The organism is Pseudomonas sp. NFACC14 (genome assembly GCF_900106885.1).
GTDB lineage: Bacteria > Pseudomonadota > Gammaproteobacteria > Pseudomonadales > Pseudomonadaceae > Aquipseudomonas > Aquipseudomonas fluorescens_AA.
Window position 1 is genome coordinate 451491 of the sequence record NZ_FNOA01000001.1, and the last position, 86498, is coordinate 537988.

At 59.8% G+C, this 86498-nt stretch carries 78 protein-coding genes, 3 tRNA genes and 5 pseudogenes (1 of these 86 only partly in view); 35 read left to right on the forward strand and 51 right to left on the reverse strand.

The features are described 5' to 3' along the window. Positions 1-326, reverse strand: the start of a protein-coding gene (locus BLU85_RS02175) for a YebC/PmpR family DNA-binding transcriptional regulator (protein WP_003183149.1). Its footprint begins 379 nt before the window's first position; the window shows 326 of its 705 coding nt (coding positions 1-326); the start codon lies at positions 324-326; its stop codon lies off the left edge, out of view. 219 nt (positions 327-545) lie between these two features. On the opposite strand from BLU85_RS02175, the gene BLU85_RS02180 reads away from it, so the two are divergent. Both BLU85_RS02180 and BLU85_RS02185 read left to right on the forward strand, forming a co-directional pair. After that, positions 546-1952, forward strand: coding sequence for a type VI secretion system Vgr family protein (locus BLU85_RS02180; RefSeq protein ID WP_092197205.1), 1407 nt, complete (start codon positions 546-548; stop codon positions 1950-1952). Between the two features lie 123 nt (positions 1953-2075). Continuing rightward, positions 2076-2624, forward strand: a complete 549-nt coding sequence (locus BLU85_RS02185; protein ID WP_092197208.1) for a cytochrome b — start codon at positions 2076-2078, stop codon at positions 2622-2624. Positions 2625-2631: 7 nt separating this feature from the next. Here BLU85_RS02185 and BLU85_RS02190 read toward each other — a convergent pair whose 3' ends face one another. Both BLU85_RS02190 and BLU85_RS02195 read right to left on the reverse strand, forming a co-directional pair. Beyond that, positions 2632-3540, reverse strand: a complete 909-nt coding sequence (locus tag BLU85_RS02190; RefSeq protein ID WP_092197211.1) for a 1-aminocyclopropane-1-carboxylate deaminase/D-cysteine desulfhydrase — start codon at positions 3538-3540, stop codon at positions 2632-2634. Between the two features lie 184 nt (positions 3541-3724). Continuing rightward, positions 3725-5764: an oxidoreductase gene (locus tag BLU85_RS02195; RefSeq protein WP_092197214.1), complete on the reverse strand. Its 2040-nt coding sequence runs from the start codon at positions 5762-5764 to the stop codon at positions 3725-3727. A 339-nt stretch (positions 5765-6103) separates the two neighbouring features. Between BLU85_RS02195 and BLU85_RS02200 the strand changes: the two genes are divergently transcribed. Then, positions 6104-7234, forward strand: a complete 1131-nt coding sequence (locus tag BLU85_RS02200; protein WP_092197775.1) for a carbon-nitrogen hydrolase family protein — start codon at positions 6104-6106, stop codon at positions 7232-7234. A gap of 2 nt (positions 7235-7236) precedes the next feature. Beyond that, entirely contained in the window at positions 7237-8274 is a 1038-nt protein-coding gene (locus tag BLU85_RS02205) for an AraC family transcriptional regulator (protein WP_092197217.1), read from the forward strand. A 279-nt stretch (positions 8275-8553) separates the two neighbouring features. On the opposite strand, the gene BLU85_RS02210 is transcribed toward BLU85_RS02205, so the two are convergent. The 10 genes from BLU85_RS02210 to BLU85_RS02260 all read right to left on the reverse strand — a co-directional run bounded on the left by BLU85_RS02210 (position 8554) and on the right by BLU85_RS02260 (position 19043). After that, positions 8554-9429, reverse strand: coding sequence for a DUF2242 domain-containing protein (locus BLU85_RS02210; protein WP_092197220.1), 876 nt, complete (start codon positions 9427-9429; stop codon positions 8554-8556). A gap of 340 nt (positions 9430-9769) precedes the next feature. Beyond that, a complete protein-coding gene (locus BLU85_RS02215) occupies positions 9770-11641 on the reverse strand; it encodes a SurA N-terminal domain-containing protein (protein WP_092197222.1) in 1872 nt (623 codons plus the stop codon). 224 nt (positions 11642-11865) lie between these two features. Next, positions 11866-12138, reverse strand: coding sequence for an HU family DNA-binding protein (locus tag BLU85_RS02225; RefSeq protein ID WP_003183171.1), 273 nt, complete (start codon positions 12136-12138; stop codon positions 11866-11868). Positions 12139-12288: 150 nt separating this feature from the next. Beyond that, a complete protein-coding gene (gene lon, locus BLU85_RS02230) occupies positions 12289-14685 on the reverse strand; it encodes an endopeptidase La (RefSeq protein ID WP_014339302.1) in 2397 nt (798 codons plus the stop codon). A gap of 161 nt (positions 14686-14846) precedes the next feature. Then, on the reverse strand, positions 14847-16130 hold the full coding sequence (gene clpX, locus BLU85_RS02235) for an ATP-dependent Clp protease ATP-binding subunit ClpX (RefSeq protein WP_092197225.1): 1284 nt from the start codon (positions 16128-16130) through the stop codon (positions 14847-14849). 107 nt (positions 16131-16237) lie between these two features. Continuing rightward, on the reverse strand, positions 16238-16879 hold the full coding sequence (gene clpP / locus BLU85_RS02240; RefSeq protein WP_003183177.1) for an ATP-dependent Clp endopeptidase proteolytic subunit ClpP: 642 nt from the start codon (positions 16877-16879) through the stop codon (positions 16238-16240). 93 nt (positions 16880-16972) lie between these two features. Beyond that, complete coding sequence (gene tig, locus BLU85_RS02245; RefSeq protein WP_092197228.1) at positions 16973-18283, reverse strand: trigger factor; 1311 nt, start codon at positions 18281-18283, stop codon at positions 16973-16975. 423 nt (positions 18284-18706) lie between these two features. Further along, positions 18707-18791: transfer RNA gene (locus BLU85_RS02250), tRNA-Leu, on the reverse strand. A gap of 58 nt (positions 18792-18849) precedes the next feature. Next, positions 18850-18925 (reverse strand) — tRNA-His (locus tag BLU85_RS02255). A gap of 41 nt (positions 18926-18966) precedes the next feature. Then, positions 18967-19043, reverse strand: a tRNA-Arg gene (locus BLU85_RS02260). 281 nt (positions 19044-19324) lie between these two features. On the opposite strand from BLU85_RS02260, the gene folD reads away from it, so the two are divergent. Both folD and pbpG read left to right on the forward strand, forming a co-directional pair. Next, entirely contained in the window at positions 19325-20179 is an 855-nt protein-coding gene (folD, locus tag BLU85_RS02265) for a bifunctional methylenetetrahydrofolate dehydrogenase/methenyltetrahydrofolate cyclohydrolase FolD (protein ID WP_003199858.1), read from the forward strand. A 331-nt stretch (positions 20180-20510) separates the two neighbouring features. Beyond that, entirely contained in the window at positions 20511-21449 is a 939-nt protein-coding gene (pbpG, locus tag BLU85_RS02270; protein ID WP_092197231.1) for a D-alanyl-D-alanine endopeptidase, read from the forward strand. A gap of 114 nt (positions 21450-21563) precedes the next feature. Here pbpG and BLU85_RS02275 read toward each other — a convergent pair whose 3' ends face one another. Both BLU85_RS02275 and BLU85_RS02280 read right to left on the reverse strand, forming a co-directional pair. Further along, complete coding sequence (locus tag BLU85_RS02275) at positions 21564-21758, reverse strand: DUF6021 family protein (RefSeq protein ID WP_092197234.1); 195 nt, start codon at positions 21756-21758, stop codon at positions 21564-21566. Positions 21759-21859: 101 nt separating this feature from the next. Then, complete coding sequence (locus BLU85_RS02280; protein WP_092197237.1) at positions 21860-22537, reverse strand: hypothetical protein; 678 nt, start codon at positions 22535-22537, stop codon at positions 21860-21862. Positions 22538-22761: 224 nt separating this feature from the next. On the opposite strand from BLU85_RS02280, the gene BLU85_RS31060 reads away from it, so the two are divergent. Beyond that, positions 22762-22926, forward strand: a complete 165-nt coding sequence (locus BLU85_RS31060) for a hypothetical protein (RefSeq protein WP_170847540.1) — start codon at positions 22762-22764, stop codon at positions 22924-22926. A 79-nt stretch (positions 22927-23005) separates the two neighbouring features. Here BLU85_RS31060 and BLU85_RS02285 read toward each other — a convergent pair whose 3' ends face one another. Together BLU85_RS02285 and BLU85_RS02290 are read right to left on the reverse strand one after the other, a co-directional pair. Continuing rightward, positions 23006-23755, reverse strand: a complete 750-nt coding sequence (locus tag BLU85_RS02285; RefSeq protein WP_092197240.1) for a TerC family protein — start codon at positions 23753-23755, stop codon at positions 23006-23008. Positions 23756-23781: 26 nt separating this feature from the next. After that, positions 23782-24033, reverse strand: a complete 252-nt coding sequence (locus BLU85_RS02290; RefSeq protein ID WP_092197243.1) for a hypothetical protein — start codon at positions 24031-24033, stop codon at positions 23782-23784. A 139-nt stretch (positions 24034-24172) separates the two neighbouring features. Here BLU85_RS02290 and nhaR point away from each other — a divergent pair, with 139 nt between their 5' ends. After that, on the forward strand, positions 24173-25069 hold the full coding sequence (gene nhaR, locus BLU85_RS02295) for a transcriptional activator NhaR (protein WP_063322135.1): 897 nt from the start codon (positions 24173-24175) through the stop codon (positions 25067-25069). Here the strand turns inward: nhaR and BLU85_RS02300 are convergent. Beyond that, positions 25066-26226: an MFS transporter gene (locus BLU85_RS02300; RefSeq protein WP_072405360.1), complete on the reverse strand. Its 1161-nt coding sequence runs from the start codon at positions 26224-26226 to the stop codon at positions 25066-25068. The two genes, nhaR and BLU85_RS02300, sit on opposite strands and share 4 nt — an antisense overlap. 281 nt (positions 26227-26507) lie before the next feature. Between BLU85_RS02300 and sstT the strand changes: the two genes are divergently transcribed. After that, positions 26508-27740, forward strand: coding sequence for a serine/threonine transporter SstT (sstT, locus tag BLU85_RS02305; protein WP_092197246.1), 1233 nt, complete (start codon positions 26508-26510; stop codon positions 27738-27740). Positions 27741-27940: 200 nt separating this feature from the next. Here the strand turns inward: sstT and BLU85_RS02310 are convergent, their stop codons facing one another. Beyond that, positions 27941-28450 (reverse strand): DUF1993 domain-containing protein, encoded by a 510-nt coding sequence (locus tag BLU85_RS02310; protein ID WP_092197249.1) that lies wholly within the window; start codon positions 28448-28450, stop codon positions 27941-27943. Positions 28451-28580: 130 nt separating this feature from the next. Here BLU85_RS02310 and BLU85_RS02315 point away from each other — a divergent pair, with 130 nt between their 5' ends. After that, positions 28581-29228, forward strand: a complete 648-nt coding sequence (locus BLU85_RS02315; RefSeq protein ID WP_053120815.1) for a YceH family protein — start codon at positions 28581-28583, stop codon at positions 29226-29228. 6 nt (positions 29229-29234) lie between these two features. On the opposite strand, the gene BLU85_RS02320 is transcribed toward BLU85_RS02315, so the two are convergent. After that, on the reverse strand, positions 29235-30056 hold the full coding sequence (locus tag BLU85_RS02320) for a shikimate 5-dehydrogenase (protein WP_060738335.1): 822 nt from the start codon (positions 30054-30056) through the stop codon (positions 29235-29237). Positions 30057-30316: 260 nt separating this feature from the next. Here BLU85_RS02320 and BLU85_RS02325 point away from each other — a divergent pair, with 260 nt between their 5' ends. Further along, positions 30317-30670: a hypothetical protein gene (locus BLU85_RS02325; protein ID WP_092197252.1), complete on the forward strand. Its 354-nt coding sequence runs from the start codon at positions 30317-30319 to the stop codon at positions 30668-30670. A 78-nt stretch (positions 30671-30748) separates the two neighbouring features. Here BLU85_RS02325 and BLU85_RS02330 read toward each other — a convergent pair whose 3' ends face one another. The 4 genes from BLU85_RS02330 to BLU85_RS02345 all read right to left on the reverse strand — a co-directional run bounded on the left by BLU85_RS02330 (position 30749) and on the right by BLU85_RS02345 (position 35787). Next, a complete protein-coding gene (locus BLU85_RS02330) occupies positions 30749-32266 on the reverse strand; it encodes a nucleobase:cation symporter-2 family protein (RefSeq protein ID WP_092197255.1) in 1518 nt (505 codons plus the stop codon). A gap of 124 nt (positions 32267-32390) precedes the next feature. Then, entirely contained in the window at positions 32391-33215 is an 825-nt protein-coding gene (locus BLU85_RS02335) for an arylamine N-acetyltransferase family protein (protein WP_092197258.1), read from the reverse strand. A gap of 102 nt (positions 33216-33317) precedes the next feature. Then, a complete protein-coding gene (xth, locus tag BLU85_RS02340) occupies positions 33318-34112 on the reverse strand; it encodes an exodeoxyribonuclease III (protein ID WP_072405365.1) in 795 nt (264 codons plus the stop codon). Between the two features lie 103 nt (positions 34113-34215). Next, complete coding sequence (locus BLU85_RS02345) at positions 34216-35787, reverse strand: sensor domain-containing diguanylate cyclase (protein ID WP_092197777.1); 1572 nt, start codon at positions 35785-35787, stop codon at positions 34216-34218. A gap of 418 nt (positions 35788-36205) precedes the next feature. Between BLU85_RS02345 and chrA the strand changes: the two genes are divergently transcribed. Then, on the forward strand, positions 36206-37564 hold the full coding sequence (chrA, locus tag BLU85_RS02350; RefSeq protein WP_092197261.1) for a chromate efflux transporter: 1359 nt from the start codon (positions 36206-36208) through the stop codon (positions 37562-37564). Between the two features lie 118 nt (positions 37565-37682). Continuing rightward, the gene (locus tag BLU85_RS02355; RefSeq protein WP_092197264.1) at positions 37683-38171 is read left to right on the forward strand and encodes a hypothetical protein; all 489 of its coding nucleotides are present in this window, start codon (positions 37683-37685) and stop codon (positions 38169-38171) included. Positions 38172-38216: 45 nt separating this feature from the next. Here the strand turns inward: BLU85_RS02355 and BLU85_RS31065 are convergent, their stop codons facing one another. Next, positions 38217-38453, reverse strand: coding sequence for a hypothetical protein (locus tag BLU85_RS31065; RefSeq protein ID WP_175459444.1), 237 nt, complete (start codon positions 38451-38453; stop codon positions 38217-38219). A gap of 145 nt (positions 38454-38598) precedes the next feature. Then, positions 38599-39816, reverse strand: coding sequence for an MFS transporter (locus tag BLU85_RS02365; RefSeq protein WP_092197267.1), 1218 nt, complete (start codon positions 39814-39816; stop codon positions 38599-38601). 229 nt (positions 39817-40045) lie between these two features. Here BLU85_RS02365 and BLU85_RS02370 point away from each other — a divergent pair, with 229 nt between their 5' ends. Continuing rightward, the gene (locus tag BLU85_RS02370; protein WP_092197270.1) at positions 40046-40963 is read left to right on the forward strand and encodes an AraC family transcriptional regulator; all 918 of its coding nucleotides are present in this window, start codon (positions 40046-40048) and stop codon (positions 40961-40963) included. Between the two features lie 143 nt (positions 40964-41106). Here BLU85_RS02370 and BLU85_RS02375 read toward each other — a convergent pair whose 3' ends face one another. Continuing rightward, positions 41107-42621 (reverse strand): cysteate racemase, encoded by a 1515-nt coding sequence (locus BLU85_RS02375; protein ID WP_092197779.1) that lies wholly within the window; start codon positions 42619-42621, stop codon positions 41107-41109. 10 nt (positions 42622-42631) lie between these two features. Then, complete coding sequence (locus BLU85_RS02380) at positions 42632-43927, reverse strand: dicarboxylate/amino acid:cation symporter (RefSeq protein WP_092197273.1); 1296 nt, start codon at positions 43925-43927, stop codon at positions 42632-42634. Positions 43928-44111: 184 nt separating this feature from the next. Between BLU85_RS02380 and BLU85_RS02385 the strand changes: the two genes are divergently transcribed. Beyond that, positions 44112-45059 (forward strand): LysR substrate-binding domain-containing protein, encoded by a 948-nt coding sequence (locus BLU85_RS02385; RefSeq protein ID WP_092197276.1) that lies wholly within the window; start codon positions 44112-44114, stop codon positions 45057-45059. A gap of 10 nt (positions 45060-45069) precedes the next feature. Here the strand turns inward: BLU85_RS02385 and BLU85_RS02390 are convergent, their stop codons facing one another. The 3 genes from BLU85_RS02390 to BLU85_RS02400 all read right to left on the reverse strand — a co-directional run bounded on the left by BLU85_RS02390 (position 45070) and on the right by BLU85_RS02400 (position 46766). Next, entirely contained in the window at positions 45070-45906 is an 837-nt protein-coding gene (locus BLU85_RS02390) for a nickel/cobalt efflux protein RcnA (protein ID WP_092197279.1), read from the reverse strand. 7 nt (positions 45907-45913) lie between these two features. Then, a complete protein-coding gene (locus BLU85_RS02395) occupies positions 45914-46201 on the reverse strand; it encodes a metal-sensing transcriptional repressor (protein WP_092197282.1) in 288 nt (95 codons plus the stop codon). A 289-nt stretch (positions 46202-46490) separates the two neighbouring features. After that, a complete protein-coding gene (locus tag BLU85_RS02400) occupies positions 46491-46766 on the reverse strand; it encodes a hypothetical protein (protein WP_092197285.1) in 276 nt (91 codons plus the stop codon). 678 nt (positions 46767-47444) lie between these two features. Here BLU85_RS02400 and BLU85_RS02405 point away from each other — a divergent pair. Further along, a pseudogene (locus tag BLU85_RS02405) lies at positions 47445-47723 on the forward strand (BrnT family toxin). Between the two features lie 4 nt (positions 47724-47727). Then, positions 47728-48090 (forward strand): DUF6364 family protein, encoded by a 363-nt coding sequence (locus tag BLU85_RS02410; RefSeq protein WP_092197288.1) that lies wholly within the window; start codon positions 47728-47730, stop codon positions 48088-48090. Positions 48091-48105: 15 nt separating this feature from the next. On the opposite strand, the gene BLU85_RS02415 is transcribed toward BLU85_RS02410, so the two are convergent. Beyond that, entirely contained in the window at positions 48106-48984 is an 879-nt protein-coding gene (locus BLU85_RS02415; RefSeq protein WP_092197291.1) for a TIGR03915 family putative DNA repair protein, read from the reverse strand. Further along, positions 48975-50195 carry a putative DNA modification/repair radical SAM protein gene (locus tag BLU85_RS02420; protein WP_092197294.1) on the reverse strand — a complete coding sequence of 407 codons (1221 nt, stop codon included), beginning with the start codon at positions 50193-50195 and terminating at the stop codon, positions 48975-48977. Before BLU85_RS02420 ends, BLU85_RS02415 begins: the two co-directional genes overlap by 10 nt. Before the next feature lie 164 nt (positions 50196-50359). Between BLU85_RS02420 and BLU85_RS02425 the strand changes: the two genes are divergently transcribed. After that, complete coding sequence (locus BLU85_RS02425; RefSeq protein WP_003199786.1) at positions 50360-50530, forward strand: YhfG family protein; 171 nt, start codon at positions 50360-50362, stop codon at positions 50528-50530. Then, a complete protein-coding gene (locus tag BLU85_RS02430; protein ID WP_092197296.1) occupies positions 50530-51144 on the forward strand; it encodes a putative adenosine monophosphate-protein transferase Fic in 615 nt (204 codons plus the stop codon). Before BLU85_RS02425 ends, BLU85_RS02430 begins: the two co-directional genes overlap by 1 nt. A 32-nt stretch (positions 51145-51176) precedes the next feature. Here the strand turns inward: BLU85_RS02430 and BLU85_RS30175 are convergent, their stop codons facing one another. From BLU85_RS30175 to BLU85_RS02440, 3 genes are all read right to left on the reverse strand, one after another. Continuing rightward, a complete protein-coding gene (locus tag BLU85_RS30175) occupies positions 51177-51485 on the reverse strand; it encodes a hypothetical protein (RefSeq protein WP_139207863.1) in 309 nt (102 codons plus the stop codon). A gap of 98 nt (positions 51486-51583) precedes the next feature. Beyond that, positions 51584-52063 (reverse strand): polymorphic toxin type 44 domain-containing protein, encoded by a 480-nt coding sequence (locus BLU85_RS02435; protein ID WP_256572818.1) that lies wholly within the window; start codon positions 52061-52063, stop codon positions 51584-51586. After that, positions 52060-52830, reverse strand: coding sequence for a hypothetical protein (locus BLU85_RS02440; RefSeq protein ID WP_139207865.1), 771 nt, complete (start codon positions 52828-52830; stop codon positions 52060-52062). Before BLU85_RS02440 ends, BLU85_RS02435 begins: the two co-directional genes overlap by 4 nt. Positions 52831-53666: 836 nt before the next feature. Here BLU85_RS02440 and BLU85_RS02445 point away from each other — a divergent pair. The 4 genes and pseudogenes from BLU85_RS02445 to BLU85_RS02460 all read left to right on the forward strand — a co-directional run. Next, positions 53667-53753: pseudogene (locus tag BLU85_RS02445) on the forward strand (cell filamentation protein Fic); the annotation flags it as partial. A gap of 114 nt (positions 53754-53867) precedes the next feature. Then, a complete protein-coding gene (locus tag BLU85_RS02450) occupies positions 53868-54590 on the forward strand; it encodes a metallophosphoesterase (protein WP_092197302.1) in 723 nt (240 codons plus the stop codon). A gap of 260 nt (positions 54591-54850) precedes the next feature. Continuing rightward, positions 54851-55213, forward strand: coding sequence for a hypothetical protein (locus tag BLU85_RS02455; RefSeq protein WP_092197305.1), 363 nt, complete (start codon positions 54851-54853; stop codon positions 55211-55213). A 257-nt stretch (positions 55214-55470) separates the two neighbouring features. Beyond that, positions 55471-56310 (forward strand): hypothetical protein, encoded by an 840-nt coding sequence (locus BLU85_RS02460; protein ID WP_256572819.1) that lies wholly within the window; start codon positions 55471-55473, stop codon positions 56308-56310. A gap of 408 nt (positions 56311-56718) precedes the next feature. On the opposite strand, the gene BLU85_RS02465 is transcribed toward BLU85_RS02460, so the two are convergent. The 4 genes and pseudogenes from BLU85_RS02465 to BLU85_RS31270 all read right to left on the reverse strand — a co-directional run. Next, positions 56719-57534 carry an NAD-dependent epimerase/dehydratase family protein gene (locus BLU85_RS02465; RefSeq protein ID WP_092197308.1) on the reverse strand — a complete coding sequence of 272 codons (816 nt, stop codon included), beginning with the start codon at positions 57532-57534 and terminating at the stop codon, positions 56719-56721. After that, positions 57531-57983, reverse strand: a complete 453-nt coding sequence (locus BLU85_RS02470) for a MarR family winged helix-turn-helix transcriptional regulator (RefSeq protein ID WP_092197311.1) — start codon at positions 57981-57983, stop codon at positions 57531-57533. The genes BLU85_RS02465 and BLU85_RS02470 overlap by 4 nt, the downstream gene beginning before the upstream one ends. A 409-nt stretch (positions 57984-58392) precedes the next feature. Beyond that, positions 58393-58646: pseudogene (locus BLU85_RS02475) on the reverse strand (DNA adenine methylase); the annotation flags it as partial. Next, positions 58631-58879 (reverse strand): annotated as a pseudogene (locus tag BLU85_RS31270) (site-specific integrase); the annotation flags it as partial. The pseudogenes BLU85_RS02475 and BLU85_RS31270, both read right to left, overlap by 16 nt. 157 nt (positions 58880-59036) lie before the next feature. Between BLU85_RS31270 and dusA the strand changes: the two are divergent. Beyond that, positions 59037-60056 (forward strand): tRNA dihydrouridine(20/20a) synthase DusA, encoded by a 1020-nt coding sequence (gene dusA / locus BLU85_RS02485; protein WP_092197313.1) that lies wholly within the window; start codon positions 59037-59039, stop codon positions 60054-60056. Between the two features lie 177 nt (positions 60057-60233). Continuing rightward, positions 60234-61160, forward strand: coding sequence for a transaldolase (gene tal / locus BLU85_RS02490; RefSeq protein ID WP_092197315.1), 927 nt, complete (start codon positions 60234-60236; stop codon positions 61158-61160). A 200-nt stretch (positions 61161-61360) separates the two neighbouring features. On the opposite strand, the gene rssC is transcribed toward tal, so the two are convergent. The 3 genes from rssC to BLU85_RS02510 form a co-directional block, all read right to left on the reverse strand. Next, positions 61361-61843 (reverse strand): anti-sigma factor antagonist RssC, encoded by a 483-nt coding sequence (gene rssC / locus BLU85_RS02495; protein ID WP_025212773.1) that lies wholly within the window; start codon positions 61841-61843, stop codon positions 61361-61363. Further along, positions 61843-63024 carry a two-component system response regulator RssB gene (rssB, locus tag BLU85_RS02500; protein WP_053120765.1) on the reverse strand — a complete coding sequence of 394 codons (1182 nt, stop codon included), beginning with the start codon at positions 63022-63024 and terminating at the stop codon, positions 61843-61845. Before rssB ends, rssC begins: the two co-directional genes overlap by 1 nt. A gap of 346 nt (positions 63025-63370) precedes the next feature. Then, a complete protein-coding gene (locus BLU85_RS02510; RefSeq protein WP_092197317.1) occupies positions 63371-64060 on the reverse strand; it encodes an MlaA family lipoprotein in 690 nt (229 codons plus the stop codon). A 201-nt stretch (positions 64061-64261) separates the two neighbouring features. On the opposite strand from BLU85_RS02510, the gene BLU85_RS02515 reads away from it, so the two are divergent. Then, a complete protein-coding gene (locus BLU85_RS02515) occupies positions 64262-64882 on the forward strand; it encodes an HAD superfamily inactivated hydrolase PcrP (protein WP_092197319.1) in 621 nt (206 codons plus the stop codon). Positions 64883-64991: 109 nt separating this feature from the next. Continuing rightward, positions 64992-65255: a DUF4404 family protein gene (locus BLU85_RS02520; RefSeq protein ID WP_060738392.1), complete on the forward strand. Its 264-nt coding sequence runs from the start codon at positions 64992-64994 to the stop codon at positions 65253-65255. Positions 65256-65439: 184 nt separating this feature from the next. Here the strand turns inward: BLU85_RS02520 and queF are convergent, their stop codons facing one another. Together queF and BLU85_RS02530 are read right to left on the reverse strand one after the other, a co-directional pair. Then, complete coding sequence (gene queF / locus BLU85_RS02525; RefSeq protein ID WP_092197321.1) at positions 65440-66270, reverse strand: NADPH-dependent 7-cyano-7-deazaguanine reductase QueF; 831 nt, start codon at positions 66268-66270, stop codon at positions 65440-65442. A 61-nt stretch (positions 66271-66331) separates the two neighbouring features. Further along, positions 66332-66469 (reverse strand): annotated as a pseudogene (locus BLU85_RS02530) (plastocyanin/azurin family copper-binding protein); the annotation flags it as partial. A 175-nt stretch (positions 66470-66644) separates the two neighbouring features. Here BLU85_RS02530 and BLU85_RS02535 point away from each other — a divergent pair. After that, positions 66645-67325, forward strand: a complete 681-nt coding sequence (locus tag BLU85_RS02535; protein ID WP_092197323.1) for a heavy metal response regulator transcription factor — start codon at positions 66645-66647, stop codon at positions 67323-67325. Further along, positions 67322-68680: a heavy metal sensor histidine kinase gene (locus BLU85_RS02540; RefSeq protein WP_092197325.1), complete on the forward strand. Its 1359-nt coding sequence runs from the start codon at positions 67322-67324 to the stop codon at positions 68678-68680. Before BLU85_RS02535 ends, BLU85_RS02540 begins: the two co-directional genes overlap by 4 nt. Before the next feature lie 66 nt (positions 68681-68746). Here BLU85_RS02540 and BLU85_RS02545 read toward each other — a convergent pair whose 3' ends face one another. The 3 genes from BLU85_RS02545 to BLU85_RS02555 all read right to left on the reverse strand — a co-directional run bounded on the left by BLU85_RS02545 (position 68747) and on the right by BLU85_RS02555 (position 71996). Continuing rightward, positions 68747-69991, reverse strand: coding sequence for a lipoprotein-releasing ABC transporter permease subunit (locus BLU85_RS02545; RefSeq protein ID WP_092197327.1), 1245 nt, complete (start codon positions 69989-69991; stop codon positions 68747-68749). A gap of 63 nt (positions 69992-70054) precedes the next feature. After that, positions 70055-70738 (reverse strand): lipoprotein-releasing ABC transporter ATP-binding protein LolD, encoded by a 684-nt coding sequence (gene lolD, locus BLU85_RS02550; protein WP_162843734.1) that lies wholly within the window; start codon positions 70736-70738, stop codon positions 70055-70057. 7 nt (positions 70739-70745) lie between these two features. Further along, positions 70746-71996, reverse strand: a complete 1251-nt coding sequence (locus BLU85_RS02555) for a lipoprotein-releasing ABC transporter permease subunit (RefSeq protein WP_092197329.1) — start codon at positions 71994-71996, stop codon at positions 70746-70748. A gap of 94 nt (positions 71997-72090) precedes the next feature. Here BLU85_RS02555 and BLU85_RS02560 point away from each other — a divergent pair, with 94 nt between their 5' ends. Both BLU85_RS02560 and BLU85_RS02565 read left to right on the forward strand, forming a co-directional pair. Next, positions 72091-72687, forward strand: a complete 597-nt coding sequence (locus tag BLU85_RS02560; protein ID WP_092197331.1) for a PilZ domain-containing protein — start codon at positions 72091-72093, stop codon at positions 72685-72687. Next, complete coding sequence (locus tag BLU85_RS02565) at positions 72684-73406, forward strand: glycerophosphodiester phosphodiesterase (protein WP_092197333.1); 723 nt, start codon at positions 72684-72686, stop codon at positions 73404-73406. Before BLU85_RS02560 ends, BLU85_RS02565 begins: the two co-directional genes overlap by 4 nt. Positions 73407-73448: 42 nt before the next feature. On the opposite strand, the gene sthA is transcribed toward BLU85_RS02565, so the two are convergent. Both sthA and BLU85_RS02575 read right to left on the reverse strand, forming a co-directional pair. After that, positions 73449-74843: a Si-specific NAD(P)(+) transhydrogenase gene (gene sthA / locus BLU85_RS02570; protein ID WP_092197335.1), complete on the reverse strand. Its 1395-nt coding sequence runs from the start codon at positions 74841-74843 to the stop codon at positions 73449-73451. A 473-nt stretch (positions 74844-75316) separates the two neighbouring features. Further along, a complete protein-coding gene (locus BLU85_RS02575; protein WP_092197337.1) occupies positions 75317-76306 on the reverse strand; it encodes an FAD:protein FMN transferase in 990 nt (329 codons plus the stop codon). Between the two features lie 251 nt (positions 76307-76557). Here BLU85_RS02575 and BLU85_RS02580 point away from each other — a divergent pair, with 251 nt between their 5' ends. Further along, on the forward strand, positions 76558-77856 hold the full coding sequence (locus BLU85_RS02580) for an MFS transporter (protein WP_092197339.1): 1299 nt from the start codon (positions 76558-76560) through the stop codon (positions 77854-77856). Between the two features lie 169 nt (positions 77857-78025). On the opposite strand, the gene BLU85_RS02585 is transcribed toward BLU85_RS02580, so the two are convergent. Continuing rightward, positions 78026-79489 carry a glyceraldehyde-3-phosphate dehydrogenase gene (locus BLU85_RS02585; RefSeq protein ID WP_092197341.1) on the reverse strand — a complete coding sequence of 488 codons (1464 nt, stop codon included), beginning with the start codon at positions 79487-79489 and terminating at the stop codon, positions 78026-78028. Between the two features lie 168 nt (positions 79490-79657). Here BLU85_RS02585 and mfd point away from each other — a divergent pair, with 168 nt between their 5' ends. Genes mfd through BLU85_RS02600 form a run of 3 tightly spaced genes read left to right on the forward strand, consistent with a single transcriptional unit; the run spans position 79658 to position 86389 of the window. Next, on the forward strand, positions 79658-83107 hold the full coding sequence (gene mfd / locus BLU85_RS02590; RefSeq protein ID WP_092197343.1) for a transcription-repair coupling factor: 3450 nt from the start codon (positions 79658-79660) through the stop codon (positions 83105-83107). A gap of 10 nt (positions 83108-83117) precedes the next feature. Then, entirely contained in the window at positions 83118-83684 is a 567-nt protein-coding gene (locus BLU85_RS02595) for a CsiV family protein (protein ID WP_092197345.1), read from the forward strand. 11 nt (positions 83685-83695) lie between these two features. Next, positions 83696-86389 (forward strand): DEAD/DEAH box helicase, encoded by a 2694-nt coding sequence (locus BLU85_RS02600; RefSeq protein ID WP_072407816.1) that lies wholly within the window; start codon positions 83696-83698, stop codon positions 86387-86389. Positions 86390-86498: the final 109 nt, after the last annotated feature.

Below are 86498 nucleotides of genomic sequence, written 5' to 3' on the forward strand. Positions count from 1 at the left end.
ATTTCAGCGACGGTACGGTTGATGTTATCGGTCACGCATTCAACGATCAGCGGCACCTGGTGCGGCGCGAACCCTTCGTAGGTGACGCGGTGGTACTGCACGGTTTCACCGAGCTGGCCAGAACCTTTCTTGATCGCACGTTCCAGGGTCTCGCGGGGCATCGAGGCCTTCTTCGCCTGCTCGACCACCAGACGCAAGTGCGCGTTGGTCGCGGTATCGGCACCGTTACGCGCGGCAATGGTGATTTCCTTCACCAGTTTGCCGAAGATCTTGCCCTTGGCGTTGGCAGCCGCTTCTTTGTGTTTAACCTTCCACTGTGCGCCCATTACTCACTCTCTTGTCTGACGCGCCGAGACATCTGCCGGCCGGCGCTGTGGCGCAAGTTTATACGGCCTAAACCGGCTGATCGACCAAAAAATTCAGCCTGCCGGATCGACATTTTCACAGTGTGTTGTAGGGCTTTTCTGAAATAGCGGCTCGCAAGCACCGTTCCCCCCCGTGGTTTCGTACCCTCTGGGCCTCTGTCCCTGCCAGTAGGAGGCGCGATGCGCAACGACACGGAAAGTCCCTTCAGCCTGACGCTCACGCAAAACGACTTGCAGCTGCAAGTCTTGCGCTTCAATGGCCGCGAAGCCCTCAACCAGCCGTACCGCTTTGACCTCGAACTGATCGGCCTGGCCCCACCGATAAACCCCGACCTGCTATTGGGGCATCCGGCGTTCCTGCGCCTGGACGGCGATTCGGGCATCCATGGGGTTGTCCACAGCGTCAGCCTGAGTGCCTCGGCACCGCGGCGCATCGGCTACCGCTTGACGTTGGTGCCTTACCTGCTGCGATTGGAACAAGGCCCGCGGCGCCGGGTTTTCCATCGGCTCAGCGTGGTGCAGTTGCTGCAACGCCTGCTGGAAGACAACGCTCTGCCCGCTGACAGTTACCGTTTCGAGCTGCCCCATGGGCAGTATCCGTGTCGCCCATTCTGCATCCAGTACGACGAAAGCGACCTGGCCCTCCTGCAACGGCTGTGTGAGGAAGAAGGCATTCATTACCACTTCGAACACACCCCCCAGGGCCACGTCCTGGTGTTTGCCGAAGACCCGAAGAGTTTCCCCGCGCGCCCCGTCGAGTTGCCCCTGCGCCCGAACGACAACTCGATACCAGCCATCAAGCGCTTGTATTTGCGCCATCACGCGATGGTGCCTGGCGTGCCTGTCGGGTTCCGTGACCGGGGGGCGACCGAAACCGAGGCCCCGGCGGCGAATCAACCCCTCGAGCAGATCGACCATGAGGCGATGCACGGCGACCCGGCCCTGACTCACCGTTACCAGGCCGGACGCCGCCATCTGGAACGGTTGCGCTGTCGGCAACGGGAAATCCATGGCCACAGTGATCAACCGGCCCTGCACAGCGGCGACATCGTGCAGATCTGCGAACACCCGGTTTCCACCTTCAACGATCAATGGCTGATCACCGAGGTCCAGCATCGCGGGCGGCAGTTTTCGATCCTTGAACCGGACCTGCCCACCACACCGTCGGCCCGTGACTACCGCAACCGCTTCACCGCCATTCCCTGGTCCACCGTGTTCAGGCCGGCCCTCAAGCACCTCAAACCATGCATTCCCGGGTATCACCTGGCCCATGTACTCGGCCGCACCGGCCAGCCGGCCCCGTTCGATGAGCGCGGCCACGTGAGTGTCAGCCTCTGGGCACCGGACCAGGAAGGCATCACGCTGCCCGTGTCGCGACTGACGCTGGGCGACAGCCCTCCCCTGATGGCCGGCAGCGAAGTGCTGGTGAGCTTTCTCGATGGCGACCCCGACCGACCGGTGCTGTGCCCCGGGGCTGTCGATACCGGCGCAGGACACGCCGCCGCCCCACCGAAACCATCCCTTGGCAATCACGATGCCGGGCTGCTGTTGGACTGGCTGCTGAACCCGCCAGACTTCACACCCTGATCCTGCCTTTTGGCTTCTTGCCAGCAAACCTGATCTGGTTCATGCAAACCCAGCGAAACGGGCTTACAGTAAAGACACGCCGCGTTAGACGGCGCTCGACCCTGATTGTTGGAGATACCCGCAATGCCCTGGAAAAACTCGGAAAGCCGCTACAGTACCGTCACGGTAACTTTGCATTGGCTGATGCTGGTCCTGCTGGCCGTGGTTTATGCCTGCATTGAGTTGCGGGGAATTTTCCCCAAGGGCAGCGGCGGCCGGACACTGATCAAGGAAGCGCATTTCATGCTCGGCCTGACGGTGTTCGTGCTGGTCTGGCTGCGCCTGTTCGCCCGCAGCATGGGCAAGGCACCGGCGATTTTCCCGGCATCGCCTGCCTGGCAAACCGTCCTCGCCCGCCTGATGCACTGGGCGCTGTACCTGTTCATGATCGCCATGCCGCTGCTGGGCTGGCTGATCACCAGCGCCGAAGGGCACCAGGTGATGTTCTACGGTTTCGATCTGCCGTTGCTCATCAATCAAGACAAGGATTTCGCCAAGCAACTGGAAGGCTGGCACGTGCTGGGCGGCACCATCGGCTATTGGCTGATAGGCCTGCATGCCTTGGCGGGGCTGTATCACCACTATGTGGTACGGGACAACACGCTGCTGCGGATGATGCCCAAACGCGGCTGATTGCCCGTCAATCGAACCCTCGGCGGCCTTGCAAACCGCCGGTGTGGACAAAGACCAGGCGCGTGCCGGGGGCAAAGCCTCCCGCCTCGACCCGCGCCTTGAGCACCATCAAGGCTTTGCCGGTGTACAACGGCTCCAGTTCGATGGCCGCCGTGATTTCGATGAAGGCCGTGAGCTCGGCATCGACCCGTGCGAACCCGCCACGGCTGCCGTCGAACAACTCATGACGCGGGCTGGAAAGCCCCGCTTCTCCCACGATGCGCTCGACCTGCCGGGCCACGCCATGGTCCGGGGGCACGGCCAGTACGCCGTAGACCGGGCGCTCGCCCGCTTCGGCCAGCACCAGTCCGGCCAGCGATGTTCCAGTACCGCAAGCCAACCACCAGCCGTGATAATCCGCCCATCCCAGCGCCGCCAATTGTTCACGGACACTGGCCACCCACGTCATGCAGCCTTGCGCCCCAGGCAATCCCGAACCGCCCTCGGGCACCGGATGCAAATGTGGATAGCGAATCTGCCACGGCTCCCAGAAATCCGCTGCGTGCCGCTCCCGGTATCCGCCATATCCCAACCAGTGCAGGTCCATGCCAAACGCTTTCAGGTCGCGCACCGTCGGCGTGTCCCGGGGGTGACCGCGCAATAGCCCGGCCGTGGGAAAGCCGAAGCGCTTGCCGGCCGCCGCCAGCGCATGCAAATGGTTGGAATACGCACCACCCAGGCTCATGACCCCTTCGGCCCCGGCCTCATGGGCGGCGCGCAGATGCGGGACCAGCTTGAACCACTTGTTGCCGCTGATCAGCGGATCGATCCGGTCCAGGCGCAACACCGCTACTTCGACACCGGCACGGGCGAGCCAGTCCAGGTGAAGGGGTTCGAGTCGGGGTTGGGGATGCCAGTCGAGGGCGGGAAGCAGCATGGCGGCAGATCGGGTGGAAAACGGGCCGGTATCTTAACAGCTGGCGGGGGACTTCAGGTTCACCCCTCCCCACTGTGGGAGCGAGCTTGCTCGCGATAGCGGCAGATCAGCCAACATCCATGCAACTGACTCACCACAATCGCGAGCAGGCTCGCTCCCACAAGGGTTTTCCTGGGATTGATCCTTACAACTGCGCCGCCAACCGCGAACCCTGGTTGATCGCCCGCTTGGCATCCAGTTCCGCCGCCACGTCGGCACCGCCGATGAGGTGAACGACCTGCCCCGCCGCTTCCAGGCCTTCCTGCAGCTCACGCAGCGGATCCTGGCCGGCGCAGATCACGATGTTATCCACCGCCAGCACTTGCGGCTCGCCGGTTTCGCCGATGCGAATGTGCAGCCCGTCATCGTCGATCTTCAGGTATTCGACGCTGTTGAGCATCTGCACCTGCTTGTTCTTCAGGCCCGTGCGATGAATCCAGCCGGTGGTCTTGCCCAGGCCGTCACCGACCTTCGAGGTCTTGCGTTGCAGCAGGAACACCTGGCGCGCCGGTGCATGGGGTTCAGCCTTGATCCCGGCCACTCCGCCGCGAGCCTCGAGGTGGGTGTCGATGCCCCACTCCTTCCAGAACGCCTCGCGGTCCTGACTGGTGGCGACGCCCTGGTGAACCAGAAACTCCGACACGTCGAAGCCAATACCGCCGGCACCGATCACTGCGACGCTGCGGCCCACCGGCTTGCGCTCGAGGATCACGTCCAGGTAGCTCAAGACCTTGGCATGCTCCACTCCGGGAATCGCCGGCACGCGTGGGGCGATGCCGGTGGCGAGGATGATCTCGTCGTAGCCGCCCGCCACCAATTGCGCCACATCCACCCGCGTGTCGAGGCACAGCTCGACATGGCTGGTCTGCAATTTGCGCTTGAAGTAGCGCAGGGTTTCGAAGAACTCTTCCTTGCCCGGCACGCGCTTGGCGATGTTGAACTGACCACCGACTTCACTGGCCGAATCGAACAGCGTCACCTGATGCCCACGTTCGGCCGCCACCGTGGCCGCGGACAACCCGGCCGGGCCGGCACCGACTACGGCGATTTTCTTCACGTGGGTCACTGGCAGGTAGTTCAGCTCGGTTTCATGGCAAGCCCGTGGGTTGACCAGGCAAGTGGTGAGCTTGCCGCCAAAGGTGTGGTCCAGGCACGCCTGGTTGCAGCCGATGCAGGTGTTGATTTCATCGCTGCGACCGGCAGCGGCCTTGTTGACGAACTCTGGATCGGCCAGGAACGGCCGCGCCATGGAAACCATGTCGGCATCGCCTTCGGCCAGGATCTGCTCGGCCACTTCGGGGGTGTTGATGCGGTTGGTGGTGATCAGCGGGATGCTCACCGAACCACGCAGCTTGGCCGTGACTTTGCTGAACGCCGCCCGCGGAACCTTGGTGGCGATGGTGGGAATTCGTGCTTCGTGCCAACCGATACCGGTGTTGATGATCGTCGCGCCGGCCTGCTCGATGGCCTTGGCCAACCGGACGATTTCGTCCCAGGTGCTGCCACCGTCCACCAGATCGAGCATCGACAGGCGAAAAATGATGATGAAATTCGGGCCCACCGCTTCGCGCACCCGACGGACGATTTCCACCGGCAGGCGCATGCGGTTTTCATAGCTGCCACCCCAACGGTCGGTACGGTGGTTGGTGTGGGCCGCCAGGAACTGGTTAATGAAATAACCTTCCGAGCCCATGATCTCGACGCCGTCGTATTCGGCCTTCTGGGCCAGGACCGAACAGGTGACGAAATCGCTGATCTGCTTCTCGATACCCTCCTCGTCCAGTTCCTTGGGCTTGAATGGATTGATCGGCGCCTGGATCGCGCTCGGTGCCACTTGCTTGGGGCTGTAGGCATAGCGCCCGGCGTGAAGAATCTGCATGCAGATCTTGCCACCGGCCTCGTGCACGGCCCGGGTCACGATCCGGTGCTTGAGCGCCTCTTCTTCCGTGGTCAGATTGGCCGCGCCGGAGTAGACCCCGCCCTCGTCGTTCGGCCCGATCCCACCGGTGACCATCAGGCCCACGCCGCCCCGGGCGCGCTCGGCAAAATACGCCGCCATGCGTTCGAAGCCGCCGGGTTTCTCTTCCAGGCCGGTGTGCATCGAGCCCATCAGGGTACGGTTGCGCAACGTGGTGAAACCCAGGTCCAGCGGGGCCAGCAGATGCGGGTAATGGGAGGCGGTCATCGGTAACTCCACAACGGGCGATCACGGAAAAAGCACAAGCTCTGCGGCTTGCGTCTGTCATGACCCACAGCGTAGGAGTCCGGACGCGGGCGCTCAATGACCGTAACTGACAATTTAATGATCCAGATGTGCAGCGCGCCGATCAGCTGCCGGGGGGATCGAAGGTCACCCAGCACCTCATCAATGCTGTTCAGATAATTCCTTGGACACCTTCTGCAGGTGCTTGCCGGGCGTACAAATCAGCGCCTGCCCTTCGCTAATCCCTTGTTTTACCGTACCCTGCCCCGTAGCTCCTGATGAAAAATCATGAACCTGCACACGGCCGCTGACTGTTCCCCCATGCGCAAATTTCTGTACCTGCTGTTTTCACTGGCCTTGATTGCCGCCCTGGTCACCTACGCACTGTGGACGACCGATCGTCCGGCGGGTCATTACCTGTCAGACCTGCGTATCAACCTGGCGGTCGACCAGGGCACGCCCGCCGACCGCGGCAACCTGCTGGGCATCCAGCCCGAACTGTTCCCCACCGACTACCAGAGCCCCGAGCGCCTGCACCGTAAACTGGCGGCCTACCTGCAGGCGGCTCGCGACCAGGGTTTTCTCAATGCCAAGACCGTGGTGGTCCTGCCCGAGCACATCGGCACCTGGCTGATGGTCGGTGGCGAAAAAGACGAGTTGTACCAGGCCACCACCCTGAAGAAAGCCATGCACTGGCTGGCGGTCAGCAATCCGCTGGCGTTTATCCAGGCGCTCGTCAGCGCTCAAGGCGATAACCGCCTGGAGGATGCCTACCTGCGCATGAAGGCCGATAGCATGGCCCGCGACTATCAAGCGCTGTTCGGCGGACTGGCCAAGGAGTTCGGCGTCACTCTGGTGGCCGGCTCCATCGTGCTGCCCGAGCCCAGCATCAGCGACGGCGAGCTGAAGATTGGCCGCGGCGCCCTGTACAACAGCAGCCTGGTGTTCAGCAGCGATGGCCGGCCGATCGGCCAGCCACAACGCCAACGACATCCGGTATTCGAACAGCGGGATGTGCTGGGCGCCGACCATCCGGCCCCCCCCCTCGTCATAGACACCCCCGCCGGGCGCCTGGGCGTACTGATCGGCAGCGACAGCTGGTACCCGCTCCACTACCGGCAGCTCAACGAACAGGGCGCGCAACTGATCGCGGTGCCCGCCTTCGTCATCGGTCGCGGCGCCTGGGACAAGCCCTGGAGCGGGTATAAAGGCCTGTCCACACCGAGCGAAGTGAGCCTCAAGCCCGGTGAAGTAAGCGAGGGGCAAGCCTGGCATCGCCTGACACTGACCGGCCAATTGCCCATCAGCCAGGCCCGGGGCGGTGTCAGCGTATTCCTGCGTGGCCAGTTCTGGGACAGCGGCAGCGCCGGCCAGAGTTTCATCAGCCACAACGGCCAGCACTTCCCCGATGGCGAAGCCCATGGCGCTCGCCTGCTTAACCTGTGGTTGTGACCATGAAACCGCAGCCGATGCGCCTGGGGGACCTGTCAGTAGGCTTCGTCCACAGCCTGGCTGACGCAATTGCCAGCCATGGGCAAGACCCAAAGCCCTTGCTGGAGCAGTACGGCCTCGATGCCGCGCGCCTGGCCGAGCCCGGCGCACGCCTGTCGATCCCACGCTACATGCGCCTGGGCCACGCCGCGATTCAACAGACCCAGGACCCGGCCCTGGGCCTGCGCATGGGCCAACTCGGGCGCTTGAGCCAAGCCGGGCTGGCGGGCGTTACCGCTGCCCAGGCGCCGACCGTGCGCGAGGCGGCCCGCTGCATGATCCGTTTCGAGCCGTTGTATGGTTCCAACTATCGCGGCCAATCGAGTTTTCATGAGGATGCCCGCGGCGCTTGGCTACGGTTCTATTCCATCAGCCCGTATAACGCCTACAACCGCTTCGTCGTGGATTCGATCATCGCCGGCTGGCTGGCCCAACTGTCCAGCGTCAGCGGCATCGCGCTGCGGCCCGAACGCATCGACATCGAATTCGAGGAACCGGCGTACCTGGAGGCTTACCGCACGCTCGGTGACTGCCCGATCCAGTTTGGCGCCGAACAGAATCAACTGCGACTGGGCCTGGACAGCCTCGCCCAACGCAACCCACAGCATTGCCCCAGCACCTGGCACCATATGGTTCAATTGTGTGAACGGGAATTGGAACAACTGACCCGCACCCGCAGCCTGCGTGAGCGCATCATTCAACTGCTGGGACCGTTGCTCAGCGGGGGCCGGGAACCCGACCTGGAAGAAGTGGCGGCCCGCCTGAAACTGCCGACCTGGACCCTGCGGCGCAAGCTGGCCGAGGAAGGCACGCAATTTCGCGCCATCCTCAACGACACCCGCCGCGACTTGGCCATGACCTACATACGCGATACCGAACTGGCGTTCGGCGAAATCGCCTACTTGTTGGGGTTTGCCTCAGCCGAGGCCTTTCAACGAGCCTTCAAGCGCTGGAACGACCAGACGCCCGGGGAATTTCGTCGTAGTCACAGAGGGCGTTGAGCTTCAAGCGCTAGCTTGCTCTCTTACAACTCCGTCGCATCTTCGGCGGGTTCCAGCGGGTCCAGTTCATAGGCCTGGTATTCCAGCAGCTCTTCCTGATAATCGTCCATTACGTGTCCTTCCCCTGTCATTGAATCCAATGCCTGATGGCGCTGGCATCAGCATAAAGCTGCTTTATGAACAAAACATGAAGCAAAGGCTTCATGAATTAAACGTAGCACAGGGTCGGGAAATTACCGCGTGAAGTGTGACAGGGCGTAACACCCAGTCACGGGGACCTCAGGAAGCCGGAAGCGGCTGGATCGGCTCGCTCGGGGCCGGCAATGAACTGGACGGTGGTGGTGGCGGTGTCACGGTTTCCGTCGTCGGCGCAGACTCGAACGACTCAGGCGCAATCGGCGCTGGCTCGCTCGGCGGTACGACGGGCTCCGACACCGCAGGGGCGGTTTCGACGGGGGCCGGCGCGGCCTCGTTTACCGGCGCGGTTGCAGGTGCCGACGCAGGCGCTGCAACTGGAGCCGGAGCCGGAGCCGGCATCAAGGCGGCCGGTTCAGCCTTGGTTTCCGGGACACCCAGCTCGGTTTTTGGCTTATCGGCATTCTCAGCCTTCTCGGCAGCTTTCTTCGCTTCGGGGGGCAGGAACAGCTCCACCAAGGCAAAGAAACGCTCATAGAACTTGGCCGCCGACACGGTTTCGCTGGCGACCTTGACCATCGAATCGTCCGAAGAGCCGATCGGCATCGACACCGAACCCAGCACGCCCACACCCAGGCTGGCGGAGTTGTTGGTTTTCTTCAGGGCATAACGGTCCTGCAAGGCGTTGGCGAACATGGTCGCACGGTGTCCGGCACCGCCGTCCTCGGCACAGACCAGGTTGAAACTGATCTCCATATGGGTCTCGCCGGTCTGCTGGAAACTCTTGTGGCCACTGACGAGCTTCGGATCGCTGCTGGTGATGATGTAGCCCTGGCTGAGCAACGCCCGGCGCCCGGCCTCGCAGGTCGCCGCGTCGCTCACTGGATAAGTGCGCGAGAACGTGCCGGAATCGTCGAAGTTCTCGTGCTCGTAGATGGCGGCTTTCTTCGACGAGCAACCGGCTGCGGCGGCCAGCACCAATGCAAGCCCGACGGTGCGCATGTGAAATGATTTGAACATTGAACATCCTGAGAAAAACGGTCCGGGGCGTATTGTGCAACAGAACGCGACCTGGCAGCGTGGCTAATCTTGTTTCAATGGGGTTACAAGTCTACTGGGGGTTGTTTGCAGGAAAAAGACGCCAAGTCGGCAGATCGACGAACACCCACTTTTGGGCAACAGGCAGATACAAAAACCCTGGCATTTTGGCCTGATACCGTCACTTGAGCTGTTACCGAGACATGGATATACCCCACCCGCCCCGAAAAAAACCCAAAAAAACGGCGCTTCCCATTTCTGAAGAAGCGCCGTCTTTTCAAGTGAGCAGCATCACAGCCAGCTCTGGAGAAGCATCAAGCGATTAGAAACGCTTGATATCCGCCTGACTCTCCAACTGCTTGCGATAGGCCGCGAAGTCCTGCTGACCCACACGGGACGCAAGGTAGCGACGATATTCCGCTTTCTCTTCGTCAGTAGGTGCCGCCGCTTCGTTCACGCCATTTAGACGCACAACCACCAGGCTGCCGTCAGGCAAGGTCACACTGCTGAACGTCGGCTTGTCCTTGGACTCAGGCTTGGGCATGCGGAACAGTGCTTGCAGCACCGCCGGGTCGATGCCTTCCTGGTTGCGGGTGGCCGCCTCGATGGCTTTCCAGCCTTGGCCGTCAACCGGTTTGTCCAGTGCCGTCTTGCCGTCACGCAGGCTGGCGATCAGCTCGTCGGCGCGGGTCTTGGCCGCTGCGCTGGCGTGTTCCTTGGCCAATTGAGCACGAATGGGCCCGGCCACCTTGTCCAGCGGCAGTTGCTCTGGCTTGCGGTGCTCCTTGGCACGCAGTACCACGACGGTTTCCGGGTCCAGCTCGATGGCGGTGCTGTTGGCACCTTCATCCAGCACTTCCGGGCTGAACGCCGCAGTGACCACGGCGCGATTGGCCGCAATCCCTTCACCGCCTTCACGACCGAACGGGGCCGATGTGTGGACGGTCAGCTTCAAGTCCTGAGCCGGCTGCGCCAGGTCGGACGCTTCGAACGAGGCATCCTCCAGTTGCTTGGTCGCCTCCACGAAACGCTGCTCCACCTGCTGAGTCTTCAGCTCGCGAGTCAGCTTGTCCTTGAGACTGGCGAAGGTCGGCACTTCGGGCGCTTCGACACCCAGCAGCTTGATCAGGTGCAGACCGAAATCGGTGCGGACCGGTGCCGAGACCTGGTCCTTGCCCAAGGCGTACAAGGCCTTTTCGAATTCCGGATCGTAGACGCCTGGGCCGGCATAGCCGAGATCGCCGCCGTTGCTCGCCGACCCCGGGTCCTGGGAAAACTCCTTCGCCAGGGCTTCAAACGATTCGCCTTTGGCCAGGCGAGCCTGGATCTCTTCGATCTTCGCCTTGGCCTGGGCTTCGGTCACCTTGTCGTTCACTTCGATCAGGATGTGCGCAGCGCGACGCTGCTCGGACAGGTTGGCGATTTCTTTCTGATAGGCCGCTTGCAGGTCTTCGTCCTTGACGCTGACCTGATCGAAGAAAGAGGCTTTCTTCAGCTCGAGGTAATCGATGACCACCTGGTCAGGCGTCATGAATTCCTTGGCGTGTTGGTCGTAGTAAGCCTTGACCTCATCATCGGTCAGCTTCACCGACGCAGGATCGGCCTTGATGTTCAAGGTGGCGAAATCACGGGTCTGCTTTTCCAGGCGGGCGAATGCCAACACTTGGGCATCGGTGACAAAACCGCTGCCCGCCAGGCCGGCGCGCAACTGACCGATCAGCATTTCCTGGGCCAGCATCTGGCGGAATTGCATACGGCTGTAACCCAACTGGCGGATCACCTGATCGAAACGCTCGGGGCTGAATTTGCCATCGACCTGGAACTCAGGCGTTTGCAGGATGACTTGATCGAGCGCAGCTTCCGAGAAAGCGAATTTCGCATCGTGTGCGCCTTGCAGCAACAACTTGCGGTCGATCAGGCCCTTGAGCGCCGAATCGCGCAGCATTTTTTCGTCCAGCAGGGAGGCATCGAAATCCTTGCCCAGCTGTTGCATGAGCTGGCGACGTTGCATGTCGACCGCCTGGCTCAGCTCGTTCTGGCTGATATTTTCGCCGTTGACCTTGGCCGCGTCGTTACTGTTGGTAGTGGCTTTGAAAATGGCATCGAAACCGGTCAACGCCATCAATGCGACGATGACCCCGATGATGGTCTTGGCAATCCAGCCTTGTGAATTGTCCCTGATATTCTGCAGCATGCGTCCCCCAGAAACGGTTGAACTTCAAATTTAGGCAACCGTGGAGCGTGGGTAGAATCCGGATAGAAGAAAGGCGCATCCGAGGATGCGCCTTCTCGTAACTGGCGGAGCGGACCGGGCTCGAACCTGCAAGCCCTGGCGTCACAAACCGGTAGCAACCGGTCGCATTACCGCTCCGCTGCCAAGCCAGGCATGACCCCGACCCGGATAAACTCAACGAAACCTTAGTTAACGGCTTCTTTCAGTGCTTTACCAGCTTTGAAACCTGGCTTCTTGGCAGCAGGAATCTCCAGCGTCTTGCCGGTCTGCGGGTTGCGACCGGTACGAGCTGGGCGATCAGTCACGGAGAAGGTGCCGAAACCAACCAGAACAACGGAGTCGCCAGCCTTGAGAGCGCCAGTGACGGATTCGATTACAGCGTCCAGCGCACGGCCAGCAGCAGCTTTCGGGATATCAGCGGATGCAGCGATAGCATCAATCAGTTCCGACTTGTTCACTCTAAGTCCCCTTATATCTATTTGAGATGATTCTAAGTTTTTTTTGGTGAAAGCAAAAACGAGTGCTGAATGGCCTGCAGACACTTAAGAGCCGCTTTATAACAAGGGCTCTAAAAAACTGTCAAGGAAGGCCCCCCAGGCAAATGCGTGTTAATGCGTGCTAATTCTTTCCTTAGAGTCAGACTCCCGCTTTTCTTCCTTCGCGACAATCTCCGGAGCCACATCCGGCAAGGGCTCCGGCGCGTATTGCAGCGCAATTTGCAGGACCTCGTCAATCCATTTAACCGGTTTGATCTGAAGATCTTGCTTAATGTTGTCAGGAATTTCCTTCAGATCGCGGACATTCTCTTCGGGAATGATCACGATCTTGATCCCGCCACGGTGCGCCGCCAGCAGTTTTTCCTTCAGGCCACCAATCGCCAGAACCTGGCCGCGCAGCGTGATTTCACCCGTCATGGCGACGTCGGCGCGCACCGGGATGCCGGTCAATGCCGAGACCAGGGCCGTGCACATGCCTACGCCGGCGCTTGGGCCGTCCTTGGGCGTAGCCCCTTCAGGCATGTGGATGTGGGTGTCGCGCTTCTCATGGAAGTCCAGGGGAATGCCCAGGCTTCGGGCACGACTGCGCACCACCGTCAGCGCCGCGGTGATCGACTCGACCATCACGTCGCCCAGGGAACCGGTCTTGATCAGTTGCCCCTTGCCCGGTACCACGGCCGCTTCGATGGTCAGCAACTCGCCACCGACCTGAGTCCACGCCAGGCCAGTCACCTGGCCGATCTGGTCCTGCTGCTCGGCCAGGCCGTAGCGGAACTTGCGCACACCCAGGAAGTGCTCCAGCAGGTCCGCAGTGACCTTGACCGCGAAACGTTTTTCCAGCGCATGTTCCTTGACCGCCTTGCGGCAGACCTTGGCAATCTGCCGCTCCAGGCCACGCACGCCGGCTTCGCGGGTGTAGTAGCGGATGATGTCGCGAATCGCTTCCTCGTCGAATTCCAGCTCGCCCTTTTTCAGGCCATTGGCCTGGATCTGCTTGGGCGAAAGGTACTTCACGGCGATGTTGATCTTCTCGTCCTCGGTGTAGCCCGGTAGACGGATCACCTCCATCCGGTCCAGCAATGCCGGCGGAATGTTCATGGAGTTGGAGGTGCAGAGGAACATCACGTCCGACAGGTCGTAGTCGACCTCGAGGTAGTGATCGTTGAAGTTGTGATTCTGCTCAGGATCGAGCACTTCGAGCAACGCAGAGGCGGGATCGCCGCGCATATCGCTGCCCATCTTGTCGATTTCGTCCAAAAGGAACAGCGGGTTGCGCACGCCGACCTTTGTCATTTTTTGAATCAATCTTCCTGGCATCGAACCGATGTAGGTCCGGCGATGACCACGAATTTCCGCCTCGTCGCGCACGCCACCCAGGGCCATGCGTACGAATTTGCGGTTGGTCGCGTGGGCAATCGACTCCGCGAGGGAGGTTTTACCGACCCCGGGAGGGCCGACCAGGCACAGGACCGGGCCGCGAATCTTTTTCACGCGCTTCTGTACGGCGAGATACTCAAGGATGCGTTCCTTGACCTCTTCCAGACCGTAATGATCGGCGTCGAGGATGTCTTCGGCGCGCGCCAGGTCCAGACGCACCTTGCTCTGGGCTTTCCACGGCACCTGGACCAGCCAGTCGATGTAGGAACGCACCACGGTGGCTTCGGCAGACATCGGCGACATTTGCTTGAGCTTGTTCAACTCGGCCTGAGCCTTGGCCAAGGCATCCTTGGGCAAGCCGGCGGCATCGATGCGCTTTTTCAGCTCTTCGATTTCGTTGTGACCTTCGTCGCCATCGCCCAGCTCTTTCTGAATGGCCTTCATCTGCTCATTCAGGTAGTACTCGCGCTGGCTGCGCTCCATCTGCTTCTTGACGCGACCGCGAATGCGTTTCTCGACCTGCAACAGATCGATCTCGCCGTCGAGCAATGCCAACACGTGCTCGACACGGGCCGACAGGTCGATGATCTCGAGAATTTCCTGCTTTTGCTCGATCTTGAGGGCCATGTGGGCCGCCATCGTATCGACCAGCCGCCCAGGCTCGTCGATGCTGTTGAGCGACGACAGGACCTCTGCAGGCACCTTCTTGCCCAGTTGCACGTATTGTTCGAACTGTGACAGCAGGCTGCGGACAAACACCTCTGATTCACGCTCGGGCGCATCGACTTCTTCGATCAGCGACACCTCGGCACGGCAATGACCGTCCACCTCGCTGAAACGTTCGACAGTCCCGCGCTGCTCGCCTTCGACCAGGACCTTGACGGTACCGTCGGGCAACTTGAGCAATTGCAGAACCGTTGCAATCGTACCTACGCGATACAGTGCGTCTTCGCCGGGATCATCGTCGGCTGGATTTCTCTGAGCCAGCAGAAGAATCTGCTTGTCGCCCGTCATCGCAGCCTCGAGGGCTTCGATGGACTTCTCGCGCCCCACGAACAGCGGGATAACCATGTGCGGATACACCACGACATCGCGCAATGGCAGGAGAGGCAATTCGATGGTTGTCTTCATGATTTCGCCTCTACGGCGGCCCTAGGGCCGGAAACAGATGGAAGTAAGCTTGAAACCAAGATGGGGGCAGCCTTGAAAAAAAACAAGCGCTAAGACACGTCTAAAACGCGCTAAAAGCAAAGGGGCCCGAAGGCCCCTTCTTTGTTCCGGCAGCGGAACGCTTACGCGTCCGGTGCGGCCTTGGCAGTCTTCTCACTGTTTTCGTAGATATACAATGGTTTGGACTTGCCTTCTATAACGCTTTCATCGATCACGACTTTACTCACCTCGGACTGCGAGGGGATCTCATACATCGTGTCGAGCAATACGCCTTCGAGAATCGAGCGCAGCCCACGGGCACCGGTCTTACGCTCCAGGGCACGTTTGGCGACCGATTTCAGCGCGTCGGAACGGAATTCCAGGTCTACACCTTCCATTTCGAACAGCTTGGCATACTGCTTGGTCAGGGCGTTTTTCGGCTCGGTCAGAATCTGCATCAACGCCGCTTCATCCAACTCATCCAACGTCGCCAGGACGGGCAGACGACCGACGAATTCTGGGATCAGACCGAACTTGACCAAATCGTCAGGTTCGACTTCACGCAGGGACTCACCGACCTTCTTGCCCTCTTCCTTGCTGCGTACTTCGGCATTGAAGCCGATACCACCACGGGTGGAACGGTTTTGAATAACCTTTTCCAGGCCGGAGAACGCACCACCGCAGATGAACAGGATGTTACGGGTGTCGACCTGCAGGAATTCCTGCTGCGGATGCTTGCGACCACCTTGGGGTGGAACGGAAGCGACCGTGCCTTCGATCAACTTGAGCAAGGCCTGCTGCACGCCCTCACCGGAAACATCCCGGGTGATGGACGGGTTGTCGGACTTGCGGGAAATCTTGTCGATTTCATCGATGTAGACAATACCCATCTGGGCTTTTTCCACATCGTAGTCGCACTTCTGCAACAACTTCTGAATGATGTTCTCGACGTCTTCACCTACATAACCCGCCTCGGTGAGGGTGGTTGCGTCGGCGATGGTGAACGGAACGTTCAGCAAACGAGCCAGGGTTTCGGCAAGCAGGGTCTTACCCGAGCCTGTCGGGCCGATCAGCAGGATGTTGCTCTTGCCGAGTTCGACCTCGTCATTCTTTTTGTCACGCTGGTTCAGGCGCTTGTAGTGGTTGTACACCGCTACGGCCAGTACCTTTTTCGCACGCTCCTGACCAATCACATACTGATCAAGGATGCCGCTGATTTCTTTAGGCGAAGGCAATTTATGCGCGCTGCTCTCGGCCTGGGCTTCCTGCACCTCCTCGCGGATGATGTCATTGCACAGGTCGACGCACTCGTCGCAAATGAAGACCGAGGGGCCGGCAATCAATTTGCGCACTTCATGCTGGCTTTTGCCACAGAAGGAGCAATAAAGCAGTTTGCCGTTGTCCTCGCCGTTGCGGGTGTCAGTCATTCGATCGATCCAAATCCGATAGGCTTGCAACACAAGATGAAGGCAATTGCGGGCTTTTTCAAGCCCGCCGGCGGCCGGTCATCCCAACCACCTGCATTTTGAGCGGCTTAGGCAGGCATTTGACGCTTGTTGATCACAGAGTCGATCAGGCCGTATTCGGCTGCACGCTCGGCGCTCATGAAGTTGTCACGCTCGGTATCGCGCTCAATGGTTTCGAGGCTCTGGCCGGTGTGATGGGCCAGCAACGAGTTCAGGCGCGAACGAATGTGGAGGATTTCCTTGGCATGGATGTCGATATCCGACGCCTGGCCCTGGAAGCCGCCCAATGGCTGGTGAATCATCATCCGCGAGTTAGGCAGGCAGTGACGCTTGCCCGCTGCGCCGCCGGCGAGCAGGAAGGCACCCATGCTGCAGGCCTGACCGATGCAGATGGTGGAGACGTCTGGCTTGATGAACTGCATGGTGTCGTAGATCGACATGCCCGCAGTCACCGAACCGCCCGGTGAGTTGATGTACAGATGGATATCCTTGTCCGGGTTTTCCGCTTCAAGGAACAACAGCTGCGCCGCGACCAGGTTGGCCATGTAGTCTTCAACGGGGCCGATCAGGAAGATGACGCGTTCCTTGAGCAGACGCGAGTAGATGTCATAGGCACGTTCGCCGCGGGCGGACTGCTCGATAACCATCGGGACCAGGCCGCCTGCGGCCTGGATGTCAGAGCTCTGCTGATAAAAAGAATTGCGGGACATGTCTCGCAGTCACTCCCAAATAGTTATGTCTTGAATACGCATAAGCCAGCACGAAGGCTGGCTTATGGGTGTTTATTTCTTACCGCAGAACCATCAATCGGCTTGTGGAGCTTCCACCGGCTTGACCGCTTCTTCGTAAGAGACCGCTTTATCGGTCACGCTAGCTTTCTGCAGAACAGTATCCACAACTTGTTCTTCCAGCACAACCGAACGGACTTCGTTCAGTTGCTGGTCGTTCTTGTAGTACCAGGACACGACTTGCTCAGGCTCTTGATAGGCCGAGGCCATTTCCTGGATCAGCTCACGAACGCGGGCTTCGTCAGGCTTGAGCTCGAACTGCTTGACCACTTCGGCAACGATCAGGCCCAGCACGACGCGGCGCTTGGCCTGCTCTTCGAACAGCTCCGCCGGCAGTTGGTCCGGCTTGATGTTGCCGCCGAACTGCTGAACAGCCTGCACCCGCAGACGGTTCACTTCGTTGTCCAGCAGGGCCTTTGGCACTTCGATCGGGTTGGAGGCCAGCAGACCGTCCATGACCTGGTTCTTGACCTTGGACTTGATGGCCTGGCGCAGCTCGCGCTCCATGTTCTTGCGAACTTCGGCGCGGAAACCTTCCAGACCGGTTTCCTTGATGCCGAACTGGGCGAAGAACTCTTCGTTCAGCTCAGGCAGCTTCGGCTCGGAAACGCTGTTGACGATCACGGTGAACTCGGCGGCTTTGCCAGCCAGGTCCAGGTTCTGGTAATCCTCGGGGAAGGTCACGTTCAGAACGCGCTCTTCACCGGCCTTGGCGCCAACCAGGCCGTCTTCGAAACCAGGAATCATGCGACCGGAGCCCAGCACCAGCTGGGTGGCCTTGGCGGAACCACCCGCGAACTCTTCTCCGTCGACCTTGCCGACGAAGTCGATGTTCAGTTGGTCTTCGTTCTGGGCAGCACGCTCGGTCACTTCGAAACGGGTGTTCTGCTTGCGCAGGATGTCCAGCATCTTGTCCAGGTCGGCATCCGACACGTCAGCGCTCAGGCGCTCGACAGCGATGGACTCGAAACCGGCAACCGTGAACTCCGGGAACACTTCGAACGTGGCGACGAATTCCAGGTCCTTGCCTTTTTCCAGCACTTTAGGCTCGACGGACGGCGCACCGGCGGGGTTCAGCTTCTGCTCGACGACCGCTTCGTAGAACGAAGACTGGATCACGTCGCCCACGGCTTCCTGACGCGCATCAGCTTCGTAACGCTGACGGATCACGCTCATTGGCACTTTGCCTGGGCGGAAACCTGGGATTTTGGCCTTTTGGGCAGTCTGCTGCAGACGCTTGTTGACCTGAGTCTCGATGCGCTCAGCCGGCACGGTGATGCTCATGCGGCGCTCAAGAGCAGAAGTATTTTCAACAGAAACTTGCATGGATATTCCTCGTTGCACAGACGTTGGCCGGGCGTTTCCGACCCCAGAATCAAGGGCATGCATTCTAGTAGGTCAAACTCAAGAAGTCACCCTACTGAAAACGCGCTGGAAACAGGCGCCGGATTTAGGCTGGGGCAAACAGTCATGCCCCAGCCGGATTGCAAATACAGTCGATTCAGTCCAAGGCTCTGCGCCAGCGCTTCTATATATAGAAGCGACTTGTCCGGTCGCACAGTGCCCCGCCCCCACAAGGAGACCAACGGGCATACCGTGCATCATCACGAAACACATTCGCGACAAGCCGACCACTGCGCACAACCGCAAAAACAGCAACGACGCCAAACACAGAACCACCAAAAACAAAAACGGCGCAGCCCCTTTCAGGTACTGCGCCGTTTTCTGCTATTTAAATAGCCACTTGTATGGTGCGGACGGAGAGACTCGAACTCTCACACCTTGCGGCGCTGGAACCTAAATCCAGTGTGTCTACCAATTCCACCACATCCGCGTATCAAGCTTTTAAAGCAAAGGCGCCAGATTGTTAGATCTGGCGCCTTTCTAGAATATGGGGTGGACGATGGGGATCGAACCCACGACAACGGGAGTCACAATCCCGTGCTCTACCAACTGAGCTACGCCCACCATATTGCCTTGTTGCCTTACTTGTGCCAAAGCTGCCTAATTGGCGCACCCGGCAGGACTCGAACCTGCGACCATCCGCTTAGAAGGCGGATGCTCTATCCAGCTGAGCTACGGGCGCCTTTTTAATCTGTATTCTTGGACGATTACAAACTAAGTGCTTTCAGTTTTGCCGAGTTGAAACAACCAACTCCGCTCCACCTTCTTAACCAGTGCTAGGCTGTGCCCGACAAGTGCGACGAATGTTATAGACGGCCTGATAGGTCGTCAACTCTTTTTTAAAAAAAATTCATTTAATTAAAGGGGTTAGGGGAATTTGCAGACCAAGCGCCTTTGCCCTCACGCCCCGGCATGCGAGAATGCGTTCTCTTTTTTTCCCCTCTCGATGGTTAACCACGCGCAATGACTGCACAACTTATCGACGGCAAATCGATCGCCGCCAGCCTGCGCCAGCAGATCGCCCAACGAGTCACCGAGCGCCGCCAGCAAGGTCTGCGCACGCCCGGCCTTGCGGTGATCCTGGTCGGCAGCGATCCTGCCTCTCAGGTTTATGTCTCGCACAAGCGTAAAGACTGTGAAGAGGTCGGCTTCCTTTCCCAGGCCTACGACCTGCCTTCCGAAACCACCCAGCAAGCGTTGGCCGATCTGATCGACCGCCTGAACGACGACCCGAACATCGACGGTGTTCTACTCCAGTTGCCGCTGCCTGAACACCTCGACGCCTCCAAACTGCTGGAGCGTATCCGCCCGGACAAAGATGTCGACGGTTTCCATCCTTATAATGTCGGCCGCCTGGCCCAACGCATCCCACTGCTTCGTCCCTGCACCCCCAAAGGCATCATGACCCTGCTGGAAAGCACTGGCGTGGACCTGTATGGCCTCGATGCCGTGGTGGTGGGGGCGTCCAACATCGTCGGCCGTCCGATGGCCATGGAGTTGCTGCTGGCCGGCTGCACCGTGACCGTGACCCATCGCTTCACCAAGGACCTGGCCGGCCATGTCGGCCGTGCCGACCTGGTGGTGGTGGCCGCCGGCAAACCCGGGCTGGTGAAGGGCGAGTGGATCAAGGAAGGCGCCATCGTCATCGACGTGGGCATCAATCGACAGGAAGACGGCAAGCTGGTGGGCGACGTGGTCTACGAGACCGCCCTGCCCCGTGCTGGCTGGATCACCCCGGTACCCGGCGGCGTAGGCCCGATGACCCGTGCCTGCCTGCTGGAAAACACGTTGTACGCGGCCGAGACCCTGCATAGCTGATCGACGCGCCAACAAAGACCTGTGGGAGCGAGCTTGCTCGCGATGGCGGTGGACCGGCCAACATCCAAGTTGACTGACACACTGCCACCGCGAGCCAGCTCGCTCCCACAGGCGTTTCCGGGCCCGGACTCAGCCGCCAGGTATGTCGGTCGCGCAAACTACAAAATTTTCAGATTCGATTCGCCAGAATCGCCCTTCATTAAACTTTATTTATTCACAAGCCTTGGCGTTACAGGCATATAGCGCTGCTATCGCCCATACTCCTAAAATGCGACGTTTTCTTTAAAAGTCGTTGCTCAACGGCACCTTCAACTCCATCGAGTCTACTCGCGTGAAAATCCGTCTTTCGATCATCAGCCTGTTCATCGCTTTCACAGGCCCCTTCATCACGCACAATGCCGTTGCACAGGAAACCACCGCGGCCCCTCGGGATTCAGCCAAGCTGCAAGTGGCCTCGGGCAGCGCGATGCTGTTGGACCTGCAGACGGATAAAGTCGTCTATTCGAGCAACCCGGACGTGGTGGTGCCCATCGCGTCGGTGACCAAGTTGATGACCGGCCTGATTGTGCTGGACGCCAAACAGAACCTGGATGAATACATTTCCATCACTATTGCCAACACTCCAGAGATGAAGGGCGTGTTTTCCCGGGTCAAGCTCAACAGCGAACTGTCGCGCCGGGACGTACTGCTGATCGCCCTGATGTCTTCGGAAAACCGCGCCGCCGCCAGCCTCGCCCACCACTATCCGGGCGGCTATGCGGCATTCATTGCCGCCATGAACGCCAAGGCCAAGGCACTGGGCATGACCAGCACCCATTACGTCGAACCCACAGGCCTGTCGATCAACAACGTCTCCACCGCCCGGGACCTGACCAAGCTGTTGATCGCCGCTCGCAAGTACCCACTGCTGAGCGAACTGAGTACGACCAAGGAAAAAACCGTTACCTTCCGCAAGCCTGTGTACAGCCTGGGATTTCGCAACACCGACCACCTGGTCCACAAGGCCAACTGGGATATCCAGTTGACCAAGACCGGCTTCACCAACCAGGCCGGTCACTGCCTGGTGCTGGTGACGAAAATGGGCAATCGCCCGATGGCGCTGGTGATCCTCGACGCCTTTGGCAAATACACGCACTTCGCCGATGCCAGCCGGATTCGTAGCTGGGTGGAAACCGGAAAAAGCGCCGCCGTGCCCGCCGTGGCCCTGCAATACAAGGCCGCCAAGAATCTCAAGAGCCGCCAGAGTGGCGTGGTGGAAGCCTCCAAATAACCCAACGGCACAAAACTGTGGGAGCAAAGCCTGCTCGCGATAGGGATAAGCCAGTCGACAATGCCGCTGACTGGTCTGCCACCATCGCGAGCAAGCTTTGCTCCCACAGGTTATTTATGGCTTCAAGTCACCCAGCGGATCATAGGGCTTGGGCTTGCGCTCATTCTCCTTGTCCAGGGGCGCCTTGGCCGGCCCTACCGGGTCGACCTGAGGATCTTCAAGGTCCGGCGAGTCCGGATCGAATCCCAGGTCATCAGCGCTGGAATGCTCTGATGAATGTGGCCCCGTAGGTGTTTTCGACTGTGCCATGCGTGCCTCCTCCAATCACGGTCGGAAAAATCCCCAACCCTGACGATAAGAGCCTCAAGCCCGCCGGGTCGTGCCCGACAAGTGACGAACGGGGCAATCGATCAATGCGCAGCGCCCAGGGCCTTGGTGGCCCGCGCCGCGGCTTGCTCCTGCCCTGCCCCACCCAGATCAGCCGCTGCTTTCAGCCAACGCTGCGCGTCGACATTGGCGGGAAGCTGCGTGGGTCGCTGGACCAGCACCGCCCAGCCGCCCGCGCTCTGGAAGGCCGACTCGAAGGCACTGAAGCTCATCAACTGCCGCCGGTTCATGCCTGCACGCAGCAACACCGTCTGCTTCTGGCGGTTGTAGCCGGCGAGAATCCCATACCGAGGCGCGGCCCAGAACGCCGAACCGTCGATATAGCGCACCAGCACCGGATAGCCCGCCGCGACCTGCTCCAACAGCGCAGACAGCTTGGCGTCCAGGGGATACACCAGCAACCCGTACTCCCGCGCCAGGGTGGGCATATTCTGCTGCAAACCGGCTTCGCCACCGGGCAGGTGCAATGGTTTTTCCAGCAGCCCCGGGGTGATGACAGTGCCTTGCAACGTCAGCAAGGCGGCCAGGGACTGCGGAGCCCCCTGGTACATTTCGCCACGGTAGAACGGCACGCTATTGAGCTCCACCCGCTCGGGCAGGCGCTGGATTTGCGGCGATACGCTGCCCGCGCAACCCGCCAGGGCGACGAGGCAGGACACCGCCAGTACCAGTGATCGAAACGATGGAATGACCGGCGACATGACGACTCTCTTGTTCAGGCACCCGGCATCCGGGCCGGGCTTGGGTCGACGATCATAAGGTGCGCACAGCCCTGGGTATAGCCATAAGCATCGTTTTACAGCGGCAATAGAACGAACCGATCCGAACCCCAGCGCCATGGATCGATTAGCTGCAACACTTGAGCGACTAGACTGTCCATTGTACTGGGTACGATATCCCGAACCGGGGATAGAAGGAGGCACAAATGAGCCTGACGACGACAATCCTGATGCTGATATTCGGCTGGCTGAGCGTAGCCACGGCCATGCTGTGGGGAGTGCTTCGAATCGCTCGGCGCCATCATCATGCGCCACCTGCGCCATCGGAAAAATCTGCCAGACCTGCCCGGCGCCACGCCGCCGCACACTGACCTTTCACGTTCAAACCCATAGCGCTCAAATAAAAAAGCCACCCGGGCCTGGCCCCGGGTGGCTTCTGCCTGCCTGGAATCAGGCGTTGTTGGCCAGTGCCTTTTCCTTGGCCCGACGGGACAACATATTCAACACCTCGATCGCCGCCGAGAACGCCATGGCCGCATAGATATAGCCTTTCGGTACATGGGCACCGAAGCCTTCGGCGATCAGCGTCATGCCGATCATGATCAGGAAGCCCAGGGCCAGCATGACCACGGTCGGGTTGTCATTGATGAACTTGGCGAGCGGCTCAGCCGCCAACAGCATCACCAGCACCGATACAACGACGGCGATGATCATGATCGGCAGATGCTCGGTCATGCCCACGGCGGTGATGATGCTGTCGATGGAGAACACCAGGTCCAACATCAGGATCTGACCGATGGCCGCGGCAAAGCCCAGGGTCACGCCGGACGTCTGCGACTTGGGATCATTTGGCGCCGGGTCCATGCTGTGGTGGATTTCAGTGGTCGCTTTCCACAGCAGGAACAGGCCACCGGCGATCAGGATCATGTCTTTCCAGGAGAACGCCTGGCCCAGGATTTCGATGACCGGTTCGGTCAACTGCACAATGAAGGCAATGGTGCTCAACAAGCCCAGGCGCAGGATCAGCGCCATGCCGATACCAATCCGCCGTGCCTTGGCACGATGCTGTACGGGCAGCTTGTTGGTCAGAATCGAAATGAAGATCAGGTTATCGATGCCTAGCACGATTTCCATCACGACCAGAGTCGCCAGGGCAATCCACGCGGTGGGGCTGGCGGCGAGCTGTAAAAGATAATCCATGGGTCAGTCCTGACTGATGTGACGCGTTAGATGGTTTTGGTAGGGGTTTGTGTTTCGTCAGCTTCGTCCGCCGGCGCTTTCTTCGGGCTGATCAAGCCACCGGTGGCTTCGCTGATCGCCTGTTCGGCGGCCTTGTGGGTGTCGTCGATGGCCTGCTTGGCGGTTTCCGCTGCCTGTCCCATCAGTTGCTGGGCACTTTTTTCAGCCTGTTCACAACCCGCCAGTGTCGTTACGGACATCACCAACAGGGCTGCCAGCCCCAGGGATTTGTATGTCATGGAATCAATGCCTCTTGGGAGAATGAAAGGAGCACGAAAGTGACCCACCCATGGCGACGCATTCTAGAGACGCGAATACTTCAGGAAAATTCGTATTTTCAGCGGTTATACTTCGGTTTTTACGAAGCAATGTGATCCCATGCTCAATTATCGACAACTGCATTACTTCTGGGTGGTGGCGAAAACCGGCAGCATCGTGCGCGCGTGCGAGCAGTTGAACCTGACGCCACAGACCATCAGCGGTCAGATTTCCCTGTTCGAGCAGACCTATAACATCAAACTGTTTCGTCGTGTCGGGCGGCAGTTGGAACTGACCGAAGCCGGCCGCCAGACGCTCCCCTACGCCGAACACATGTTCCAGTTGGGCGGTGAGTTGGAACTGATGCTGCGGGCCCAGCCCAACGAACAGCAAACCCTGTTCCGGGTCGGGGTGGCGGATGTGGTGCCTAAATCCATCGTCTATCGACTGCTGGCGCCGACCATGGAGTTGAGCGAGCCGCTGCGCATCACCTGCCGCGAGGACAAGCTCGAACGGCTACTGGCGGACCTGGCGATCCAGCGCCTGGACCTGGTGATTTCCGACAGCCCGATGCCGACTCACCTGGACATCAAGGGTTACAGCCAGAAACTGGGGGAATGCGGGATCAGTTTTTTCGCCACCGCCGCGCTGGCCGAACGCTACGGGCAGGATTTCCCCCATGGCCTGCATGACGCTCCGCTGCTGATTCCCGGGCCGGAAACCGTGGTGCGCAGCCGCTTGCAACGCTGGTTCGCCGAACAACAGATCCAGCCGCGCATTGTCGGTGAATTCGACGACAGCGCGCTGATGCAGGCCTTCGGTCAATCCGGCAGCGGGATTTTCATCGGCCCGAGCGTGATCGCCGAAGAGGTCAAGCGCCAGTACGGCGTAGAAGTGATCGGCCAGACCGATGCGGTAAGTGAATCCTTCTACGCCATTTCCGTGGAACGCAAGGTCAGCCACCCCGGCATCGTCGCGATTGCCGAAGGTGCGCGTCGCGAGTTGTTCAGCGCTTAGCCATCCATGCAAGTCGCGCGGGGCTTGACGGTCATCAGCAGCAACGCCAGCAGAATCGATACAAAGATGAACCCGGCTGCCGCGAAGCCGACACTGCCCAGGCCCAGGTTATCGATGACTCGGCCACCGACCATCGCTCCCAGGCCAATCCCCAGGTTGGCCCCGGCGATGTTCAACGAGGCGGCAAACGCCGGGGCCTGCGGGGCCGCCTTCATCAGCCGCACATGGCTGACCAGGAACAACGCGGCCTGGGTCACGCCCCAGATGCCCATCGCCGCCGCCAGCGCGAGGGGCGAATGAATGCTCGGCACCAACGCCACCATGCCGCCGATCAGGAACAGGCAGAACACCATCGACGCAATCAACGGATGCCGGTCCACCGCACGGCCGCCCAGGGAATTGCCCAGTAGCCCGACTGCACCAAAGCCCATCAGGCACCAGCCCACCAGGGTGCCATCGAATCCGGCGAGGCGCTCGAGGATATCCGCCAGATAGGTGTAGGCGGTGAACATGCCGCTGAACACCAGGATCGACAACAGCACGTGCCCCTGCATCAGTGGGCTGCGCAGGATCTTCAATTGGGAGCGAAAGCTCACCTGATGCTGGTGCAAATTGGTTTTCGGCAAATAGATAAACAGCAACAAGGCCTTGGCGAAGGCAATGACCGCCAGGATCGCAAACGCGCTGCGCCAGCCAAACGCATCGGCAATCAGCGTGCCCACTGGAATGCCGAACACCGTGGCGCAGACGATGCCGAAGCCGATCCGGGCGATGGCCCGCCCGGCCAGCTGCGGCCCGACAATGTCCACCGCCGTTTCACTGGCCAGCGCCCAGAACACCGGCAGGCCCAGGGCCGGGATCAACCGGGCAATGGCCATCACCCAGATGTTGGGGGCGAAGGTGGCCAGCAGGTTGGCCAGGCCGAACATCACCAGCACGCTGATAAATAGCTTGCGCCGCTCGAAGCGAGCGAACCAGGCCGTCAGGAATGGCCCGAACGCCGCCACCGTAAACGCGAACAATGTCACCAGCAGCCCAGCCTGGGGAATGGTGACGTGCAGGTCGCGGGCAATGGACGGTAACAGGCCAACGATGACGAATTCCGTGGTCAGCACGGTAAAACCGGCGGCCGACAACAGGAAAATGGGTAAAAGCATGCAGAACTCCAGCAAACGACGACACCAGCGTTAGCCCGAGGGCCCGCTGGCGGAAAGAAAGTGAGAGCGGCAAAGCCTAACAGAATGCGCGCTTCATACAAACGCTTGGCATGGCCCGGATAAGGGTGACGGACTGCCACAGGTCCGTCAGATTTTTCATCGGCTGTGATAAAGTCCGCGGCCTGCAAATGCCGTACTTTCTCTCGGTCCGCTCATGTGGCCTGCCCGCTTGTTGCCCTGATTCGTCGACCGTTGAACACAATAAAATCAGAGATGCCGCTATGACAGCTTCGTCCGCTACCCCTTTGCAACGCCTCAAACGCACCAGCCTGGTGGCGCAAATCATCATTGGCCTGATCGCCGGTATTGTCCTGGCATGGCTGGCGCCCGACCTGGCGAAATCCACCGCATTCATCGGCAAAGTCTTCGTGTCCGCGCTCAAGGCCGTGGCGCCGATACTGGTGTTCGTGCTGGTCATGGCGTCCATCGCCAACCACAAACACGGCCAGGAAACCCATATCCGCCCCATCCTGTTCCTCTACCTGCTGGGCACCTTCGCCGCAGCGGTGGTCGCCGTGTTTGCAAGTACCCTGTTTCCGTCCAGCCTGGTGCTGTCGACCCAAGACGTCGCGGTCACGGCGCCCGGTGGCATCAGCGAGGTGCTGCAAAGCCTGCTGCTGAGCGTGGTGGATAACCCGGTCCGGGCGCTGATGGACGGTAACTTCATCGGCATCCTGGCCTGGGCCATCGGCATGGGCATCGCCATTCGCCATGCGGGCCAGACCACGCGTACCGTGCTCGAAGACCTGTCCAACGGCGTGACCGTGATCGTGCGCCTGGTCATCCGCTTCGCCCCGCTGGGGATCTTCGGGCTGGTGGCCTCGACCCTGGCCACATCCGGCTTCGGCGCCCTGCTCGGCTACTTGCACCTGCTCACGGTGTTGATCGGTTGCATGCTGTTCGTGGCGTTGGTGATCAATCCGCTCATCGTGTTCTGGAAACTGCGTCGCAACCCTTACCCACTGGTGTTCACCTGCCTGCGCGAAAGTGGTATCACAGCGTTTTTCACGCGCAGCTCGGCAGCGAATATTCCGGTGAACCTGGAACTGAGCAAACGCCTGGGCCTGCACCAAGACACCTACTCGGTATCGATCCCCCTGGGCGCGACCATCAACATGGCCGGCGCCGCCATCACCATCACCGTACTGACCCTGGCGGCCGTGCACACCTTGGATATTGCGGTGGACGTGCCAACCGCCGTGCTGCTGAGCGTGGTCGCCGCCATTTGTGCGTGCGGTGCATCCGGGGTCGCCGGCGGTTCGCTGTTGCTGATTCCCCTGGCGTGCAGCCTGTTCGGCATTCCCAGTGAGATCGCCATGCAAGTGGTCGCGGTGGGCTTCATCATCGGTGTCCTGCAGGACTCGGCGGAGACGGCGTTGAACTCGTCGACGGACGTCCTGTTCACGGCGGCGGCGTGCCTGGGTGAGGAAGAGAAGCTCGCGCGTACGGCGTGACAATTGCCGTGGCTGTGCGCTTGTCATCGCGAGCAAGCTCGCTCCCACAGGGGCAGCGGCGCTGATGCAATAGCCGCTACGCCACACATTCCTTGTGGGAGCGAGCTTGCTCGCGATAGTGGCGCCGAGGATGTAACAGACAGCCACAAAAAAGCCCGGGAACGGCCCACACCGTCCCGGGCTTTTTCATGCCTGCGGGGTTAGAACGCGCCCATGTAGTCGCGCTTGCCCACTTCCACGCCATTGTGGCGCAGCAACGCATAAGTGGTGGTGACGTGGAAGAAGAACTGCGGCAGGCCGTAGGTCAGCAGATAATTCTGGCCGCTGAAGCGCTTCTCCTTCGGCGTGCCCGGGCGGGTAACGATTTCGATGCTTTCCTTGCCATCGATCTGCGCAGGGCTGATGCCGTCGATAAAGGCCAAGACCTTGGCGATCAGGGCTTGCAGCTCGGCGAAAGTGGTCTCGCTGTCCTCATACTTCGGCACCTCGACCTCGGCCAGGCGGGCGGACACACCCTTGGCGAAGTCCACCGCGATCTGCACTTGGCGCACCAGCGGGAACATGTCCGGGTACAGGCGGGCTTGCAGGAAAGCGTTCGGGTCGATGTTCTTCGCGGTGGCGTGGGCTTCGGCCTTGTTCAGAACATCGCTCAACGCGTTGAGCATCTGCTTGAAAACCGGGACGGAAGCGGCGTACAGGGAAATAGTCATGGCAATCTCATGCAGGTGGCAGGAAAGAATGGATCAAACGGCTGCGATTATAGCCACGCCTTGTTGCACGGCTTGTCTTTTATTGCGCAAGGATTAGGCTAGGCGGCTTCCACAGCATAGGGAACGCGCGATGAGCATCGAAGAACAACAGCAGGCTGAAGAACCACGGCTCAATAGCACGGAAATCCGCATCCTCGGCGCGCTGGTCGAGAAACAGGCCACCAACCCCGAGACCTACCCGCTGACCCTCAACGCCCTGGTACTGGCCTGCAACCAGAAAACCAGCCGCGAACCGGTGATGAACCTCAACCCGGGCCAGGTCGGCCAGAGCCTGCGGGCGCTGGAAGGTCGCGGTTTCACCAAGCTGGTGATGGGCAGCCGCGCCGACCGCTGGGAGCATCGGGTCGACAAAGCCCTGGAGCTGGTACCGGCCCAAGTGGTCCTGATGGGCCTGCTGTTCCTACGTGGCCCGCAAACGGTCAATGAGCTGTTGACCCGCAGCGGACGGATGCACGACTTCGAAGACGCCGAACAAGTGGTGCACCAGCTCGAACGTCTGATCGCCCGCGGCCTGGCGTTGCTGGTGCCACGCCAGGCCGGCCAGCGCGAAGACCGCTATGTGCACGCCATGGGCGACCCGGCGGACATCGAAGCGATTCTCGCCGCCCGCCAGCACCCGGTGGAGCGTGGCGCCGGCGGCGGTGTCTCGCTGGAACGCATCGAGGAGCTCGAAGCGCGGATCGCGGCACTGGAAGAACGCCTGGCGCGGCTGGAGTAGCAGCGCCTACGCTGACCGGGCGAAGGCCACGGCTTTTTCGAATTGCTCCAGATTGGGCCGCACACCGGTGTACAGCACGAACTGCTCCAGGGCCTGGATCGCAATGACTTCCAACCCGGTGATGACCCGTTTGCCCTCGGCCCGGGCGCGTACGATCAGCGGCGTTTCCGACGGGATCGCCACCACATCGAACACGGTCTCGGCCGCGGCGATGGTCTCGGGTTCAAACGCCAACTGATCGGCTTCCGGGCCACCGGTCATGCCGATCGGCGTGACGTTGATCAGCATCTGCGGCCGCCGGGCGCCCAGTTCCGCTTGCCATTCATACCCCAGGGACTCGGCCAGGGCTCGCCCGGTGGCTTCATTGCGGGCAACGATCAGCCCGTTCCTGTAGCCCCCATCGCGCAAGGCACTGGCCACAGCCTTGGCCATACCACCGCTGCCGCGCAGGGCAAAGGTCGAATCCTGGGGCACGGCATGGCTTTGCAGCAATTGGGCGATGGCGATGTAGTCCGTGTTGTAGGCCTTCAGATGGCCGTTGGTGTTGACGATCGTGTTGATCGACTGGATCGCGGCGGCGGAAGGATCCAACTCGTCCACCAGGGCGATGCAGGCTTCCTTGAACGGCATCGACACGCCGCAGCCGCGAATGCCCAGCGCGCGGATACCGCCCACCGCCCCAGGCAGGTCCTGGCTGCTGAACGCCTTGTAGTAGAAATTCAGCCCCAATTGTTCATACAAATGATTATGAAAGCGCAGGCCGAAGTTTCCGGGACGCCCCGAGAGCGACATGCACAGTTGGGTGTCTTTGTTGGGATTGATCTGCATGCGTGTCTCCTTGCATTCACTTTCGGACAGACGGAAGCACCGTCGCCAAAAGTTTATTCGATGATGATACCGCCAGGCCCGGCCCGATCTCAGGCCGCTGGATGACGCGGCGCGGTAAAGAAAAGCGCTACAGACCTTACACAATATTTACCCAACGGCGTCGCAAATCCTGAGAAAATCGCTGTCATAGCAAGTATCCCCGCGACCCTCATCGGGTCTGTTGCAGACCACAGGCGCCGGGGCCGAAACGAGGAACAGCCATGAATCGTAGACTTCCCATCATCGCCCTGCTCATGGGGGCACTCGCGGTCACCGGCCAGGCATCCGCCCACGGTCGTGGTGGTTGGGAGGGGCCCGCCGTTTTTGGTGCCATCGTCGGTTCGGCCATCGTTGGCTCAGCCATCATCAACCGTGATCGGCCGGTGTATGTGCAGCAACAACCGGTCTACTACCAACCGCAGCCGGTCTATGTGCAGCCACCACCGCCGGTGTACTACCAGCCGCAGCCGGTGTACGTAGAACAGCCTATCTACTATCGCCCGGCGCCAGTGTATTACGGGCCACCACGGGGCTACTACTATGGCCCACCCCGGGGTCATTACGGCCGCTGGTAAGCGGCTCCCGGGCAGCACAAAAAAGCCTGTGATCATTGATCACAGGCTTTTTCATGTCTGCTGGATAAACCGGATTTGTCAGACGTGCTCGCTGCTTTTCAGCCGGATCGGCCCATGCTCCGCCGGCTCGTGGACAGGTTCCACCACGGGAATCTCGTTGCCATCACAATCATGCAGCTTGCCGTCACTGAAATAGTCGCCTTCGCGTAGCGCCGCCAGGTCCTGGTAGCGCAGCACCCGCTCGGTACCGGCGGCGAAGACTGACTGCTGGTCGGAATTGCCCGTGGTGAAGTGATTGAACGCCAGGTTCAGCACGATCGCCATGATTGCCGAAGAACTGATGCCCGAATGAAAGATGGTCGCGAACCAGCTCGGGAAATGGTCGTAGAAATTCGGCGCGGCAATAGGAATCATGCCGAAGCCGATGGAGGTGGCGACGATGATCAGGTTGACGTTGTTGCGGTAATCGACTTTCGACAGCGTTCGGATGCCGCTGGCAGCCACCGTGCCGAACAGCACGATACCGGCACCGCCCAGCACCGAGGTCGGCACTGCGGCGATCACCCTGCCCATGAAGGGCAACAGGCCGAGCACCACCAGGAACACCCCACCGGTCGCCACCACGAAACGGCTCTTGATTCCGGTCACGGCCACCAGCCCGACGTTCTGGGCAAAGGCACTCTGGGTGAAGGAACCGAAGATCGGCGCGATCATGCTCGATAGCATGTCCGCCCGCAAGCCATTACCCAGGCGCCTGGAGTCGACTTTGGTGTCGATGATCTCGCCCACCGCCAGGATGTCGGCAGAGGTTTCCACCAGGGTCACCATGATCACAATGCACATCGACAGGATCGCGGCGATATGGAACGTCGGCATGCCGAAATGGAACGGTGTCGGGAAGCCGAACATCGGGCCTTGGCTGACCGATGAAAAGTCCGCCATGCCGAGGAACACCGCGATGACCGTCCCCATGACCATCGCCAACAGAATCGACAACCGGGAGATGGTCGCGCTGCCCATTTTGCTCAACAGCAGCACCAGGACCAAGGTCACTGCGGCCAGGCCAATGTTCGCCATGCTGCCAAAATCGGCGGCGTGGCTGTTGCCGCCCATCGCCCAACGCGCCGCCACCGGCATCAGGGTCAGGCCGATGGTGGTGATCACAATACCAGTGACCAGTGGCGGAAAGAACCGGGTGATGCGTGAAAAAACCGGGGTGATCAGCAGACCGATCAGCGACGCTGCGATCACCGCGCCGAGGATGGCTTGAAAGCCCCCTTCTCCCCCGCTGCCGACAATCGCCACCATGGTCGCGACACCCGAAAACGATACGCCCTGCACCAAAGGCAACTGGCAGCCGAAAAACGGCAGGCCGAGGGTCTGCAGCAACGTGGCCAGGCCCCCTGCGAACAATGACGCAGCAATCAACAGGCCGATGTCCGCCGGCGAAAGCCCGGCCGCCTGGCCGATGATCAACGGTACGGCGACAATGCCACCGTACATGGTCAACACATGTTGCAGGCCGTAAGCCATATTCGCGCCGACGCCGAGATTTTCGTCCTCGGGCCGTGGGAGTGAAACATGGGGCGTTTTCATGGTTCGGGGATTCCCTGTTTTTTGTTATGGGCACACTGTATTCAAAACTCAGGACAAATGTCCATAGAGTTGTATACAACTTACTGCATGCACATCTGGAACAGGCCTGCGGCCAACCGCCTTTTTATCCTTGAAGCAACCCCACAAGCGCGGGCCGCAACAGCTCCCGTGGCGGCACGCGCAGGTTGAACTCCTGTTCGAGCAGATCGATCAACTCATCGGCATCGATGATCACCCGCCGCTCGCTCTCCTGCCCTATGCGGTGCACGGCGTAGCTGTTGCCGTTCAGGGTCTTGCGCAATCCCTCACCGGTGCGGGCCACCATCAACCGGCCCATGAACGGCGACTCCGGATGGCTGCAGACGTACCAATTGCCGACGGTGTAGTCGATGTCTTCCTGGCGTTGCAGGTCGAACAGGTACATCGGCCGCCATTCGCCGGCAACGTTGGCGCGCAACAGGTAACCGTCCGCAGGGGTCTCGATGCGGTACGGCTCATGGGGCGTGACCTGGGTCTCACGGCTGTCCAGCAGCAGCGGCGCGGTGGGCACCATGCCGCCAAAACCGACGTCAGTGATATAGCGCACGCCGTCGATCGTCACCAGGCTCAGCCGATGGGTCCGGGCAGGCCAGGCGTCCTCCGGCGCATTCATCACCACGCGCCCAGTGATGCCACGGGCATCGAAACCCAATGCCTGCAACAGCGCCAGGAATAACTGGTTGAGTTCATAGCAATAGCCACCACGCCCGTCTTCAAAAACCTTGCGCTCGACCGATTCAAGGTCGATGGGCACGGGCTGACGCAGCAACGTCGACAGGGTTTCAAAAGGAAATTCAGCAGTATGGCGCCATTGCAGCTGGCGCAAGGTGTCGAGCGTCGGCGCCGGTGGTGCGTCGAAACCCAGGCGCCGCAAATAACGGGTCGTATCGCTCAGTGGGGGATGACTCATGAGGGTGTCCTTTTCCCGGGGTCGGCCAGCGCTCACAACGAGCGCACGGCTCATGGGCGCAGGTATAAGGCATTCCTCTCACAGAGACAACAATCGGCCCCGTCAGCGCCGTTTACGCGAAGCCAGCCGGATCCAGGTGGGCGCATGGTCGCTGGGGTGGGGCTGGTTCCGGACCCAGGCGTCCACGCCGCCCTCGCTCAGGTAGGCGCTGGCGACCGGGTTGAGCAGCAGGTGATCGATGCGCAGCCCGGAGTTCTTTTGCCAGTGCTGGCGGAAATAATCCCAGAAGGTGTAGAGGCGCTCGTCCGGATACAGATGGCGCAGCGAATCGGTCCAGCCCTGGTCCAGCAACCGCTGGTAACACTCGCGGCTTTCGGGCTGCAACAGCGCATCCTTGAGCCAGGAACGCGGGTTGTAGATGTCCATGTCGGTGGGCACCACATTGTAGTCACCGGCGAGCACAACGGGATGGTCACTGGCCTGCAGCCCCTGGGCGTATTCGATCAGCCGTTCGAACCAGGCCAACTTGTAGTCGAACTTGGGACCCGGTTGCGGATTGCCGTTGGGCAGGTAGAGGCACCCCACCAGCACTCCGTGCACCGCCGCCTCCAGATAGCGACTGTGGCTGTCGTCATCCCCGCCGGGCAAGCCACGGCGGCTCTCCAACGGCTGCGCGTCACGGGCCAGGATCGCGACACCGTTCCAGGACGCCTGCCCGTGCCAGATTGCCCCGTACCCCACCGATTCCAGCTCCGCCGCCGGGAAATCCTTGTCCACGGCCTTGAGTTCCTGCAAACAGACAATGTCGGGTTTTTCCCGCTCCAGCCATTCCAGCAGGTTGGGCAGCCGTGCCCGGATGCCATTGATATTGAAGGTCGCGATCCGCAGGTTTTTCATAGGCCCAGCACTCGAAACGTCACGTTACTGGCTGTGACCGTCAACCCGGCGCGGTGGTTGCAACGGGTCTTCGTCAGCCCCATGGCCGATGTTCCAATCGCTCTCAACGATCCGAGCGCGCCAGCGTATCCAGCCCGCTTTCTGTCGATAACACCGCCACCCGGTTGCGGCCACTGTGCTTGGCCTGGTAAAGCGCCGCATCGGCGCGCTGGATGAAGACTTCGATGCTGTCCAGGCTGCTGGGCACAAAGGCATAGCAGCCCAGGCTCACCGTGAGGAAGCCGGTCGGGGAGCCGGAATGGGTGATGTGCTTGTCGATGACGCTGCGGCGGATCTGCTCGGCCAACGCCATGGCCCCCGAAAGGTTGGTGTCGGGCAGCAGTACCGCAAATTCTTCGCCGCCATACCGTACTGCCAGATCGGCCTTGCGATGGCAGCAACTCTTGAGCACCTTGGCCACTTCCGCCAGGCAGTGATCCCCTGCCACATGCCCATAGGCGTCGTTGTAGCGTTTGAAAAAATCGATGTCGAGCATGATCAGGCTCAAGGGACTGCGCTGACGAGCGCCCCGACCGAACTCGATGTCCAGGGCCCGTTCGAACAGACGCCGGTTCGCCAGCCCGGTGAGGCTGTCATGGGTGGCAATCAGTTCCAACGCCTCCTGCGCCTTGCGCAAGTCCGCTTCGATCTTTTCGCTGTTGCGTACCTGACGCACGAAGACCCAGCCGAACAAGCAAATGCCCAGGACCACCAGGCCTACGATGAGGCTGGATTGGAACGCCCGGTCATGCCAGCCCGCCAGGATCGATTCTTCGGACACCGCGGCGACGACCACCAAGGGATAAGCCTGTAAATGTTGATGCCCGTACAGCCTGACGACACCGTCGACATCCGAACGGATGATCGCATCGCCAGACATCCCTGCCGAGAGGTCATGGTTGTAGATATGTTCCTCGGCCAATGGGCGACCGATCCGCGCCTCATCGAAGGGGCGCCGGGCCAACAGCGTCCCGTCGGACAAAGCCAGGGCCATCTCGCCTTGCTCATCCAAGCTGAAGCTTTTGAAGAACCGGTCGAAGTAGGACATTTTGATGCCGGCCATCAACACGCCTTGGAAGTTGCCGTCTCGATCATTCAAGCGCCGGGAAACCGGGATGATCCACTCACCGTTTTGCCGACTGCGTATCGCCGGGCCGATATGGGGGACCAGGGAGGCGTTCTGCTGGTGGAAAACGAAATACTCTCGATCCGCCACCCCTGCCCCCCTGTGCAGGTCTTCAAAGGAGGTAATGACCCAATGACCGCGCTTGTCGAACAGGAACAGGCCATGCATCTGTTCAAGCGATTGCACGCGGCGCGCAAGAGTTTGCTGCAAGCGTGGCTGGACCGCAGGACCAAAACCGTCGACCTGGATCCAATCCGCCAGACTGGCCAGGACCAGATCGGCCTGGATGAAGGTGTCCTGGGCCTGCTGGGCCATGGCCCGGGTAAGGGTGGCCGAGGCGATGCGGGCCGACGCCAGGTCGTGGCTGCGCGATTGCTCCAACTGCAGGTAAAGCAAACCGCACAGGCACAGGCACACTGCCGCGATAAACATAACCGCAGCCTTGAGCAGCGGCAGGCGTTTCAGGGCACCGGCAGGGATATGAAAAGGATCGTAGATGGAGATTGGCAAGCGAATTCCCGAAGAGGGCAAAGCATGTGCGAATTCGCGCATAACCCCCAATATTCGTGAGCTTAGCCTACCGCCTGTGAGGCGGCAATTTGCCCGTGCAGCGGAGCCGATGGGTGGCTGGAGTGGATCCAAAACCCCGTACCTAGGCCAGTAAGAATGTCCGTTTCAGAACGAATAAATCTCCGCCTGTCGTAGGAGCTGCCGAAGGCTGCGATCTTTTGATCTTGATTTTGATGGTTCACTTTCGACTCAATTGTGTGGGACAAGATCGCAGCCTCGTTGCACTCGACAGCTCCTACACGGGGCAAGCTCCCCTCGCTACCGATCTCTTTGCAAACAAACCTTCCTGGGGACTATCTAAATTGCGTAACGCCCCATAACGTATGGTCGCCTTTGACTTCCAGGTGCCCCGTCGACCATGAGCCAACCGACCCGAATCGATGATGAACAGGCCCTGACCCGACCCGGCGCCGTCAGTCTGCGCGAGGCGTTCTGGTTCTGGCTCAAACTGGGTTTCATCAGTTTCGGCGGCCCAGCGGGGCAGATCGCGATCATGCACCAGGAGTTGGTGGAGCGGCGGCGCTGGATTTCCGAGCGGCGCTTCCTGCACGCCCTCAATTACTGCATGTTGCTGCCGGGGCCTGAGGCCCAACAATTGGCGACGTACCTGGGCTGGTTGATGCACCGAAGCTGGGGTGGAGTGATCGCCGGCGCGTTGTTCGTGCTGCCTTCGCTGTTCATTCTCATCGCGTTGTCGTGGCTGTACATCGCCTTTGGCGAAGTGCCGGTGGTGGCGGGTATTTTCTACGGCATCAAACCGGCCGTGACGGCCATCGTGGTGCATGCCGCCCACCGGATCGGCTCCCGCGCGCTCAAGAACAGTTGGCTGTGGGCGATCGCGGCGGCATCGTTCAGCGCAATATTTGCCTTCGACCTGCCCTTCCCGCTGATCGTGCTGGGTGCGGCTGTCGTCGGTTATTTCGGCGGCCGCTGGGCCCCGGAAAAATTCAGCCTGGGGGGTCACGATACCCAACACAAATCCTTCGGCCCCGCTTTGATCGACGACGACACGCCGACCCCGGACCACGCCCGGTTCAGCGCCGCCAGGTTGGCCCGCCTGGCGGTCGTCGGTGCCCTGTTGTGGATCGTGCCCATGGGCCTGCTGACCGCCGTGTTCGGCTGGGACGGCACATTGACGCAAATGGCCTGGTTCTTCACCAAGGCCGCGCTGCTGACCTTCGGCGGTGCCTATGCGGTCTTGCCCTACGTGTACCAGGGCGCCGTCGGGCACTTCGGCTGGCTGACGCCGACACAAATGATCGACGGCCTGGCCCTGGGCGAAACCACGCCCGGGCCCCTGATCATGGTCGTGGCCTTCGTCGGTTTCGTCGGAGGTTACGTGATGCAGGTGTTCGGCCCCGAACAGGTCTTCCTTGCCGGTGCCGTCGCGGCTACGCTGGTGACCTGGTTCACGTTCCTGCCCTCGTTCCTGTTCATCCTGGCCGGCGGCCCGCTGGTGGAATCGACCCACAACGCCTTGAAATTCACCGCACCGCTGACGGCGATTACCGCGGCGGTGGTCGGGGTAATCCTCAACCTGGCCTGCTTCTTCGGTTATCACGTGCTCTGGCCCAACGGTTTTGCAGGTGCCCTGGACTGGCCCTCGGCAATCATCGCCCTCCTGGCGGGCGTTGCGCTGTTTCGCTACAAGCGCGGGGTAATCCAGGTGTTGCTGGCGTGCGGGTTGGCTGGGTTGACGGTGTATTTGCTGCGCTAGTGTCCTGCACTCATCGGGGCATTCCGCCTACCGGCCACACACCACCCCATGACCCAGCGCAAATGGCCCCCCCTGCCCATCAGCTAAGCTCAACCTATCATCACGACAAGGAATCGACATGAGCAAGGCAGACGAGCTAGCAGCCAAACTGAGGAAAACCCAACAGACCCGTGCGGATACCGACAACTGCGCCGACCTGGCGATCGAGCACTGGCCCGCCCAGGTCTACGAGCTGTATCGCCAGATCGAAACCTGGCTGGCTCCCGTGTGCGAGGCGGGCCTGGACATCCGGCGCAATCCCACCCACGTCTTTGAAAGTCATTCCAGCGGTTCGACGTACAACTACGCCATCGACCAACTGATGATCGAAGGCAATCATCGCCGCATTCTATTCGACCCGATTGCGCGCTTCTCGCCCAAGGGAGAGGGCTGCATTGAAGTCCATATGAAGGGGCAGGAACACTGCATCGTGCGCACACTCGGTGAGCATGGTGAATCGCTTTGGCATATCCAGGCCCTGCGCCCGACAGGGCAACAGCGCCCTGAACCTGCCATTCTGGACGAGGACGCCTTGCTCTCGCTGGTAGAAGAAGGCCTTGGCCTATAACGCAAATGGGCGCCCCTTGATCGCCCATTTTCATGGGATAACACGCTAGATCTGCGGCGCTGATTCGAGTGCTGGATCGCTTCCGGGGACCGGCAGCGTCAATTCTTGCGCCGGCCTGCCCACAAGTCTATTCAAGGCATTGTCGATTTCGTCAGCTGCGCCTTGCGCATATCGAACATCCGCCCAGCTCCAGTACGGATCGGATATCAGCCCGCCCACCGCCTGTGCGCACAATTCATCGCTGCTGATGCCCATTTTCCCGGCTGCGGCGATCACGGCCATAAGGGCTTGCTCTAATTGGGAAATTCGCTCGGTCGTCACAATGAACCAACGTGATGGATAACAAACTCAGAGCATAGCAAGCCATCAATATGCCACCCAACTCCAGGCGCCCAACGGTTGCCTTTCCTGGCGTGCATGATTCGCCTCAACCCGCCGCACCATAGGACGCCGCCCCCCCAGTCGATGAAGATTCCCGCGCCGCCGACCGAGCAGCCAGCACCGTCAGCACAGCGGCCACAGCCAACACAGCCGCACTGGTTTCGAAGGTCGCGCGATAGCCACTCAGATCAAACAGCAGGCCACCCACTGTCGCGCCCGCTGCGATGGCGAGCTGGACGATCGCCACCATCAAGCCGCCACCGGCTTCGGCATCTTCCGGTAGCGTTCGCGAGAGCCAGGTCCACCAGCCTACGGGCGCTGCCGTGGCCACCAGCCCCCAAAGGCCGAGCAGGAGGGTCGTGATCGTGACCGAGCCGCCGAACCCCACCAGGGCAATGGCAATCGCGGCCATCAACAGGGGGATGACGATAAGCGTCCGATAGAGGTTGTTTTTCAAGCAGATCCCGATCAGGAAAGTGCCCAGCAGCCCCGCCACACCGATCACCAACAACATGAAGGACAGCATTGAAACACTCACTTGCGTCACCGTTTCAAGGAACGGTCGCAGGTAGGTGAACAACATGAACTGCCCCATGAAAAACGTGCTGACCGCCAGCATGCCCAGCGCGACGGGTGCCCGGGTCATCAACTTGAAGACGTTGGTACTGCCCTGCTTCGCCTTCGAAGGCATGGAGGGCAGGCGCAACAGCAGCCAGACCAGGGCGATGGCGGCGACCGACACGATGCAGAAAAACGCGCCACGCCAACCAATGATCGCCCCCAGGAAGCTGCCCAGCGGCGCAGCGACCACGGTCGCCAAGGCATTGCCGCCATTGACGACGGCCAGTGCCCGCGGAACCTGAGCGTCCGGCACGAGCCGCATGGCCGTGGCCGCCGATAGCGACCAGAAGCCGCCAATCGCCACGCCGATCAACGCGCGACCGACCATGAATACCGGGTAATTCGGTGCGAACGCCACCACGGAGCCTGAAACGATCATCAGCAAGGTCAGCCCCAGCAGAAGCCATTTGCGGTCGACCCGGGCGGCAATCGAGGCGATGAACAGGCTGGTGATCAGGGCAAAGGCGCCAGAGACGGCAATGCCTTGACCAGCCTGCCCTTCACTGACATGAAGATCGGCCGCTACCGGCGTCAGCAAGCTGACGGGCATGAACTCCGAGGCAACCAGCACGAACGCGGCGAGCGCCATGGCAAATACCGCGCCCCAGGCGGGCGGGTTTTGTGACAATGGGTTATCGGTCATTGAATGACAATCCTGTGTTGCTTGATGGAGCTGTGGGAGCGAGCTCGCGATTCTTTGGTGGATCGAGTGAGGGAGTATTTTCAGCGCTCGATCCGGCCGTCCGGTAACGCATTACGCTGGGATGCTTGCCTGATCCTATGAGTTCTTCCATCGCGTATAGGCAGCGCTTCGTTTAGCACGTTAATGTTCTGCCTATAGCGCTTGAGCCGAGATGACACCCGGAGCCGACATGGCCGTCCAACGCAGATCCGTACAAGAGACATTGACCGCCATCATTGGCGCCCGGACTCCGCACCCGGGCGACTTCGAAACGCCCATTCCCGGCCTCGCCTTCTTCCGGCGTGAAGCCCCGGCGCCGCCGGTGATCTGCATGATCGAACCGAGCATCGTGCTGGTGGCCCAAGGCGAGAAGCAGGTGTGGATCGGTGGCGAAGCCTATGGCTACGACACCGGGCGGTTCCTCATGACCTCCCTGGACATCCCGGCCAATTCCGAAGTGCTGCAGGCAAGCCCGGAGCAACCCTGCCTGGGCCTGGTCCTGAGGCTCGACTTGCGCATGGTGGCCGACCTGATCGCCCAAGGCAGCCTGTCGCCGCCGCATGATCGAGCGGTCGGGATCGGCGCAGGAACCGGCACCGCGACGCCGGACCTTTTGGCGCCGTTCGCACGCCTGCTGGCGTTGCTCGACGAACCGGAAGCGATTCCCATACTGGCACCTTTGATCCAGCGTGAGATACACTACCGGCTGCTGCTCAGCGACCAGGCCGCCCGACTGCGGCAGATCGCCTCGGTCGATAGCCAGGGCTACCGGATCGCCAAGGCCATCGACTGGCTGAAATTGAACTACACCGAGCCCGTGCGCGTGAACGACCTCGCGGCGCGGGTGCAAATGAGCGCGCCGACGTTTCACCACCACTTCCGCCAGCTCACGGCGATGAGCCCGCTGCAATACCAGAAGTGGCTGCGGTTGAACGAAGCCAAACGCTTGATGCTCAACGAACACGTGGACGTGGCGAGTGCGGCCTTCAAGGTGGGCTACGAAAGCCCTTCGCAATTCAGCCGCGAATATGCCCGCTTGTTTGGCGTGCCACCCAAGCGGGACATCGCGGCGTTGCGCGGGCCGGCCAACCACACCAAGGCGGTTTGATAGATTCAGGTTTGACTCATTGTGGTCTGACTCATTGTGGCGAGGGAGCTTGCTCCCGCTGGGCTGCGTAGCAGCCCCTTTTGTGAGCGCTTCGCACTCAAGCGGGAGCAAGCTCCCTCGCCACAAGGGCCAAATTTCAACCGTCAGATAGCAGCAACATCCTTCGACGTTTTCAGAACGCTCATCGGCTTGTCAGCCCTCTGCGCCAACGTCACACACCTCAACGCCAGAATCATCGTCGGATCAACCAGCGCCACCGTGTGCCCATTGATATCGAACGCCTCGCAATGCGCCAGCACCAGCGGCAACTCCGTACATCCCAGGATCAAGACCCCAGCCCCCAACTCGCACAGGTGCTCAGCCGCCAGCAACAATTGCTCCCTGCAGAGCCCTTGCGTGAAGCCGGCCTTGATACCCCGCGGTCCGTAGATGGCGTCCATGACCATCGCCTGGTAATCGACACCTGGCGTAAGGAGCTGGAGCCCGGCATGACGCGCTGCCTGGTGATAGACCTGGCTCTGCACCGTACCGGACGTCGCCAGCAGGCCAATCGCCTTGTCCGAACCATAAGCGCCCGCGATCCACGCCACCGTCTCGCTCAGCATGTTCACGATGGGCACCCTCAGGTGCGCCTGGATCCGCTCGACGAAGGCATGGGCGGTGTTGCAGGGAATTGCGATGGCGTTGGCACCGGCGCTTTCGAGACGTTTGCACGTGGCGTACATCGCCATCGTCGGATCGGTCTCATCCCGCAACAGGTTCGCCGTCCGGTCCGGTATCTGCGGGTTTTGCTCGACCACCATCTTGATGTGGTCCTGGTCCTTTCCCGCTGGCGTATTGGCCACCACCTTGGCCATGAAATCCACCGTGGCGGCAGGCCCGACGCCCCCCACGATACCCAGCTTGAAGGGTGGGCGCCTGGGCTGCTGGTCCAGCGTCGCGAAGTCGGCGTAGATCTCATTGATGTCCAGCACGGTGATCCCGCGACGCTGCAAGTCGGCACAGACCAGGGAAAGCTCGGTCATGCCGGGCAGGATCACCGTCGCACCCTGGGCCTGCAATGAGAGACACGCCCGATAGACCGCCTCAAGCGGCACGCCTTCGAGATGACCGTCCTTGATGCCGTTAAGGCCGTACATCGCCTCCATCAACCCTGCTTGAGCGTCTGCGTCGGGGTAAACGATCTGAAAGTCTTTGCCAAAATGTCGCTCGAACAATCCGCAATGGCGCACAAAGTCGGAGGCGATCACCCCCAACGTCGCCTGGGACGGCACCGTGTGGCTGACGTGCTGGGTCAAGGCGGCCATCATGTCCAGCACGGGAATGCCCAGCGCCTCCTCGATTTCAGCGCGAAACGTATGGCTGGCGAAGCATGGAAGCATCACCGCATCGAAGCCACTGTCCTCGAACGACTTGCACACCTGGAACACATAGAACTTGCGCGACGTCATGTTCGCGCCCTGGTCCAGCGGCAGCAGCACATCCTTGAAGGGGTGCTGCTCGAACAGGAAATGGTAGCGCCCCTGATCCTCGAGCACCGCCCGGGACTTGACCAACTTGTAGAACAGATCGCCCCCGGCCAGTGACCCAAGCCCACCGACGATCCCCAATTTGCGCACCACAGAAGCCTTGTGGCTCGACTTCGCTTTAGCCTTCATGAGTCTCTCCTCAAGCCACCGGCACCGGCTCGGATCGCGACCGAGCCGGAGCATGTCCACCCTCTTCCTCGTCGGCGTCTTCGTGGGGTTCGGACTTGGCGACAACCGCCGTCGCAATGCTGTTACCCACCACATTCGTGGCCGTACGGGCCATGTCGAGGAACTGGTCGATACCGATGATCAACAGCAGCCCCGCCTCGGGAAGATTGAACATCGGCAACGTGGCCGCGACCACGACCACCGAAGCCCGGGCGACACCGGCCATGCCCTTGCTGGTGATCATCAGTGTCAGAAGAATCAGCAACTGCTGAGTGAAACTCAGATCAATGTTGTAGGCCTGGGCGATGAACAGGATGGCGAACGCCTGGTACATCATCGAGCCATCAAGGTTGAACGAATAGCCCAGAGGCAACACGAAGCTAGACACACGTTTTGGCGCGCCAAACTTCTCCAGCGCCTCGATGGTTTTCGGGTAGGCGGACTCACTGCTGGCGGTGGAAAAGGCCAGGAGAATCGGCTCACGGATGAGCTTGCCGAGGTGGAAAACAGAGCGACCGAGGAACAGGTAGCCGGCACCGAACAGCAACGTCCAGAGGATCAGGATCCCCAGGTAGAACTCGGCGATCAGCTTGCCGTAATCCACCAGCAAGCCAAGCCCCTGGGTGGTAATTGCCGAGGCGATGGCGGCAAACACCCCAATCGGCGCGAAGGCCATCACGTAGTCGGTGATCTTGAACATCACCTTCGCCAACTCTTCGATGGAATCGCTGATCCGGGTGTAACCCGCCCGCTTCACCCCCGCCAACGCAAAGCCGAAAAACAGCGAAAACACCACGATCTGCAGGATCTCGTTGTTGGCCATCGCTTCGGCAATGCTGCGGGGAAACACGTGGCCGATGAACGCCTTGAGACTGAAGTCGCCGGTATTGACCGGCACGGCCGCCGTTGCGTGCTGGGCCACGTCCATGTTCAGCCCGGCACCGGGTTGAAACAGGTTGACCAGCCCCATTCCGATCAGCAGCGAGACGACCGAGGCGGTGACAAACCAGGCCATCGCCCGGGCCCCGATCCTGCCGACTGAACGAGAATTGCCCATGCTGGCGATACCGCCCACCAACGTCGCGAACACCAGGGGCGCGATGATCATCTTGATCATGCGCAGGAAAATATCAGTGACCATCGAGAAGTAACTGGCGATCTCTTTGGCACTTTGCTCGCTCCCTGCGAAATGGTGACACGCCCAACCGACCAGCACGCCCAGGACAATGCCCAGTGCAATTCGACGTGGGAGCTTATTTTTCTTCACGGTGCTGTCCTCAAGTAGTTCTTGGAGTTTTTTACTTGGCAGGATCGATTCTAAGGAGCGGATCCGGGAGGATGATGAGTAATCCGGCTAACCCCATGCGCTTTTGGAATAGTTAGCGAAAGGTCGCGCTATGCTGGGGGATTACCCAGTAAAGTCGCGCTCTCACAGGGGGGAGTTTCTCGATATGCAACTCAAATGGCTGGATGATCTTCTGGCGATTGGCGAATGGAAAAATTTCTCCCGCGCGGCCGAGGTTCGATGCGTGACGCAATCGGCCTTGTCCAGGCGTATCCGTTCACTTGAGGAATGGGTGGGCGTCAAGCTGGTGGACCGGGGCACCTACCCTGTCCAACTCACCCCCGCAGGAGTCACCTTCTGCGATGAAAGCCGAGAGGCCCTCGCCGGATTACTGCGGTTGCGCTCGACGCTGCGGGACGTGGAACGAATGCCGGGGCGTTCCATCCAGATTACCGCCGGCCACAGCCTGTCGATGACCTTCCTGCCCAAGTGGCTCTCACAGTTCCAGCAACACAACGAGCAGTTCAACGCCCGGGTGGTGGCCGCCAACATTCATGACGCCGTCATTGCCTTGGAGGAAGGCAGTTGTGACTTGATGATGGTCTACCATCACCCGCTTGCGCCCATCCTGCTGGACGCCGAGCGTTTTGGCAGCCTGGTGCTCGGCCACGACGCGTTCATTCCCTTATGCGCGCCCAACCGCAAGGGCGAACCGCTGTTCCGCCTGCCCGGCCGCGCCGGCAAACCGGTGCCCTACCTGGCCTATACGGCAACGACATTCCTCGGGCGCGTCGCCGACATCGTCATCAACAACGGCCCTGAACCCATCGCGCTGGAGCGCTGTTATGAAGCGGACATGGCGATGCTGCTGATGCGCATGGCCATCGAGGGCTACGGCGTGGCCTGGTTGCCGCAGAGTGCGGTGGCCGACGAGCTGGAGCGTGGGCTGTTGGTGCGGGCCGGCGGCGAGCAATGGAGCACGCGATTGGAGATTCGCTCGTATTGTGCGATTGCCAATCGCAATCCGACGATGCGCAAGTTGTGGAAAACCCTGGAAGGCGCTTCGCTGCAGCGGCCGGGTAACGCACCCACTGCGCCAGAAGGTGCGAACTGATCGGTGGAGGCTACGCGTTAAAGCCGATCCAGCCGTGGATGCCCACGTAGAGACCGACGCCGATGATCAATACACTGGACAAGTAAGGTGCCCGGCGAGCAACGGTGCCCAGCCAAGGCCAGCGATTGGAAGCCTGCCGTGCACCAATGGCCGCCGCAGCCCCCACGGTCACCAGGGTCATCGCCAGGCCGATGCTGAAGCACAGGACAAGCAGGCCGCCCAGCGCGACCGCTTTGACTTGCAGGCACAGCAACAGGACGGTAATGGCCGCAGGACAAGGAATCAGCCCGCCCGTGAGCCCGAACAGGATGATCTGGCCCGTGGTGACCTCCCGGTTGGTGAAGCGCTTGCGGATGTCGTTGGCATGCGCCTGTTCGTGGGTGTCCTGATAACCCTCCAGTGCCAACGCCGGGCCTTTGGGTTCGGGGTGCTCGTGTTTGTGGTGATGGTCGTGATCGTGATGATGGTGGTGGTCATGCCCTTGTGCGAACTTGAACATCTGCTCGCCGCGCCAGGTTCGCCACAGCATCCACAGCGCGATGGCAATGATCAACGCAGAAGATGCCAGTTGGAAATAAGGTTCCGTGGTTTCGGCATCGAGCCCCTGACCCAGATACATGCCGCCGATGGCGACCAGCCACACCACGACAGTGTGGGACAGCGTCGCCGCCAGCCCAAGCAACACCGCCTGCTTGACCGAACCTCGGATCGCCACGATAAACGCCGCCATCATGGTTTTCGAATGGCCCGGCTCCAGGCCATGCAAGGCCCCCAGCAAGATAGCGCTGGGAAAATACAGCCAGGCCTGAGCGCCACCCTGTTGCAGCAATTCAGCAAAATCTGGCATGTAGGGCCTAGAGGTACTTGGTGATTTGCTTGAAGGCTTCCAGCGGCGCGCGCTCGCCTTTATTCAACGACGAAACGGTGTCCTCCAGACAGTGATCGATGTGATCCTGGATCAACGTTCGTTTGGCCTGGCACACCGCTTTTTCAACCGCATGCAACTGCTGGGCAATCTCCACGCACTCACGCCCCTCTTCGATCATCGTGATGATGCTGCGCAAATGGCCATCCGCGCGCTTGAGGCGCTTGATGATCGCTGCGTGGCTTTGGTGGGGATGTTCATGATCATGCGCATTCATGACTTGGGCCCTGGGTTTCGATGAATTTACGTCGCCATCCTATCCCCCCAGGGAGGATACAAGCAACTCATCGAAACGCTCCCACACAGGGATTTTTGTTGAACGCACTATCTGTGAACAACCTGGAAAAAACTGTGGGAGCGAGCCTGCTCGCGATGACGGCAGCACATCAAACATCGCCATCAACTGACCCACCACTATCGCGAGCAAGCCCGTTCCCACAGGCTCCAGGCTGCACAGGATGAAGAGCAAGGCAATGCAGGCGACCTTGTGAGGTCGCCCACTTTCATTACGGCGCCAGAACCTGCGCCTGCAATCGCCGCCCGATCACATCCAGCAAATCACACCCGTCGCGCAGGGGGATCGCCAGCACTTGGGCAAAATCATGGAGTACCACCGCGTCCGTACTGATGTCGGAACGCATGGCGAGGTTTTCCAGCAACTGGGTGACAGCGGCGATGCGGTAAGCAGCGGTATCGTGCAACACGTCCAACGGCGCTTCAGTGTCGATCAGGAGCGCGTGGAAATTGTTTTCGATACCGGTGATGGGCATGTAGCGGGACATGAGGGGTTACTCCTGCGGGAATGGGAGGTCGGTGGCGGATTGAGATGCCGCTGGCAAAGGGAGCGAATCCGGGATCGAGATTCGGATACTTGGCAGGAGATATTCTTGGGTGACGCTAGACGAAAGCCACCTTGGATTGGCTGTGGTTTTCGGAGGGTTGGGGGTGAGCTTTTTCATTGGCTTGTACCTAGGTTATGTAAAGGAACTGCCTTCACCACTTCCACCTGGTGGGTGGCAGCTGTACGCGGGTGTGGAAGACCGAGAACCTAGGACCCGGCGCACCCGAAGGCGCCCCGCGTACAGCCGCCGTAATTTAACAGCAGACCTAGGAAAAGCGTCTGCTTTTTAATTTAGCGGTGCAACGCGCTAGGTTTTCACAAGGGCTTCCACACCCTCTCGCTGAATTTGCAGCGACGGAGAAAACTTAGCGCACGGGGTAATTGGGTGGATAGTCAGCGGGGAGCGACGCAGCTTGAGGGAAATTTCCGATTGAGGTGTCCGGAGCTGGACTCAGCAGTTCAGGCGGTGGGATGCAAAGAATGATTTCGATACGAATGAGCGCTCAACGCCATAAGCAAGGGCTGAGGTTTCATCGTATGGTTGAGCGCACCCGTCCTGGCTGCAAGTCAAACGAAAGGGCTGACACAGGGTCTTTTTTATACATATAGAATATGCATAATGACAACATTCAGAACTCAGTATGATCCAGCAAAAAACGTCGCTAACAAGAAGAAACACAAGGTGAGTCTGGCCGATGCCGAAGCTGTGTTTTATGACGAAATGGCTCTTGAGCGTGAGGATAATGATCATGATGAAAAGCGGTGAATTATCATGGGGCAAGACGCCTGCGGTCGTGTACTCGTCGTTGCATACACCTACCGTGAGCCAGATTTCGTTCGTCTTATCAGCGCACGACTAGCCTCCAAAAAAGAACTACGTCAGTACCTGGGAGGTTGACCCCATGAAAGAAGAATACGATTTCAGCACAGCCAAGCGTGGGGCGGTTGCAAGCAGCAAAGGCAAAACCCGCATAACCATCATGCTTGATGAGGACGTGATCGAGGCCGCTCGCGAACGCGCCGAAAGTGCTGGTACTGGATATCAGACACTCATCAACAATCTACTGCGTCAGGCTTTGATATCTGAAACTGCCCACAATCTGTCACCGGCAGCCCAAAAGCGAACCCGAACAGTTAAACCCTATGCAAACGGTATTACCCGGTCCGACGTGAAGGATCTGGAAAAGCGCCTGGCCGCCATGACTGAGGAGCTGCACAAGATGGTGGACGCATCCAGGCCCGGTAAAGCCAAAGCATTGGTATGAACTGAGAGGATCGATTTACTCAGGAGCAAGGCACTGTCTTAACCCAGTGCCTTCACCCACACCCACAATAATCCGCTTGCCCATTTTCTCCCCCACCTCCAACGCCTGCCCATCCCGCTGCTTCCCCCGCCGCGCCAAACCCACCAGGCGCGGAATCAACTCGCCTTCCGGCAAGTGCTGCCAGAATCGCCCTGGCATGTGCTGACGCAACGCCTGGGGATTGAGCCGCGCCGGGTTGAAGATGTGCCTGTAATAGGTCCGCCACAGCTCAGCCCCGGGATCTTCCGCGTGCCGCGCCCAATGCTGCCACTGCTCGGGGCACCGTCGCTGGTAATCCAACGACTGCCCATCGAAACGGATACCGTCGCGAGGCGTTGCGATCAGCCAGCGCTGTTGTCCCAGTCGCTCGGCAAAATGACCACTGGCGCTTTCGAGGATGTCATGGGCCGGTTGGTGGTAGGCGACCAGATCCAGCTGCAGTTGCTCGGCCAATGCTTGCGGCAAGGGAACGAAGCGGACGAAGGCATGCAGATGATGAGCCTCGCGCTGGACCTGCTTGATCCGCCGCTGCAGCTCACTGCCCAGGCGATCGCCCGCGAGCATGGCCGTGCGGTCGCCGTGGGCAACCCGCCAAAGCACTTCGTACAGCAGGTTCCAGCGCTGTTCGCCCTGGTAGCGGCCAGCCTGTTCGAGCTGGGTCAGCAAGGCCGCGGGAACTCGCGTACGGAACGGGCCCGGTCCTTGGGGCAGCGACGCCGGCATGGCCAAAAGATCGGCCATCGGGCCTTGGGCCCATGTGACATCGCTCGGGTCGATACCATGGCCGAGCAGCGTTCGAGCCTGGTCCCGCCACGTAGCGAAATCGTTCTCGCAATCCAGGGCAATCACGACCAAAGCCCCATCTGCATCGGCCGCTGGGGGTCACGCAACCGCGCCCGCAGCAGGCCGCTGCGCACCTGGGCGTCAGCAGGCCGGTAATCGCTGGTGACAATGAACGGTCGCGCCTTCTCCAGCACGCACCGCAACTGCACCAGGTCGTCATAACGCACACGCCGCTCCCGGCGCAGCGCAACCAGGCGTTGCACACTACGCAGGCCAATCCCCGGAATACGCGCCAGCAATGCGGGTTCGGCGCGGTTGACATCCAGCGGGAACACCTCGCGATTGGCCAGCGCCCACGCCAGCTTGGGATCGATGTCCAAGTCCAGGTTGTGGGTTTCGCTCAAAAGCTCGCCTGCCTTGTAGCCATAACCGCGCATGAGAAAGTCCGCCTGATAAAGCCGGTGCTCACGCAGCAACGGCGGTGCCGCCAGGGGCACGCTGGCGGGGCTGTCGGGAATCGGGCTGAACGCTGAATAGTAAACCCGTCGCAAACCGTACCCCTGGTAGAGCGACTCGGCGTTGCTCAGGATGGCGTGATCATCGGTGGCATCGGCCCCCACAATCACCTGCGTGCTCTGTCCGGCCGGGGCGAAGCGAGGCGCCCGTGGCTCACCGGCCACCGCCTGTTGCCCCTGGTGGATGGTGCCCATGGCTTGGCGGATGGTCGACAACTGCTTTTCCGGTGCCAGGCGCTTGAGGCTGATATCGGAGGACAGCTCGATATTCACGCTCAAGCGATCAGCCAACCGTCCCGCTTCCTCGATCAACAGCGGATCGGCATCGGGAATGGTCTTGAGATGGATATAACCACGAAACTGATGCTCTTCCCGCAGCAACCGCGCCACTCGTATCAACTGCTCCATGGTGTAATCGGCCGAGCGAATGATGCCGGAACTCAAAAACAACCCACTGATGCAGTTGCGACGATAAAAATCCAGGGTCAACCGAACCACCTCCTCCGGCGTGAAGCGCGCCCTCGGCACGTTGCTGGAACGACGGTTGACGCAATACTGGCAGTCGTACAGGCAAAAATTGGTCAGCAACACCTTCAGCAACGAAACGCAGCGCCCATCCGGCGTATAACTATGGCAAATGCCCATGCCATCGGTGGCCCCCAGCCCATCACGACCACGGGAGCTGCGCTTGGGGGCACCGCTGCTGGCGCAGGAGGCGTCGTACTTGGCAGCATCGGCGAGAATGCCGAGCTTGGCGATAAGCTGCATGAAGAGAACTCAGATACTGGATATAAGCACAGTATTTTGACATGCACTGCAATGCAAGCGCCATTGGTCCATTCAACACCTGCCATGAGTCGCCTGGCCGTGACGTAGGCCATGCCAGTGGGATGGGCTATAATCGGCCAACCAACGCGATTGAGGTCCAGCCCATGGGCAATGTCAGCCTTGAAACCAAAAAGGCCTATGCCGCCAGAACGCGTAGATCCAACTACGCGGCCAGCCTGCGCCTGGAAGGCTTCAAAACGACCTTCGCGGACGGCGAACGCAAAATGCCAACGCGCGAAGAGGTCTTGAAGGCCTTCACCCAGACCAGAACCTGATGGCTGACAAATATGGAGTCGGCGAGGACGCTTATTGCTATCCCGGCTCCACGGTCCTTCGCAACAAACTCGAGATCCGTGACGAACCGACCCTAAGCGAAGCCGAACAACAGCTCTCGGCCATCGCAGCGGACAACGTCGAATTCAGCCCTCCTCCCTACAGCCTGGCCTACCTTCAAAACATTCATCGAATCCTCTTTTCAGACCTGTTCGAATGGGCCGGCGAGTTGCGCACCGTTGGCATGTCCAAACAAGCGACCCGCTTTTGCCAACCCCAGTACATGGAGGCGGAAGCCAACAAGATCTTCATGAACATGGCGGCGGCCAACTGGTTCGAAGGGCTGGACAGGGCAGACCTGATTGTCGCCGTTGCAGAAACCTATTCCGACATCAACGTCGTACACCCCTTCCGCGAAGGCAATGGCCGTGCCCAGCGCATTCTGTTTGAACACCTGATCATGAACGCCGGGTTTGAAATCAGTTGGTGGGGGATTGAGAAGGACGAGTGGATCAACGCCAATATCGCGGCTTATAACTGCGTTATGGAGCCTATGGAGCAGGTTTTTGAGAAGTGCATAGGAAAGACAATTCAACCTGAACTCCCAACCCCCTAGTATCAACCCGAACCGCCAACTCGGCTTCCCCCTCATGGAATATCTGAAGTCAGATCCAACTTAACGCGCTTCCATTCCCCATTAGCTTCATAATAAGCAATATTTCTATACTCATACACAACATCCAATGTTCTGAGTTTAACCCTACCAGGCAAAGTCGCACGAACGGCACCAGAACTTTGCGTCACAAGAAATGGGCTACTTGACTTTATTTTATCAAGCGCTGCAACAGAGTCATCGGTTTTCTCGATGAGAAAATATCGATAGACAAACGGGACTGTTGCCCCACCCGAGTCATAAAGTACTTCGTAGACCGCACCGGCGGTATCGACTGGCGTCACGGAAATTATTCTTGACGGTGTCGGCAAAAAATGGACCGCTAAAGAAAATATACGCTGCCTGAACAATACAAACCAGCAACAGGATTAAAAAAGCCAACTTATAAGCCTTTGGTTTTAGCATATCTTATACCTGCCTTTATCCAGATTTGGTCCATCCTATCATCACCGTAGGGTGACTCTGCCCACCACTTCCCAAACTCCGCCTTCGATGTCCCTGCTACGGATTGAGCAGCACCAGCAGCTCTTAATAATACCTGCTCCGGAATACCCGCCGCAGTGCCAGTAGCACCGTAATTAAAATTACCAAATTCCTCGAACTCTCTACCACGCCGCTTATAATCCCACTCACCTTTGTTTCGAACCTTAGTGTAAAACACTCCGAGAACGTAAGCCTCCCCACCTGCAATTACTTCAGCCGCCGCTCTCCATTTCCTTGCCTCTTCCAAGTTCCCGTCCAACTTAACACCGGGCGGCGATAACGGAGGGTTACCTGAAGCGGCTCGCTCTTCTGATTGTTTTTCTTGAGCCGCAATTAATTTTAACAGTCGTCCTTCGAGACTAATGATCTCATCATTCAACACGTCGCTTCGATAGGCCGCTTGAATAGCTGCAAACTCCTGCTCGAACGAAACATCAGGATCCAGATGATTATCCGTGTACGCTCAAGAAACGCTTTAAGATCTTGTTTCTTGAAATCCACACCAGGGTACTTTCCCAATACCAAGTTCAGTGCAGATAGCTCTCTCCGTTCATCATTTAATACCTGATTTACCACCTTAACTCCCTTATTGACCCAGTCAACAGGAGTCACTATGGGATCAGGCATTTTTGCGGCAACCGCATCAAGCCTGGACTGTACGTTCACCTCCACATTGGCTTTATCCAAATTGTACTTATGGACAATCGGATTTTTCCTTGTATTGTATTTAGCTGCCCAAGCAGCTACCCCGGCCCACACCTTCAAGTTCTCTTTTTCTTCCGCAGCCGAAACGGCAGAAATTAAAGCTCGTGACTTGTCAGTTAAAATTTTTATTCGCTCCGCGAGCACCCTCCCTCTATACGCCGTAGTAATAGATCGGAGCCACGCCTTATAAGTTTCCAGCGGTAGCCTACCATTGCGCCTACCCATGATATTTACGAAATCAACTGCCCTATTCTTCATGTCTCGATCAAACGGACTGCTACCGAAAAAACTATTTGCCACCATCAAACTTTGAGTGAGCTCTGACGAGTCCTTTGACAACATTTCATCAACAACATTTTTTTCAGCTTTAAACCTATCCAAAGAAGAACCATTAGCGAAACCGACAGCAGCATTAATTTCCGAATCAAGCTCAGAACTCAACCTACCAAAATAAGAACTATATGAATTATCGATACTTCTATTTAGTTGGAAAATCGTAAAAATAACAGTTATTATCAGACGTTCACTTTTAACGTCCCGCCGCTTAAAAAATTCTCAACTTCTACAATCTCTACCACTTGCCCGTTCCAAGGTACTGGCTTTGCAATATATCCTAGGATAGGACTCGGGGGATTAGGTAGGGGGCCATCGGGGGTGATAACTAACGGCGGTAGCTCTAACGGTCCTGTCATAAGTTGCTCCATTTGTATTATCGCATATATAAATCGACGTTTTTGTACGCCAATCCATACAGAAGTTCTTATTGCGCTCTCTTCCGATAGCAAAATCACTGTATAAAAAAATATTTAACCATGCAATGAATTTTTATGCGTTTACGCATAAACAATGAGATGCACCCATTATCCAACGTCGCCGCCCCGCTCTGTAACCGATACATCGCCTACAGATTTGGCAGCTATGTAGTCGACCTCGTACATAATTTAGGGAATTTTCCTACGCACCAATTTCCTGCCGATTTTCATCAGGAAATCTATAGCTCCGGCATTTATTATTACTTAATAAGCATAAAATTTATCAAGAGGGCGGTAAAATCTAGCGATCTATAGCCACTGCGAAGACCCGGTTCGGACGCCATTTGAACGAGCCTCAGGGAAGACAGAACACCGTTTCCCCTTATATAAGGATAGTCAACAGTTATGTTTATGACTAACAGCAACGATAACAGCGGGGAGCTTTTGGGTCAGAAGCGGCGGCGCCGCTGGAGCCCAGAGCAAAAACTGGCAATGGTTCGCAAGAGTGGCCAAGCGACAACGGCTCCCCCCTTCCGCGAAGGCAATGGCCGTGCGCAACGCAGCCTCTTCGTGCACCTGATCATGAACGTCGGGTTTGAAATCAGCTGGTGGGGATAGAGAAAGATGCATGGATTTTCGCCAAATTGCGGCTTGCTCAGCGCCTTACGCTGCATTCCGTAAAAGTGCTACAGTTGTCAGCAACTAACATCTGCTAAAGCACTAAAAATGCTCACGACAAAATCCTTCCCACCCAACGAAAAAGGTCGTGACTTTGTAGTGGGCGACATTCACGGACATTTCAAGCTTCTGAAAAAAGCCTTGGGCAAAGTAAATTTCAATACCGAAGCAGACCGCATCTTTTCTGTGGGCGACCTCATCGACCGAGGCCCTGACTCCTTGGATGTACTGAATTGGCTTGGGAAACCGTGGTTCCATGCCGTGCGCGGCAATCATGAGCAGATGCTCATTGATTGCGTCTCCGGCCACGGAAATATACCTAGGCATATCCGAAATGGTGGGGCCTGGCTCTACGAGTTACAACCGACTCTTCAACATGAACTCCTGCAAGCCTTGCAAGCACTTCCGCTGATCATTGAAATCGATCTATCAAGCGATCAAACAGTTGGAGTAGTACATGCCGAAGCACCAATCATTAAAAGTAACGATGGCTGGCAGGAAGCGAAGGACGCTATTAGCGGAAAATCTGGAAAGTCAAATCAACGACAAGCCCTGAAAGCAGCGCTGTATGCCAGGAAAAAAATCGAGCGGCAAGACCACTCTTCCATCAACGGAATAAGCCAGCTCTATGTAGGGCACTCAACCGTATCCGGGGTCATAAGGCTGGGCAATGTCGTCTATATCGATACGGGCTGTGGATTTGCTGATGGCGCGTTAAGCCTGATAGAAATCCCATTCGAAACTGTCGTGAGCATCAGCATGAGCGGATGAGGTTCTCATTCATGCCACCCTGGACCTGATAAACCGTGCCCCTTTCGCAATTTGCATCCGACCCACCATGCCCAGCCCCTTAGAAGCTATAGTACATATAAGCTATTGACGGTAGCTTCATCGCTGACTAGATTTCGCTAGCGCTAGCTCCTGGCCGCGGCAACCTTGTTTAAAAGTTAATTTTGAGGCAGTGCTGAAACAGCGCTTATTGTAGTGGGCGCTGATATAGTCGTATTTATTAGTTTATAACGAGACCTACAATGATGATTAACAATAAGCTCATTCAGATAGCACTCACTGGTTCTTTAGTCTCTCTCCTAGCAGGGTGCGGTAGTATCGCATCCTCAATGGCAAATGATAGCGACTTGCAGCAAAAAGCAGGTGTAGCCCTAAATACTTCACCGGATGGGTTGAAGATCCTGGATCGTAGTACATCACTTGATTCGGTTAAATTCAGGGTACAAAGCAGTAAAGGTGTCTATAATTGCTACTACACCTCAGTTTATGGTGCGATCGATTCTGACACTCTGTGCTCAGGTCCGGTTGATGGTGCTAAAGGTGAGGATATAAAGACGACATCCGCACAGTGTAATGCTTTGACCAAAGCCGCTGGTCGCTGCTGAGTATGACTTCAACATCTCGTCTGTTAATTCCTGCTATAGCAGTGGGAATTTCCTTGTTGACTGGGTGCGTCCCAATCCAACCTATTCAGCGAGGTGGCGCGACTCAAGACTCGAGCCTACCCTCAGAAACTGCCGAGCGCCGTAAAATCGAAGATCAACTCTTCGCCACCGCGCAGTCAGCAGGTAAGGTGATTCTGGTAATACCCAGCGCCAGCCTAGACAGTTTGAAAATAGACTTCAATAATAACGACTCAACGATGGAGTTCTTGAAGTTGCGCTCGGCAGTCACCGAGTGGACAAACACACGTAACCCGTCTGTTGCATTCAAAGTGGGTTATGACACGAAAACCACCGATATTGGTGCGCCTCAGGGGTCTTATTTTCAAGTGGTTTTCGGTCGTACTTTATACAAAATATATTTAGTCGAACCCGGCCACTACTCTATTACCGGCGTGAGCTATGACTTGCCAAGAACGCCTGGCTACGAGACGCCCGGCGAGCGTGGAATTCGCCCTTCGACCTTAGGTTACGTCACTCTCGAGCCTAAGAGTTTCCGTGAATACGATCGTGGTCAGAAGTGGGAGGACGCCAGTTATAGAACGGAGACCGTTGAGGAACAACGTTGCACGGCAGTTCGCGTGGTAAACGGCGAGTGTGTAAGTACTGCCAAATACTCTTATGATGTGAAACAACAGACTGCTGCCGCAGGTTGGCGAGAAACTATAAAGCAGCGGGACGTAGAAGGCAGGACCGTTTCTGCTCATTTAGCCAAGGAGTTCGCAACATTCGATGTGGCAGCAGGCGAAGTAGTGCTGGTAGATGGTTTCTTTGCTGACCCGCCAAGCATCGATTATAAGCCAGGAAGTTGTAGGCAAACTCAGCAGAGCCAAATGCGGTGCGAGTTGGAACAAGTCAAGATGGTTAAGCTGCTCGGTGAAGTCGACCAAGTGCTGCATGCTGACAACCCTGCAGACTACGGGTTTCCGAAATTGGCCCAAGTGCTCAAGCAGTTGAAATATCGTCCTATAAATGTGCAGGCGCGGCAAACGTCTGGGCAATCGACTTGGGGCCCCACCTACGTACTTAAGGCCGATTGATCAACTTGGGGTTTTCTGTGAGAAGCTTTGATGACAATCATGGGACGTGTTCGCCGACATCCAGATAGAGTTCGCAAAAGTGCCTTAACCGCTTTACCTCCCGTTATGCTTGCTTATAAGCGCTTTTTGAGTCTTCCCTGTAGCAATATTTAGCGCCCTCCAACTGGGTTCCTTACTTAATCGGTGCGCCGCTGGGCCAGAATCCACACCGCTATGTAGACTGAGTTCAGCTTGGTGTTCGGAGGTTACGCGAAATCTGAGCAAGGAATCCCCTGCTTAATGTAAAGATTTCAATCTGAAGCGCGTAATTTTCTATCGTGGAAACCAAGATCGACTTTATTCAACAGAATCACCTAGCAGCAGCCATTCATCCTGACCACCACGCCTCAAACTCGTGCAAGTAATGCTCTAAAGCGCCCCCTCCCGCTGAGCTTGGTAGATCGTGGCGAACGTCGGCACAAAGCCAAGGCGACGGGCCAACGCCCCATCGACATGCAAGTGCCATGGGTTGATGACTGGCTCCGCTGACGGCTCCATAGTTTCGCCCAACAACTCAATGAGTTCGTAGTAGGACGTCGGTGCCTCATCGACGATGTTGACCACATGGCCGTCCATTGCCCCAGTCAATCCGAGCAGCATGGCCGTGGCAATATCACGATGATGGATCAAGCTCATTTTCTGAGCCGGGTGCCATTTGCCCTGAACAACATATTTGGGCAGCATTTCCAGATGCCCGTCCTGGTCTCCGTAGACAAACCCAAACCGCTGGATTGACCAGTTCAGCCCGCTCTCACGTAACAGCTGTTCAGCCGCGAGTTTGCTGGCCGGGTAAGCGTGCTGTGGGTCGGCAGCATCGTCTTCACGGCCAGGACGCGGGCTGTCGGGGTTATAAATGTTGGTGGTGCTCGACATAATGAAGCGGGCGCCGGGCGCATTGGCTCTGGCCGCCGCGATGAGGCAACGTGTGCCTTCAAGGTTGCTCTTCCAGATGAGGTCAATGTCTTGGGTGCGAAAAACCGCGGCAAGATGAACGATGGCCGATACGCCTCGTACCGCCTCGGTCAACGAGTCGGGGTCAAGTATGTCGCCCTCGATGGGCTCCACACCGTCGGGAAGTTGCTTGCCCGCTCGAACCAGTCCACGGCACTCGATGCCTGCTTGCACAAGCCTCTTGAGGAGGCGCTCTCCTACCAGGCCCGTACCCCCGGTCACTAGAATTGTCATGGTTTGCCTCCTTCAGTCAGAAGATGTGTCAGTCTTGCCGTTGCGCCTTCAAGCACTCGAACAAGCGTTGCCAGCTCGGTTGCTTCTACTTTGTCAAAGGAGACCTTCAGGACGAGGTCGATGGGATCAGGCAATTGTTGCCACAACGCGAGCCCGCTGGGCGTGATGGTGAGCAGCCGTTGACGTTGATCCTGTTCGGTCGGCGTCTGCTCAATGAACCCTTTGCGCACCAGGGCACCTACCATTTCACTGAGCGACGGCTTCTCGACCTGCAATATTTTTAGAAACTCGCGCTGTACGGTCGGCCCGTTATTTGCCAACTGCCAAAGGATGTACCACTGTGTCGACCCTAGATCGTAGGGGCGCAGCGTTGCTTCCATGATGGCGCGGCTGGCGACGTAGTAGCGCTTGATCCACGTTGCGGCGGCGTGTTGTTTGAGATGGTCCATTCGACATTGCCCATATAGTTCGGTGCCGAACCACAATAGTTCGGGCCCGAACGGATTGCAAGCCCTCCTCACGGCATTCGGGGCATTGAACTGACGAACTGCGGCAACTCGCCGTTGGCGTAGAAAGCCATGCGTAGCCTTTCTGTGCGTAATCAAAACTTGTTTTTCGGCGTGCCCTATAGGCTACTGGCCATTGGACTGCTAAATAGGCGCCAGCTCGACGAGCGAGGCCTGTGTCGCCGCGCCCACTTATTTTCTTCAAACATCCGTGACGACCGCGCCGATAAACATTTAATTCATTAACAGCCATACCCACCACCCACAAACACCACGCTTATCAGGTGTCCGGGTTTCTTTTTCTGATTTCAAGCCCAAACCGGGGGAGCTGAGAGTCCGCACTCCTAGTTTGAGTGGTCGCGGTGCCGAACGTCTGCCCGGTGACCTTGCCGGCGAAGGCATGGTGCTGCAGGTAGAAGAGCCGGGCGGCGCGCTGGATGTCGGTGAGGGTTTCAGGACGGGTCATTTTCTGCCACTCGAATACCTGGCGGGAACTGAGCGCCCTTTTGAACTGGCGCACAAATTCTTCCAGGTGGTTCTGCACGACGCGATAGAGCATCACCCAGTCGCCGTTGTGTCGTTCAGGACTTCAGCCACGTCTCCTTGATCGCCGTCAGGGTTGCTCGCTTAGTCTTCCCCAGCGGTCGGATCTTCTCGTACTCGTCCAGGTACTGATCGATCATCTTCTTGATCGTCACACCCTTCCGGTTCGCACGTTCGATAGCACCTGGCGCGGATCGCTCCGTCTCCCGACGCTTGATCCATGCCAGAGCCACCTGCTTGCGGTCGAAGGTTTGGCTTTCCTGATAAACTGTCTTCCCGTCCCGATTGATCCGTATCTGCGCCGTGTAGGCCGTCGAATTGTCCCTGCGCTAGCGTGATGTGATCGTACCCATATCCAGTTGCTAAATTGCTGAAACCGGATGCTACAACGTAGCAACCGCCTTTCAAAACAGGGAAAATGGGTAAAAACCGCTGTATAAAAGATCCGTATCAATGAATTTAGAAAAACCTGAATCGCCCGTAAATACTGGTCCACCCCGTTCAGAGCCGTCCCGCCGCTTCAGCGTTGCACCCATGATGGACTGGACCGACGCCCACTGCCGCTTCTTCCTACGCATCCTCTCCAAACACGCCCTGCTCTACACCGAAATGGTCACCACCGGCGCTCTACTCAACGGCGACCATGAACGCTTCCTGCGCCATCACCCATTCGAACACCCCCTGGCCCTGCAACTGGGTGGCAGTGTACCTGCCGACCTGGCCGCCTGCGCCCGTATGGCCCAGGAGCACGGCTACGACGAGGTAAACCTCAACGTCGGCTGCCCCAGCGACCGGGTGCAGAACAATATGATCGGCGCGTGCCTGATGGGGCATCCGGGGTTGGTGGCCGATTGTGTGAAGGCGATGCGTGATGCGGTGTCGATTCCGGTGACGGTCAAGCATCGCATCGGGATCAATGGGCGGGACAGTTACGAGCAGTTGTGTGAGTTCGTCGGGACGGTGCGCGAGGCCGGTTGCACGAGTTTTACCGTGCATGCGCGGATTGCGATTCTGGAGGGGCTGTCGCCGAAGGAGAATCGCGACATTCCGCCGCTGCGTTATGACGTGGCCGCGCGGTTGAAGGCGGATTTCCCGGAGTTGGAGATTGTGCTCAACGGTGGAATCAAGACGCTGGAGGCCTGCCACGAGCATCTGCAGACGTTCGACGGTGTGATGCTGGGGCGCGAGGCCTATCACAACCCGTATCTGCTGGCCGAAGTGGATCAGCAGTTGTTTGGCAGCACCGCGCCGATCATCACCCGGGCCGAGGCGCTGGCGCAGTTGCGGCCTTACATCGCCAATCACCTGGCCGCTGGCGGGGCGATGCATCACATCACCCGTCACGTGTTGGGGCTGGGCACCGGGTTTCCGGGGGCGCGGCGGTTTCGGCAGTTGTTGTCGGTGGACATTCACAAAACCAAGGATCCGTTGGCGTTGCTGGATCAGGCGGGGCAACTGCTGGAAGGGCGTTAACCGTCACTTGCTTTGAACCTGCGCGCTGTTTTGGCATCGTATCTACCGATACCGCCCCGGCCTTTCAAACAGCCGTTTTCAGGTTGTTGCCGCTGGGGCCATCGATACCTCTTCACGCCCTTGAGTGGCTGCCGGCCCTCGGGTAATGTCAACGGACCCATAGGACAGAGCACGCTCATGACTTCCAAGCTGGAACAACTCAAACAGTTCACCACCGTCGTGGCCGATACCGGCGACTTCGAGGCCATCGCCCGCGTCAAACCCGTGGACGCCACCACCAACCCTTCCCTGCTGCTCAAGGCGTCGGCCATTCAGGGCTATGCCGAGCAACTGAACGCCTGCGTGGCGGACTGCAAGGGCGATGTGGGCCTGGCCAGCGACCGTTTCGCCGTAGCGGTCGGGCAAGAAATCCTGAAAGTGATCCCTGGGCGTATTTCCACTGAAGTGGACGCGCGCCTGTCGTTCGATACCGAGGCCATGTTGAAGCGTGCGCATCGTCTGGTCGATCTGTACGAAAAGGCCGGTATTGGCCGGGATCGGGTGTTGATCAAGATTGCCTCCACCTGGGAAGGCATTCGTGCAGCCGAACAGCTGGAGCGTGAAGGCATCCAGTGCAACCTGACGCTGCTGTTCTCCTTCGCCCAGGCCGCGGCCTGCGCCGATGCCGGGGTGTTCCTGATTTCGCCGTTCGTGGGCCGTATCTACGACTGGTACAAGAAAGCCAATGGCAACGACTACACCGGCGCGGATGATCCGGGCGTGCAGTCGGTGACGCGCATCTACAACTACTACAAGGCCAATGACTACAAGACCGTGGTCATGGGCGCGAGCTTCCGCAACCTCAACCAGATCGAGCAACTGGCCGGGTGCGACCGCTTGACCGTCAGCCCGGACCTGCTGGAAAAACTCGCCGCCGACGAAGGCAAGCTGGAGCGCAAGCTGGCGCCAGGGCAAGCCGGGGAGGCACGCTTGATCCTCGACGAAGCGCAGTTCCGCTGGTTGTCCAACGAGGACGCCATGGCGACCGAGAAACTGGCCGAAGGTATCCGTCAGTTCGCCCGGGACCAGGAGAAGCTGGAGGCGTTGCTGCAAGCCAAGCTTTGAGCTGATTCAGCCGGCATGCAAAACGGGCGAACCTGGTTGGGTTCGCCCTTTTTTATGCGGCTTGGCTTAAGGGATGTGGCGGGTCGGCAAACGCCATCGCGAGCAAGCTCGCTTTCACAAGGGATGTCAGAACGCCAAAAAACCTGTGGGAGCGAGCTTGCTCGCGATAAAGCCGGTGCAGCCTACACGAAGCCCAAGGCTCAAGGCCGCTCCAGCGCATTCACCAGATCATGGAACGCTTCACGATTGGAATCGTTGAGCCCCATGAGGATCTTGTGGGCTTCAAGCACCTTGATCCGCACTTCCTCTTCGGACTGATCCTGGTCAGGCAGGTCGTCCAGGCACTCCGGACACGGCACAGGGTCGCCCACGATGTTGAACACCTGGTCGAAGCCCATCGATTGCAGCAGACGGGTGATGTCGTTGTGGGTGGTGACGACGGTCGGCAGCAGGCCGACCTTTTGCCGCGACAGGATCGACAGCTTGGCCAACAGGCCCAATGTGGTGCTGTCGATGCTGCGGGTTTCGGTCAGGTCGATCACGATGGCGCTGAAGTTCAGCGCGGTGAAGATCCGCTCAATAGTCGCATCCAGCGCCGAACACAGGGTCAGGCGCACTTCACCGACAAACTTCAGGACGAAGGTGCCGTCCTGCTCGGCGAACTGGATTCTACCGGTACTCATCAAAGGTTCCTGCTCAACACTAACAGGGCGATATCATCCGGCATCTCCCCGAGCGTGGCTAATCCAAACACTTGACGCAAGCCTTCCAGGCTACCGCCCGCTGCGCTTACCCGTTCAGGCAAGGCCGCTTCTTTCTCTTTGAGTGTAGGTTCTGTCAAAAGGTCCAAAATGCCATCAGACATCAGCGTCAGGCTGAATGTCGGTGGCAATTCCAGCACGTGGTCTTCGTAGGTGGCCTCGTTGAACAGGCCCACCGGCAAACCACGCCCTTCCAGGTAACGAACACTGTCTGGCGTATACAACACAGGCAACGGCAGGTGACCGCCGATGCTATAGGTCAACAAACCCGTCTCCTCGTCGATGACTCCACCGACCATCGTGACGTGTTTGCCCAGCTTACAACTGATCAGGCCTCGGTTGATATGCCCAAGGACTTCCGACGGCTTGAACTCCGGCAGCGTGCCATTACGCTTGGATTCGAACAGCAGCCGCGTGGTCATGAACTTCAACAGCACCGTCACGAAGGCCGATGACGCGCCATGACCGGAAACGTCCGCCAGGTAGAACGCCACTCGCCGCTCATCGACGCGGAAATAGTCCACGAAATCGCCCGACAGGTACAACGACGGGATGATCTGGTGGGCAAAACGGAAATCGTCGACGGTCCAGGGGCTGACCGGCAGCATGTTCATCTGCACCTGGCGCCCGGCGTTCTGGTCTTCCTGCAACAGGTTCAGGCTGGCTTCCAGCTCGCGGTTGGCGGTTTCCAGCTTCTCGCGGTAGCGCTGGTTTTCCACCAACAGGCGCGAACGGTCCAAGGCCCGGCGCACCGAGTGCTCGAGCACCGCAAGGTCTTCAAGGGGCTTGATCAGGTAATCCGCCGCGCCCAGGCGCAATGCCTCGACCGCATCGTTCATCACGCCCGCGCCCGACACCACGATCACCGGGGTCTGCGAGGAAATCTCGGTCACCTGGCGAATGAGTTCGAGTCCGCCCATCTGCGGCATGCGCAGGTCGCAGATGACCAGGTCGGGCTTGTCTTGCTCGAATACCTGAAGACCCTGTTGACCATTGCTGGCCTGCAGGACGCTGAAACCACTGTCTTCCAAGTAGGCTGCGAGACTGGCTCGCACCACTTCGTCATCATCGATTATCAGCAGCGTGGCACTGGTTTTTGGCATGTGGGCAAACGGCGCCAGAATTAGGTTGGCGTAGCGGGCTGGGCGATCTGGCCTGGCACGCACTACTGGATTCGCTTTCTAGCCTCTCTGTCGTACCGGTTTCAGGCCTTTGCCCTACACGCCCTTACATCAGAGGTGCCCTTCTAAGGCGCAGACGGTACTCCCATCCGCGGGGCGTTTCAAGCTCATGCAGATAGCCGCTTGCGGTCTTTATTTGTCAAAGCACAGAGAGTTATAAGAACCGAGCGAAGCGTAACTCAATGGAAGGATCAAACCCGCTCAAACACGACGCCAAAGCACCGAAGGCGGCCTTTTGGGCCGCCTTCGGTGCTTTTACGGGTCGAAATCAAAAATCGTCTTCGACCTGGCCATCCTTGACTTTGAATTCGCGGTTCTGCAGGTAGGCATTGCGGATGAAGACGTATTTGTCGCCACTCACCATCTTCTCGGCCGACAACAGGCTGGCGCGGGTATCGACGATGTTCAGGCCGTGAATGGAGTTACGCACCGAGACGTTATCGATATAACGATAAGGCGCGGTGTAGTCATCGACCAGCTTGGCCGGCGCGTCACGCAGGGTGCTTGGCCCCAGCAGCGGCAGCATCACATACGGACCACTGCCCAGGCCCCAGTAGCCAAGGGTCTGGCCGAAATCTTCATCGCTGCGCTGCAAGCCCATCTGGGTGCCCACGTCAAAGAAGCCCAGCAGGCCGAAGGTGGTGTTGAAGATCAACCGGGCGGTGTCGACCCCGGCGGCGGCCGGCTTGGCCTGCAGCACGTTGTTGGCCAGGTTGCCGACGTCGCCGATGTTACGAAACATGTTGTGGATGCCGTCTTCGAGGAACTGCGGCGTCACGTATTGATAACCCTGGGCCAGTGGCTTGAGCGCATAGGTGTCGAGGGTGTCGTTGAAGGTGAAGATTGGACGGTTGATGCTTTCCCAAGGATCTTCTTCCGTCGCGGCCTGAGTGGCGTACGGAACCAGCAGGACACAAGCGGAAAGACACAGCTGAGCTAGACGATGGCTCCAGCGCATAGGGAAGAACTCCTTGGATTATTCAGGCAAGGGCGCCGAGCCCAGGCGGTAAGCTGGCTAGTATAAGACGGAACGCGTGGATAGGCAGCACCGAAAAACACCCAGGCTGTAGGACTTTTCCGCGACTGGCACCGTTCACCTCACTGTCACCGGACTGTCATCGGAGCCCATTAGGCTGCTGGTTATTTCAAGGACGTTCCCATGCCCCGCGCCGAAGCCCTGCCTCTCCCCGCCCCCAGCCTGACCGCCGTACTGTTTGGCCTCAGCGGATGCCTGGTGGATTTCGGGGCGCGCGTTCGTCAGCCAGGGGCAGCACCAGCGGATCACGCCCAGCCGACACCCGGCGCCCTGGAAAGCCTGCAACGCTTGCAACAGCTGAATATTCCCTGCGCCTGGCTCGACGAATTGCCTCCTGCCATCAGCCATAGCCTGGCGGCGTCATTGCCCACGTCCATCAAAGCGCCGCAACTTCCCGCAACAAATTATCCATGGCCAGCGCCGCATGCCTGCTGGCAAGCGCTGATGGCGCTGAACGTCCAGCAGTTGGACGGCTGCGTGTTGGTCAGCGGCGAACCACGGTTGTTGCAGTCGGGACTCAACGCAGGTTTATGGACGATCGGACTGGCATCCTGCGGCTCTTTGTGTGGCCTGGCGCCCGCCGAGTGGCAGGCATTGAGTCAACAGGCGCGGGAAACCAAACGCGCCAAGGCCACCGTGCAATTGTTCGGCCTCGGGGTGCATTCAGTGATCGATCACTTGGGCGAACTCGACACTTGCCTGGCCGATATCTGCCTGCGCCGTATTAAAGGCGAGAAGCCCTGACCGGGATCATGCAGGGCGCGTGAGTGTGGATTACTCTTAAGGCAGGCCATGGACTTTTGACGCAGCGTCGCGGTCCATGGCTGTGCCTATCAATAAAGGGAGTACGCCAATGCCTGCCCGCGAATTGCAAGACCAGCTCAACACACTGCGCGAGCAATTGGACCAGAATCCACCCCTGTCCGAAGCCGAACGCGCCGACCTGCAGGCGCTGATGGAACAGATCGAATTTGAGCTTGAACTGGAAACCCAAACACAGGACACCAACCTCGCTGACAATGTGAACCTGGCTGTCGAACGCTTCGAGCTGGAACACCCCACGCTGGCCGGGACCTTGCGCAACATCGTGCAAGCCTTGGGCAACATGGGGATCTGAACCCTTCGCATGCAAAAAGCCCTGCTATCTAGCAGGGCTTTTTAGTTTCACGTGCCTGCACTGCATCCCCTGTGGGAGCGAGCTTGCTCGCGATAGCGGTGTGTCAGCCAACCTCAATGTTGGATGTGCTGCCCTCATCGCGAGCAAGCTCGCTCCCACAAGAGCTTACCTCCACAAGAAAAGTTTACTGACGGACCAGGCGGTGGTTCGGCAGTTGAACGTCTTCGGTACTGCGATACGGGTTGATATCCAGCCCACCACGCCGTACATACCGCGCATACACCGTCAATTTCTCCGGTTTGAGCAAGCGCTGCAGGTCGAGAAAGATTCGTTCCACGCATTGCTCATGGAAATCGGAATGCTGGCGGAAGCTGACGATGTAGGCCAGCAGGCTGGCCGGGTCCAGGGCAGCGCCGCGATATTCCACGGCCACGCTGCCCCAGTCTGGCTGGCTGGTCACCGGGCAGTTGGATTTGAGCAGGTGGCTGTGCAGGCTTTGCTCGACGATGCGTGAAGCATCGCAGCGCAGCAGCTCCGGGCGCGGATGCGCGTAGGAGTCGACGCTGATGTCCAGATCGTCGATGCAGGTACCGGGCAGCGCTACGATGCCTTCACGCTCCACGTCCTTGAGGCTGCGGATGCGCACACCCACCGCCTTGCCGGCTGCGGCCGACAGGTCCTGGCGCAGGGTGGCTTCCAGGCTCGCGGTGTCGGCGAACGGGGTCTGGTTCAAGGAGTTGAGGTACAGCTTGAAGGATTTGGATTCGATGATATTCGGCGAATCCGCCGGGATCGCGAACTCAGCGATGGCCACCACCGGTTTGCCGGACGGCAACAGCCACGACAGCTCGAAACAGTTCCAGAAATCCACACCCTTGTACGGCAGGGTCTCGGCCGTCAGGCCCAGTTCCGCCCATTTCGCGGTGCGCGGGATCGGGAACAGCAGTGACGGCGTATAGGTGGCGATGTATTCGCTGGATTTGCCCAGCGGCGAATGTTCGGCTGCGGGATGCATGACGGAAACCTGACTGAAGAATCAGCGGATTCTATCAGCCTTTGCCGCAGCCTTTGAGTGCTTACTGACTGACTGTCAGGTCGCCCTTCATCCCGGCCTGGTAGTGGCCGGGAACATTGCAGGCAAACTCCAGGCGCGTGGCCTTGCTGAAGGTCCAGGTCGGCTCGGCGGTCTGGCCCGGCTTCACCAACACGCTGTGATCAAGCGGGTTCCCATCAACATGTCCATACTCCAATCGGATTCAGCGTATGGGAAACTCTATCGCTGCCGGCCTGCCAGTCGGCTGACAGCTCGATTACAACTTTGTCAGGTTGCGCCACGAACCCGCCTGCCACGGTATAACGCCCTCGTCCCAACCCTGCCTTGAGCCACCCATGAAACTGCTGATCGTCGAAGACCAAACCAAAACCGGCCAATACCTGCGCCAAGGCCTGGGCGAAGCCGGGTTCAACGCCGACCTGGTGGCCGACGGCATCACTGGCCAGCAACTGGCCTTGAGCGGCGAATACGCCTTGCTGATCCTCGACGTGATGTTGCCCGGCCGCGATGGCTGGCAGATCCTGCAAGCCGTCCGCGGGGCTGGCCTGGATACCCCGGTGCTGTTCCTCACCGCGCGGGACGCGGTACAGGATCGGGTCCACGGGCTGGAGCTGGGCGCCGATGATTACCTGGTCAAGCCCTTTGCTTTTTCCGAGTTGCTGGCGCGGGTGCGCAGCCTGTTGCGCCGGGGCAGTTCGACGCAACAGGAAACCAGCCTGCAACTGGCCGACTTGCGCCTGGACCTGATCCGCCGTCGCGTCGAACGCAGCGGCCGGCGCATCGACCTCACCGCCAAGGAGTTCGCCTTGCTGGAAATGCTCCTGCGCCGCCAGGGTGAAGTGCTGCCCAAATCGCTGATCGCGTCCCAGGTCTGGGACATGAACTTCGACAGCGACACCAACGTCATCGAAGTCGCCATCCGGCGCCTGCGCATCAAGATCGACGATGAGTTCACCAATAAGCTCATCCACACCGTGCGGGGCATGGGCTATGTGCTTGAAGAGCGCAGCCTGTGAGGGGCCGGTGGTCATTGAGCAGCCGCCTGGCGCTGCTATTCGCCGCCTGTACGGCCGTGGTGTCGTTGTTTGCCGGCGTGCTGTTCAGCCGTGGCAGCGAGGCACACTTCATCGAGCTGGACCAGCAACTGCTCGAAGGCAAGCTGATCGGCCTGCGCCGAGCCCTGCAAGACCTTGACGCCGAGCAGACCCAGCGCCGGTTGGAAGATGAGCTGAGCCGTCAGGGCGACCTGGCGCTACGCATCAAGGGCAGCGATGGCGTGCGTTGGTACGACAGTTCGATCCGGATTCCGGCTCAATTGCCGGAGCGGCCCGGCCTGTCGACCCTCAGCGATGCCGACAACGATTACCGGGTATTGAATGCGCCGCTGTATCCCGAGCGGGCCGATTCACCGCAACTGACCCTGTTGCTGGACATCACCCATCACCAGCACTTCCTGCAACGCATGCAAAGGCTGATCTGGCTGACCGTCGGCCTCTCGGCCCTGGCCACCGCCCTGCTCGGTGCCTGGGCCGCCCGACGGGCCTTGCGGCCGCTGCGACGCATGGGCGCCATCGCCGGCAACGTCTCGGCCCGTTCCCTCAACGCCCGCCTGCCCGAAGAGCAAATGCCCGCCGAACTGGCGGAATTGGCCCACAGCATCAACGCCATGCTCGGACGCCTCGACGATGCGTTTCAGCGGCTCTCGGCGTTCTCTGCCGACATCGCCCATGAATTGCGCACGCCGCTGTCGAACCTGCTGACCCACACCCAGGTCACCCTCACCCGCGAACGCTCCCTGGAGGATTACCGCGAGGCGTTGCACAGCAATCTCGAAGAACTGCAATGGATGGCGCAACTGGTCAACGACATGCTGTACCTGGCCAAGGCCGACCATGGCCTGCTGGCGCTCAATCGCGAACCGCTGCAGTTGGGCGAGGAAGTGGACGTGCTGCTGGAATTTTTCGCACCCCTGGCCGAAGACGCCAAGGTCCGTTTGAGACGCGAGGGCGACGGCCGCATCGAGGGAGACCGCAACATGATGCGCCGGGCGCTCTCCAACCTGCTGGACAACGCCCTGCGCTTCACCCCCGTCGACGGTGAAGTGCGGGTGCGAATGGTCGATGGGACTCAAGGCGTGAGGGTCAGCGTGGAGAACAGTGGCGAGGGGATCCCGACGGACTCACTGCCGCGCCTGTTCGACCGTTTCTACCGCGCCGACCCGGCCCGCCAGGAAGGCAGCAGCGAACACGCGGGGCTTGGACTGGCCATCACCCGCTCGATCATCCGAGCCCATGGCGGGCAGATCCGTTGCGAATCGGCCGATGGCTGGACGCGGTTCCTGATCGAATTGCCGAAGGCAAGCCAGCCCTGACACAAAACCCTGTGGCGAGGGAATTTATCCCCTCGCCACAAGGGGCTCGTGGCCATCCCGGAGCTATCAGGAATACCGCAACGCCTGCGCCGGTTCGATCTTCGCCGCGCGCCATGCCGGGTAGACGGTGGCGAGGAAGCTCAGGATGAACCCGGCCGAGCAGATCAGCACTACGTCGCCACGTTGAAGCTCCGACGGCAGGTTGCTGACGAAATACACATCGGAACTGAAGATGTGCTGGCCGCTGACCCGTTCCAGCCAGCCCACCAGCGCACTGACGTTCAACGCCGCAATCACCCCCAGCACGCCACCGATCAGCGTGCCGACGACACCAATCACCGTGCCCTGGACCATGAAGATCGCCATGATCTGCCGCGGCGTGGCGCCGATGGTACGCAGGATCGCGATGTCCGCGCCCTTGTCGTTCACCACCATGATCAGCGTGGCGATGATGTTGAACGCCGCCACCGCGACGATCATCAGCAACAGCAGGCCAATCATGGTTTTTTCCATTTTCATGGCGCTGAACAGGCTGCCCTGGGTATGAGTCCAGTCGTCAGCCTTGTAAGCCGCGCCAAGGCCAGTGGCGATGTCACCGGAGACCTTCGGCGCAGCGTACAAGTCTTTCACCGCCAGGCGCACGCTTTGCACCTGGTTCGGCTGCCAATGCTGCATCTGCGCGGCGTCGGCCAGGTGGATCAGCGCCATGGAGCCATCCAGCTCGGCGCCGACCTTGAACACACCCACGACGTTCAAGCGCTGCATCCGCGGCGTGATGCCCCCCGGCGCGGTGCTGACTTCCGGCACGATCAACGTCAGTTTGTCACCGACATTCAAACGGAAGCGCCGGGCCGTGATCTCGCCGATGACCACACCGTATTCGCCCGGCTTCAAGTCATCGAGACGGCCCTGGACGATATGCTGGGCAACGATGGACACCTTGCCTTCCTGGGCCGGATCGATGCCGCTGATCTGGATCGGCTGCATCGAACCTTTATGGCTCAGCATGCCTTCCATCTCGGTAAACGGCACGGCGGCGGTGACTTCGGGGTTCTTCAGCGCCGCGGCGGCCACCGGCTGCCAGTCGTCGATTGGATTCACACCGACGATCGTGGCGTGGGGCACCATGCCGAGGATGCGTGAGCTCATTTCGCGCTGGAAGCCGTTCATCACCGACAGCACCACGATCATCGCCAGCACACCCAGGGCGAGGCCGATCATTGAGGTCATGGAGATGAACGAAACAAAGCGATTGCGGCGCTTGGCGCGGGTATAGCGCGTGCCGATAAAGATCGATAACGGTCTGAACATTCGCGGGGCACCGTATGAAAATAAAAGACCCGGCACTGTTTCCAAGTGTCGGGTTTCGGTCGGTCAGATGGGCGTCAGGCAACCTTCCTGCAAGTGCAGGACGCGGTCCATCTGCCGGGCCAGGTTCATGTCGTGGGTCACCACCAGGAACGCCGTGCGCATCGAGGTGCTGAGCTCCAGCATCAAGTCCTGGATGCCTTGGGCGGTGTGGGAGTCGAGGTTGCCGGTCGGCTCATCGAGCATCACCAGACCCGGCTTGTTGACCAGGGCCCGTGCGATCGCCACGCGCTGGCGCTCGCCACCGGACAGTTCGGCCGGCTTGTGTTCCAGGCGATGCCCCAGCCCTACCCGCTCCAGCAACGCCGTGGCGCGCTGACGGGCCTCGGGAATCGCCGTGCGGCCGATCAACAGCGGCATGCAGACGTTTTCCAGCGCGGTGAACTCGGGCAGCAGATGGTGGAACTGGTAGACGAAACCCAGGGAACGGTTGCGCAGCAGGCCACGGGCCTTTTCGTTCAGCGCCGACAGCTCTTCGCCGGCCAGCCAGACACTGCCGGCAGTCGGCGTATCCAGGCCGCCCAGCAGGTTGAGCAAGGTACTTTTGCCAGACCCGGAGGTGCCGACAATCGCCACGCGCTCGCCCGGGTGCAATTCCAGTTGCAGGCCCGACAACACCACCACCGACTCCGGACCTTCCTCGTAGGATTTACCCAGGTTGCGGCAGCTCAAGATCGCTTTTTCACTCATGCCCGACTCACTCATAACGTAACGCCTCCGCAGGCTGGGTGCGCGCGGCACGCCAGGCAGGATACAGGGTGGCGAGGAAACTCAGGACCAACGCGGCGGCGCAGACCATCAACACGTCATCGGACTGCAACTGCGATGGCAGGTAGTCGATGAAGTACACGTCGGCGTTGAGAAACTTGTGCCCGATCAGGCCTTCGAGGGCGGCGATCGCGGCGCTGACATTCAGTGCGGCGAACATCCCGACCAGGGCCCCCACGAACGTACCGATCACGCCGATGACCGTGCCCTGGACCATGAAGATCCGCATGATCTGCCCTGGCGTGGCACCGAGGGTGCGCAAGATCGCGATGTCGCCCTTCTTGTCGTTCACCACCATCACCAGCGTGGAAATGATGTTGAACGCCGCCACGGCGACAATCAGCAACAGCAACAGGCCGATCATGGCTTTTTCCATGCGGATCGCCTGGTACAGGTTGCCGTGGGTGCGGGTCCAGTCCCGGGCGTAGTAGCGGTCTTCGCCAAGCTGCTGGGCGATGGTCCAGGCCACACGCGGGGCCTGGAACAGGTCATCGAACTTCAAGCGCAGGCCCTGGACCTGATCCGGTTTCCAGCGATGCAGGCGGGCCAGGTCCTGGAGGTTGGTGACCCCCAGGTAACCGTCCAGCTCGCCGGCGCCGACATGGAAGATGCCGACCACGGTAAAGCGCTTCATGCGCGGGAACATGCCGCCCGGGGTCACGGTGACCTCCGGGGCGACGAAGGTCAGCTTGTCGCCGATGGCCACGCCGAGCTTGGCCGCGGCCTTGTCGCCGATGACGATGCCGAAGCCGCCGGGCGCCAGGTCGTCGAGTTTGCCCTGCTGCATGAAGTTATCGATGATCGACACCTGCCGCTCGAGCCCGGGGTCGATGCCATTGAGCAACACCTTGGACACCTTGCCGTCGTTGGTCAGCAATCCCTGCATCTGGATGAATGGCGCCACGGCCAGCACCTGCGGGTTCTGCTTGACCTTGGCGGCCAGGCTCGGCCAGTCGCTGATGGCTTCGCCGGTTTCGAGGGTCGCGTGGGGCACCATGCCCAGCACGCGGGTGCGCATCTCATGGTCGAAGCCATTCATCACCGAGAGCACGACGATCATCACGACCACGCCAAGGGCCAGTCCGATGATGGATGTCAGGGAAATGAACGATACGAAATGATTGCGACGCTTTGCACGGGTATAACGCGTGCCGATAAATACGAAGAGAGGTCTGAACATGTCGGGGCTTGTTCGGAGGGAAAAGGAACGTCCTTGTGGCGGGGGTCACAAACCAGCTTTACACTCAGACCACCGCCGCTACCATGGGTTCGCCATGTCGACATTAGATGAAGAAGATCGCCGCGAATACTACCGTATCGAGGACACGATCGCACTGGAAATTCGGCCCCTCTCCATTCCTGAAGCTGCTGGCCAGGAAGTGTTGCAGGATGCTTCTCCACTGTTCAACCTGCTCAGTGAACTGCACCTGAGCGAATTCGAGTCCCAGCACCTGCTGCGCCAGATCAGCGAGCGCGAACGCAGCGTCGCGGCGTACCTCAAGGCGATGAACAAACGCATCGACCTGCTCAGCCAGGTCATCGCCCTGACCGTGCTCGGCGAAATCGGCGACCCGCAGCCGGTGATCATTTCCGAAGGCGGCGTCGACTTCCAATACCCCACGCCAATCGCCGTCGGCGCCCACTTGTCGATCAAGCTGGTGCTGATGCCCCAGGCCCTCGGCTTGCTGCTGCGGGCGCGGGTCACCCACTGTGACCCCAAGGGCGACGGCTACGACGTGGGCACCGAGTTCGAGCGCCCGACCGACGCCCAGCGCCAGTTGCTGGCCCGCTACATTCTGCAGAAACAGGCGCAAGAACGGCGCCTGGCCCGGGAACTGAACGAATCAGGTATCAATAAGGAAGAACCGTGACCCTCATTTATGGCCACCGCGGCGCCAAGGGCGAAGCGCCGGAAAACACCCTGACCGGTTTTCAGGAGTGCCTCAAGCACGGCGTACGCCGTTGCGAGCTGGACCTGCATCTTTCGATGGACGGCGAGTTGATGGTCATCCACGACCCGACCCTCAAGCGCACCACGGACCGCCGCGGCAAGGTGGTGGAACACTCCGCCGCCGAGCTGGTGACCTACGATGCGCGCAAGGGTGGCCCGGGCTGGATCAAGCCGTGCCCGATACCACGCTTGGAGGAGCTGTTCGAGAAGTGTGATTTCGAGCACTGGCAACTGGAGGTCAAGAGTGCCTCGCGCACCCGCGCCGCGGCCACGGTGCTGGGCATCCGCGAAATGGCCCAGCGTTTCGGGCTGCTGGACAAGATCACCATCACGTCCAGTTCCCGGGAAGTGCTCAAGGCGGCCCTGGACCTGACCCCGGACATCTCCCGCGGACTGGTGGCCGAATACGCCTGGCTCGACCCATTGAAGGTCGCCCAGAGCTACGGCTGCGAGATTCTGGCGCTGAACTGGACCCTGTGCACGCCGGAGCGCCTGATCAAGGCCCAACGCCAGGGCCTGCATGTGTCGGTGTGGACCGTCAACGAGCCCGCGCTGATGCGCAGGCTCGCCGACTTTGGCGCTGACAGCCTGATTACAGACTTTCCCGGTTTGGCCACCGCCACCCTCGGGAAGGGCTGAAATCGGTCTCCCCGGCCGGCTCAGGCCACCGGCCGGAGCCGCTCAAAAAAGCCGGTTGAGCCCGTCGTAGGCCGCTACCCGATAGGCTTCGGCCATGGTCGGGTAGTTGAACGTGGTGTTGACGAAGTACTTCAGCGTGTTCAATTCGCCCGGCTGGTTCATGATCGCCTGGCCGATGTGCACGATCTCCGACGCCTGGTAGCCGAAGCAGTGTACGCCCAGCACTTCCAGGGTCTCGCGATGGAACAGGATCTTCAGCATGCCTTGCGGCTCGCCGGCGATCTGAGCGCGCGCCATGCTCTTGAAGAATGCCTTGCCGACTTCGTACGGCACCTTGGCCTGGGTCAACTCCTGCTCGTTCTTGCCGATCGAGCTGATCTCGGGAATGGTGTAGATGCCGGTCGGCACGTCGTTGACGAAGCGCCAGCTGCCGTTGTCGACAATGCTGCCGGCGGCCGAACGGCCCTGGTCGTGGGCGGCACTGGCCAGGCTCGGCCAACCGATCACGTCACCGGCACCATAGATGTTCGGCACGCAGGTGCGGTAGTTCTCGTCGACTTCGATCTGGCCGCGGCTGTTGACCTTCACGCCGATGTTTTCCAGGCCCAGGGTGTCGGTGTTGCCGGTACGACCGTTGCACCAGAGCAAGGCATCGGCCTTGATCTTCTTGCCGGACTTGAGGTGCAGGATCACGCCGTTGTCGACGCCTTCGACACGCTCGTATTCTTCGTTGTGGCGCACAGTGATGTTGTTGTTGCTGAAGTGATAGCTCAGGGCCTGGGAAATTTCCGAGTCCAGGAAGCTCAGCAACTGGCCGCGGTTATCCACCAGTTCCACCAGCACACCCAGGCCGCTGAAGATCGAGGCGTATTCGCAACCGATCACGCCGGCACCGTAGACGATGAGCTTACGCGGGGTGTGGCCCAGGCTCAGGATCGTGTCGCTATCGTAGATCCGTGCATGGTTGAAATCGATGTCGGCCGGGCGGTACGGGCGCGAACCGGTGGCGATGATGATGTGCTTGGCCACCAGCTTCTCGACCACGCCATTGCCGCACACCACTTCGACCGTCTGCTCGTCGGCAAAGCTGCCCGTGCCGAAGAACACGTCCACGCGGTTGCGGGCGTAGTAGCCGGTGCGTGAGGCCACTTGCTTGGAGATCACCTTCTCGGCGCTCTTGAGCACGTCCGGGAAGGAGAACCAGCGCGGCTCGCCGATGGCCCGGAACATCGGGTTGGTGTTGAACTGCATGATCTGCCGGACCGAGTGACGCAAGGCCTTGGACGGGATGGTACCCAGGTGGGTGCAGTTGCCGCCGACCTGCCGACGGCTGTCGACCATCGCCACCTTGCGCCCTGCCTTGGCCGCGTTCATTGCCGCGCCTTCCCCCGCCGGGCCGGAGCCCAGTACCACCACGTCGTAGTTGTAGACAGCCATGCGTACTCCTCAGAACAGGCCGCGACGCCTCACTAGGCATCGACGGCTAAATCATGCCGGCCTGCGGCATGAAGGAACAATTTGGGGCCGGTTCACGAGCCCGGCCACAGTCTATAGAAGCGTCAACGCCGCGCACATTACCCCTTGGTCGCGTCGTAGGCTAGGGGGCGTTCTCAATTAGTTTCCCCACCGCGTTGTGCCTTAAAGCGGGCCAGGCAAGGCGCAGGCCGCTGGGAATGGTGTTCCCTTTCCAAGGCCTGCAACGCAGCATGGCCCGCTTTAAGGCGCAACCCGGAGGGCCGGGCCTGCTGTTGTGCAGGGCTGCGTTGCTCGAAGCTTATTTGGAATGACCAAACCACGCTTCTCGCGCCTTGCCCTGCACAACAGCAGACCCGGCGCGGTGGGGAAACTAATTGAGAACGCCCCCTTTGCCTGCGCTATTTCGCCACAGGTGACCTTTCAGGGCGCTGTCATCATTGAGGTTTTCCGCCCGTCATCCGTTCAAATGCTTCATTGGTGCGAACGACGAAACGGTCATTGTCCCGCAATACGAAAAATACCCCGACGCCCTGTTTCTGGGCATAGTCCCAACCCCGTTCAGGACCGAGAATCAGCAACAGCGTCGATAGTCCATCGGCCATCAGCGCCGAAGGATGAATCACCGTGACTGACGCCAGGTTATGTAGGACCGGCGCACCAGTGCGTGCATCAAAGGTGTGGGAATAACGCTGACCGCCCTGTTCGAAGTAATGACGGTAGTCACCCGAGGTGGAAACCCCGTAGCCGTTGACCTCGATGACACGCTCCGCCACTTGCCGGTCATCCCGGGGCTCTTCCAGGGCGATGCGCCAGGCCGAACCATCGGGTTTGCGCCCGACGGCCTTGAGTTCCCCGGTGGCTTCGGCCAGGTAACTGTCGATGCCCAGGGCCTGGAGCCTCGCGGCGATGCGGTCGACGGCATAACCGGCGGCGATACTGTTGAAATCGACTTCCACCGCGGCGTCCTTGCACAGCCGGTCGCCCTCAATACGCAAATGACCATGACCGACGCGCTGGCGCACCAAGGTCAAGGTTTCCGCAGTCGGCACGTTCTCATCCCGGGACTGGGGCCCGAAGCCCCACAGGTTCAGCAGCGGCTCCACGGTCAGATCGAAGGCGCCATCGCTTTGAACCGACAACTGCTCGCCCACGCGGATCAACGCCAGGACCGGCCCAGGCATGACCTGGCAACTGTTGGCCGGCAATGCATTGAAGCGCTCAACGTCCGAATCGCCGCGATAGGTCGAGAATTGCCGATCCACTTCGGCAAGGATGTTTTCCACCTCGGCCTGCACCGTTTTCGGAGCGGGCCCGGCGGAATGCCTGACGTACTGAATGGAATAATGGCTGCCCATGGTCGGACCGGCGAAGCGCTCGAGGGTGTCGCCATTACCGCAGCCGGACAGAACACCGGCCAAGATCACAAATGCCCACCATCGTCCAGTTAACAAATCTTCATCTCCCCTCAAAACCGCGCCCGCCATTATGAGCTTCAGCGCGTGCGTGCGCGAACCTGTGGGATCAGACCTGTGGGAGCAAAGCTTGCTCGCGATGCATGCGACACGGTCCAGCTACAAGGCTGCCTATCGTTCATCGCGAGCAAGCTTTGCTCCCACAGGTCGCCCCCACAGCGTGCAGCGCCTTCATACAAGATCTGCCAGAGTGAGTACCCAAAATGTCTTCCACCACGAGCAACGGCAAGGCGATTTTTCGCGTTGTCAGCGGCAACTTCCTGGAGATGTTCGACTTCATGGTCTACGGCTTCTACGCTACGGCCATCGCCAAGACGTTCTTCCCCGCCGACAGTGCGTTCGCCTCGCTGATGCTGTCCCTGGCCACGTTCGGTGCCGGGTTCCTGATGCGTCCCCTGGGGGCGATATTTCTTGGTGCCTACATCGACCGCCATGGCCGTCGCAAAGGCTTGATCATCACCCTGGCGCTGATGGCCATGGGCACCCTACTGATCGCCTGCGTGCCAGGCTATGCGACCCTCGGCGTGACGGCCCCCTTGCTGGTGCTGTTGGGCCGATTGCTGCAAGGCTTCTCCGCAGGCGTGGAGCTGGGTGGTGTGTCGGTCTACCTGGCGGAAATCTCCACGCCGGGGCGCAAGGGTTTCTTTGTCAGTTGGCAATCCGCCAGCCAACAGGCGGCAGTGGTGTTTGCCGGCTTGCTGGGGGTTGGCCTCAATCACTGGCTGAGCCCCCAGGAGATGGGCGACTGGGGCTGGCGCGTACCGTTCCTGGTGGGGTGCATGATTGTCCCGGCCATCTTCATGATTCGTCGTTCGCTGGAAGAAACACCTGAATTCCAAGCAAGAAAACACCGCCCCAGCCTGTCGGAAATTGTCCGCTCCATCGGTCAGAACTTCGGCATTGTCTTGGCCGGCATGGCACTGGTGGTGATGACCACCGTGTCGTTCTACCTGATCACCGCCTACACACCGACCTTCGGCAAGGCCGAGTTGAACCTGTCGGACCTCGATGCGCTGCTGGTCACGGTATGCATCGGCTTGTCGAATTTCTTCTGGCTGCCGGTGATGGGGGCGTTTTCCGACAAGATCGGACGCAAACCCCTGCTCCTCGGTGCGACGATCCTGGCGATCCTGACCGCCTATCCGGCGCTGGCCTGGCTGGTGGCGAATCCCAGTTTCAGCCATTTGCTGATCGTCGAGCTGTGGTTGTCGTTCCTGTATGGATCCTACAACGGTGCCATGGTGGTGGCCTTGACGGAAATCATGCCGGTTGAAGTGCGCACCACCGGTTTCTCCCTGGCCTATAGCCTGGCGACAGCGACCTTCGGCGGATTTACCCCGGCGGCCTGTACCTACCTGATCCATGTGCTCGACAACAAGGCTGCACCGGGGATATGGCTCAGTGGGGCGGCGGTGCTGGGGCTGATTGCGACCCTGGTGTTGTTCAAGGGCAATCGGCATGAACTGCGGACTGCGCAGGCCTCTGTGGCGGGTCGCGCCTGATAGATCGCTATCGCGAGCAAGCTCGGTCCCACATTGGACCCCATGCATTGGCAACAACTCGGTCACCTGTGGGAGCGAGCTTGCTCGCGATGAGGCCAGCCCAGACACCACAACCCCCGGACAAAAAAACGCCCCGACAAGTCGGGGCGTTTTCACAAGCGGCTAAGGCTTAGCGCGGGAACGCTGGCGGGTTTACCCCGGCCATGTCTTCCATCACGCGAACCACCTGGCAGCTATAACCGAACTCGTTGTCGTACCAGACGTACAGGACAACGCGGTTATCCTGGCTGATGGTGGCCTCGGCATCCACGACACCGGCGTGGCGCGAGCCCACGAAGTCGGTGGACACCACTTCCTGGGAATTGACGAAGTCGATCTGCTTGTGCAGATCGGAGTGCAGCGCCATGTAGCGCAGGTACTCGTTCATCTCTTCACGGGTGGCGGCTTTCTCGAGGTTCAGGTTGAGAATGGCCATCGACACGTTCGGCGTCGGCACACGGATCGCGTTGCCGGTCAGCTTGCCGGCCAGTTCAGGCAGGGCCTTGGCGGCGGCGGTGGCGGCACCGGTCTCGGTGATGACCATGTTCAGCGCGGCGCTGCGGCCACGGCGATCGCCCTTGTGGAAGTTGTCGATCAGGTTCTGGTCGTTGGTGTACGAGTGAACCGTTTCGACGTGACCGTTGACGATGCCGAACTTGTCGTTCACGGCCTTGAGCACCGGCACGATGGCGTTGGTGGTGCAAGAGGCGGCGGAGACAATCTTGTCGTCAGCGGTGATGTCGCCGTGGTTGATGCCGTGAACGATGTTCTTCAGCTTGCCCTTGCCTGGTGCGGTCAGGACAACGCGGTCGACACCCGGGCAGGCCAGGTGCTGGCCCAGGCCGTCGGCGTCACGCCATACACCGGTGTTGTCCACCAGCAGCGCATCCTTGATACCGTACTGGGTGTAGTCCACCTCGGTCGGGTTCTTCGCGTAGATCACCTGGATCAGGTTGCCGTTGGCGGTGATGGTGTTGTTTTCTTCGTCGATGGTGATGGTGCCGTTGAACGAACCATGGACCGAGTCACGGCGCAGCAGGCTGGCACGCTTGGTCAGGTCGTTCTCGGCGCCCTTGCGCACCACGATGGCCCGCAGGCGCAGGCCGTCGCCACCACCGGTTTTTTCGATCAGGATGCGCGCCAGCAGACGGCCGATACGGCCGAAACCGTACAGGACCACGTCAGTGCCTTTGCGAGCCGAAACGTTCTGCTGGCCAACCACATCAGCCATCTCTTCACGCACGAACTGCTCGGCGCTACGGCCATTGCCTTCGTTGCGGAATTTGAACGCCAGCTTGCCCAGGTCTACCGACGCCGCGCCGAGCTTGAGCTCGCTCATGGCCTTGAGCAGAGGGAATGTTTCGTGGACGGAGAGTTCGCTGTCGTCGGAAGAACGGTGGCGAGCAAAGCGGTGGGCTTTGAGGATCGCGATGACAGACTGGTTGATCAGGCTGCGGCCATAGATCGAGCTCACCACGTTGTTATTGCGGTAGAGCTGACCGATGAGAGGGATCATCGCTTCGGCGAGCGCTTCACGATCAATCCATTCACCAAGACACTGGTCGGGCTTCTGAGTCACGGTAACCTTCCACATGTAGGGGCTGAAAAAAGGGGCTACATTATGCCGCCGAGTCCTCGGCGGAGCAATGCGCGCCCGTCGCGCCGTGGTTTTCCTGCCGGCCAGGGTAGTCTGCGACTGACAGCAGCCCCCTTCCCCCGCTACAATTGTCGACTTTGTCGCAATGCTGGAGCTCAATCTTCCGTGCCCGTTCTGCGTCTTCCGCTTCTCCCTGCCGCGGCAGGTAAACAGCACTGGGGCAACCTGCCCGGTGCCGCCCTGAGCCTGGCCATCGCCGAGGCCGCCAGCGCTGCAAAGCGTTTTACCCTGCTGCTGACCGCCGACAGCCAAAGCGCTGAACGGTTGGAACAGGAGCTGAGTTTTTTCGCTCCGGATTTGCCGGTCTTGCATTTCCCGGACTGGGAAACCCTGCCCTACGATCTGTTTTCACCGCACCAGGACATCATTTCCCAGCGAATCGCCAGCCTTTATCGGCTGCCGGAGCTCAGTCATGGCGTTTTGGTAGTGCCGATCACCACGGCCCTACATCGCCTGGCCCCGACCCAATTCCTGCTCGGCAGCAGCCTGGTGCTGGACATCGGCCAGAAGCTCGACGTCGAGCAAATGCGCATCCGCCTCGAGGCCAGTGGCTATCGCTGTGTCGACACGGTGTACGAGCACGGCGAGTTCGCGGTGCGTGGCGCCTTGATCGACCTGTTCCCGATGGGCAGCAAACTGCCGTATCGCATCGACCTGTTCGATGACGAAATCGAGACCCTGCGCACCTTCGACCCGGAAAACCAGCGCTCCATCGACAAAGTGCAGTCGATCCGCCTGTTACCGGCCAAGGAATTCCCGCTGCAGAAAGACGCCGTGACCCGTTTCAAGGCGCGCTTTCGTGAGCGCTTCGATGTGGATTTCCGCCGCTGCCCGATCTTCCAGGACCTGAGCAGCGGGATCACCCCCGCCGGTATCGAGTACTACCTGCCGCTGTTTTTCGAAGAAACCTCCACCCTGTTCGATTACCTGCCCCAGGACACCCAGGTGTTTTCCCTGCCGGGCATCGAGCAGGCGGCGGAAAACTTCTGGAACGACGTGCGCAACCGCTACGAAGAGCGTCGCGTCGATCCTGCCCGTCCTTTATTGCCACCGGCCGAGCTGTTCCTGCCGGTGGAAGACTGCTTTGCCCGCCTCAAGAGTTGGCCACGGGTGGTGGCGAGTCAGCAGGACGTGGAAACCGGCGTTGGCCGTGAGCGCTTCCCGGCCAGAGCATTGCCGGACCTGGCCATCGAAGCCAAGGCCACGCAGCCATTGGCGGCACTGGCTGGCTTTCTCGACGCATTCCCTGGTCGCGTCCTGTTCACCGCTGAATCCGCGGGGCGTCGCGAAGTGCTGCTGGAACTGCTCGAACGCCTGAAGCTGCGGCCGAAGACGGTGGACAGCTGGCCGGACTTCGTCGCCGGCAAGGATCGCCTGGCGATCACCATCGCGCCGTTGAACGACGGCCTGGTCCTGGATGACCCGGCCCTGGCACTGGTGGCGGAAAGTCCTTTGTTCGGCCAGCGCGTCATGCAGCGCCGCCGTCGCGAGAAACGCGCCGACGCCGCCAACGACGCCGTCATCAAGAACCTCACCGAGCTGCGCGAAGGCGCACCGGTCGTGCACATCGACCACGGCGTGGGCCGCTACCTGGGCCTGGCGACACTGGAAATCGACAACCAGGCCGCCGAGTTCCTGACCCTGGAATACGCCGAGGGCGCCAAGCTCTACGTGCCGGTGGCGAACCTGCACCTGATCGCTCGCTATACCGGCAGCGACGACGCCCTCGCCCCACTGCATCGCCTGGGCTCGGAAACCTGGCAGAAAGCCAAGCGAAAGGCGGCCGAACAGGTGCGCGACGTGGCCGCCGAACTGCTGGACATTTACGCCCGTCGCGCCGCCCGCGAGGGCTACGCCTTCGCCGATCCGAAAGCCGACTACGAAACCTTCAGCGCCGGTTTCCCGTTCGAAGAAACCGTCGATCAGCAAACCACCATCGAAGCCGTGCGCGCCGACATGCTCGCGCCCAAGCCCATGGACCGACTGGTGTGCGGCGACGTGGGCTTCGGCAAGACCGAAGTGGCGATGCGCGCCGCGTTCATTGCCGTGCACGGCGGCAAGCAGGTGGCGATCCTGGTCCCGACCACCCTGCTCGCCCAGCAGCACTACAACAGTTTCCGCGACCGCTTCGCCGACTGGCCGGTGACCGTGGAAGTGATGAGCCGTTTCAAATCCACCAAGGAAGTGAACGCCGCCGTGGCCGAACTGGCCGAGGGCAAGATCGACATCGTCATCGGCACGCACAAGCTGCTGCAGGACGACGTGAAGATCAAGAACCTGGGGCTGGTGATCATCGACGAAGAACACCGTTTCGGCGTGCGCCAGAAAGAACAGCTCAAGGCCCTGCGCAGCGAAGTCGACATCCTGACCCTGACCGCCACGCCGATCCCCCGCACGCTGAACATGGCGGTGTCGGGCATGCGCGACCTGTCGATCATCGCCACGCCGCCGGCCCGGCGCCTGTCTGTGCGCACCTTTGTCATGGAGCAGAACAAAAGCACCGTCAAGGAAGCCCTGCTGCGTGAGCTGCTGCGTGGTGGCCAGGTCTATTACCTGCACAACGACGTGAAGACCATCGAGAAATGCGCCGCCGACCTGGCCGAACTGGTGCCGGAAGCGCGCATCGGCATCGGCCACGGGCAGATGCGCGAACGTGAACTCGAACAGGTGATGAGCGACTTCTACCACAAGCGCTTCAACGTGCTGATCGCCTCGACCATCATCGAGACCGGCATCGACGTGCCAAGCGCCAATACCATCATCATCGAGCGTGCCGACAAATTCGGCCTGGCCCAGCTGCACCAGTTGCGTGGCCGGGTCGGTCGTAGCCACCACCAGGCCTACGCCTACCTGTTGACGCCACCGCGCCAGCAGATCACCCCGGATGCGGAAAAGCGCCTGGAAGCCATCGCTAACACCCAGGACCTCGGCGCCGGCTTCGTGCTGGCCACCAACGACCTGGAAATCCGTGGCGCCGGCGAATTGCTCGGCGACGGCCAGAGTGGCCAGATCCAGGCCGTCGGCTTCACCCTGTACATGGAAATGCTCGAACGCGCGGTCAAGTCGATCCGCAAGGGCGAACAGCCAAACCTCGATCAACCCCTGGGCGGCGGGCCGGAAATCAATCTGCGCGTGCCGGCGTTGATCCCGGAAGACTACCTGCCGGACGTCCACGCACGGCTGATTCTCTACAAACGCATCGCCTCGGCCAGCGACGAGGAAGGCCTCAAGGACCTGCAGGTGGAGATGATCGACCGCTTCGGCCTGCTGCCGGAACCGACCAAGAACCTGGTGCGCACCACGCTGCTCAAGCTCAAGGCCGAGCAACTGGGCATCAAGAAAGTCGATGGCGGCCCCAACGGCGGCCGGATCGAGTTCGAAGCCCAGACTCCGGTCGACCCGCTGGTGCTGATCAAGTTGATCCAAGGCCAGCCCAAACGCTACAAGTTCGAAGGGGCCACGATGTTCAAATTCATGGTGCCCATGGAACGCGCGGAAGAGCGTTTCAACACCGTAGAGGCGCTGTTCGAGCGTCTCACTCCGACCACTGCTTGAAGGACGCCCCATGCGCCTGTTCCGCTCACTGACCTTGCTGTTGACCCTGGTCGCTCCCCTGGCGTTTGCCGATGACCTGTATCAGGTTGAAATGATTCTGGTCCGCCAGAATGCCGAGCCGGTGATTGTCAGCCGTGCCGCACCGGAAGACTGGGACGCCGGCGCGCAACGCCTGGGCGCGGACAGCCAGCGCACGCCGGCCCTGGGCAACATCGTCGAGAAACTCAGCGCCAGCGGCCAATACACGGTATTGATGCACAAGGCCTGGCAGCAGACGCTCGGTGAACAGGGCCGTAAAGTCGCCATCAGCGACGGTGCCGAACAGTTTGGGCAGTTCCCCATCGAGGGCACCCTGGAACTGAAACTGGGCCGCTTCACCGACGTGGATGCCGACTTCTGGATCAACCAGATCGACGCCAATGGCCTGGTCACCGCCAGCGAGCGCCTCAAACAGCAGAGCCATACCAAGAATGGTCAACTGAATTTCCTCGATAACGGTCACCTCGGCCTGCTGATCAAGATCACCTCGCTGACCGCGCCCGCGCCACGGCAGGCACCTGAAGTCATTCCGGACTGATCGGCGCGCCTATGCCATCGCCCCTGAGCAAACCCCTGGCACCTTCCTGGGTCAATCGATTCAAGGAACAGAGCCTGGAGCGCGGGCGCCGTTATGCGCTGGAAAACCGCGTCAGGATCGTCGAAGCCGGCGACAGCACCATTACCGCCAGTTGCGAAGGCTCTGGCGGCAACGTCTACCGTCAGACCATTCGCCTTAAAGAGTCAGCCAAGGGCGCGTTGATTCTGCTCGAAGCCGCGTGCTCCTGCCCGGTGCGCATCAACTGCAAGCACTGCGCGGCGGTGTTGCTGCAAGTCCAGGAAACCCTGGCCTACCCGGCCGCCGAAAAAGACGCGCAATTGCTGGAAAAACTCCAGGCCGTGCTGGACAACCGCAGCCCCAAGGCCCCACCGCAAGTGCTGGTGGACAACGTACAACCGGTGCCACGCCTGTGGCTGGCCAGTATCGAGTTCAGCGCCTTCGAGCCACGCAACGGCAAGATGCAACGCTACATCCAGCACCGCGCCGCCTTGTCCTTCAGCTATCTGGACGAGTACGTCAGCGGCCAGCGCAACACCGACGTGCTGATTCGCCAGGAAACCCAGACGCTGCGGATAAAACGCCACACCGATGTGGAACAGTCCTACCGCGAACAGCTGCGAATCCTCGGCTTCAAGGTCGCGACCCGACAAAGCAAGGCCCTGCCGGAAAGCGCTGGCGAACTGTACGAAATGGTCAACGACAGTGCCTGGCTGACGTTCACCCTCAACGACCTGCCGAAACTGCGCACCCAGGGCTGGGAATTGCAGATCGACGAGGACTTCGGCTTCGACCTGACGGCCGTGGACGAGTGGTACGCCACGGTCGAGGAAACACCGGAACGGGATTGGTTCGACCTGGAACTGGGGATCATCGTCAACGGCGAGCGCCTGAGCCTGCTGCCGATCCTGTTGAACCTGATGCGCTCGCACATCGAGTTGTTCAACCCGGAACGCCTGGCCAGGCGCCGGGACGATGAACTGATTCTGGTCAACCTGCCCAACCGTCCGAACTCCGAATTCGGTCCCCAGCAAGTGGCCCTGCCCTATGGCCGGCTGAAACCGGTGCTGGCGACCCTGGGCGAGTTCTACCTGCAAGAACCCGGCACCACCAAACTGCGCCTCAACAGCGCGGACGCCTTGCGCCTGAACCCGCTGCAGGACATGCCACTGACCTGGGAAGGTGGCGAACACATTCGCGGCCTGGCCCAGCGCCTGCGGGACATCAAGGATTACACCACCACCGCGCCGGAAGGGCTGAACGCGACGCTACGGCCTTATCAACTCGAAGGCTTGAGCTGGATGCAGTCACTGCGGCAACTGGAAGTCGGCGGCATCCTCGCGGACGACATGGGCCTGGGTAAAACCCTACAGACCCTGGCGCACATTCTCAGCGAAAAAAACGCCGGGCGCCTCGATCGCCCGTGCATGGTGGTGATGCCCACCAGCCTGATTCCCAACTGGCTGGACGAGGCTGCCCACTTCACGCCGCAACTCAAGGTACTGGCCCTGTATGGCGCCGGGCGCAAAAAGCATTTCGAACGACTGGCCGATTACGACCTGGTCCTCACCACCTATGCCCTGCTACCCAAGGATGTCGAGCGCCTGGCCGCGCAGCCATTGCACGTGCTGATCCTCGATGAAGCCCAGTACATCAAGAACCCCACCAGCAAAGCCGCCCAGGCCGCCCGCGAGCTGAACGCCCGCCAGCGGCTGTGCCTGTCCGGTACCCCCCTGGAAAACCACCTGGGCGAACTGTGGTCGTTGTTTCACTTCCTGCTGCCGGGCTGGCTCGGGGACGTCAAGAGTTTCAACCGCGATTACCGCGTACCGATCGAAAAGCGCGGCAGCGATGTACGACTGCAGCACCTCAACGGTCGGATAAAACCCTTCCTGCTGCGCCGGACCAAGGAACAAGTGGCGACAGAGCTGCCGCCCAAGACCGAGATCATCCATTGGGTCGAACTCAGCGACGCCCAGCGGGACGTCTACGAAACCATGCGCCTGGCGATGGACAAGAAGGTCCGCGACGAGATCACTCGCAAAGGCGTGGCCCGCAGCCAGATCATCATTCTCGAGGCACTGCTCAAGCTGCGCCAGGTGTGTTGCGACCTGCGCCTGATCAACGACGCCACCCTGCCCGCCCGAGGCAGCACCTCGGGCAAGCTCGACAGCCTGATGGAAATGCTCGACGAGCTGTTTGAAGAAGGCCGCCGGGTGCTGCTGTTTTCCCAGTTCACGTCCATGTTGGCGCTGATTGAAGATGAGCTGAAAAAGCGAGGTGTCGATTACGCCATCCTGACCGGCCAGACCCGGGACCGTCGCACGCCCGTCAAGGAATTCCAGAGTGGCAAGCGTCAGATCTTTCTGATCAGCCTGAAGGCCGGTGGCGTAGGCCTGAACCTGACCGAGGCCGACACGGTGATTCACTACGACCCGTGGTGGAACCCGGCCACCGAAAACCAGGCTACCGACCGTGCCTACCGCATCGGCCAGGAAAAGCCGGTGTTCGTCTACAAGCTGATAGCCCGAGGCACGGTGGAAGAGAAGATCCAGCTGCTGCAAAAGGAAAAGTCCGACCTCGCGGCCGGCGTGCTGGACGGACGCGTGGCCGGAGATTGGAAATTGCAGAGCGACGATATCGAGGCGTTGTTCGCGCCGCTGCCGGACAAACTGGAAAAGCGCTGACCCCCTTCAATTCTTGTGGGAGCGAGCTTGCTCGCGATAGCGGTGGTTCAGCGGGCGCGGATGTTGACTGTGCTGCCGTCATCGCGAGCAAGCTCGGCTCCCACAGGGG

Coding starts and splice junctions, on each gene's coding strand:
- BLU85_RS02180 (WP_092197205.1), top strand. CDS start 546: ATGCGCAACGACACGGAAAGTCCCTTCAGCCTGACGCTCACGCAAAAC.
- BLU85_RS02185 (WP_092197208.1), top strand. CDS start 2,076: ATGCCCTGGAAAAACTCGGAAAGCCGCTACAGTACCGTCACGGTAACT.
- BLU85_RS02190 (WP_092197211.1), bottom strand. CDS start 3,540: ATGCTGCTTCCCGCCCTCGACTGGCATCCCCAACCCCGACTCGAACCC.
- BLU85_RS02195 (WP_092197214.1), bottom strand. CDS start 5,764: ATGACCGCCTCCCATTACCCGCATCTGCTGGCCCCGCTGGACCTGGGT.
- BLU85_RS02200 (WP_092197775.1), top strand. CDS start 6,104: ATGCGCAAATTTCTGTACCTGCTGTTTTCACTGGCCTTGATTGCCGCC.
- BLU85_RS02205 (WP_092197217.1), top strand. CDS start 7,237: ATGAAACCGCAGCCGATGCGCCTGGGGGACCTGTCAGTAGGCTTCGTC.
- BLU85_RS02210 (WP_092197220.1), bottom strand. CDS start 9,429: ATGTTCAAATCATTTCACATGCGCACCGTCGGGCTTGCATTGGTGCTG.
- BLU85_RS02215 (WP_092197222.1), bottom strand. CDS start 11,641: ATGCTGCAGAATATCAGGGACAATTCACAAGGCTGGATTGCCAAGACC.
- lon (WP_014339302.1), bottom strand. CDS start 14,685: ATGAAGACAACCATCGAATTGCCTCTCCTGCCATTGCGCGATGTCGTG.
- clpX (WP_092197225.1), bottom strand. CDS start 16,130: ATGACTGACACCCGCAACGGCGAGGACAACGGCAAACTGCTTTATTGC.
- clpP (WP_003183177.1), bottom strand. CDS start 16,879: ATGTCCCGCAATTCTTTTTATCAGCAGAGCTCTGACATCCAGGCCGCA.
- tig (WP_092197228.1), bottom strand. CDS start 18,283: ATGCAAGTTTCTGTTGAAAATACTTCTGCTCTTGAGCGCCGCATGAGC.
- folD (WP_003199858.1), top strand. CDS start 19,325: ATGACTGCACAACTTATCGACGGCAAATCGATCGCCGCCAGCCTGCGC.
- BLU85_RS02275 (WP_092197234.1), bottom strand. CDS start 21,758: ATGGCACAGTCGAAAACACCTACGGGGCCACATTCATCAGAGCATTCC.
- BLU85_RS02280 (WP_092197237.1), bottom strand. CDS start 22,537: ATGTCGCCGGTCATTCCATCGTTTCGATCACTGGTACTGGCGGTGTCC.
- BLU85_RS31060 (WP_170847540.1), top strand. CDS start 22,762: ATGAGCCTGACGACGACAATCCTGATGCTGATATTCGGCTGGCTGAGC.
- BLU85_RS02285 (WP_092197240.1), bottom strand. CDS start 23,755: ATGGATTATCTTTTACAGCTCGCCGCCAGCCCCACCGCGTGGATTGCC.
- BLU85_RS02290 (WP_092197243.1), bottom strand. CDS start 24,033: ATGACATACAAATCCCTGGGGCTGGCAGCCCTGTTGGTGATGTCCGTA.
- nhaR (WP_063322135.1), top strand. CDS start 24,173: ATGCTCAATTATCGACAACTGCATTACTTCTGGGTGGTGGCGAAAACC.
- BLU85_RS02300 (WP_072405360.1), bottom strand. CDS start 26,226: ATGCTTTTACCCATTTTCCTGTTGTCGGCCGCCGGTTTTACCGTGCTG.
- sstT (WP_092197246.1), top strand. CDS start 26,508: ATGACAGCTTCGTCCGCTACCCCTTTGCAACGCCTCAAACGCACCAGC.
- BLU85_RS02310 (WP_092197249.1), bottom strand. CDS start 28,450: ATGACTATTTCCCTGTACGCCGCTTCCGTCCCGGTTTTCAAGCAGATG.
- BLU85_RS02315 (WP_053120815.1), top strand. CDS start 28,581: ATGAGCATCGAAGAACAACAGCAGGCTGAAGAACCACGGCTCAATAGC.
- BLU85_RS02320 (WP_060738335.1), bottom strand. CDS start 30,056: ATGCAGATCAATCCCAACAAAGACACCCAACTGTGCATGTCGCTCTCG.
- BLU85_RS02325 (WP_092197252.1), top strand. CDS start 30,317: ATGAATCGTAGACTTCCCATCATCGCCCTGCTCATGGGGGCACTCGCG.
- BLU85_RS02330 (WP_092197255.1), bottom strand. CDS start 32,266: ATGAAAACGCCCCATGTTTCACTCCCACGGCCCGAGGACGAAAATCTC.
- BLU85_RS02335 (WP_092197258.1), bottom strand. CDS start 33,215: ATGAGTCATCCCCCACTGAGCGATACGACCCGTTATTTGCGGCGCCTG.
- xth (WP_072405365.1), bottom strand. CDS start 34,112: ATGAAAAACCTGCGGATCGCGACCTTCAATATCAATGGCATCCGGGCA.
- chrA (WP_092197261.1), top strand. CDS start 36,206: ATGAGCCAACCGACCCGAATCGATGATGAACAGGCCCTGACCCGACCC.
- BLU85_RS02355 (WP_092197264.1), top strand. CDS start 37,683: ATGAGCAAGGCAGACGAGCTAGCAGCCAAACTGAGGAAAACCCAACAG.
- BLU85_RS31065 (WP_175459444.1), bottom strand. CDS start 38,453: ATGGCCGTGATCGCCGCAGCCGGGAAAATGGGCATCAGCAGCGATGAA.
- BLU85_RS02365 (WP_092197267.1), bottom strand. CDS start 39,816: ATGACCGATAACCCATTGTCACAAAACCCGCCCGCCTGGGGCGCGGTA.
- BLU85_RS02370 (WP_092197270.1), top strand. CDS start 40,046: ATGGCCGTCCAACGCAGATCCGTACAAGAGACATTGACCGCCATCATT.
- BLU85_RS02375 (WP_092197779.1), bottom strand. CDS start 42,621: ATGAAGGCTAAAGCGAAGTCGAGCCACAAGGCTTCTGTGGTGCGCAAA.
- BLU85_RS02385 (WP_092197276.1), top strand. CDS start 44,112: ATGCAACTCAAATGGCTGGATGATCTTCTGGCGATTGGCGAATGGAAA.
- BLU85_RS02390 (WP_092197279.1), bottom strand. CDS start 45,906: ATGCCAGATTTTGCTGAATTGCTGCAACAGGGTGGCGCTCAGGCCTGG.
- BLU85_RS02395 (WP_092197282.1), bottom strand. CDS start 46,201: ATGAATGCGCATGATCATGAACATCCCCACCAAAGCCACGCAGCGATC.
- BLU85_RS02400 (WP_092197285.1), bottom strand. CDS start 46,766: ATGTCCCGCTACATGCCCATCACCGGTATCGAAAACAATTTCCACGCG.
- BLU85_RS02410 (WP_092197288.1), top strand. CDS start 47,728: ATGAAAGAAGAATACGATTTCAGCACAGCCAAGCGTGGGGCGGTTGCA.
- BLU85_RS02420 (WP_092197294.1), bottom strand. CDS start 50,195: ATGCAGCTTATCGCCAAGCTCGGCATTCTCGCCGATGCTGCCAAGTAC.
- BLU85_RS02425 (WP_003199786.1), top strand. CDS start 50,360: ATGGGCAATGTCAGCCTTGAAACCAAAAAGGCCTATGCCGCCAGAACG.
- BLU85_RS02430 (WP_092197296.1), top strand. CDS start 50,530: ATGGCTGACAAATATGGAGTCGGCGAGGACGCTTATTGCTATCCCGGC.
- BLU85_RS02450 (WP_092197302.1), top strand. CDS start 53,868: ATGCTCACGACAAAATCCTTCCCACCCAACGAAAAAGGTCGTGACTTT.
- BLU85_RS02455 (WP_092197305.1), top strand. CDS start 54,851: ATGATGATTAACAATAAGCTCATTCAGATAGCACTCACTGGTTCTTTA.
- BLU85_RS02460 (WP_256572819.1), top strand. CDS start 55,471: ATGGAGTTCTTGAAGTTGCGCTCGGCAGTCACCGAGTGGACAAACACA.
- BLU85_RS02465 (WP_092197308.1), bottom strand. CDS start 57,534: ATGACAATTCTAGTGACCGGGGGTACGGGCCTGGTAGGAGAGCGCCTC.
- BLU85_RS02470 (WP_092197311.1), bottom strand. CDS start 57,983: ATGGACCATCTCAAACAACACGCCGCCGCAACGTGGATCAAGCGCTAC.
- dusA (WP_092197313.1), top strand. CDS start 59,037: ATGAATTTAGAAAAACCTGAATCGCCCGTAAATACTGGTCCACCCCGT.
- tal (WP_092197315.1), top strand. CDS start 60,234: ATGACTTCCAAGCTGGAACAACTCAAACAGTTCACCACCGTCGTGGCC.
- rssC (WP_025212773.1), bottom strand. CDS start 61,843: ATGAGTACCGGTAGAATCCAGTTCGCCGAGCAGGACGGCACCTTCGTC.
- rssB (WP_053120765.1), bottom strand. CDS start 63,024: ATGCCAAAAACCAGTGCCACGCTGCTGATAATCGATGATGACGAAGTG.
- BLU85_RS02510 (WP_092197317.1), bottom strand. CDS start 64,060: ATGCGCTGGAGCCATCGTCTAGCTCAGCTGTGTCTTTCCGCTTGTGTC.
- BLU85_RS02515 (WP_092197319.1), top strand. CDS start 64,262: ATGCCCCGCGCCGAAGCCCTGCCTCTCCCCGCCCCCAGCCTGACCGCC.
- BLU85_RS02520 (WP_060738392.1), top strand. CDS start 64,992: ATGCCTGCCCGCGAATTGCAAGACCAGCTCAACACACTGCGCGAGCAA.
- queF (WP_092197321.1), bottom strand. CDS start 66,270: ATGCATCCCGCAGCCGAACATTCGCCGCTGGGCAAATCCAGCGAATAC.
- BLU85_RS02535 (WP_092197323.1), top strand. CDS start 66,645: ATGAAACTGCTGATCGTCGAAGACCAAACCAAAACCGGCCAATACCTG.
- BLU85_RS02545 (WP_092197327.1), bottom strand. CDS start 69,991: ATGTTCAGACCGTTATCGATCTTTATCGGCACGCGCTATACCCGCGCC.
- lolD (WP_162843734.1), bottom strand. CDS start 70,738: ATGAGTGAAAAAGCGATCTTGAGCTGCCGCAACCTGGGTAAATCCTAC.
- BLU85_RS02555 (WP_092197329.1), bottom strand. CDS start 71,996: ATGTTCAGACCTCTCTTCGTATTTATCGGCACGCGTTATACCCGTGCA.
- BLU85_RS02560 (WP_092197331.1), top strand. CDS start 72,091: ATGTCGACATTAGATGAAGAAGATCGCCGCGAATACTACCGTATCGAG.
- sthA (WP_092197335.1), bottom strand. CDS start 74,843: ATGGCTGTCTACAACTACGACGTGGTGGTACTGGGCTCCGGCCCGGCG.
- BLU85_RS02580 (WP_092197339.1), top strand. CDS start 76,558: ATGTCTTCCACCACGAGCAACGGCAAGGCGATTTTTCGCGTTGTCAGC.
- BLU85_RS02585 (WP_092197341.1), bottom strand. CDS start 79,489: ATGTGGAAGGTTACCGTGACTCAGAAGCCCGACCAGTGTCTTGGTGAA.
- BLU85_RS02595 (WP_092197345.1), top strand. CDS start 83,118: ATGCGCCTGTTCCGCTCACTGACCTTGCTGTTGACCCTGGTCGCTCCC.
- BLU85_RS02600 (WP_072407816.1), top strand. CDS start 83,696: ATGCCATCGCCCCTGAGCAAACCCCTGGCACCTTCCTGGGTCAATCGA.